The 115,343-nt window shown below is 58.5% G+C and carries 75 protein-coding genes and 2 tRNA genes (1 of these 77 cut by a window edge); 37 read left to right on the top strand and 40 right to left on the bottom strand.

Going from position 1 to position 115,343, the window contains the following annotated elements; all coding sequences use genetic code 11:
- Positions 1-22: 22 nt before the first annotated feature.
- Both HDF16_RS18325 and HDF16_RS18330 read left to right on the top strand, forming a co-directional pair.
- Complete coding sequence (locus HDF16_RS18325; protein ID WP_184219866.1) at positions 23-1,564, top strand: sigma 54-interacting transcriptional regulator; 1,542 nt, start codon at positions 23-25, stop codon at positions 1,562-1,564.
- Positions 1,565-1,917: 353 nt separating this feature from the next.
- Positions 1,918-3,162 carry a vWA domain-containing protein gene (locus tag HDF16_RS18330; RefSeq protein WP_184219869.1) on the top strand — a complete coding sequence of 415 codons (1,245 nt, stop codon included), beginning with the start codon at positions 1,918-1,920 and terminating at the stop codon, positions 3,160-3,162.
- Between the two features lie 55 nt (positions 3,163-3,217).
- Here the strand turns inward: HDF16_RS18330 and HDF16_RS18335 are convergent, their stop codons facing one another.
- On the bottom strand, positions 3,218-4,957 hold the full coding sequence (locus HDF16_RS18335) for a peptide-N4-asparagine amidase (RefSeq protein WP_184219872.1): 1,740 nt from the start codon (positions 4,955-4,957) through the stop codon (positions 3,218-3,220).
- A 172-nt stretch (positions 4,958-5,129) separates the two neighbouring features.
- Here HDF16_RS18335 and HDF16_RS18340 point away from each other — a divergent pair, with 172 nt between their 5' ends.
- Both HDF16_RS18340 and HDF16_RS18345 read left to right on the top strand, forming a co-directional pair.
- Entirely contained in the window at positions 5,130-5,471 is a 342-nt protein-coding gene (locus tag HDF16_RS18340; RefSeq protein ID WP_184219875.1) for a PadR family transcriptional regulator, read from the top strand.
- A gap of 2 nt (positions 5,472-5,473) precedes the next feature.
- Positions 5,474-8,218: an ABC transporter permease gene (locus HDF16_RS18345; protein ID WP_184219878.1), complete on the top strand. Its 2,745-nt coding sequence runs from the start codon at positions 5,474-5,476 to the stop codon at positions 8,216-8,218.
- A 220-nt stretch (positions 8,219-8,438) separates the two neighbouring features.
- Here the strand turns inward: HDF16_RS18345 and ribA are convergent, their stop codons facing one another.
- The 9 genes from ribA to HDF16_RS18390 all read right to left on the bottom strand — a co-directional run bounded on the left by ribA (position 8,439) and on the right by HDF16_RS18390 (position 20,090).
- The gene (ribA, locus tag HDF16_RS18350) at positions 8,439-9,077 is read right to left on the bottom strand and encodes a GTP cyclohydrolase II (RefSeq protein ID WP_184219881.1); all 639 of its coding nucleotides are present in this window, start codon (positions 9,075-9,077) and stop codon (positions 8,439-8,441) included.
- 92 nt (positions 9,078-9,169) lie between these two features.
- Positions 9,170-9,625, bottom strand: coding sequence for a GNAT family N-acetyltransferase (locus tag HDF16_RS18355; protein WP_184219884.1), 456 nt, complete (start codon positions 9,623-9,625; stop codon positions 9,170-9,172).
- A gap of 12 nt (positions 9,626-9,637) precedes the next feature.
- Positions 9,638-10,789: an aminofutalosine synthase MqnE gene (gene mqnE / locus HDF16_RS18360; protein WP_184219888.1), complete on the bottom strand. Its 1,152-nt coding sequence runs from the start codon at positions 10,787-10,789 to the stop codon at positions 9,638-9,640.
- A 23-nt stretch (positions 10,790-10,812) separates the two neighbouring features.
- Positions 10,813-12,831 carry a WD40/YVTN/BNR-like repeat-containing protein gene (locus HDF16_RS18365; protein WP_221312879.1) on the bottom strand — a complete coding sequence of 673 codons (2,019 nt, stop codon included), beginning with the start codon at positions 12,829-12,831 and terminating at the stop codon, positions 10,813-10,815.
- 164 nt (positions 12,832-12,995) lie between these two features.
- Entirely contained in the window at positions 12,996-14,627 is a 1,632-nt protein-coding gene (locus HDF16_RS18370; protein ID WP_184219891.1) for an OmpA family protein, read from the bottom strand.
- A 272-nt stretch (positions 14,628-14,899) separates the two neighbouring features.
- Positions 14,900-15,517, bottom strand: coding sequence for an NADH-quinone oxidoreductase subunit B (locus HDF16_RS18375; protein ID WP_184219894.1), 618 nt, complete (start codon positions 15,515-15,517; stop codon positions 14,900-14,902).
- Positions 15,518-15,692: 175 nt separating this feature from the next.
- The gene (glnD, locus tag HDF16_RS18380; RefSeq protein ID WP_246409289.1) at positions 15,693-18,437 is read right to left on the bottom strand and encodes a [protein-PII] uridylyltransferase; all 2,745 of its coding nucleotides are present in this window, start codon (positions 18,435-18,437) and stop codon (positions 15,693-15,695) included.
- A 146-nt stretch (positions 18,438-18,583) separates the two neighbouring features.
- Positions 18,584-18,922, bottom strand: a complete 339-nt coding sequence (locus HDF16_RS18385) for a P-II family nitrogen regulator (RefSeq protein ID WP_184219897.1) — start codon at positions 18,920-18,922, stop codon at positions 18,584-18,586.
- A 124-nt stretch (positions 18,923-19,046) separates the two neighbouring features.
- Positions 19,047-20,090, bottom strand: coding sequence for an alpha/beta hydrolase (locus HDF16_RS18390; RefSeq protein ID WP_246409291.1), 1,044 nt, complete (start codon positions 20,088-20,090; stop codon positions 19,047-19,049).
- Positions 20,091-20,170: 80 nt separating this feature from the next.
- Here HDF16_RS18390 and HDF16_RS18395 point away from each other — a divergent pair, with 80 nt between their 5' ends.
- The 3 genes from HDF16_RS18395 to glgX all read left to right on the top strand — a co-directional run bounded on the left by HDF16_RS18395 (position 20,171) and on the right by glgX (position 24,716).
- On the top strand, positions 20,171-20,782 hold the full coding sequence (locus tag HDF16_RS18395; RefSeq protein ID WP_184219899.1) for a D-sedoheptulose-7-phosphate isomerase: 612 nt from the start codon (positions 20,171-20,173) through the stop codon (positions 20,780-20,782).
- A 62-nt stretch (positions 20,783-20,844) separates the two neighbouring features.
- Positions 20,845-22,461: a Na+/H+ antiporter gene (locus tag HDF16_RS18400; RefSeq protein WP_184219902.1), complete on the top strand. Its 1,617-nt coding sequence runs from the start codon at positions 20,845-20,847 to the stop codon at positions 22,459-22,461.
- A gap of 107 nt (positions 22,462-22,568) precedes the next feature.
- Positions 22,569-24,716: a glycogen debranching protein GlgX gene (gene glgX, locus HDF16_RS18405; protein ID WP_184219905.1), complete on the top strand. Its 2,148-nt coding sequence runs from the start codon at positions 22,569-22,571 to the stop codon at positions 24,714-24,716.
- 9 nt (positions 24,717-24,725) lie between these two features.
- On the opposite strand, the gene HDF16_RS18410 is transcribed toward glgX, so the two are convergent.
- From HDF16_RS18410 to HDF16_RS18430, 5 genes are all read right to left on the bottom strand, one after another.
- A complete protein-coding gene (locus HDF16_RS18410) occupies positions 24,726-27,944 on the bottom strand; it encodes an efflux RND transporter permease subunit (RefSeq protein ID WP_184219907.1) in 3,219 nt (1,072 codons plus the stop codon).
- Entirely contained in the window at positions 27,944-29,077 is a 1,134-nt protein-coding gene (locus tag HDF16_RS18415; RefSeq protein WP_184219910.1) for an efflux RND transporter periplasmic adaptor subunit, read from the bottom strand. Before HDF16_RS18415 ends, HDF16_RS18410 begins: the two co-directional genes overlap by 1 nt.
- A complete protein-coding gene (locus tag HDF16_RS18420; RefSeq protein WP_221312881.1) occupies positions 29,077-30,387 on the bottom strand; it encodes a TolC family protein in 1,311 nt (436 codons plus the stop codon). Before HDF16_RS18420 ends, HDF16_RS18415 begins: the two co-directional genes overlap by 1 nt.
- A gap of 174 nt (positions 30,388-30,561) precedes the next feature.
- Positions 30,562-33,144 (bottom strand): ABC transporter permease, encoded by a 2,583-nt coding sequence (locus tag HDF16_RS18425; protein ID WP_184219913.1) that lies wholly within the window; start codon positions 33,142-33,144, stop codon positions 30,562-30,564.
- A complete protein-coding gene (locus HDF16_RS18430; protein ID WP_184220811.1) occupies positions 33,144-33,869 on the bottom strand; it encodes an ABC transporter ATP-binding protein in 726 nt (241 codons plus the stop codon). Before HDF16_RS18430 ends, HDF16_RS18425 begins: the two co-directional genes overlap by 1 nt.
- A 135-nt stretch (positions 33,870-34,004) precedes the next feature.
- Here HDF16_RS18430 and HDF16_RS18435 point away from each other — a divergent pair, with 135 nt between their 5' ends.
- Positions 34,005-34,712 carry an arylesterase gene (locus HDF16_RS18435; protein ID WP_184219916.1) on the top strand — a complete coding sequence of 236 codons (708 nt, stop codon included), beginning with the start codon at positions 34,005-34,007 and terminating at the stop codon, positions 34,710-34,712.
- A gap of 7 nt (positions 34,713-34,719) precedes the next feature.
- Here the strand turns inward: HDF16_RS18435 and truB are convergent, their stop codons facing one another.
- The 5 genes from truB to HDF16_RS18460 are packed head-to-tail and all read right to left on the bottom strand — an operon-like array spanning position 34,720 to position 38,264.
- The gene (truB, locus tag HDF16_RS18440; RefSeq protein WP_184219919.1) at positions 34,720-35,598 is read right to left on the bottom strand and encodes a tRNA pseudouridine(55) synthase TruB; all 879 of its coding nucleotides are present in this window, start codon (positions 35,596-35,598) and stop codon (positions 34,720-34,722) included.
- Positions 35,599-35,623: 25 nt separating this feature from the next.
- Positions 35,624-36,223, bottom strand: a complete 600-nt coding sequence (gene folE, locus HDF16_RS18445; RefSeq protein WP_348641353.1) for a GTP cyclohydrolase I FolE — start codon at positions 36,221-36,223, stop codon at positions 35,624-35,626.
- 22 nt (positions 36,224-36,245) lie between these two features.
- Complete coding sequence (locus HDF16_RS18450) at positions 36,246-36,713, bottom strand: 6-carboxytetrahydropterin synthase (protein ID WP_348641354.1); 468 nt, start codon at positions 36,711-36,713, stop codon at positions 36,246-36,248.
- Complete coding sequence (locus HDF16_RS18455; RefSeq protein ID WP_184219925.1) at positions 36,703-37,122, bottom strand: 6-pyruvoyl trahydropterin synthase family protein; 420 nt, start codon at positions 37,120-37,122, stop codon at positions 36,703-36,705. The genes HDF16_RS18450 and HDF16_RS18455 overlap by 11 nt, the downstream gene beginning before the upstream one ends.
- Positions 37,123-37,154: 32 nt before the next feature.
- Entirely contained in the window at positions 37,155-38,264 is a 1,110-nt protein-coding gene (locus HDF16_RS18460) for a glycosyltransferase (RefSeq protein WP_348641355.1), read from the bottom strand.
- 58 nt (positions 38,265-38,322) lie between these two features.
- On the opposite strand from HDF16_RS18460, the gene HDF16_RS18465 reads away from it, so the two are divergent.
- The 4 genes from HDF16_RS18465 to HDF16_RS18480 all read left to right on the top strand — a co-directional run bounded on the left by HDF16_RS18465 (position 38,323) and on the right by HDF16_RS18480 (position 39,754).
- Positions 38,323-38,793, top strand: coding sequence for a TlpA family protein disulfide reductase (locus tag HDF16_RS18465; RefSeq protein WP_184219928.1), 471 nt, complete (start codon positions 38,323-38,325; stop codon positions 38,791-38,793).
- A gap of 34 nt (positions 38,794-38,827) precedes the next feature.
- A complete protein-coding gene (locus HDF16_RS18470) occupies positions 38,828-39,097 on the top strand; it encodes a hypothetical protein (protein WP_184219931.1) in 270 nt (89 codons plus the stop codon).
- A 77-nt stretch (positions 39,098-39,174) separates the two neighbouring features.
- Positions 39,175-39,251, top strand: a tRNA-Arg gene (locus tag HDF16_RS18475).
- A gap of 332 nt (positions 39,252-39,583) precedes the next feature.
- A complete protein-coding gene (locus HDF16_RS18480; RefSeq protein WP_184219934.1) occupies positions 39,584-39,754 on the top strand; it encodes a hypothetical protein in 171 nt (56 codons plus the stop codon).
- Positions 39,755-40,111: 357 nt separating this feature from the next.
- Here the strand turns inward: HDF16_RS18480 and HDF16_RS18485 are convergent, their stop codons facing one another.
- The 3 genes from HDF16_RS18485 to HDF16_RS18495 all read right to left on the bottom strand — a co-directional run bounded on the left by HDF16_RS18485 (position 40,112) and on the right by HDF16_RS18495 (position 41,307).
- The gene (locus HDF16_RS18485) at positions 40,112-40,408 is read right to left on the bottom strand and encodes a hypothetical protein (RefSeq protein ID WP_184219937.1); all 297 of its coding nucleotides are present in this window, start codon (positions 40,406-40,408) and stop codon (positions 40,112-40,114) included.
- Positions 40,409-40,451: 43 nt separating this feature from the next.
- Positions 40,452-40,688, bottom strand: coding sequence for a hypothetical protein (locus tag HDF16_RS18490; protein WP_184219940.1), 237 nt, complete (start codon positions 40,686-40,688; stop codon positions 40,452-40,454).
- Between the two features lie 328 nt (positions 40,689-41,016).
- Positions 41,017-41,307 (bottom strand): hypothetical protein, encoded by a 291-nt coding sequence (locus HDF16_RS18495; RefSeq protein WP_184219943.1) that lies wholly within the window; start codon positions 41,305-41,307, stop codon positions 41,017-41,019.
- Between the two features lie 1,167 nt (positions 41,308-42,474).
- Between HDF16_RS18495 and HDF16_RS18500 the strand changes: the two genes are divergently transcribed.
- The 13 genes from HDF16_RS18500 (at position 42,475) to HDF16_RS18560 (ending at position 55,031) form a co-directional block, all read left to right on the top strand.
- Entirely contained in the window at positions 42,475-42,690 is a 216-nt protein-coding gene (locus HDF16_RS18500; RefSeq protein ID WP_184219946.1) for a helix-turn-helix domain-containing protein, read from the top strand.
- Positions 42,683-43,597 carry a S49 family peptidase gene (locus HDF16_RS18505; RefSeq protein ID WP_184219949.1) on the top strand — a complete coding sequence of 305 codons (915 nt, stop codon included), beginning with the start codon at positions 42,683-42,685 and terminating at the stop codon, positions 43,595-43,597. Before HDF16_RS18500 ends, HDF16_RS18505 begins: the two co-directional genes overlap by 8 nt.
- A gap of 3 nt (positions 43,598-43,600) precedes the next feature.
- On the top strand, positions 43,601-44,668 hold the full coding sequence (locus tag HDF16_RS18510; RefSeq protein WP_348641364.1) for a phage major capsid protein: 1,068 nt from the start codon (positions 43,601-43,603) through the stop codon (positions 44,666-44,668).
- Between the two features lie 225 nt (positions 44,669-44,893).
- Positions 44,894-45,133: a hypothetical protein gene (locus HDF16_RS18515; RefSeq protein ID WP_184219952.1), complete on the top strand. Its 240-nt coding sequence runs from the start codon at positions 44,894-44,896 to the stop codon at positions 45,131-45,133.
- Entirely contained in the window at positions 45,121-45,393 is a 273-nt protein-coding gene (locus HDF16_RS18520) for a hypothetical protein (protein WP_184219955.1), read from the top strand. Before HDF16_RS18515 ends, HDF16_RS18520 begins: the two co-directional genes overlap by 13 nt.
- Positions 45,380-47,710: a hypothetical protein gene (locus HDF16_RS18525; protein ID WP_184219958.1), complete on the top strand. Its 2,331-nt coding sequence runs from the start codon at positions 45,380-45,382 to the stop codon at positions 47,708-47,710. Before HDF16_RS18520 ends, HDF16_RS18525 begins: the two co-directional genes overlap by 14 nt.
- A gap of 111 nt (positions 47,711-47,821) precedes the next feature.
- On the top strand, positions 47,822-50,239 hold the full coding sequence (locus HDF16_RS18530; protein ID WP_184219961.1) for a hypothetical protein: 2,418 nt from the start codon (positions 47,822-47,824) through the stop codon (positions 50,237-50,239).
- A 38-nt stretch (positions 50,240-50,277) separates the two neighbouring features.
- A complete protein-coding gene (locus HDF16_RS18535) occupies positions 50,278-50,607 on the top strand; it encodes a hypothetical protein (protein ID WP_184219964.1) in 330 nt (109 codons plus the stop codon).
- 5 nt (positions 50,608-50,612) lie between these two features.
- Positions 50,613-52,328, top strand: a complete 1,716-nt coding sequence (locus HDF16_RS18540; protein WP_221312882.1) for a bifunctional DNA primase/polymerase — start codon at positions 50,613-50,615, stop codon at positions 52,326-52,328.
- A gap of 125 nt (positions 52,329-52,453) precedes the next feature.
- Complete coding sequence (locus HDF16_RS18545) at positions 52,454-52,663, top strand: hypothetical protein (protein ID WP_184219970.1); 210 nt, start codon at positions 52,454-52,456, stop codon at positions 52,661-52,663.
- A 924-nt stretch (positions 52,664-53,587) separates the two neighbouring features.
- Positions 53,588-53,794 (top strand): helix-turn-helix domain-containing protein, encoded by a 207-nt coding sequence (locus HDF16_RS18550; RefSeq protein WP_221312885.1) that lies wholly within the window; start codon positions 53,588-53,590, stop codon positions 53,792-53,794.
- A gap of 10 nt (positions 53,795-53,804) precedes the next feature.
- Positions 53,805-54,944, top strand: coding sequence for a tyrosine-type recombinase/integrase (locus HDF16_RS18555; RefSeq protein ID WP_184219973.1), 1,140 nt, complete (start codon positions 53,805-53,807; stop codon positions 54,942-54,944).
- A 12-nt stretch (positions 54,945-54,956) separates the two neighbouring features.
- Positions 54,957-55,031, top strand: a tRNA-Val gene (locus HDF16_RS18560).
- 60 nt (positions 55,032-55,091) lie between these two features.
- Here HDF16_RS18560 and HDF16_RS18565 read toward each other — a convergent pair.
- The 3 genes from HDF16_RS18565 to HDF16_RS18575 form a co-directional block, all read right to left on the bottom strand.
- On the bottom strand, positions 55,092-55,808 hold the full coding sequence (locus tag HDF16_RS18565) for a tyrosine-type recombinase/integrase (RefSeq protein ID WP_184219976.1): 717 nt from the start codon (positions 55,806-55,808) through the stop codon (positions 55,092-55,094).
- Positions 55,805-56,101 carry a hypothetical protein gene (locus tag HDF16_RS18570; protein ID WP_184219980.1) on the bottom strand — a complete coding sequence of 99 codons (297 nt, stop codon included), beginning with the start codon at positions 56,099-56,101 and terminating at the stop codon, positions 55,805-55,807. Before HDF16_RS18570 ends, HDF16_RS18565 begins: the two co-directional genes overlap by 4 nt.
- A gap of 206 nt (positions 56,102-56,307) precedes the next feature.
- Positions 56,308-57,495: a phosphatidylinositol-specific phospholipase C1-like protein gene (locus HDF16_RS18575; RefSeq protein ID WP_246409292.1), complete on the bottom strand. Its 1,188-nt coding sequence runs from the start codon at positions 57,493-57,495 to the stop codon at positions 56,308-56,310.
- Positions 57,496-57,627: 132 nt separating this feature from the next.
- On the opposite strand from HDF16_RS18575, the gene HDF16_RS18580 reads away from it, so the two are divergent.
- Entirely contained in the window at positions 57,628-61,488 is a 3,861-nt protein-coding gene (locus HDF16_RS18580; RefSeq protein ID WP_184219983.1) for an FG-GAP-like repeat-containing protein, read from the top strand.
- A gap of 77 nt (positions 61,489-61,565) precedes the next feature.
- On the opposite strand, the gene HDF16_RS18585 is transcribed toward HDF16_RS18580, so the two are convergent.
- The 4 genes from HDF16_RS18585 to HDF16_RS18600 form a co-directional block, all read right to left on the bottom strand.
- Positions 61,566-62,255, bottom strand: a complete 690-nt coding sequence (locus HDF16_RS18585; RefSeq protein WP_184219986.1) for a hypothetical protein — start codon at positions 62,253-62,255, stop codon at positions 61,566-61,568.
- A gap of 61 nt (positions 62,256-62,316) precedes the next feature.
- Entirely contained in the window at positions 62,317-62,937 is a 621-nt protein-coding gene (locus tag HDF16_RS18590; RefSeq protein WP_184219990.1) for an RNA polymerase sigma factor, read from the bottom strand.
- Positions 62,937-66,107, bottom strand: a complete 3,171-nt coding sequence (locus HDF16_RS18595) for a CHAT domain-containing tetratricopeptide repeat protein (RefSeq protein WP_221312888.1) — start codon at positions 66,105-66,107, stop codon at positions 62,937-62,939. The genes HDF16_RS18590 and HDF16_RS18595 overlap by 1 nt, the downstream gene beginning before the upstream one ends.
- A 215-nt stretch (positions 66,108-66,322) precedes the next feature.
- Entirely contained in the window at positions 66,323-66,943 is a 621-nt protein-coding gene (locus HDF16_RS18600; protein ID WP_184219995.1) for an FMN-dependent NADH-azoreductase, read from the bottom strand.
- A gap of 114 nt (positions 66,944-67,057) precedes the next feature.
- Between HDF16_RS18600 and HDF16_RS18605 the strand changes: the two genes are divergently transcribed.
- Positions 67,058-67,504, top strand: coding sequence for a MarR family winged helix-turn-helix transcriptional regulator (locus HDF16_RS18605; protein WP_184219998.1), 447 nt, complete (start codon positions 67,058-67,060; stop codon positions 67,502-67,504).
- Between the two features lie 734 nt (positions 67,505-68,238).
- On the opposite strand, the gene HDF16_RS18610 is transcribed toward HDF16_RS18605, so the two are convergent.
- Positions 68,239-68,808, bottom strand: coding sequence for a sigma-70 family RNA polymerase sigma factor (locus HDF16_RS18610; protein WP_184220001.1), 570 nt, complete (start codon positions 68,806-68,808; stop codon positions 68,239-68,241).
- Between the two features lie 46 nt (positions 68,809-68,854).
- On the opposite strand from HDF16_RS18610, the gene HDF16_RS18615 reads away from it, so the two are divergent.
- The 3 genes from HDF16_RS18615 to HDF16_RS18625 all read left to right on the top strand — a co-directional run bounded on the left by HDF16_RS18615 (position 68,855) and on the right by HDF16_RS18625 (position 80,643).
- Entirely contained in the window at positions 68,855-71,629 is a 2,775-nt protein-coding gene (locus HDF16_RS18615) for a serine/threonine-protein kinase (RefSeq protein ID WP_184220004.1), read from the top strand.
- Positions 71,630-71,802: 173 nt separating this feature from the next.
- The gene (locus HDF16_RS18620; protein WP_184220007.1) at positions 71,803-73,380 is read left to right on the top strand and encodes a collagen-like protein; all 1,578 of its coding nucleotides are present in this window, start codon (positions 71,803-71,805) and stop codon (positions 73,378-73,380) included.
- A gap of 129 nt (positions 73,381-73,509) precedes the next feature.
- Positions 73,510-80,643 carry a choice-of-anchor D domain-containing protein gene (locus HDF16_RS18625; protein ID WP_221312889.1) on the top strand — a complete coding sequence of 2,378 codons (7,134 nt, stop codon included), beginning with the start codon at positions 73,510-73,512 and terminating at the stop codon, positions 80,641-80,643.
- 930 nt (positions 80,644-81,573) lie between these two features.
- On the opposite strand, the gene HDF16_RS18630 is transcribed toward HDF16_RS18625, so the two are convergent.
- Both HDF16_RS18630 and HDF16_RS18635 read right to left on the bottom strand, forming a co-directional pair.
- Entirely contained in the window at positions 81,574-84,870 is a 3,297-nt protein-coding gene (locus HDF16_RS18630; RefSeq protein WP_184220012.1) for a TonB-dependent receptor, read from the bottom strand.
- Between the two features lie 301 nt (positions 84,871-85,171).
- Positions 85,172-86,467, bottom strand: coding sequence for a hypothetical protein (locus tag HDF16_RS18635; RefSeq protein ID WP_348641356.1), 1,296 nt, complete (start codon positions 86,465-86,467; stop codon positions 85,172-85,174).
- Between the two features lie 275 nt (positions 86,468-86,742).
- Here HDF16_RS18635 and HDF16_RS18640 point away from each other — a divergent pair, with 275 nt between their 5' ends.
- From HDF16_RS18640 to HDF16_RS18655, 4 genes are read left to right on the top strand one after another with little or no spacing between them, the layout of a single operon-like run.
- Entirely contained in the window at positions 86,743-88,980 is a 2,238-nt protein-coding gene (locus tag HDF16_RS18640; RefSeq protein WP_184220016.1) for an alpha-N-acetylglucosaminidase, read from the top strand.
- 19 nt (positions 88,981-88,999) lie between these two features.
- The gene (locus HDF16_RS18645) at positions 89,000-90,139 is read left to right on the top strand and encodes an acyltransferase family protein (RefSeq protein WP_246409293.1); all 1,140 of its coding nucleotides are present in this window, start codon (positions 89,000-89,002) and stop codon (positions 90,137-90,139) included.
- A gap of 21 nt (positions 90,140-90,160) precedes the next feature.
- Positions 90,161-92,488: a glycoside hydrolase family 2 protein gene (locus tag HDF16_RS18650; RefSeq protein WP_184220021.1), complete on the top strand. Its 2,328-nt coding sequence runs from the start codon at positions 90,161-90,163 to the stop codon at positions 92,486-92,488.
- Between the two features lie 4 nt (positions 92,489-92,492).
- Positions 92,493-93,611, top strand: a complete 1,119-nt coding sequence (locus HDF16_RS18655) for a glycoside hydrolase family 76 protein (RefSeq protein WP_221312890.1) — start codon at positions 92,493-92,495, stop codon at positions 93,609-93,611.
- Between the two features lie 1,099 nt (positions 93,612-94,710).
- On the opposite strand, the gene HDF16_RS18660 is transcribed toward HDF16_RS18655, so the two are convergent.
- On the bottom strand, positions 94,711-98,283 hold the full coding sequence (locus tag HDF16_RS18660; protein ID WP_184220028.1) for a TonB-dependent receptor: 3,573 nt from the start codon (positions 98,281-98,283) through the stop codon (positions 94,711-94,713).
- Between the two features lie 640 nt (positions 98,284-98,923).
- Entirely contained in the window at positions 98,924-100,459 is a 1,536-nt protein-coding gene (locus tag HDF16_RS18665; protein WP_184220030.1) for an EAL domain-containing protein, read from the bottom strand.
- A gap of 400 nt (positions 100,460-100,859) precedes the next feature.
- Between HDF16_RS18665 and HDF16_RS18670 the strand changes: the two genes are divergently transcribed.
- The 3 genes from HDF16_RS18670 (at position 100,860) to HDF16_RS18680 (ending at position 105,447) form a co-directional block, all read left to right on the top strand.
- The gene (locus HDF16_RS18670; RefSeq protein WP_184220033.1) at positions 100,860-102,311 is read left to right on the top strand and encodes an MFS transporter; all 1,452 of its coding nucleotides are present in this window, start codon (positions 100,860-100,862) and stop codon (positions 102,309-102,311) included.
- Between the two features lie 110 nt (positions 102,312-102,421).
- Complete coding sequence (locus HDF16_RS18675; protein ID WP_184220037.1) at positions 102,422-103,879, top strand: alpha/beta hydrolase; 1,458 nt, start codon at positions 102,422-102,424, stop codon at positions 103,877-103,879.
- On the top strand, positions 103,876-105,447 hold the full coding sequence (locus HDF16_RS18680; protein ID WP_246409294.1) for a GMC family oxidoreductase: 1,572 nt from the start codon (positions 103,876-103,878) through the stop codon (positions 105,445-105,447). Before HDF16_RS18675 ends, HDF16_RS18680 begins: the two co-directional genes overlap by 4 nt.
- A 4-nt stretch (positions 105,448-105,451) precedes the next feature.
- Here HDF16_RS18680 and HDF16_RS18685 read toward each other — a convergent pair whose 3' ends face one another.
- From HDF16_RS18685 to HDF16_RS18705, 5 genes are all read right to left on the bottom strand, one after another.
- Positions 105,452-106,363 carry an SDR family oxidoreductase gene (locus HDF16_RS18685; RefSeq protein ID WP_184220040.1) on the bottom strand — a complete coding sequence of 304 codons (912 nt, stop codon included), beginning with the start codon at positions 106,361-106,363 and terminating at the stop codon, positions 105,452-105,454.
- Positions 106,364-106,458: 95 nt separating this feature from the next.
- Complete coding sequence (locus HDF16_RS18690; protein ID WP_184220043.1) at positions 106,459-107,238, bottom strand: LytR/AlgR family response regulator transcription factor; 780 nt, start codon at positions 107,236-107,238, stop codon at positions 106,459-106,461.
- Positions 107,228-108,352: a sensor histidine kinase gene (locus HDF16_RS18695; RefSeq protein WP_221312891.1), complete on the bottom strand. Its 1,125-nt coding sequence runs from the start codon at positions 108,350-108,352 to the stop codon at positions 107,228-107,230. The genes HDF16_RS18690 and HDF16_RS18695 overlap by 11 nt, the downstream gene beginning before the upstream one ends.
- 84 nt (positions 108,353-108,436) lie before the next feature.
- On the bottom strand, positions 108,437-111,814 hold the full coding sequence (locus HDF16_RS18700) for an FG-GAP-like repeat-containing protein (protein WP_184220048.1): 3,378 nt from the start codon (positions 111,812-111,814) through the stop codon (positions 108,437-108,439).
- A gap of 102 nt (positions 111,815-111,916) precedes the next feature.
- On the bottom strand, positions 111,917-115,343 hold the 3' portion of the coding sequence (locus HDF16_RS18705) for a protease pro-enzyme activation domain-containing protein (protein ID WP_184220051.1). Its footprint extends 455 nt past the window's final position; the window shows 3,427 of its 3,882 coding nt (coding positions 456-3,882); its start codon lies off the right edge, out of view — the gene reads right to left on this strand; its stop codon occupies positions 111,917-111,919.

Genomic DNA, 115,343 nt, shown 5'->3' on the forward strand with positions numbered 1-115,343 from the left:
TCGCCGACATCTATACTTAGACATGGCGACCACTCTACCCTCGACCTTAGGCGCTCTCCGCGCCAGTGAATACACTCCGGCCCGTCTCGCACGCTCTGTAAAGGATGAGCTTCGCGATAACTTGATCGCTCGGCTTCGATCGCGTGCGGGCGTCGAGAGTGCGGTGCCACTGTTTCCCGGTATCGTTGGGTACGAAGATACGGTTGTGCCGCAGATTGTGAACGCGGTGCTGTCGAAGCACAACTTCATTCTGCTGGGGCTGCGTGGACAGGCGAAGTCGCGGATTCTGCGCTCGCTGACTACGTTGCTGGATGCGCAGAGCCCTTATGTTGCCGGGTCGGAGCTGCGCGACAATCCGTATGCTCCGCTGTCGAAGTTTTCGAAGGATCTGATTGCGAAGATGGGCGATGAGACGCCGATCGCGTGGATGTCGCCGGACGATCGCTACGTGGAGAAGCTGGCGACGCCGGATGTGACGGTTGCCGATCTTGTCGGCGACATCGATCCGATCAAGGCGGCGCGGTCGAATCAGGACCTGGGCTCTGAACTGACGATGCATTACGGGCTGCTGCCCCGGGCCAATCGCGGCATCTTCTGCATCAACGAGGTGCCGGATCTGGCGGGCAAGATCCAGGTGGCGCTCTTCAACATCATGCAGGAAGGCGACGTGCAGATTAAGGGTTACCCGGTGCGGCTGGCGCTGGATGTGGCCATCGTCTTTTCGGCCAACCCCGAGGACTATACGGCTCGTGGCAAGATCGTGACTCCGCTAAAGGACCGCATTGGGTCGGAGATTCGCACGCACTATCCGGAGAATATCAACGAAGGCATCGCGATCACGCAGCAGGAGGCGTGGACCAAGCGCGGTGGTGAGCTGAAGGTTGAGATACCGACGTACATCAGGCAGGTGGTGGAGCAGATCGCCTTCTCCGCGCGCGAGGACAAGAAGGTTGACAAGCGGTCGGGAGTATCACAGCGGCTGCCGATCTCGACGATGGAGTTGGTGGTTTCGAATGCGGAGCGGCGGGCGCTGATTCATGGCGAGTCGGTTGCCGTGCCTCGGATCGGCGATATCTATGCGGCGCTGCCAGGCATCTCAGGCAAGATCGAGCTGGAGTATGAAGGCGAGATGCGGGGGGCGGATGTTGTCATTCGCGAGATCATTCGCGGCGCTGTCGCCACAATCTTCGATGAGTACTTTACCGGCACGAACACGCAGCAGATCGAGCAGTGGTTCAACCTCGGCGGGACGGTGGCGTTGACGGACGAGTTCTCGGCTACCACTTCGCAGGACGAGCTGAAGCAGATTCAGGGGCTGTTCGAGAAGCTTTCGCCGCTGCAGATCAACTCGAAGTCGAAGCCGGAGATCGCGGTGAGTGCGGCGGAGTTTCTGCTCGAAGGCATGTACGCGCACAAGCGCATCAGCCGCAGCGAAGAACGGACGTTCACGGCTGCGGAGAAGAAGCAACGGAACAACGATGCAGCAAACTACGCGGAGAAGATGCGCGAGCGTGAGATCGAGCGGGACGATTATAAGAACCGGACGCGCCGGGGATTTAACTAGCCGTCGTGTCGCCGGGAGGCTTGGATGGTAGACAAAAAAAGTGAATACACTCGGTGTCTACGATGCGATAGGCGGTTCGTGGGCGCAGAACAATTCGCGGCCCATCTGGCTGAACATGAGACAGACGATATAGCGAAAGCGCAAGAAGAAAGACTCAATCCATATCCGTCAACCACAACGCTCTTCGAATCACATGATTCCAGCCTAGATGCAACTAAGAACATCGGATACTTCCGCCGTGAAGGATCGAGATTTGGGTCTCATTCAATGCGTTCGGGATCGGAAGATGAAGCGCAGTTCTGAATTGGCCTCTGGCGCCGCTACAACACAAGAGTTTAAACAGGTACAGCGAAATGAAACGCACACGCTACACCAAGTTCACCGGCGATCTATCCTCCTCCTTCGGCCTCGAAGACCTGATGCAGGCGCTCTCTGACTTCTTGCTCGACTCCGGATTTCAGGATCCCTTTTCGCCCTATCAGGAGTTCGATGGCGAGCAGACGATGGAGAACCTGCGTGAAGCCATACGGCAGGCGCTTGAGTCGGGTGAGTTGTTCGACGAAGAGTCGCAGGAGAAGTTCGAGCAGCTTGATGCGCAGCAGGTTGAAGAGCTGATCGATCAGATCATTCAGAAGATGCAGGAGCAGAACTTCATCAACGCCGAACAGCCGCAGCAGGGGCAAGGCGAGAACGGTGAAGGCGAGGCCAACGCAAAATTCGAGGTGACCGATAAGGGGATGGACTTCCTCGGCTACAAGGCACTGCGGGAGTTGCTGGGGCCGCTGGGGCGGTCGAACCTGGGACGGCATGACACGCGGCATGAGGCTTCGGGCGTGGAGACGAATGGGAGCAGCAAGCTTTATGAGTTTGGCGACACGCTGAATCTCGACATTACGGCAACGCTTTCGAGCGTGTTTGCGCGTGAGGGATTGGCCACCGCTATCGATGGTGAAGAGCGCAGCCCGCTAATGATTGAGTACTCGGATATTCATGTGCATCAGTCGGACTACCAGTCGTCGTGCGCGACGGTTGTGCTGCTGGATTGCTCGCATTCAATGATTCTTTATGGGGAAGACCGGTTCACGCCGGCGAAGCGAGTGGCGATGGCACTGTCGCATCTGATCCGCACGCAGTTCCCTGGCGACACGCTGAACCTTGTGCTCTTCCACGACTACGCGGAAGAGGTGCCGATCTCGCAGCTATCGCGCGTGAAGGTGGGGCCCCACTATACGAATACGCGCGATGGGCTGCGACTGGCACAGCGCATCCTTGCGAAACAGAATAAAGACATGAAGCAGATTGTGATGATCACGGACGGCAAGCCTTCGGCGCTGACGCTGCCCGATGGACGGATCTACAAGAATGCGTTTGGGCTCGATCCGCTGGTGATCGCGGAGACGCTTGAAGAGGTCTCTCGGTGCAAGCGGTCGAACATCATGATCAATACCTTCATGCTGGCTCAAGACTACGCGCTGGTGCAATTTGTGCAGAAGGTGAGCGCGATGTGCCGGGGTAAGGCGTACTTCACAAGCCCGGAGAAGCTGGGCAGCTACCTGCTGATGGACTTTATGTCGCGGCGGATGAAGACGGTTCACTAGGACAAACGAAGAGGCCCGGCAAGATTCGCCGGGCCTCTTCGTTTGGGGCAGCAGACTACCACCTATCGTCATGGTCCTTGCAGGCCTTGCCGTCGGTGACCGAGGTTAGCTTTTGGTTGGCAGCCGTCAACGAACGGCTATAGCAACGGCCTTCGCTATCCTTGCTGGTGTAGCTGGCCGATGAGTTGCCGATACCCGCCGCAGTCAAGCTGAATGACGAGCTGAACTGCAATACGTCCGCCGAGTTCACTTCTTCATCCGACTTCTTCTTGAAGAACTCGTAGCCGTTGATCGCCTTCGATTCGCGAGCGATGTCCTTCTGACTTGAGGTCACGGTCTGCGTGTAGCTTCCGTCGGGGTTGTAGACGAAGACATAGTTCAGATTCAGCGGATAGGAGAAGTGCTGCGTGGTCTTCTCCGTAAGGTAGCCGGTGCGTGTCGTGGTCACAGAGTCGACCGTGGTGGTCTGCACGACATCCTGATCGTCGGGTCCGATGTTCGGGTTTACATCGACGGTCTGGGTGTTGAGGAAGTCCACCGCCTGCTCGACGGTCGTTTCGACGCGCCCGTGCGAGGTATCGACGTAGCCCTTGATCTCAAACTTACGCTTCGATCCGACGGCGACGGTTCCGGTGGTGGTGCCGTTGGCGTCGGTGACGAGGTTCTCATTGACCGTGGGTGTCGGGTTCAAGGTGAGCGTGTTGCTGATGATGCCGCCGGAGGTGTGCTTGCGGCCCTTGTCGGTGTAGGCAAGAACGTTGCCGGTGACGAGGAAGTAGCTGTCCGCGTTGTAGACGCCGATGCCCACAGTGTGCGGCTCGCCATCAGCCAGAATGCCGGCGAAGGGCGTCAGGTCGACGCGATAGGGCTTGAAGTTGAGGGTCTGGACGCCGGTGATCGGCTCCCACAGGTAGGGGTCGATGCCGCCGGTGTAGATCCACGGATAGACCGGAGCGACGCCGGCTGGGTTGCCGTCGATGGTGATCTCGGTCTCGCGGAACGCGGTGTTTCCGCAGCTCTCGAGGTTGCCGGTCTGGTCGTTGGGGACGCAGAGGTACCAGAACTCATCGCTGGACTGGCTCTGCGAGATGACGTCGAGAAAGACCTTCTCGGTGTTTGCGGGGAGGTTCAAGACTTGGGTGATCTGTTGGCCGGAGTTGACGGTGCCTGCATCTCCGCCGGTGCCATTCACGGGTACGACGACATCCGGAACGACGGGCGCGGGCGACTTCCACGAGGCTGGATAAAACTCTAAGGCGGCGTTCGCATAGATGATGCCGGTGTAGGTGGAGTCGACCTCGTTGCCGATGTTGGCCTCTCCGGTCTCGGCAATCTTGAGGATGGCAGAGAGATCGGTGACGTCGCGCTCGACGTGCCAGGAAGGGCTGAGCGCACTACGCGGCTCGGCGGTGGTGCCGTAGTAGATGCTGGCATGTCCGAGGTAGAAGGACGCGGTGCGGTCGAACTGGCGGCCCGCGGTGACGGTGAAGTCAGCGGTGAAGACGACCTTCGCCCAGGGACCGGCACACTTGGCCGGGGGAATGTAGTTCATGACCACAGGGGTGAAGCCTTCGAACTGCTGTTCCTTGAGCAGAGGGACGATGCAGGGCTTGCTCTCGGGGCGGCTGACAAGGGGTTCAGCGCTGACGGGGTTTGACGACCCGACCTGTGGGGTGGCGGGTACGATGACAACCTGAGCAGAAAGAGAGACGGCGAAGACAAGCGGAAGGAGGGTTGATCCAGCAATGAGGCGGCAACGACGCGGGGAGGGAGTGGAGGAGTTCGGAATACGCACGGGAGATCCTTTCAGGCCTAGCAGGATGCTGCTCAAACTAACATAAAAGTTGCAGATTTGTGGAGACTAGACACTCAAGTTGTTATCCGATGACAACAGATGGCGGGGCGTTCTCCTTGACAGGCTAGGAGAGCGCTGATAATTTTTCTCCTAGACAATCAAGGAGAGAAGCATGGGCAAACAGGTCGATCTGCTGCAAGGGACTTTGGACCTGCTGATCCTGAAAGCGGTGTCGCTAGGGCCGCTTCACGGTTACGGCGTGCTGCTGCGGATTCAGCAGATCTCGGGTGAGCAGCTTGAGATTCAGCAGGGATCGCTCTATCCCGCGCTGTATCGGCTTGAACACCAGGGATGGATTGCTAGCGAGTGGGGCGAGTCGGACAACAATCGTAAAGCGAAGTTCTACTCGCTCACCGATACCGGCAAGAAGCAGTTGCGCTCCGAAGAAGATCGCTGGAACCGCATGGCCGCGGTGATGGCGACCATCCTGAAGACCACCAGCGAGGAGATATAGCCATGAGCTTGCCTACACGTCTGCGTTCGTTTGTTCGGTCCCTGGTTCACCGCTCCACGCTTGAGAACGAGATGAAATCTGAAGTGTGGTTTCATGTGGAGAGTCGCGCTGCTGATCTTGAGGCTGCGGGGCTCACCCGGTCTCAGGCGCTGCGACAAGCGAAGGTAGAGTTCGGCCCGGTGGCGACGCACACGGATGGTATGAGACAGGCGCTGGGGCTGCGCTGGTTCGATGAGCTGCGTGGAGACCTGTTGTATTCGGCGCGGATGTTTCGGCGCACACCAGGATTTGCACTGGTGGCTATTGCCTCGCTGGCATTGGGCATTGGAGCGAATACGGTGATCTTCACGCTGGCGAAAGGCGTGCTCTTGGACCGGCTAGCAGTAAGGAAGCCGGGAGAGCTTCGGCTGTTTGCCATCTTGCTGGACAAGAAGAGTCCGGTCCACAGCGTCTGGGGTAGCTTCTTCAGAAACCCAGATGGGCGCACGTACACCAGCTCTTTTTCATATCCTGCATATCAACTGCTGCGGCAGCAGAACCAGGCGCATCCGGTGATCGGCGACCTCTTTGCCTTCAAGGATCCCCGGCGAATGACCATCTCGGTCGACGGCCACGCCGACGTCGTTAGCCCCGAGGTCGTGTCGGGAAACTACTATGAGCAGCTGGGAGTGCATGCTTCGCTTGGCCGCGCGATTAAGCCGAGCGACGATGCAGTTCCGGGAGCCGGAGCGGTCGCGGTCATCAGCGACGGGCTATGGAGCCGCATGTTCGGAAGATCGCCCTTGGTGATTGGCAAGACGATCGAGTTGAACCTGATTCCGGTCACCATTGTCGGGGTGAACCCGCCGGATTTCACAGGGGCTGCGATCGTTCAATCCTCACCTGACGTGTTTCTGCCGTTGAGTATGCAGCCTGTTCTATTTCCGACGGGCAAGGCATCTCTGCTGTCGAATAAAGATAATTGGTGGCTGCAGGTGATGGCGCGCACGAAGCCAGGCGTAAAGGACAGCGAAGCACGCGCCGCGATCTCGGTCTGGCTCGAGCAGGACATACGAGCGACGATGAAGGTTGGCAAGGATGACCAGATGCCGACCTTCGTCTTGAGCGACGGCAGCCAGGGAATGGCGAGCCTGAATCGTACCTTCAAGCAGCCGATTTTTGTGTTGCTGGCGATGACAGCGCTGGTTCTTCTACTGGCGTCGGCGAATCTTGCCAACCTGCTATTGGCACGGTCATCGTCGCGGCAGCGCGAGCTTGCCGTGCGCATGGCGCTCGGGGCCACGCGTGCGCGTGTAATGCGCCAGGTGCTGACTGAGAGCCTGTTGCTCTCGTCGCTCGGAGGCACGGCGGGGCTGATGTTGGGATATCTGTGTCGCAGTGCGATTCCACATCTGCTCACATCCGCATGGGATCCCACAAAGCTAAATACGCGCTTCGATCTCAAGATATTCGCGTTCACGGCGGCGCTCTCGATTCTGACCGGTGTCCTGTTCGGGATTGGGCCAGCATGGAAGGCGACCAGGACCGAGGTCAATACCGGGCTGAAGGAATCGAGCGCAGCCAGTACACGGCGGCGGAAGGGGCTCGCCGGTCCCGCTCTGGTTGTCTTCCAGGTGGCGCTCTCGATGCTGCTGGTGGCCGGTGGAGGACTTTTTGCGCGAACGCTGGTCAATCTCAGCAAGGCGGAGATCGGCTTTGATCCATCGGGGATTCTCCTGTTCGATGTGCAGGCTCCGGAGGCCCGCTATCCCAAGCCCAGAGACATCACGCTGCACGCGAGGATTGAAGAACAGATTGCGGCGGTGCCTGGGGTTCAGTCGGTTACGTTGACGCAACTACCGATGCTTGCGAGCAGCATGTCGAATACAGACTTCGTTCCTACGGACCAGCCGAAGCCCGCCGAAGGGACTGCTGTCGCCAATGTGAACGAGGTTGGGCGGACTTTCTTTTCCACGTTCCGCATCCCCATACTTTATGGCCGAGGCTTCGGAGCGACCGATACGACGACTTCGCCGGCGGTGGCCGTCGTCAACGAGGCAATCGTCAAGCGGTTCTATCCAAACCAGAACCCGATTGGCAGGACGTTCAAAGGAGACAACGACAAGGTCTACCAGATCGTCGGAGTGTCGCGTGATTCCAAGTACACGGACCTTCGCGAGACCATCGATCCTACCTTCTACATTCTCTACAATCAGTCCGCGGAAGACTCGGAGATGACCTATGCGGTGAAGACTTCTATCCCAACCACGGATCTACTGCCTCGGCTACGCGCGGCGGTGCAGTTGATCGATCGCGATCTGCCGTTGCGCGACATCCGCACCCAGCAGGAGCAAATCGACGCGACCATCAGCCAAGAGCGACTCTTTGCGACATTGACTGGAGCTTTCGGCTTGCTGGCACTGACGCTGGCCTGCATCGGCATCTACGGCATCATGGCTTACGATGTGGCGCGACGGACGAATGAGATCGGCGTGCGGATGGCGCTGGGAGCGCGCGCGGGAATGGTGCTTCGGATGATTCTGCGGGAGAGCATATGGATGGCTGTCGCTGGGATCGCGCTGGGTGTGGCGGGGGCGTTTGGGCTGACGCGATTTGTGTCAACCATGCTGTATGGGTTGAAGGCGATGGACGCCGCCACGATGATCGGTGCGGCGGCTGTGCTCTTTGTTGTGGCGATTGCTGCGGGATATGGCCCGGCGAGGAGGGCTTCGCGGATCGATCCGATTGTGGCGCTACGGCACGAGTAGAGGGAGAAATCTCACATCTCAAATCGAGATGTGCGGCACCCAGGCGATTGCGAAAGCACGCCTCCAACTTTGTCGAAGGATGACAAGCAACGTCGATGCTTCAGAAGTGAGTGGGAAGGCCTGCGGAATTTGCGGGTGTCCCACTCATCGCGGTGAGACTGCGATGAGTGGGACACGGAGTCTAAAAGGGCCAAAAGATTGGGCTACGGACGGCGTTGCTTTAGCCGACCAGATGGCCCATCTTTTCGCGCTTTACCTGAAGATACTTTTCGAAGGTGGGTTCGCTGGGGACGTCGGCGGAGATGCGCTCGACGACGTCGATGCCAGCCTCAACGAGGGCTTCGACCTTTTCAGGATTGTTGGTCATCAGGCGGACGGCTTTTACGCCGAGGAGCTTGAGCATCTCGGCAGGGAGTTCGAACTGGCGGCAGTCGGCCTTGAAGCCGAGTTCGAGGTTCGCCTCGATGGTGTCGCGGCCGCGGTCCTGGAGCTCATAGGCGCGGAGCTTGGCCATAAGGCCGATTCCCCGCCCTTCCTGTTGCTCGTAGAGGAGGATGCCTGCGCCTTTGTCGGCGATAGTGGCGAGGGCGAGTTCGAGCTGCTGGCGACAGTCGCAGCGCAGGGAGTGGAAGACGTCTCCGGTGAGGCACTGCGAGTGGATACGGACGATCGGCGGCTCGGAGTGGACATCGCCCATGACGAGAGCGACGGCGGACTCGACACGCTTCAGCGGTGCGGCAATCTCGGAGTTACAGCTCTCGGGGTGATCGATGATGCCTTCGAAGCCGTAGATCCGGAAGTGTCCCCAGCGGGTAGGAAAGTCGGCGTTGGCAACCTGGCGGACGGACTCAAACGGCATTCTGCGATTATACGTTTCTGTAGGCACACACTTTGGATGGCTCGGGTGGATGGTTCGATGCAGCAACCGTTGTGGCACGGCGGGCAAGGCACTTACAGAGGCTTCACGTAGACGAACGCGTCGGTCGCGGCTTCCCGGTAGAAGTTTTCCTCGGTGGCGATCTGCTGATATCCCTGTCGCTGGTAAAAGGCGATGGCGGAGGTATTGTCGACAGCTACATGCAGGCCGATGCTGTGGAGTCCGCCAGCGCTGACCTGCACTTCGGCTTCCTGCAGAAGCTTTGCGCCAATGCCCTCGTGGCGGGCTGATGGAGCGACGTCAATGGTGATGATGTAAGCGTAGCGGTTGCGGCCCTTGCGTTCGATGTGGACGATAACAAAGCCCAGCATGGCATCGCCTTCATCGCTGATGACGACAACTATCGCGTTGGGGGCCTCGGCGACCTCCTGCATCATCTCGCGATCGAACTGGTAGGGCGGGGTGAAACAGGCGATGTCGAGCTGGAACATGGCCTCGACATCACCCACACGATATCCACGAATCCGCATGGCGGCCCCGGGCTACACCGAGATGGTGAAGGAGTCTTCGCTGCGAGTAACAGCGCGATAGAGCGTATCGCGCTCAAAGGGTACGCGACCAGCTTCCGTGATGATACGGATGAGGTCGGAGCGACGCATGCCCTGCGGTGTGGTGGCGCCGGCGTCATGGTAGATCTTCTCCTCGATGACGGTTCCGTCGACGTCGTCGGCACCGAAACGCAAGGCGAGCTGCGCGATCTGCGGCGTCATCATCTGCCAGTAGGCCTTGATGTGGCTGAAGTTGTCGAGCATCAGGCGACCAACGGCGATCTGGCGGATGTCGAGCATGCCCGTAGTGCGCGGGATGTGGCCGAGCACGGTGTTGTCCGGGTGGAAGGCGAGCGGGATAAAAGTCTGGAAGCCGCCGGTGTCGTCCTGCACTTCGCGCAGGCGTAGCATGTGGTCGACGCGGTCTTCGTCGTTCTCTACGTGGCCATAGAGCATGGTCGCGTTCGAGCGAAGGCCCATCTTGTGGGCAGTGCGGGCGGTCTCCAGCCACTCGCCACCATCGATCTTGTGGTCGCAGATAATGTGGCGGACGCGGTCGGCGAAGATCTCCGCGCCGCCGCCGGGCATCGAATCCACACCGGCGTCCTTCATCTGCTGGATGGCCTCGGGGATGGTCATCTTGCCGCGCTTGGCGAGGAAGGCGATCTCGACCATGGTGAAGGCCTTGACGTGGACTTGAGGGAAGCGGACTTTAAGGCCGCGGACGAGGTCCATGAAGTATTCGAAGGGGAGATCGGGGTGAAGGCCGCCGACAATGTGGAACTCGGTGACAGCTTCGGTCAGTCCGGTGCCGGCTGTCTCCCAGGCCTCTTCGAGGGCCATGGTGTAGGTTCCGGCGTCGCCCTTTTTTTTGCCGAAGGCGCAGAGGCGGCAGGAAGCGACACAGACGTTGGTCGGATTAATGTGCCGGTTTACGTTGAAGTAGGCGAGGTCGCCGTGAAGCTTCTCGCGGACGGAGTTGGCGAGCCAGCCCACGGCGAGAATGTCGCCTGAGCGATAGAGTGCGACGCCGTCGTCGAAGTTCAGCCGCTGACCGGCCTGGACCTTTTCGGCGATAGGCCAGAGAGCCTTGTCGCCTGTTTGAAAGGAGTGCCTCGCTTGCGATCTCGTTCCTGCGTAAGCCATAGCTCTATTCTAGCGCCGTTGCTTTACTTCGATTGCACCATGACGGGCTGAAGTACCATGCCATCGAACATCGTTGCGCCAATCAGGTTTTCCCCGACTGGGCGAAGGAAGCGCATGTTCCATCCCGTCTCCCAGTGTTTGACGGATTTGTCGGGGAGGTGGATGGAGTAGGCAATGGTCGAGGCTCCATTCCCCGTCAGGACGAGGCGCGAGCCACGGCTATCGAAGAAGAGGCTGTTCACGTCGCTGGTGCGAATGCGGTCGAACGGGGCAAAGCTTGCTCCGTTGTCGGTGGAGAGGAAGAGGCCTTCGCGACCACCAACCCAGATTTCTCCGGTGTCGTCGACAGCGACCGAGCCGATCTGGCTCAGGCCAGAGGGGGTTACGATGGACTTCCACGTGCGGCCGGAGTCGACGGAGATGGCCATGGACTTGAGGCTGGAGGCGACGGCGATGGATTGAGCGCTCGCGAGGTAGCGCCATGAATCGGGCGCAAGGGTAGTGACGCGTTGCCAACCCTTGGCGGGGTCTGTTGTGGAGTACATGCCTTCTGCCGTGATCGCGCAGAGCTCCTCGTCGATGCGGGTCAGGGCGAGGACGGCTGACTCGATTCTCGTACCGGTGGCTCGTACGGCTGGCGCTGTGGCGCGATGAGAAGCCGGTGCGGGACGCTTTCCGTGGGTCGTCGGGGCAGGTGTTTCTTTCTCGCGAGCTGGCGCGTGTGATGCGGCAACAACGATGTTGCCGGCGGGCTGCCATGAAAACTGCTTCGGATCGTAGCCGTAGAGGCCGCGCTCCGTTCCGGCGACGAAGGTACCGTTGGCAGCTTCTCCAAGGCTGAGGACGTCGTGGCCGTCGAGCCCTTCGGCTCGCTGTTGCCAGGTGAGGCCGCCATTCGCGCTGTAGAAGGCGCCGCCCCAGACTTTGTCATTGACGACGCCGATGAAGATCTCGGCGGGGCGGTGGATGTCGGAGATCATCGCGGTGACCTGGCGAGAGGAGAAGCCAACATTCGAGGGCGCGAAACTGACGCCGCCATCGTTGCTGGCGAGAACTCCGCCGCGATCGATCGCCATCATCACTCGTTTTGAGTTTGTGGGATCGACGTAGACATCGTTGACGATGTTGTCAGCGCTGGTCGCTTGCATCCAGTGCGAGCCGGAGTCGTCGGTACGGTAGAGTCCTTCGGTTGTTCCTGCGAAGACGGTGGAGAGGCGAAGCGGGTCCTGCATCAGGACGCGGGTGCGGCGAGCAGTCGAAGGAATGCCCTGAATCTTGGCGAACTTTTCGCCGCCGTTGTCACTCTTGTAGATACCGGAGCAAGCGCTAGCGTAGACGGTCTGCGGCTGTTTGGGGTCGACGATGATCGAAAAGACGTCAGAGTCTTCGATGATTCCCTGCTTAATGTTGTGCCAGTTCGCGCCGCCGTCGGTCGTCTTCCAGGGAAGGTGCCAAGTCCCGGCGTAGATGATCTGGGGATTTCCGGGGTCAATTGCGATTGACTCAACCTCGTGAATCTCGGTGCTCCCGGCCGGGCTGATGAGCGACCAGCGCTGGCCGCCGTCGGTAGAGCGAAAGACTCCCTTGAGAGTTCCGGCAACGAGCGTCTTCGAGTCGGACGGGGCCATGGCGAGGGCCAGAATAGACTGGTGGTCCATGTCCTTGATGTTGGACCAGGTTGCTCCTGCGTCAATGCTGATGAACAGGCCGCCGTCGGTGCTGCCGAGCACCCAAGTCCCCACGATGATGCGCTTCGAGTCGGAGGGGTCGACGATGATGCTATCGAGGACCAGGTCATCGCGCTTGCCAACTCGCGCCAATCGCTGCCAGCTCTGGCCTCCGTTGTGGGTGTCGTAGATCCAGCCGTTGGCTGTGCCGAGATAGAGGTGATTGTGGTCGCGAGGATCAGCACCGAAAGCTCGAGCGTCGCCACCATCCGGGCCGAAGGGGAACCAGTCGATGGCATAGCCCTTGATGGGAAGAAGAGTGAGGCAGAGCAGCAGAGAGAAGCGGAGGCGTTGAAGGATCAATTGGGAACCCATCTGTAAGTCGAGACACTCGAAGTGCTGAAATCTGTGCCGCAGGTGCATCGTAAATGCGCTTCGCACGGGTGAAACGTGCGTAGTTCGTGTGGATCAGACCGCCTTCAGCACAAAAGCTGACTGGAGGTTCCCAGTCAGCCTTTGTACCGCGGTGGGTTGCGAGGTTACTTCTTGTGAACGATGTGCTTTACCTTCTTCTCAACCTTTTTGAACAAGCTCTCGTCAACCGGTGTGGCACCGGCCGAGTCGTAGGTTGCTCCAGCAGGGATGAGGGTCGTGGTTGCAGTCTTGGAGTCGGTGGTTCCTGTGTAGAGAGTTACACGCGATCCATCGATGCCCTTCTCGGTGACAAGGTAGTCCTTCGCGTTGATTGCACGCTCAGCAGCACTCTTGTCGAGCTTCTTGGACTTCATCTCCTTGGCATCTTCGTTGCCAACTATCGCAACCTTCGCATCGGTGGAACGCTGCAAGCTGAGAGCGATCGTGTCGAGGCAGGCCTTGGCTTCGTTGTCGACACGGACCGGACGCTTGGTGTCACGCTCGAAGCTGATCGAGCAGAGAGCCGAGGTCGTGGGTGCCGGAGGCGGCGGGGGAGCAGAGACCGAAACCGAGGTGGTTGCCGATGCAGTCTGTCCCTTGTCGTCTACAACGTTGCAAGTGACGGTGATGGTTCCAGGAGCCGCGCCAGACGTCGACAGGGTTGCCGTAGAGCTGCTGCCGCTGATCGAACCAGCCGTGGAGCTGTAGCTGTAGGTCAGGGGGCGGTTCTGGGGGCTGTTACCGGTAGCGGTGATGGTCGAGGAGTCGCCAGGGGCCAAGGTGGTCGGGCTAGCCGAGCACGAAATGGTCGGCGGCTCGAATGCCTTCACGGTGAAGCTGCCCGTGCAGTCTGCCATCTCGCCGGGCTTGGAGCCTTCGGAGACGTGACCCTTCACGTTGTAGGTCCCAGGAGCAAGCGTCTTGGTGTCGATATTGCCGGTGCTCGAAGTTCCCGAGACGGTAACGCCGGAGTCGCCAGACCAGGTGTAGGTAGCAGTCTTCTTCGGGTTTAGGTTGGTCGGGGTTCCGGTCACGGTGACAGGGTCGCCGGGATATACAGCTGCGGGCGACACTGCGCAGGCGTAGGTCACAGGCGGAGGTGGAATGACGTGGCCGAAGTGCATCACGATACCGGTGTTCAGGTCGATCGCATTGATGTTCGCACGGCCGCCGCCAACACCCGGGGTCGGAGCTGCATTGTAAGGACCGAAGTCTGCGTGAACGTAGCGGTAATCAGCCTCAAAAAGGCGGAGCGAGAAGCGGTTGTTGAAGTACGGAATGTCGTAGTCCATACCACCGCCGGCGGTCAGGCCAACTCCCCACTGGTATGGGTTGTGCGAGAAACCGGCTGCCGAATCGTCATTCGGCCCGAGAAGGTCCGCGCCACCGGCGAGGCCGTGAGCGAAGACGGTGAAGTTCTGCATCGGAGCGCGGAAGATCGGACCGGCGGAGACAGTGTAGAGGCTGTCGTTGTTTCCATCCGGATGGGCTACGAAGACGACTTCGCCGCCCACATACTTGTTGAAGTAGTAGGCAACGCTGCCGATGGCACCGTAGTTATCGGAGCTGTACTGCACTCCCGAGGGGTTGAGTGGGCTGTGCGTGCCAAAGTACGAGTACCCCGCAAACACATCCACACGCGAGGGATTGGGCCCCATCGGGGCTGCAGTCTGTGCATTGAGGCTTACAGCCCCGATGCTGACTGCGCAGGCAGCCAGTGCGAACCGACCGATATTACGAAACGAGCGATGAACCATTCGACTATCCTCCGCGGAATTCTTACCAAATTGCAGGCTCTGCTGATTGAAGCCTGTGCAATGTCGTTGAAAATAAAGTGTACCGCAGTAAACCGTCCTTCCGGACCGATTCTGCCGCAAGCTAACCACATGTACTCTACCAACGATTCTCCGGACTACGCCTCCAGAAAAAATCGCCTCGTGCCTTTACAGTAATCGTGTTACGCCTGGGAATCAGGATTTGTTTCAAGAATACAAGCTTGCAGTTCAGCAACAATCCTTACCAATGAAACTCAGGCAAGGTTCAAAGTCTTCTTCACTGTACCCTTCTCGTGCTGAATCTTCTCCTGAAGTAGAGTGATGGCGTAGAGAAGCTGTTCGGGCCGTGGCGGGCATCCCGGAACGTAAATATCAACCGGGATCACCTGGTTGACACCCTGGAGAAGAGCGTAGTTGTTGAACACCCCTCCTGAGGTAGCGCAGGCACCCATCGAGATTACCCACTTGGGTTCAGGCATCTGCTCGTAGAGACGGCGGATGACCGGAGCCATCTTCTGCGAGACGCGACCGGCAATGATCATCAGGTCGCTCTGCCGGGGCGAGGGGCGGAAGACCTCCGCACCAAATCGCGCGATGTCGTACCGCGACCCGCCCATGGACATCATCTCGATGGCGCAGCACGCAAGGCCAAAGGTCATTGGCCAGATCGAGTTCTTGCGCACCCAGTTGATCGCTGCATCCATCGAAGCCAGCACGATGCCGTCAGGCTGATCGTAACCCCAGCTTACCTCTTCAAGCTTCTGCTGATTCTTGCCAAAACTATCGAGGGTGCCAAAGAAATAGCGGTCGTTCTTCTGGGAGGAGGCGGTGGCTTGGCCACCGGACGCGATCTGATCTGCTGGATTGCTCATGCTGTTGAGTATAAAACCTGTGTCACCACAAAGTTAGTTGAATCTTGGACTAATCCTTATGGATGTCGCAAAAGGGCAAAAAGTTGGCCCGATGGAAAATCTCTCCTGCGGTTGCCTAGCAGTATCTGCGGCGGGTTTGACTCCTTCGTCAGGCGCGACCCCGGTGGCGCAGCGGCTAGCGCCCTCGCTCTTCGATCGCATCGAACAGCGCCTGACGCAACGCCTGTTCCTCCGCTGGGTTTAGTTTGGCCTGCTTCCGCGTGATGTAAAAGACGTCGATGGCGGTCTCACCTTCGGTATCGACGAGGGCTACGTCAACGTTACATTCGTGCGCAGCCAGGGTGAGGCTCAGAGCTCGCAGGAGGCCGGGCGTGTCCTGCGCCACCACCTGAAGCAGGGTGCTGAGCGAGGAGGCATGGTCGTCGAAGTCAATCTGTGGCGCGACAACCATCAGGGGCGGCTTGCGTCTTCCGCGGCGACGGCCATGCAGCAGCGTCTCTACCGGAACTGCACCGGTGACGACGTCGTGGACACTTTGCACAAACCGCTCCCGCTCGGAGACATTCATCTCGAGCGTGCGGAAGGCATCGGTGAAGCGGAAGCTGTCGACTACGACCCCCTGGCGGTTCGAGAAGGCGTCGGCCGTAATGATGTTCATACCCCACGCGGCCAGAGCTCCCGCCATGTTTGCGAAGAGGAGCGGTCGGTCAGGCGTAACCAAAGTGATCTCGTTCACACCGGGAGAGTAGGTGAAATCGAGCTGCACCGGGTCGTCAGAGAAGCGGGCGGAGAGTTCAAAGTGAGCACGGACCTGCTCCGGCGTTCTGGTGCTGAGATAGCGCGCGGGCAGGCCTTCGAGGAACTGCTCGACCTGGAGTTTTTGCTTCGGGATCATCGCGGTGACGCGGAGAATCTGCTCCCGCTCGCGGCCGGTGTTGACGCGCTCTTCGTCGAGATTGCGCTCAAGATAGTTCGAAGTGGCAAGGTAGAGACGCCACAGGTTCTCCGCCTTCCACGGGGTAAGAGCGTCGGGATGCACGGCCTGGATGTCGGCGTAGGTGAAGAGGGTTAGCATTCGCAGCGCTTCTGGAGTCTGGACCTTGGCGGCAAATCCTCGGACGGTATCGGTGTCGAAGATGTCGCGGCGTAGCGCGGCGGACATCTCCAAGTGGCCGCCAATCAGTCTGAGGACGAGGTTGCTTTCATATCCGTCGAGCTCAAGCCGGGAGAGGACATTCTGCGCCATGCGGACGGACTCCACGGCGTGATCGCCGTTGCTGCGGCCCTTGCCCGTGTCGTGCAGCAACGCGACTAGGTAGAGCAGCCCCGGCTGCTGAAGGTCGCGGAGAAGCTGGCCGAAGCGAGCCGACCACTCCGCCATGGGATGATGCGCAGCCGGAGTTGGAGTAGCTGGCTGCGTGGGTGCCGGCTGGACCTCGAGTTCGTGGAGCGAGTCGATGAGAACGAAGGTGTGCTCGTCGACGGTGTACCGGTGGTATGCGTCCCGGATGACCAAGGCATCGATGCCGTGGAACTCCGGGATGAGAAGTTCAAGAATGCCGAGGGCGTGCATCGATCGAAGCGCGTTCCCGGCAAAGTGTCCGGTGAGGAGAATCTCCAGATGCCGCCACAGAGCGGGCCCCTCTTCGAGGTCGGCTGAAAGTAGAGGGAGAGCAAGCGAGAGCCGCTGCTCTGCTTCGATCCCGAGCCGAAAACCGGACTCCGCCATGGCGCCGAACATTCGAAGGACAGTATCGGGATCGTTTGCAGGATCCGGCCGGCCGTGGGTGGAGTCGGCATCCGAGGCGGCTTCATCGAAGATCATGGAACCGCGGACTACGCGGAATCCCTGCCGGTCAGACTTCTGTCGCTTGCGCGCGGATACGCTGTTCTTCATCTCCACCAGCTTTGCCAGGCGGGAGGGCGGCTTTGGAGAAGGGGCCAGGTCGATCATCTGGACAGTGTTTCGCTCCACAACGCGGGCGTTGCGGAAGTAGAGCCGCATCCAGTAGGCAGCATCGGGGCTGGGCAGACCTCTGCGATTCAGGCCGACCGCCGCTGCCGCCGCAGCGTCCTGGGCCTGCCAGTCTAGGGTGTTGTCGTCGCGCTCATGCCGGAAGTGAAGGAAGCAGCGCAGCAACTGGAGAAAGGCTATCGCCTCCTGAAACTCCTGACCGTTGGCACCGGCATCGAAGATTGACTCGGAGTTGGCAGCCAGACCTACACCCGAGCCTCGCCCGCCCGAAAGAAGCCTGGAGATCCAGCCGCAGACATGGACGTCGCGCAGGCCTCCGGGGCACTCTTTTATGTTCGGTTCAAGATGAAAAAGGGTGCCGCCGTACTTGGCATGCCGGCCCTGGGTGATTTCAACAAGGCGGCGCAGGATCGCATCGCGATCGCGGTCGAACATCTTCGCCAGCGCCTGGCTCTGCAGTCTTTCGTGAAGTGCAGTATCTCCACCTAGGAAACGCTGGTCGAGCAGGGCGAGCGCGAACTCGGTATTCTCCGGGTCGAAGCGTTCGCACTCTGTCAATCTGCGGGTCTGCGGAGACAGCCTCAGGCCACAGTCCCAGAGTGACTGACTCATGCGCCGAATCGCGGGCTTCACTGCCGACTCAAAGACCTTAACGGCGAGCTTCGGTTCGACAAGGAACATCAGATCAACATCAGAGTAAGGAAAGAGTTCGCTACGGCCGTATCCGCCCGTAGCTACGAGCGCGACATTACGGAGAAGCTGTGGCTCAGCGGCGCACGCCTCCTGCCACAGCGAAGCGACGAGGGCATCGACCGCGTCGGAGCGCGCAAGTACGGTGGCAGCACCGGCGGCGCCTGCCTCGAACGCAGACACAATCTCCAGCATTCGCCGCCGGTAGGCTTCGCGTCTGCCGCCATCGCCTGAAACAGTAAGATCATTGGCCATAGGAGTCGTAGATGCCGGCTCAAAACTCCCTTAAACGTTCGTTTCCCGCTAGTGTCGAGCCGGTACCCGAGCGAGTAGAACACACCGTAGCAGATACACTACACCGGAGATCCGGCACAGCGGATGTCTTTTGTAAATGCCTTCGTCTACAGAGCTATATCGCCGCGTTCGTCGTTGCGGATACGAATAGCCTCGTCAATCTTCGAGACGAAGATCTTGCCATCACCGATCGTGCCAGTGCGCGCGGCCGTGATGATGGCCTGAATCGCGAGTTCCGCCCGTTCATCGCTGGTGACAAGCTCCAGCTTCACCTTCGGCAAGAGGTCGACCGAATACTCGCGCCCGCGATAAAACTCCGTGTGGCCCTTCTGCCGGCCGTGTCCACGAGCCTCGAAGATCGTCATCCCTTCGATCCCCATCTCAACCAGGGCGTCTTTCACAGCGTCCAGCTTCGATGGCTGGATGATTGCCTCAATCTTTGTCATTTGCTCTCCATCCTTAAAGTAGACGAAACCTTCGCCTCGCGCCGAGCGCAGACGATGTTTAACTCTGTTTCAGGGTAAATCTGGCTGGGACAACACTACTCTACGACAAACCGGCGAGTGAAGGTTAGCGAGGAGCAGGCATCGTTGCGACTGGATTTACTGGCGCGTCGTTCGCCGAAGCGTATCCGCGTTCGCGCATCCATTTGATTAATAGCTCCGGCCAGACGCTGAGCTGTGGATTCCCTTCCGCCAGTCCGGAGCCGTGATTGCCGTGCTGGAAGAGGTGCATCTCGGCGGGTACGCCAGCCTTCACCAACGCGGTGTAGAAGGCGACGCTGTTCATCACGGGCACAATTCCATCGTCGGTGGTAGCAAAGAGAAAAGTTGGAGGCGTGTCCTTGTTGACCTGGGTCTCGTCGGAGAGATTGTTGAGCAGAGCCTGGGGGGCATCGTCGCCCAGGAGATATTTCCGCGAGACGCCGTGGGTGTTGGGAACCAGAAGCGTGATGACCGGATAGGCGAGGATGAGAAAGTCGGGGCGACAGGATGTCTTCTCGATTGCATCCTGCGATTGTGTATTTCCAGAGTCGTAATGCGTTCCTGCCGTCGCGGCAAGGTGTCCACCCGCAGAGAAGCCCCACATCCCGATGTGATCTGGCTCGATGCTGTAGTCTGCGGCGTTCTTCCGCATCAGGCGGAGGGCCCGCTGTGCGTCGTTGAGTTCGATGGGATGGTGATAGACGGGGCCCAGCCTATATTTCAGGACGAACGCGGCAACCCCACGAGCGTTCAGCCAATGGGCGATGTCTTCGCCTTCGTGGTGCATGGAGAGGTAGGAATATCCCCCTCCTGGAGCGATGAGGACTCCGGTCTTTGTCGTGTTGTGCGTGGGAAGGTAGATGGTCATGGTCGGGACGTCGGCGGAGGTCTTGCCAACAGCCTTGGGAGCTCCCTGGGGCCACAGCAAGACTGTCTTGCCCCCCAACCCGGCATCCACTTTCACCGGCGTGGGCGCGGGTTTCGAAGCTGGTGGCACGGGAGTCTTCTCGGAAGTCTGCCCGGCGGCGATGGAGCTCCCGAGGAGCAGCAGGGACACCATCGCAGATGTCGCCAAATTAAAAATCCACCACGGCTGATCGCGATGGAGACCCAGGTTCAAACCCTTCATGCGCTCAATTCTATGTAAAACTTCAATCTACTGGTGCGAGCTTGTTAACTAGTTGCCGATAGCCGCGAGATGGAGATGGGATGAAGTCGGTAATACGGAGACAGATTGCGCAGTCTATTGCGACGCTTGAAGCAGTGCTGGCAGATGAGCGAATCGCCGAGACGCTGGTTCGGCTGAGCGAGATGACTGCAGCGACGATGAAGTCGGGGGGCAAGCTGCTGGTTGCGGGAAATGGAGGGTCGGCAGCCGATGCCCAGCACCTCGTGGCGGAGTTCGTCGGGCGATTGACGATCTCGAGACCAGCTCTGCGCGCCGTCGCGTTGACCGTGGATACGTCGATCCTGACCGCCGTCGGCAACGACTTCTCGTTCGACCACGTCTTCGAGCGCCAGGTGGAAGCTCTGGGCGCGCCCGGAGACATCTTCCTAGGGATATCCACATCAGGCAACTCGAAAAACATCGTGAAAGCAGTGAAGCTCGCGAACCAGATGGGACTGACGACGGTTGGATTCAGCGGTAATGATGGAGGCGCCATGGCCGAGCTGTGCCAATTGAACATCGTCATCCCGTCGTCGACGACCATGAATATCCAGGAGTCGCATCTGGTGCTGGAACACATCTACTGCATGCTGGTCGAGCTTTGCTACTTTGGCCCCGAGTTCGGAAGCAAACCGCAGGCGCTCGCCGAGTAGCCCCCGGCTCCTCAATAGCCAAGCTTTCGTCGCTCGGTAAAGGTCACGTATCCTGACTTGAGATGCCCGAGAGCCAACTTCACTTCGTAGAACTTGTTCTCGTCACCCTGGTCGCGTTCGTGGCGATTCTTGCCGCGCTGGCACAGAGACTCAAGATTCCTTACCCCATCCTGATGGTATTGGGCGGCCTTGTCCTGAGTTTCGTCCCAATCTTCCCGAACATCTCGCTTCGGCCGGACTTCGTCTTCCTGGTCATCCTGCCGCCACTGCTCTTTGCTGCTGCCCTGCAGACATCTTGGCGTGAGTTCAAGTACAACCTGGTGAGCATCGCGATGATGGCCTTCGGCCTGGTCGCATTTACGGTCGCTGGAGTGGCCGTCGCCGCCCATTTCTTCTTTCCGGGGTTCGACTGGCGGACAGGAGCGGTGCTGGGAGCGGTCGTTTGTACCACCGACGCGATCGCTGTAGGGGCCATTGCCAAGCGCATCGGCATGCCGCAGTACCTCCTGGACATCGTTGAGGGCGAGAGCTTGTTGAACGATGCCACCGGCCTGCTGGCGCTGGAGTTCAGTGTGGCGCTGGTCGTCTCGGGAACGATTCCATCGATAGGGCATGGTGTGTTTCAGCTTCTGGTTATGGTCGTGGGCGGCGTGATCGCGGGACTCTTCGTTGGTTGGGTTGTCCGCACAATCCAGAGGCCCTTACAGGGCTCCGCGCTGCAGACGATGGTCTCGCTCGCTACACCTTACTGCGCCTATTTGCTCGGCGAAGGGCTCCATGCCTCAGGTGTCCTGGCGACCGTGGCCTGCGGGCTGTACCTTGGGCGGCAGGTCTCGACGACTTATACTTCGGAGGCGCGGCTCGACGCCCAGGCCGTCTGGAACACGATCGATTTCATCCTGAACGGCCTGGTTTTCATTCTGATCGGGCTGCAGCTTCCGGCGGTCCTGCCGGGTATGCGACCGCTCGATTGGCCACGCTTGTTAACAGCGGCCGCCTCTCTCTCGCTTCTGCTGATCGGTCTGCGGATGCTGTGGATACTGCCCGGATCGCGCTTCTCGGCCTTGATCCGGCGGCGCGTGTTGGGCCAGGACATGATCCCGTTAAGCGGCCGCCAGGCGATCGTGCTGGGCTGGAGCGGGCTACGCGGTGTGTTGACCTTGGCCGCTGCACTCTCGCTGCCCGAGACAACTGCGAGCGGAGCGCCATTTCCTCACCGTGACATGATCCTCTTCCTCGCCTTCTCGGTCATTTTGGTGACGCTGGTGGGCCAGGGGCTGACACTGCCCTGGATCACGCGAACGCTGGGTGTCTGCGCCGCAACCAACACCGGAGCAGAGGAGAGAGACGCCCGGCGCGCCATGACGCTCGCCGCGATTGCGGAAGTAGAGACGCTACGCGACACAAGGCTTGAGGCATCCCATCAAAGGGCGCTTGAACTTCTGGACCAGTCCTACAAGCGGCGTCTCGAACTACTTCAACGCGAAGCCGACCAGACGGGTGCATCTACCCCTTCAAAGTCGGAGATGGAGACTTTCTCCGGGATCGCGTCGCAGGTCAGAGAAGCTGAGCGAAAGGAACTCGCGAGGCTGGGGGAGGCTGCAGAGATCGGCGATATGACTCTTCGTAAGCTCGAACGAGAACTCGATCTCATGGATGTCCGCTCGCAGCGTGGCTAAGAGATTCGCTACCGGCTGAAAGTGACCTTGCTGACACAACCGCACAGAATTCAACTTCCGAGTGCCTTCGCGCATCCATATGTCTGAGACATCAAAACAGGAGCGCTATGCCTTACACTCTCTTGCCCGGCAAACCCTACCCGCTTGGGGCAAATGTAACTGCGAAGGGCACGAATTTCGCTATTTACTCTGAACACGCCACGGCGGTGCAGTTGTGCTTCTTCGATGCGGATGGCAATCAGACCGACTGCATCAACCTGCGCGAGCGCACTGCGTACGTCTGGCATGGGCTGGTGCGTGGCATCGCGGCGGGTCAGCGCTACGGCTATCGCATCGACGGACCATGGGAGCCAGAGCAAGGCCACCGCTTCAACCCCTCAAAGCTCCTTGTAGACCCGTATGCAAAGGCGATCTCAGGACAGGTCGACTGGAAGGCACCTATCTTCGCGCACAAAGTGGAGGATAATAACGACCTTGTTCGCTGCGACCGCGACGACGCCTACGGCATTCCGAAGTCGGTCGTCATCGATACGAACTTCAACTGGGGCAAGGACTGCGCGCCGCAGACTCCACTCTCCGACTCTGTCATCTACGAGATGCACGTGAAGGGCTTTTCCATGCGCAACCCCGCCGTGCCGAAGAAGCTGCGAGGGACGTATGCGGGTGTGGGCCATCCGGCGAGTATCGACTACCTAAAGAAGCTGGGCATCACGGCGGTAGAGCTCCTGCCCATCCATCATTTCATCGACGATGGTCACCTGCTGGACCAGGGATTAAGCAACTACTGGGGCTACAACACGCTTGGATTCTTCTCTCCCATGCCTCGATATTGCTCCTGCGGCGACACAGGCGGACAAGTCAACGAATTCAAGCAGATGGTGAAGAATCTGCACGCCGCCGGGATCGAAGTGATCCTGGACGTGGTGTACAACCACACCTGCGAGGGCAACCGGAACGGCCCGATGCTTTCGTTCAAAGGCGTGTGCAATTCGACGTACTATCGCACCGTTGCGGACCAACCGCGTTATTACATGGACTATACGGGTACCGGCAACACGTTGAATGTGCGCCATCCGCAGGTACTGAAGATGATCATGGACTCGCTGCGCTACTGGGTCACGGACATGCACGTCGACGGCTTCCGTTTCGATCTCGCCTCCACGCTGGCGCGTGAACTGCACGCGGTCAGCAAGCTTTCGAGTTTCTTCGATACGATTCACCAGGACCCCACGCTGGCTGATGTAAAGCTGATCGCGGAGCCATGGGATGTAGGAGAAGGCGGATACCAGGTCGGCAACTTCCCGGTGCTTTGGGCAGAGTGGAACGGCAAGTACCGCGATACCGTACGAAGGTTCTGGAAGGGCGATGGTGGCCAACTGTCTGATCTTGCCTACAGACTTACCGGGTCGAGCGATCTGTACCAGTTCGATGGACGAAAGCCGTACGCCAGCATCAACTTCATCACGGCGCACGATGGGTTCACACTCTGCGACCTGGTGAGCTACGACGGGAAACACAATGAAGCCAACGGAGAAGATAACCAGGACGGGGCGAACGACAACGAGAGTTGGAATATGGGTGCGGAGGGCCCGACCGACGATGCGGGCATCAACACGCTTCGCGAGCGGCAGACTCGCAACTTTCTTACTACCCTCTTGTTGAGCCAGGGTGTGCCGATGCTCTCCGGCGGCGACGAGTTTGGCCGGTCGCAGCGCGGCAATAACAATGCTTACTGCCAGGACAACGAGATCTCCTGGTATGACTGGAAACTCGACGAGCCACGTAAGAGGCTGCTTGAATTTACATCGAAGTTGATTCAGTTGCGGCGCGACCATCCCAACCTGCATCGGCGAAGGTTCTTTCAAGACCGCGTGATCCGCAATACCGACGGCGACAACGTGGTCCACGACCTGTCGTGGTACGGTGCGGACGGTAACTTTCTTTCGAACGAGGCCTGGAACACGGAGTGGAACCGATCACTGGCCATCATACTGAACGGGAATACGCTCCAGGTGACGGACGACGAGGGAGCGCCCGTGGTGGACGATACGTTCCTGTTGATGGTCAACGCGGCTGCGGAGGGCGTGGAGTTCACGCTTCCTCCAACGCCATTTGGCGGCGCATGGAAGCACCTGATCGATACCGAGAATATCGAAGACCCGTTTGCGAGGGAGTGTGTGGGCGACAAGGTGATCCTTGGCGGCCGGTCGATGATGGTGTTGTGCGCGGAACGGAGCCACACTCAAATCTATTAGTTGCGAGAGCTACTCGAACTCGCCCTCCGGCTGCGGAAGAATGTCGTTCGGGCCAGCGATCCATACATAGAGCGTCGGCAGCAGGAAGAGGCTGATGATCAGGTCGGAGATGAGGCCTCCAACGATGACCACGGCAAACGGCCTCTGCGAGTCCGAACCGATCCCATGCGAGGTCGCTGCCGGGAGCAGGCCGAGAGTGGCCACCAGCATGGTCATCATGATGGGGCGCAGTCGAAGCACGGCGCCGTCAACGGCAGAGTCTTCAATCGAGTGACCGCGAACGCGCATCTGGTTGATGTACTCAAGCATAATGACGCCGGTCTGCACCGACACACCGAAGAGTGCAAGGAAGCCGACACCGGAAGAGACGCTGAAGTTCGTGTGCGTGACGAAGAGTGCGAGCGTACCGCCGATAGGCGCGATGACAATGTTCGCCATGATGAGGGTTGCCCATTTGAACGAGCCGAACATGGAGTAGAGGATGAAGTAGATCAGCATGATCGTGATGGGCACCACAATCGCGAGTCGCTTCGCAGAGCGCTTCTGGCTTTCATACTCGCCGGCCCAGCTTAGCGAGTAGCCGGTGGGCAGCTTCACCTTGGCGTTCACGGTGCTGATCGCTTCTTCTACGGCGCCTCCGAGGTCTCGACCGCGCACGCTGTACTTGATGGCAACGTAGCGGGAGTTCCCTTCCCGATAGATCTCCGAAGCTCCGTCGACCACGATTGGCTTCGTGAGCTGCGCGAGGGAGACGCGCTCGCCGGATGGTGAGACCAGCCGCACCTGCTCGATGGCTTCAGCCGAGTTGCGGTACTGCTGGGCATAGCGGGCGACGACATCATAGCGGGCCTCCTTATCAAGCACCTGTGTGACAGCGTTGCCTCCAACCGCGGTCTGAACCGCGTCCTGCACGTCGGAGACATTGATCCCGAAGCGGGCGGCTGCAGCGCGATCCACCACGAAGTTGAGGTTCGGCTGGCCGATGACGCGGAAGAGCCCGAGATCCTGGACCCCTTGGATCTTGCTCATGACGGAGACGATCTCGTCACCGGTCTTCTCGAGGGTCTTCAGATCGTCCCCGTAGATCTTCACCGCAAGCTCGCCCTTGACTCCGCTGACCGCCTCTTCCATGTTGTCGGAGATGGGCTGTGAGAAGTTCCAGAGAACGCCGGGCATCTTCTCTAGCTCACGATCCATCGCGGCGATCAACTCTTCTTTATTCTGGTGGAAGACCGGTCGCCACTCCTTTTTCTCTTTCAGGTCGACGAAGTATTCGGTGTCGAAGAAGCCGGTAGTGTCTACACCGTCATCGGGGCGGCCGACCTGGCTGACGACATCTTTTACTTCGGGAAAGTTCGCGAGGATGGGACGAGCCTCGGCCATCACGCGCTCGCCTTCGGTCGGCCCAGTGCTGGGCGCAAGCGTGCCGCGGACCCAGATCGCGCCCTCGTCGAGATGCGGCAGAAACTCCGAGCCGATGGCGCCTCCTTCGGTCAGGACGACCGCCAGCAGAAGCCCGGCGGAGGTGGCCCCGACGACGATCCAGCGCGATTCGACAGCCCACAGAGCGGCGCTGCGATAGTGCCGCGTGAGGAAATCCATCACCGGGTTATGCCACTCCTTCGCGCCGTTCTTGAAGAGGAAGCTCGAGAGCACGGGAGCGAGGAACATCGAGAAAATCAACGCGCCGAGTAGCGCAAAGGCGACCGTCCATGCCATGGGGCGGAAGAGCCGGCCTTCGACCTGCTGCAACGTGAAGATCGGCAGATAGGCCGTAACGATGATGCCGATGGCGTAGAAGACCGGCCGCTGAACTTCGTGCGCCGCTTCGCGAACGATGTCGAGAGTAGTGCGCGGCTCATCGTGCTTGCGGTTCATGTGACGGACGATGTTTTCCACCATCACAACCGCTCCATCGACCACCATGCCAAAGTCGAGCGCGCCAAGCGAAAGCAGGTTCGCGGGGATGTGTTGCAGGTCGAGACAGATGGATGCGAAGAGCAGCGAGAACGGAATGGTCAATGCGACGATGAGCGCGCCGCGCACATTACCCAGGAAGAGGAAGAGGATGATCATCACCAGGGTGATTCCCTCTGCCAAATTGTGCAGAACGGTATGGGTGGTGAGGTGGACAAGGTCGTCGCGATCGAGGAAAGGTGCAACCTTCACGCCCGGAGGCAGCAGACCTTGTTTGCCCACAACCGCGGGCTGAGCGCGTTGATAGAACGGAAACTCTTTTGTGAAGTGACCCAATGTTGCGGGCTTGGCTTCGACGCCATTCAGCTCTTCGACCTTCATGTGAATGCGATCGAGTACCTCGTCGGAGTTTGCACCCTTCTGCAGCAGCAAGGTTCCTTCGATCACATCCGGATCGTCAACAACCACGCCATCTTTGCGTTTGATGGCCTTACCGATCTGGCCCAGGCGGATCTTTGCTCCCTGGACGACGGTGGCAATATCGCGCACTCGCAGAGCCGTACCGCTCTGCGTCTTGATGAGGGTGTTGGCAATGTCGTCGACACTGGTGAACAAGCCAACGGCGCGGACGTTGATCGCCTGCTGCCCTTCTTCGATGAAGCTGCCGCCGGCGTTGACGTTGTTGCTCTGAAGCTGCTGCTCGACCTGCGCGATGGTCAGGCCATAGGAGACGAGCTTGCCGGGGTCGAGCTGGACTTGATACTCACGCGTGATGCCACCAAAGCTTGAAACATCCACGACGCCGGGGACCGACTTGAACTGCTTCTCGAGCGTCCAGTCTTCGAGGGACTTGAGCGCCATGTTGTCGTACTTCGGATTCTTGCTGCTGAGCGTGTACCAGTAGATCTGCCCGACGGGGCTCCAGTCGGTGCCGATCTGCGGCGTCAGGCCCGCAGGCAGCGTGACCTGCTGGATACGTTCCAGTACCTTCTCGCGGTTCCAGTCATTCGTCGACTCATCGTCGAAGATAAGCATGACGCTCGAAAGACCGGCCAGCGAAGTGGAACGGAGATGCGCCAGGTGCGGGATGCCGTTCATCTGGATCTCGACCGGCACGGTGACCTGCTGTTCCACTTCTTCCGCGGCGCGGCCCGGCCACTGCGTGATGATCTGCACGTAGTTGTTGGCTACGTCGGGGTAGGCCTCGACAGGCAGCGCGCGGAACGAGATGATGCCCCACACGAAGAGCAGCACCGCGAAGACCAGCACAATGAACCGGTTCTTCAGCGCGAAGTCGACGATCGATCCCATTACTGCGCCACCGTGCTCTGAAGCTCAAGAGCGTTGCTGGCGACCTTCTGACCGGCCGTAAGTCCTGACTGGATAACCTGGAGGCCGCCCGGAACCATGGCTCCGCTGACTACTTTGGTCAGTGCGAAGCTTCCTTCAGATTTTGCCGTGTAGACGAAGTCCTGATCATGCAGGTGCACGATGGCCGTCGCGGGAACCACGATGTGCGCGTCCTGCTTCTGCGACTGGAAGGACGCGGTGACGAACATCCCAATCTTCATGAATCCCGGATTGCTTACTTGCACACGGACCTTCGCAGTGCGAATGGTGGGATCGAGGACAGGGGCGATCTCGCTGATGCGGCCGGTCACTATCTTGTCCGGATAGGCAGAGAAATGAATCTGTGCCGTCTGGCCCACGGAGAGCGAGGGCAGCTGATTCTCGTACACGTCGCAGATGATCCAGACGTCATCGACGTTCGCGATGGTGAAGAGGTTCGGCGAGTTGTCGAGCGTCTTCACACCAGCTGATTGCGTAATGTTCTGCTCGATGATGACGCCGGTCGCTGGCGCGTAGACATTGATCGCCCCGGTCGGTTTCTTGAGGTCGGTCGCGCCAAGGACCTTCAGGTGCTCGGCCGAAGTTTCGACATCTACGACCGCTTTATCCTCGGTGTCCTGGGCGATCTCAAGGTTGCTCTTCGAGATCGCGCCTTTGCTGTAGAGCAACTGTGCGCGGTCGAGCTGAACCTTGGCGAGCGCCTCATCGGCGACTGCCTTGCGATAGTCCGAGTAAGCCTGGTCGATGTCGTTGCTCTGCACGGTGAAGAGCTTCTGCCCCTTCTTCACTAAGTCGCCGAGGTGCGCATAGATGGCGACCACGCGGCCCGACGCCAGCGAGATGACAGGGATGACACGAGTCACATCGGGCTGCACCTGACCAGTCACGCTCATCGACGATGCCGTCATCTGGGTCGCTGCCGTCGCGAGCGGAAACTGCTCGGGATGGTCGACGTGGACCGTGTTCGCATCCTGCGCCTGCTCGACCTTCAGCGGCCCGGGAGCTTCATCCTTTATGTCGGCCTTCTTCTCGCAGCCGGTGGCCGAGAGAAGCATCAAAGCAACTCCCGCACTTACGGCAAACTTGTTCCTCATCACGGAAGCACCTCTTGTCCTACGGCTTCATTCATCTGTGCTGCGGCGGTCAGATATGCGCCCAGCAGGTTCACGTATCCCAACTGGATATTGCGATAGTCGGCCTGCGCCTGCAGGAAGTCGATCAGCGACGCCCCGCCATGCTGGTAGGAGAACGAGATGGTATCGCGAACGCTCAATGCCTGCTTCAGATATTTGCCTTTATACGGGCGGAGTAGTTTCAACTGGCTGTCGACGGTCGCATAAGCTGAGTCGACATCGGCGAAGACCTGTGCCCGGGCGGCTTCAGCCTGCTGCTGCTGCAGATCGATGTCGAGAAGAGTACGCTGCTTCTCGCCCTGGTTGCGATCGAAGATGCGCAGCGGCACATTCACACTTAAGCCGATGTAACTGTTCAACGGGTCAGGCTGGTGTGCGGCATCGAAGCCAAAGGTCGGGTCGGTCGAGCCGTTCGCGATTGCGAGGCGATGATCGATCTTTGCCTTCTCCACGGTCTGCAACGCGGCCAACAAATCCGGCCGTTCAGAGATGGCCTGCTGATGGTATTGATCGAGCGGCTGCAGGCCATCTGCAAATTCATAAGGCCCAGTCACATCGAACTGGTCGACCGGGGTACGGTCATTGATGAGTTGGAGCAGTTGAATCTTGGCCGTGCGGACGTTTACATCAGCGGTCTCGTTGTCCTGCTCGTATTGAACGCGGCCAAGCTGGAGACGGTCGAGATCTACCTGGGCTATATCTCCAGCCTTAAAACGATCGCTGCTGACATCCAGTACGTGGTCGTAGTAAGTGAGGTTCTCACTGGTCAGCGCGAGAACGGCCTTGGCCTGCAGCGTCTGCACAAAGGCCTGGCGCAGAGAGTAGGTCAGCGTTCGCTGAAGGTCGGTCTGATTTGAGATCGCAATCTTCGTTCCCTGGCGCGCGCTGTCGGTGCGCAACTCGCGCTTGTGATCGCGCTCGTGCAGGTAGTTGAAGGTAACGTTCGGATAGGCCTGCGTCAGGGGCTGGTACGGATCACGGTGAAAGAGAGTGACCTGATCGAGTTGAGCGCCAAAGGTCGGGTTGGGTCGCAGGTGCGCAGTGATCTCCTGGGCGCGAGACTCATCAATGCTGATCGCCCCGGCGCGCAGCGTAGGGTTCGCGGCACGAAAACGGTCCTGTACCTGCTGCCAAGTCAGGGCAAGAGGCGATGAAACCTGCGATGCGGACTGGGCAGCAACCCCGGTGGCTACCTGCTGTGCCCACAGATTCGAGGGCACAACACCCAGGCTTGAACTCACCATCATCGCGATGCTTAGCTTGCGAAACAATCTACCCCCAACCGTTAACAACCACACCAGCATTTCAACTCGCAGACATAGCTTCCAGAGTGGCACAGAAACCGCAAATTCTTCATAAACTCTCGCTGCCAGACGGCGAAATATCGTCCTTTTGGAGCTTTATGGGTTCGCCACAGTATACCCCACCAGGGTATTTTCCCGAAGTTACTCCTCGCGTAAAACTTCAAGCGGCTTCTGTCCCAGGATGCGGTGGCTTGCCGCCCATCCCGTAACCACCGTGAGGCCAGCGGTTCCCGCAAGGGCGGCAAACGTCCATACCCACTGAAAGTGATAGACGATGTCGAGACGATGAAGTAGCACGCGGGCGATGAGATTTGCAAAGCCCACTCCAACAAGTCCGGCGACGAGGCCGAGCACCGCGAACTCGATGGAGAAGACAGTGGCGATGCGGCTGCGGGTTGCGCCGAGGGTCTTCATGACCACAACCTCGCGTATACGACGGTAACGAGTCCCCGCGATGGAGCTGGCAAGAATGACGACTCCGGCAAAGATGGAGAATGCGGAGAGGAACTGGATGACGTAGGTGATCTGGATAACGACGGTGCGGACCGTCTCCAGCGCCGCCGCGACGTTAATGACCGTGACCGTGGGATAGGCCTTGTAGAGTGCCCGCTGCAGGAGCTCCACTTTGGTAGGGTCGGCATGGACGCCGCCGTACCAGACGACGGGTAGCCCCGCGAGGACAGGCTGCGGAAGAACGAACTCGGCGCGCGAGAAGGCGTGTTGGCCGTCGGCTTCCGTCAAGGCGGCGACGGTGGCGACGATCTGGTGGTCCTGTGCAGCAAAGGTGATGTTCGAGCCGACCTTCACGCCGAGGCGATCCGCCTGGCGCTTCGCGATCGCGACCTGTGGTGCAGTCGACTCAGACGACCACCACTTCCCTGCCGACAACTTGGTTCCTGGAGGTGGCGTGGCCGACCACGTCAGATTGATCGATTGCAGCATGCGCCGTGGGAAGTTCGTCAGCTTCACTTCGCTGGCGGGAACTCCGTTGATCGCGATGATGCGGGAGGTGACGACCGGCAGGAGCTCGGGGGCAATGGTCACTCCCGGCTGAGCGGTGAGCAGACTGCGAACGCCATCGATCTCCTCGGTGGTGATGTCGATCAGGAAGACGTTAGGCAGGTCAGGGGCGGAGGCGATGTGCAGTTCACTGACGACCGCCTGCTGGACGAGGTAGACAGTCATGATCTGCATAACTCCCATGCCGACGGCGGCCAGAAGCGCGGCGCTGGGATTGCCGGGACGATAGAGATTCGCCAAGCCGTGGCGCAGGGAGGATGGCAATTGCAGGCGAGTCCGCGAGAGAAAGAAGCGCAATGCAGCGAGCACAGCGGCAGACGCAGCCAGGAGTACAGCTAATACTATGACAAGGCCAATCGAAAACACCTTACCAACAGTCGCGGAGTCGCTAAGCGTTGTGGCGATCGCGGCAAGGCCGATCAGGATAAGAACGCCGGCACCGATCTGCGCGTAGTTCTTCGTGATCTTGCGGACGATGGCGGTGACGAAAGGATCGTCGTTGTCTTCTACCGCGCGACGAAAGATAAGAATGGGACGGACGCCGCGGATGTCGAGCAACGGAGGCAGCGTGAAGAGCAGCGTAGTAAGCACACCCGCTCCCAGGCCGGTAAGGGTGGTTCGCCATTGGAGATGGATCTCGGTGGGCACATTGATGAACTTCGCCAGCAGAATGGGGAAAGCAAGCTGCACTGCCGCACCAAGAGCGACACCCAACAGCCCTCCGGCAACGCCCAGCAGAAGAGTTTGAAGCACGTAGATCTTGATGATCTGTCCGGAGCGCGCTCCGAGCGACTTCATGATCGCGATCGTGTCGAGGCGCTGCTGGAGGTGGGCGCGCATCGCCATCGCGACACCGATCGCTCCGAGCACCAGAGCCACGAGACTCATCAAGGAGAGCAGGCTGGTGGCGCGGTCGAGACCCTGCGTGAGAGCGGGATTGGTCTCGCGATAGTCGGTGACCTGCGCCTCGGGTAGCAGCTTCTCCAGGCGCAGCTTCAGGTCTGCTACGGCGGACTCCGAGATGGGAGCGCCGTTGCGCGGCGGAGGAACCTTGAAGAGGTATCGCTGACCGGCGTGGCTACCGGGCGCAAGCAGGCCGCTATCCTGCAGGCCCTTGCGCGAGATGAGGACACGTGGGCCCGCCTGGAAGTTGCCGGAGAGACGGTCCGGCTCATTCGTAACTACAGAAGTGATGCGAAAGACTTTGCTGCCCACTGTAAGCTGATCGCTAACCTTCAGATGAAGGCGGACGAGGAGATCATCGGCGACGACGACGGTATCTTCGCGAAGCTGCGCGGAGAGAGCATCGGCGGGTTCGAGATCGACCTTGCCGTAGAAGGGATACTTGTTCGGATCGACAGCCTTGAGCGAGACCAGCAGCGGGTCAAGCGTCTTCGGAGAACTAGCCATCGAGAGCAGTTCGGTGACCGGGGTGATCTCGACGCCCTCAGCGGCGATCTGGTCGAGGCCCTTCTGCTGTTCCGGTGTGATCTGCTGGAACATCCTGGCCGCAAGATCGCCGGCCATGATGCTTCGTGCGCGAGTAAGCAGCGCTCCGCGAAACGACGAACTGAAGCCGCGAACGCCGGTGAGCGCGGCGACACCGATGGCCACAGACAGAATGACGAAAAAGAACTTGCCGCGCGAGGAGCGCATCTCGCGCGCAGCGATCTTGATAGCAGAAGCGTAAGAGAGGCTTGCCATCAGCTTGCCACGGTGGCCGTCTCGGCCAGACCCGCCGGATTGGCATTCACCTCGTCCGCAACCACGAGGCCGTCGCGCAGAACGATGCGGCGGTTGGCATACGTCGCGAGGACGGGATCGTGCGTGACCAGTACGAGTGTCGTGCCTTCGGTGCGATTCAGGTGGAGGAGAAGCTCGAGGACGTGCGCTCCATTGGTGCTGTCGAGATTGCCCGTGGGCTCATCGGCGAGCACGATAGGAGGCCGAAGCACGAAGGCGCGGGCTAGCGCCACACGCTGTTGCTCGCCTCCTGACAGCTGCACCGGATAATGATCGAGCCGGTCGCCGAGTCCAACGCTCGTGAGCAAATCGCGGGAGCGAGCCATGCCCGCGGCAGCATCCTTCGAATCGCTATTCAATTCATGCGGAAGAAGAACATTCTCTAGCGCGGTCAGCGTGGGAATGAGCTGGTAGGACTGGAAGACGAAGCCGATGGTCTTCCCGCGGACCTGTGCGAGCTTGTCTTCCGCAAGATAGCTGATGGCGACGCCGTTCAGATGCACATTGCCTGCGGAGGGCGTGTCGAGACCGGCGAGCAATCCGAGCAGTGTGGATTTACCCGAACCCGACGCGCCCATGATGGCGACGAACTCGCCCTGCGGCACAGTGAAGTCGATGCCCTTCAAAATGTCCACCGTACGTGGGCCGTTGCGGATGGACTTGCGAAGCCCTTCCACAACGATCATGGAAGGTATGGACTGACCTAAGGTCGTTGCTTCGCTCAACTTCGCTGCTCCAATGCTTCTCCGAACCCGACGGAGTTGAATGTTTCACCGCCGCGGTTCGTTTGTTGTAGTCGGATACTTTGATAGATTCGACGTATGCGCCGACCCTTATGTCTCATTATTCTAGCTTGGACTGCGCTGGCGGCAGCCGGATGCAAGAGCGATTCGGCTGCGAAACCCGCCGAACAGACGGCCGCATCTTCAGTGGAGCCGACGTCCCCGAAGGCGGAGGTTCCGAGTACGGCGCACGACTTGCGACCGCTGCTCGTGTGCTTCGGCGATAGTCTGACGGCCGGCTACGGCACGGACGCGGGCCAGAGCTATCCGGACTATCTGCAACAGGCTCTCGATGCACAGGGCTACAGGTATCGGGTGGTGAATGAGGGCGTCAGCGGCAACACGACGAAGGACGGGATCGACCGTCTTGCGGGCATTGTGGCAATGAAGCCGGATGTGGTGATCGTGGAGTTTGGCGGCAACGACGGTCTGCGCGGTCTGCCCATCGAGGAGTCGCGCACGCACCTGGACACCATCATCGGCAAGCTGAAGGCGAACGGAGCGAAGATCCTGATCGCCGGCATCACGCTTCCACCCAACTACGGCGCGAACTACATCAAGCAGTTCGACGCGACCTATACGCTACTAGCGAAGAAATATGACGTCCCACTGATGCCCTTCCTGCTGAAAGATGTCTACGGAGTGCCAGGAATGATGCAGGTCGATGATACGCACGCGACGGCAGCGGGCAACAAGACCGTCGCTGGGGATCTGGTGCCGTTTGTGACGCCGCTGCTGAAGAAGTAGGTACTCGCTAACTGAGAACGACGATGGGCTGGGTCAGCGTCCCGGCGATGCGTTTTGCGATTCCGAGAAGATCGGTCGGGCTTGTAAAGACCTTGATGAGCGGGGCGGATGAGAACTCCGGCAGGTTGACCTGCATCCCGTTACGTAGGCGACCTGCGGCCTGGTCGTCGACGGTGACTGAGGGCATCTCGGTCAGCATCGCGCGAGGGTGCGGCAGCAGAGCGAAGATCGCGGTCTCGTCCCCGGCCACTGCTTTCAGCTGGTCTACTGTAATTGATTCCGCCAGTGAGAACGCTCCGGCGCGGGTGCGACGCAGGCTGGAGAGATGAGCTCCGCAACCTGCGAGCTGGCCGAGCTCGTGCGCGACAGAGCGAACATACCCACCGGCAGAGATGGTCATCTCGAAGGTCGCCGTATCACCTTCAAGACCTGTGAGAGCGAAGTTGTGGATGAAGATGCTCGCCGGTTTTACGGGGACTTCGGCACCCGCGCGTGCCAGCTTGTGCGCCGGCACGCCGTTGATCTTCTTCGCGGAAAAAATCGGCGGAAGCTGCTGCATCGAGCCTCTGAAGTGCCGCGCGAGATCACGAAGCTCGTCAAGCGACTTCGTCAATGGCCGCGGTTCGGAGGCGGGTTCGCCGTCAGCATCGAAGCTGTCCGTTGCGTAGCCGAAGCGGATAGTGCCTGTATAGCTCTTCTCCGCGTGTCCGAAGAACTGGGCCAACCGGGTGTATTTGCCGAGCAAGAGCGGAAGGACACCAGTGGCCATGGGGTCGAGCGTGCCAAGGTGTCCAATGGAGCGTTCACCGGTGGCACGGCGAACAATTGCGACAACATCATGCGAGGTCAGCCCCGCAGGTTTATCCAGTACAAGAAGACCGTTCATCTTCTTCTAGGATACGTTGTTCCAGTCAGCTATTTCGGCGGACCAGCGAGAGGAACTCGTGTCGCGTGGTCTGGTTTTCCTTAAAGACGCCGAGCATGGCAGAAGTAGTCGTCGACGAGTGTTGCTTTTCCACGCCGCGCATCATCATGCACAAATGTTCCGCTTCAAGAATGACGGCGACTCCCTGCGGCTTTATTGCCTGCTCGATCGCCTCGGCGACCTCACGCGTCAGCCGCTCCTGCACCTGCAGACGGCGGGCGAACATGTCGACCAGGCGCGGAATCTTGCTGAGGCCGATGACCTTGCCATTGGGCACGTAGGCCACGTGTGCCTTGCCGAAGAACGGCAGCAGGTGGTGCTCGCACATGGAGTAGAACTCGATGTCCTTCACGATGACCATCTCGTCGTACTCGACGTCGAAGAGCGCGTTGTGAAGCACCTGGGTGGCGTCCATGGTGTAGCCGCGGGTGAGGAACTCCATCGACTTGACCATGCGCTTGGGCGTGTCCAGCAGACCGTCGCGGGTGGGATCCTCGCCGATGCGCGAGAGCAGCTCGCGGTAGAGGTTCTCAGTCGAAAGAGACGCCAGCGTTACTTCTTCAAGGGAATCAGGTGTGGTTGCCAATGGATTGACCTCGCTAAAACTTCTACCGCATAGATTCGAGCGGCGTGCTTCCCTCCCCCGCGTAATCGAAGGAGTTGTTGCTTGTCTCTTCCACATGAACGCCTGCCAGGCGCGCGAAGGGAAAGCTTTCGAAGATCGTGTGAACCTCGATTGCTAGATTCTCCGTTGTAGAGACCCTCTCGGCAAAGCAGTCCAAGGTGTTCAGATTCGTGTGGTCAAAGCGCTCCAGCAGATTCGTGCGTGCGAACGCATCGAGATCGCCGAGGTTGCAGACCATGCCGGTGACAGCGTCGACTGGCCCTTTGAGAGTGATCTGAACCACGTAGTTATGCCCGTGGCCATGCGGATTGTTGCACTTACCGAAGACCTCGCGGTTGCGTCCTTCGTCGTACTGCTCGCTGTGCAGGCGATGCGACGCGCTGAAGTGGTACCGCCGCGAAAGACTCGCGATGGGCGTCTTCTTCACGGGGGTCAAGGCGTCAGTCGGCACTCAGTTCTCCGTAATAGTCGGCGAAGAGATCGGGCATCTCGTAGACGCGCACTCGTTGGAGCTTCGCATTCGGAATCTTCCCGTCCAGCCGATTCCAGATAGCAATGGCAATGTTCTCCGTGGTCGGAATCGCAGATTTGAATTCGGGGACCTCGAAGTTGAGATGTCGATGATCGTAGACGCTGACCACCTCGCGCTCAAGGATGTCTTTCAACTCTTTCAGGTCAACGACGAAGCCGCTGACAGGATCGACCTCGCCCCCCACGGTCACTTCGAGAGTGTAGTTGTGCCCGTGGCCGTTCCGGTTCGCGCACTTGCCAAAAACGCGTTCGTTCTCCTGCTGGCTCCAGGCGTCGTTCCAATAGAAGTGCGCCGAGGAGAACTCTGCCTTTCGGGTGAGAAAGATCATAGCGATTAGACGATGCTCCTGTTTCAGTCGATTCAGCCGGGGCGGCTGACGGGGATCTCACGGCCCTTCCAGCGCACCGATTTGTTGATGCGATGGTGAATGAAGCTGCGAATCAGCAGGTACACAAACAACGGAATTCCGGCTATGGCCAGCGCGCAGTCGGCGGGGGGAAAGTTCGAGCGGGCGACGCGATTGTAGAAGCGCCAAAGCGTCCTTAGCCAGATGAGAAGAAGCAGCCCTTTTTGAAGGTTGCCGAGGTAAGGCCAACTGAACGCTACCGCTGGAACGCCGAAGAACAGTACCAGGTCGAGGATGCGCCACAGTGCAAGATAGATAGGGCTGGGAACTAGGAGCGCGAGGTTCTTGGTCCAGCCTTCGATCATATCCGGCAGTGTCCGATACATGCGCGCGGAGAGCGCGTCCGGGGCATAGCGGAAACGGATCTTCCGGTTGCTGCGCTTGATCCTGCGCGCGATGGCGACGTCTTCCAGCACTTCCGGCCCGACTCCACGATGGCCGCCGACGGCGAAGTAAGATTCACTCTCGACCAGCAGGAACTGCCCGTTGGCTGCGGCGATTCGCTTGCCGGGATCGTTGACCTGCTTCATCGGATAGACGCTCGCCAGTTCCGAGAAGACCAACGGCATCACCGCCCGCTGCCAGAAGCCGGTGACGATCTGGTGCGGCGAGTACGAGAGCAAATCGACTGCGTGTTTCTTTGCTTCGTGGAGTGCCCGCGAAAGGTCGCCGGGCTCGTGAATCGTGTCGGCGTCGGTAAAGAGCAGCCACTTCCCTTTTGCCACTTGCGCCGCGGCCCAGCAGGCGTTGTTCTTGCCGGTAAATCCGCCGCGATCGGAGAGATCGAGCGGAGGCGGAACGATGACGCTGACACTGGGATGCGACGCTGCGGCCTCTGCCGCGATCTCGCCGGTACGGTCGCTCGAATCGTCATTGACGATCAAGATCTCCCAGTGCTCGCCGAGCAGGAAACCGCGCTCGCTCTGCGCCAGCAGCGAAGTCAGGCAGTCGGGTAGCGCGGGCTCCTCGTTCCGGGCCGGAATGATGACGCTCAACTGGAGGAGCGGCCCCGCGTCTTCGACTTCATCTATATTGTTCGCAACTGGTTCGGCGGTTTCGCTCACAGCTTCGTATTATAGGAAGCGGGAGCGAAACGTGCCGCGAAACAGATTTTCAGGAATCATGATGAGCTTGACCGTCTCCGCCCTTCTATTCACGGGCTGTGAGCGTGGCGACCACCCGGGCAACATTGGAAAGCCGGCACCTCAGTTTACGGTCTCGGACGGAGTCCAGTCCGCCGATCTGGGCAAACTCCGCGGAAAAGTCGTCGTGCTGAATCTGTGGGCTACGTGGTGCGCCCCTTGCGTGGAGGAGCTTCCGAGCCTGCTCGCCATGCAGAAGGAGCTTCCTAATGTCGCCGTCGTCGCCATCAGCCTCGACCAGGATGACGCGACGTATCGCGACTTTCTGGCGCGACACCACGTCGATCTCGTCACCATCCGCGACGAAAGCGCGCGGATCAACACGCTCTACGGCACAGCGCAGATTCCCGAGACCTATGTAATCGACCGCGATGGCATCCTGCGGCGGAAGTTCGTCTCCGCCCAGAACTGGACTAGCCCTGAGATCGTTGATTACCTGAGAAGACTCTAGCAATCGAAGTCGAGCCCGCTGATACCATAACCCTATGACGCAACTGGACGTTCTTTACCGATACGGAGTTCCGCCCACCGAGCCAGCAGTCGCCGCCATCGCCCGCCTGCGCGAGGTCTACGGCGTGCGCAAGCTCGAATTCAACGAATCGGAGAAAACGGTTCGCATCGAGTATGACGCCACCCGCCTGACCGAGCCCGTAGTTCATCAGCTCCTACGCCGCGCCGGGCTGGATGTCGTCGAGACGATGCCGATGTTCGAGCCGCCCGCTCCTCCGCCGCCCGCTGAAGTTCCTGCGAGCTAACCGTCCGATTTCCCACACGGATGGTTGCCCTCAAGGGCCATCTCCGGTATGCTTAGAAAGTTGCAACCCTGCAATGTGCGCCCGTAGCTCAGTTGGATAGAGCAACTGGCTACGAACCAGTAGGTCGGAGGTTCGACTCCTTCCGGGCGCACCATCCAAGCCATCTCCCAGGCAAGCGGATCCAAAGCAAAACAGACCGGCAAGCCAGGAACGGGCGCATAACTCAGCGGTAGAGTGCCACCTTCACACTCTATCGAGGTTGGGGAAACAAAGGACTTAGCGAACTCGCCGGGAGCGGAAAAGCACGTTTAGAGCAGGCGGACACTGGCTCCGTTCCCACGTTCGTTCCCACAATTTCTCAAGACTGCCCTCTTCGGAGGGCTTTCTTATTTGGTGCGAGTTACCCGCTCTCCGCGTGGGAACCGTGCCACCGCCGGAAAACATGACCACACCGTCGGGCCGCACTGCCGAGAAAGCCAACGAGACATGAGCACGATTGAAAAGATGGACAAGGCAATCGCGATCCTCCGCGAAAAGGGCCACTCAATAGGATCCGGCGTGGTTACCTGGGATGGCTCTGGCTCTCCGCTGCTCACCGTGGATGATCGCCTATTGACGTACCGCGAAGTCTACAAACTGGCGGGTCTGCCCGAATAGAAGCCTTCCACCCAGTTTTGCCTATACGGGAAGGGATGATGGGATTCTATGAGACAAGCATCGTCCAGGCTGGTAGCCGATAGCGATACAGTGGACAATTCATTGACATTGAATTTGAGTGATAGCAGAATGTCAGTATAGGTAGCTTGCTAGCACCCATCCCGGAGACGGTTTTGGAGACCGTCTCCGGCTCGAGGACGAGTGAGGCAAGGAAAAACAGGTGAGGTTTGGAGGCTCTCCATCCTCGCCTGTTCCCATTATAGGAAGCACCGATTACGTTGCATCTGTGCACCTGTGGATTTCGGCTAAAAGAGTGGAGAAAGTTGTCCCTTTTTGGTAATTCTCGTCGCAACGCCGCTATAACTCTCGTTTGAAGATTAGCCATTGAATATCCAGCGGGTCTTGAACAACGACAAAGCTGTTATTGTCTTCGTCGTCTCCTCCCGTCGCTAGCTCTTTCCCTTTCGGAAATGGGAGCATAACCGTGGCGAGTTCCCATCCGGCTTGTCCCGCCGCTTCCAGGAACATATCGACATAGAGACCTTTGCTAGGGTCAATCTCCGACATAGCCTTGACGTGGTCGAACGAGAGACATACTTCACCGCTCTTCCGGTGTCGGTTATAAGCTACGTGCGCGTATTGCCACTTCTTCATTTAGCCTCCGGGATCTTCTAATGCGATTATGAGGCCTCGGGCTTCATACGCTTATCCCTCGGATGACGCGCTCATAGACGCCGACCGGAATGCGGATGCTCCGATAGCGCCGCTTCCGGTTGGAGGTTGGCCGACTGATGATTAGGACACCCCGTTCCTTTTCAAAGAGGCGGGTAATCGTGTCGCGGGAGAATCCCGTCATCACGGCGACCTCCCGCACGGTGAAGGCGCGCTTGTCAGTAACTGGGGATCTAGCGGATACGGGGTCGTCGGCGGGCATGTGAACTCATCGGGACGCAAAGTGAGAATCTGAGGCCACAGTAGCTCACCGAACGATTCAGGGTCAAGAAGTTGATTATAAAGGATAAATCTACTCGATAGCGGTACTTGGCGGGGTACTAATCGGGCGGATTTCTTATGTGGATGACAATCGCCAAGTCTACCACCGGCTCAAGTTTGGCCGATAAAAAGGGCCACCCCGAAGAGTGGCCGATGAGAAGCTATCGTGTGAGAGGTGAAGGTCTTCGCCTTCTGCTCTAGCTTATCGAAATTCCGTCGATGGTCGGCATAATCCATGCGGGCGGACCACCTGGACGAGAGTGCAACTTTCAAGAAAGCCGTGCCTTCGCCTTACCCCGCCGCTCTATAGCGTAGGCCCCGAACGGGAACTCCAGTTCCCGACCCAGCAGGACGCCTAACAGATCCAGGACAGCCCCGACCTGATCCAGGGCAGCGTCGATTTGGCTGCGTTGTGAATCCATGCCGAGGGTCTCGAAGTAAAACGCCGCTTCGTTTAGCTCGCCGATGCCGAGTTGCAAGTGCGCGGCTGTGTCTTCCATTCCGGCGGGTCCGTTCGGGACTGTGAGGGTGCTCTTTGTTGTTTTGCGGTGCGTGGTCATGGCGTCCCTTTCAAGTTGTGAGGATTGGCGGCGGATATGGGTCACAAAGTTTCGTTGCGACCAAGCGCAGGGTAACGCCACAGATAGGGCAGAACGTCCAACGGACCTCGTCTACCCAAATCTGCCTGCACTTCGGACACTCTGTCTTGTACTCCCATGTTTGCTCGCTCATGTGCAGAACATAGCACGGGAAATATCTATAAGTCATTGAAAATAAAGATTCTATTGCTGGCATTCGATGAGAAAGATGCAAATGCTTCTAATGCTGGCAATGCTGACATTCGATGCGCCGCTACCATAGGTAGTGGCCGGATCACACCCCGCTATCGGGTACCGTTAGCGGCCTCGCCTATCCTAGACTTCGCCTTCCGATTTTCGTTCCACCACTTCAATTTTGCGGCTTTCCTGGCAACGTTCGCGCACTCATTCGAGCAGTACGTCTGCCCCTTCTCCGCTCGGAAAAAATACGGAGCGGCGCACTCCGGCCCCTCGCAAAAGACCATGAGTTTTTGATTGGCTTGCAGCCAATACACGGCTGCCTCAAAAGGGGAAACCCTCGGCACGTCCTCAAAAAGGTCTGCTCCGGCCATGCTCTCAAAAAAACGTTCTCTTTGACTCGGGTCATCTCCGCGAGAACACGACGTACGCTCGAATTCCCGGAGCCGCTTCACCGTGTCAGTAGCGGTGATGCTCAGAAGGTACGGATTCTCCGCCCGCACGATCATGTGGTGGTGCTTGTCTCGTAGGCGGTATAGGTACCAATCCCGCTGGCGGGCATCCGCCTCGTGCCAGATCCGACGCAAAGCTGTGCGGAGATAGGGAGCGAACCTTTCGAGGTGCTCCGCCGAAATTGTTGATTCCTCTTGCGTCCCGTCTCCGACTTCCACGTGGAAGGTGAAGAGGCGTTGCCATTTCTTGAGCCACCTACGTAGTTGCCCTCTCTGCTCTGGGCTATCGAGCGGGTTTGGCAGGTTCAAGGAGTCCATTAGAAAATCCCGGACTTCAGAAATCGTAATAAGCCCTAGACACTGATTCGCTCCGTTTTCGGGTGAGTTCAGTTTCATGCCTTTTCCCTCTTGTGCGCCAAATCGAAGTGCCGTAGTGTCTAGATAGTGCTAGACAGTAATCACTGTCACTGCCTAGTAAGAAGAGTAACAGTGAGGACACATGAGATCAAGCCCAGCACAACGCGACATGCTGCACTCGGTGGAGTCCGCAGCCAATTTTCTTGGTGGCGTAGCGGCTTCAAGTATCAGGGCTTGGATAACCCAGGGCAAGCTCACTCGGATCAAGGTAGGCCGGAGAACGATGCTCCGCGAGAGCGAATTGCTCACACTCATCAAGCCCGAACAGCGTTCACAGAAGGGGACCAACCATGCGTAATCAAGGCACCACGTTGTGGGCAATCCGCCCCGAAGCAACTCTTACCGTCATCCAATTGTTGTCCCGCGACAAGGCCGGGTCACAACCTCTCGGCATCGGCAACGTTGAGATGCTCGGGACGAAGTGGGAAGCGTCGAAGCCGAGCATCCAAGGAAAACCAGCAAATAAGATCGCCGTTATCCCCATCCAAGGCGTTCTAACCAACGACGGCCCGGCATACTTCGGGAGCAACTACCAGACGATAGGCGAAGCTGTCGAAAAGGCGATGCGGGACCCGGACGTAAAACGCATCGTCCTCGCCGTTGACAGCCCCGGCGGCGAGGTTACCGGACTGCCGGAGACGGCGGCGATCATCGCGGCAGCGGCTCGAGTGAAGCCCGTATCAGCCATCGTTGAGGGTTCGGCAGCATCGGCGGCGTATTGGCTCGCAAGCCAAGCCTCCGACATCACGTTGACGCCCTCGGGTGAAGTCGGCTCGGTCGGCGTTCGCATGATGCACGTCGATACGAGCAAGATGTTGGACGACATGGGCGTCAAGATTACGGAGCTTCAATCGGGCAAGTTCAAGACCGAATGGTCCCCGTACAAGCCACTCTCCGAAGAGGCGCAAGCCGATATGCAAACGCGGTTGGACGCGACCCATAGAGACTTCCTGGACGCGGTTTCTTCGGGCCGTGGTCGCCGCGTATCAACTGTCATCTCTCAAAACCAATTCGGCGGGGGTCGCATGTTCTCCGCTGAAGACGCCAAACGGCACGGGCTTGTTGACCGCTTGGGGTCGCCACGCCAGTTCTACCGTGGCCTCTCCGCGCCGTCAACGTCCGGAGCCATGACTCCAGGAATGGCCCGTGTCGCCTTGGCCCGGATGCGAATGGACATCCTCAAAAACTCACCCTCGTTTAGATAGCAAATTCTCGATTGGCACGCCGACAACCCCTATTCCGGGGGCGGGAGATGTGCGCTTCAAAAACAGAACGACCAAACGGAAATCAAAGGAGCCTCAATGAATCGCCAATTCTCAAACGTCGGAACCTCGAAAAAACTTAGCGCACAATACGCAAACGCATTCACGTCATGGCTTCGCGGGGCAGGTAACCCCGGCACCGAGATGATGGCGGCCTTGAATGAAGGAAGCAACCCCGCTGGAGGCTTCGCTGTGCCGGTCATCGTTGACGGCCAGATCGTACCTCTCGCGCCGATCGATGCAGGAGTTAGAAGCCTCGCAACCGTCATCACTACAACGTCTGACATGAAGGTCCCGTTTGAGACAACCGCAGCAACAGCAACGGCTAAACCCGAAGCCTCCGCGTTCGTTGCGGTTTCTCCCGCGTTCGGAAGTTTCACGTTGTCCGCGTTCATGGCGGGCGGACAGAATGACCTCACCTTTGAAATTTTTCAAGATGCGAAGACCCTTCCAGGCTTCGTCATCGGGGACATGCTGCGGGCGCAACAGAACATCGAAGAGCCGTGGTTCATTAGCGGTACAGGCGTCGGCCAGCCGCAAGGTCTACTCGGCAACGTCGGCGCGGGTGTTACGGAAGAGCCGGACAGCGCGGGTAATCTCGTCACCATCAATGGCGCGTCCGACCTCATCGGATCGTTGAACTCCGAATACCTGCCTAACGCCGCGTTTCTTATGAATCGTGCAACAGCGACGATCCTTCGGAAAGCTCAAACGGTAGGTGGTGTCTTTTATCAGGCATGGACGCGAGAGAACGGCGTTGATTACCTCCATGGATTTCGAGTCGCGTACTCTGCGAGCATGCCTACCGCCGTTCGCGGCGCGACGCCGATATTGTTCGGCGACTTTGAACGGGGATACCTCATTGGTGATCGCGGTAGCAGCGATCTCGCCGTGAAAATGCTGGATCAGACGAAGGCACTTCAAGGTCTCGTTTCGATTTTGACGTATCGCCGCACCGATGGGCGCGTTCGCAGACCGGACGCTATCCAGTCGTACACCATAGCCGCTTCCTAAATTGCGGGGGAACTTGAGACCCGTTACGCCGGGCCGACGACGGCCCCGCAGGGCAAGGTACGGCGTACCTGCCAGCCTTTTCAATCTGTCGTCGGAATGCGTCCATTTTCGATGTGCGGGAAGATCCGCCCACGGTCCCGCAAGGGCGTTCACGCCTCCTTTCTGCCGTGGGCGACACCCGGCCCTTGGGCGAGAGGGCCGGGACAGTTTCAAGCCGGAGGGCTTATGCAAATCACGATTGATCTTTCAGACCGGCAGTACGCCGAACTAAAGCGGGCAACGGCTCGCGCCAACGAACCCGCCTTCACCCCGGCGGATTGGGCGCGTGAAGCTGTAGAGTCCGCGCTCGCGAGTCATAGGCTGCCTACGGTCAGGGTCGGTAGACACGGCCCGCGAATTCAGACACCGGAAGTTAGGGAGCATCGGTTGGTATTGCCGGTGATGGAGCGCGTATGCCCGAGTTGACCTTCACTGTCGCCGTGTTCGCACAAGCGGACCAACTGATTCTCGTAGGCCTCGAACACGACGACGCCGAGCGGGCCGTGTCGGACGCCGTCGCCAGGGGCTACGCCTTCGCCGGGAGCATCGCGGTTGTCGCGAATGAGCCAAAAGTCGTGATTGAACCGGGCTATGCGGCCACGATGGCACTTGCGGGCGCGGTCTTCGCGGAGATGCTCGGCAAACAGATTCAAGAAACATCCAGGAGAAGCCATGTTGAACTTTAGAAGTATCGCCATCTTTGCATTGTTCCTTTGCGCCGCTCTTGCTGGCGCTCAAACCGTCACCATCTCGGCCTCGCACCTCGGCGGCCCTCGGCCTGTTACTGGGACAATCACATGGCAGCCCGTTCTAAATGATGGGACGAACGCTTCGGCGCGCCTATCGGGCGGCGGGATCACGACCACCCAACCGTTGACCGCCGCCGTTGTCTCGGGCGCGTTCACATTGCCGAACGTCCCCGACACAAGCTCGACCAACCCGCAAAACGTTTGCTTCGTAGTCACCGTCCGGTCACAGTCTGGATTGCAAGCTCTCGGCAAGGGCTTTAGCTGCGTCCAACCGGCGGCGAATAATACGTGGTGTTCCGCCGGTGTCTGCAACTTCGACAACTACATCCCATCCGGCCCTAATCTGCCGCTAGCGAGCGTGGGACCGACCGGGGCGATTGGGCCGCAGGGACCGGCAGGTCCGATTGGGGGCAGTCTTTCCTATCCGGGCGTGACAACCGACGGAACCAATGGCCTCTCGGTCGCGGGCGGCGCGACCCTTGGCAAGCCAATCAACGAGGTGACCCAGTCCCTAACGGGCACCGACGCCAGCGCAGTCAACGTCCCTCCGGGCACGGTCTATACGCATATCTACGACAAATCGACCTTTCTCCTTCCCCCAACGCCCAGCGGCAGCGGCGGACAGGCACAGACCTTCAACACCATCACCGCATGGGGACCCAGCCTCAACCTAGGCAATGCCGGGGGTGGCCGCGTCGTGACGGGATCTTTCCTGACCGGAACGTTCATGGAGCGCGGCATCTCGCAGATGTTCGGCAGCAACGCCGTGAAACATGCGGTAGGCGACTTCCAGAGCCTCTATACCTACGCCTATGGCGACGGCGGATGCCAAGCGCTGTCGGACGAATGCATTGGTCTAGCCAACTTCTCAGGCGGCGAGACGAGCAGCTACTACCACGGCACCATCACGGCGACGACAGGCACGGGAGACATCGCGCCTGTCCTCTCGGCGACGGGATCGACGACCGATGGAGCGTTCCTCTTGGACATCACCAAAGGGACGATAAGCGGGCTGTACGCGGGCATGCCTACGGCATTTGGAACCTATCTCGGAAGGCAGCCGGTGAGCAACACTGTCCCCATTTCGAGCGCGTGGGGCACGATGACCGCCGGGATACCGAACCCGAGCATCACCCCGAACAACTCAGCCACGCTGACGACGACCATCAACCTCACCGCCGGAGGCATCGCTTCGGCAGGATCGTTTGCGACAGGGCCGGTCTGCATCGCCGGACCGAACTACCCAGAGCAGGCCACGGTCACAGCGGTCGGCACCGCCTCAAGTGGAACGCAGTCGATCACCTTCAGCTATCACAACCCGAACAACTTCGGGTCAAACCTCCCGATGCTTTTCCAGGGCGGCATCTGCGGCCAGTACGTCAGCGAGGATGCGAACCTCGCGTTTTCAACCTTCAGAAGCACCCTGTATGCCTTCGGTTCGACCGACGGAACCTCTCTAATCTCGGGCCTCAACTACGGCGGGAATGTGAGATACGAGGACCTGAACGCAGGCTATCAGGCGCAGACCCCTACGTCCGGCTACCACCTTTACCCCGGCGCGGAAGTGATCGAGAACACGAGCACCGGAGCCGCGCCGATTCTGGAGCCGAATCATGTCGCCTGGACGGTGGGCGACGTGATCGAGAACCCGCATTATCCGGTGGTGAAGACGAATGGCCTCAAGATCGACCTCACCCAGAACTCCCCGGCGAACGCGACAAGCTCTGGAGCGCAGAACACCTTCCTTCACGGCTTCGGAGTGGCGGGCATCAACTATTTCGGCTACACCTTTAGGAACCAAAATCCCTCCAGCTACTACACCGACTTCGGCGGCCCGGTCGCCACCCCTTATTGCGCGTTTTGCATTCAGGGATACTGGACGAACCCCATCGACATCCAGAGCGGCCCGGCAGTCAACGGTTCCCTCATTACGCTTGAGAGCAACGAGAAAAACGACACCACCCCGTTCAACATTTTCTCGCTGCACAATGGCCCCGGATCGGGGGCGCTGTTCGGCTACAACCCCGGTACCCCAGCCTTCACATTCAATCGCCCTATCGCGATGGCCGGTTGCCCCGCCGGTCAGTTCGTCAGAGGCGACGGTACGGGTCTCTGCGGACCCGCAGCTACAACCAATGCGGGAACGCCGCCGGTCGTAGGACAGGCAGCTTGTATCAAGGCCGCTGGCCCGCCGGTCGTGATCGGCTATTGCTCTACGGCAATCGGTTCGACGGGCGCTTGCACCTGCAACTGACCGAGCCGTGTTTCGCACAGGCGGCCAACTTATTCTCTTCCCCTCGAAGGGGGTGGGTTGGCCCGCTCTTCAACGGATAACAGCTAAAGGACGCATAGGAAGGGGTCTAACGTGGCACAGCCTGTATGGGTTCTCAGTGTCGATCTTCAAACGAAGACAGCGACCTTCCAATCGGGGATGGCCGACGCCGCAAAGAGCGCGCGTGGTGCCTTCACTGAAATCAAGAGCGGGTCGGCGGAGATGTCCTCGGCAGTCGGCGGCCACGCCTTTGCCAGTCGTCACGCTGTCATGGCGCTGTCGGAGTCGTTCGGCGAGACGATGCCGCGCGCCATCACGGCCTTGTTGGTTCACATTGGCCCGCTAGGCGCTGCGTTAGAGGCGGCTTTCCCCTTCGCCGCTATCGCCCTCGGTGCCGTCCTCGTTATTGAGCATCTAGCGAAGCTCCACGCCGAAGGGGTCAAGCTCACTGAAGACCAAGTCCGCTTCGGGACGGCTGTCCAAACGGCCTTCAATTCGTTGGACCAAAAGCTGACCTCGGCGCAGATCAAATCGGATGAACTTCGCAACGATCACCTCGGGGCGCTCCACCTTCAATTGAAGCTCATCGATGAACAGAGCATGGACGAATTGGTCCATTCGTTCGCCGAAGTGGCGAAGGGTGCGGACGTTGTCTTCGCCGAGTTGAAGACCGGGTGGTATCAGATGGGCATAGGCTCCGCTGGTGCAAAACATGCTTTGGATGAGTTCCAAACAAAGTATGAGTCCCTTCTCAAGCAAGGGAAAGACAAAGAGGCGAGCAACCTCTTGAAGGGGACGCAAGAGTCGGCGGAGAAAGTCCTATCCGCTCAAAAGCAGATCAAAGAGGCCAACGCCAACACGGACAAGATGGGTCTTGCCGTCGGCAATCAGGCGAAGGACCAAGCCGCCGCGAATCAGTTGAAGGCGGCGGGGGTCGGCTACACAGAGAAGGAATTGAAGGCACAGCAGCTTCTAGTAGACGCCTTGAATGCTCAAGTCTCCATTGAAGGCAAAGTCGCCGCTTTGAAGAACGTCGATAAGGGGAACGCTTCAACGACGACGGGGAAAGAGCTTGCGGCGTTGAAAGCCGAGGGCGACCGTGAAGCCGCAGAGCACTCCCGCAAGATGGCCGAAATCACCCTCCAGATGGAGCGGGAGCAATCCGCCGCATCGATGGCCCTACGGGAGGCTTCGATTGCGGAGCGGTTGGCCGCCGATACGAAGCTCGCCGACGAAGAGTACCGCATTCAGTTGTCCGGCAACCAAGCCCTCGTCGCGGCGTTGGACAAGGGCGGGAAGGACTACAACAACCAACTCAAAGGCCTCCAGGACAAGGCCGAAGAGATGACCCTTCAGCATACGGCCACAGTCTCCAACCTCACCTCGAAGGCGACGGAGGCACAGAACCGGCAAGACCTCCAAGACCTCGTCCAATCGGAGCGGGAGAAGATCGAAGCGACCGACCAAGGTAGCTCAGAGCGGATGGCGGCTATCAATGCGGCGATCAAGGAAGAGCAAGCTAAGAACCTCCAGAACACCCAGGCATTTAGGGAGCTTCTAAAAGAGCGGGTACAGACACAGCGCGCCGCCGACAGTGAAGCCTCGAAGTTGGCAGCGGAGGCCGGGAAGGAATCGGCGGAGAATCAGCAGAAGATGGGGGAGCTTGCAATATCGGCGGAGCGCACGCAGGCTGCCTTGCGGGATAGCTCCCGTCGCGTCTCCATTCAGCAACAGTTGGCCGAAGAGATCCACTTCGCCGACGAGGAATACGCCCTAAAGATGCGCGCAGCGCAGCAAGAGGCTGCCGTCCTCGATAAAACCGCGAAGGATTACGAGAACAAACTCAAAGCGATTCAGGACAAGGAATTGCAGCTTACTCGGGAGCATGAGAACCAAGTCACGTTGATAAAGACTCAGGCGGAGACTGATCGCAACAAGAGGATCATGGCCGCTGAAAGTCAGTTCAACGACACCATAGTCGCGGGACTGACCCAGGTGTTGATGGGTCACAAATCATTCGCGTCAATGATGAGCAGCATCGGGAACGAAGTCGTTTCCGGCATGATGCAGAACGCAATCAAGGCGATGGAAGCGAACCTGCTCGGGAAAGAATCCGACGCAGCCAAGGCGGCCCGTACCGCCTACAACATCGGTCTGTCATATGGAGGTCCGGCGGGCATGATTCTAGGGCCAGTTTTTGCGGGCATCGCCTTTTCGTCGGTGTCGGGCTTTCAAGAGGGTACGGACATGGTGCCGGGCATCGGCAAGGGTGACAAAGTCCCCGCGATGCTTGAACCCGGCGAAGGCGTTGTCCCCGGCGGCGTTATGGACAACCTCCGCAAGATGGCAAGCTCGGGGTCGATGGGCGGCGGCAATCACTATCACGCGCACATGAGTCCCACGTACCACGTCCAGGCGCTCGATAGTGGCGGCATAGAGAAGGTGCTCGATAAGCACGCGGCGACCCTTGCAAGGCATGTCGGAAACGAGATGCGGAAGTTGAACCGCTAACACCCACTGATTTCAAAACGACGTTTTAGGAGGCTGAGATGGCGAAGGCAAAGACGGGAAAGACAGTGAAGACGGAAACGATTCTCAACGGCACCGCCGGAATGGAAGCGACGGTAGGGCATCTACAGCGGGCTATCGATGCCCTGGACGATGCGGCGTGGTATTTCGAGTGCCTTGGCATGGATACCCAGAGCGAACAGCTAGACGAGGCAGCGGACGAGATCCAGGATGTCCAGGATTTACTCGGCGTCTTTCTCGGAACAGTGGATCAGGTCGAGCCATTCGCTGACGTGAAGCCCGCGAAGCCGTTGAAGAAACCGCGTAAAGCGCATAAGGCGATTGCCAAGAGGGCGAAGGTGGCGGCGTGACTTCGATGCTGGAAGTAGCCCTCGCCTGCACCGCCCGTGGCTGGCATGTCTTCCCATGCAAGCCGAAGTCGAAGATACCGGCCACGCGCAACGGCTTCAAGGATGCGAGTGTGGATGAGGCGCAAGTCCGCGCTTGGTGGGAAAGGTCGCCGGACGCTAACGTTGCCATTGCTTGCGGCCCAAGTAGGCTCGCGGTCTTGGACATAGACGAAGGGCCGGTGCAGAGCGCAGAAGAGTTGCGCGCCTGGATGGCGTCGGCGGGACTGCCTCCGACCTACACCGTAAGGACGGGGCGGCGCGTTGATAAAAAAACCGGCGAACCCGCCTTTGGAGCGCAACTCTACTATGAAGGCGCGATCCCGGACGTAGGGCTTTGGAGGCTCGCAGGCGGCTCGGGGCAGGTCAAGAGCCTCGGCGGCTACGTCATGGCTGCCGGTAGCATCCACCCGGACAGCGGCGAAGCCTATGAGGTGATATCCAGCAGTACCGTTGCGTTTACGCCCGAGGTTGTCCGGCAGTTGAAGACGGGAGAGCGCGAAGCCCTGAAGGTGGTGGCCGGTAAGAAGATCCCGGACGGCGCAGGTCGCCACCACGCAATGACTTCGGTTGCCGGTGGACTACGAGCGAAGGGGTTGGACGGAGAGGCCATCTATGAGGCGTTGGTCCCAATCAACCCGGCGATGTGCGAGGTGCCGATATCGGATGATGACCTGAAGGCGATTGCTTACGGCGTGGCCCGTCGATATCCTGCGGGCGAGACTGACCCGGAAGTCGTCATTGGGAAGGCGAAAGAACCTAAAGAGCCGGTTGATTGGCGAACGCGCTATGCGACTTCAGAGCAATTTCGCGATGTCTTGCCGCCGTCGTTTCTCATCCGCGACTTTCTTGAAGACGGTTCAATCACCGCGATTGGCGCGCCCGTTGCACAGCGCAAGAGCATCGTGGTAGCGAACGTGATCCATGCGCTACTCACGGGCGAGCCGTTATTTGGGCATTTCGAAGTCTTGAAAAGACCGGCGCGAATTCTCTACCTCTGTCCCGAGATGGGCCTAGTAGACATCGCAAGCCGCTTCAAGAAATTAGGGCTGGATTCCTATGTTGGTGAGAGCCTCTTCATCCGCACGATGGATGATCCCAAGTTATCCCTCACTGAGCTAGACGAAGAGCTACCAGGGGCGTTGCTCATTCTCGACACTATTACCCGATTCGTGGAAGGCAATCAGAACGATGCGGGCGATATGGCCAAGTTCGCCGATTTGAACTACGCGATCAAGCGGCGCGGCGCAACGCTGTTGTTGTTGCATCATGCGATCAAAGGCACCGGCGGAAGCATGACGCTCGACAACGCTCTCAGAGGTTCTACGGAGTTAGCCGCCTTTGTGACTTGCGTTTGGAGCACACAACTACAGGACATCGACGCGCCGCACACGACGCCGTCGAACCTCAAATGCGTGAAGCAGCGCGGTTTTGCGTCGGAACCCTTCCAGGTATCTTGTGATGAAAGTTTTCGGATGACCATGCTCGGAACGATGGGAGCTATCAAGACCCAGAAGCAGGTATCGAGTGAAGCGGCGTTGGCGGAGATATTGAAGCATTCGCCGGATATGGGACTGCTCAAGCTCCGTGATGCTTTGAAAGCCGCTGGACATAAGCGAGGTGTCAAATGGATCGCGGCGGCGAAGGTTGCAGCGGGCGGAACAGGGGTCACTTTGACGGGCTAGAGCCCATATCCTAGACCGATATCCCTATAGATAAAACTTAGATATACACACTCCCCTCACTTCGTTCGGTGAGGTGGATGTAGTCAGTAGTACCCGAAAACGAATATGCCATATCAGGAGTTCCCATGAAAACGCGAACCATCACCAGCGGCAGCTATACATTCCCAATGAACTCGCGAGAACGCGACCGGCTACTACACAGCATGACGCCCGATGCGCGAGCGCGGTTCTACGACCGTGAGATGGAGGCGCACACAAGGCTGAAAGGGTTGAACGAAGCGGAAGAAGCCGACGCTGCATATGAACGAAAGAAGGCGTCTAGCAAACCTCTGTAAGTGGCGCGGGCAGAGCCCGGTTGGCCGAGCACAACTAACCTTTACCGGCTATCTTGCGACCTTTATCCGAGATGCGTTGGAAGATGATGCCTTTCTTGCAGATATGGACGATGTCGGTGGTCGATAGCTCGGATTCATCACGAACGTTTGGATGGGAGGCAACAGTCTGGAGGCAGGTCATGCAAATCGAATCCCATGATCCGTCGGGATTCTCGCGATGAGTGAATAGTGTCGTATGAATGGCCACGTCGTTCGGGCCTCCAGTGCTGTGTGTAGTCTACGCGACGGACGCCATCCGAAAGAGTTTATCGAGGGGCACACCGGTGCGTGGCATAGGCCGGGGTACCCTAAAATGTTGAAAACAGAGGCTATAAAGGTCTCCGCCAATCATATATTTACACAAACTGAAATAAATCTCGTTTTCAGGATGCGTATATGAAAAACCGTATGAATGCTGGCGATTCCGTATTTGGGGCGAATTTCGTGGCGGAAACCCATTGCAAATGAAAGACTTAGCGATTCGGAGGCGGCCTGAAATGGTCTTACTGATTCACCTTTGACCGCTGTCGTGCAATTTCGATTACTTCGAGCCGCCAGCGGTCGCAAACATGGTCACGCTCTAGTATCTTCATGTGTTCTTCGGTCTCCCCTGTGCCTACGGTCAGAAAGCACTTTTTGCAGATTGAATCTTTAGTCCCGTTTGGATTGATTCGATGAGCGAAGGGGTCGTTTGTGTAGGGCATAAATTGTCCTTTGGTTGTGGCGCTATTCTAGCGCAGCCGGGCACCTTGGCATCTCTCCCATCGGCCCTCCACAGTACCCGCAATCGCGTCTGGTGGCCCGTGGCGGCGTCGGCAATTCATGCGGCTGGGGTAGTGGCGACTGTTCAACCGAGGCACTTTGAGTCGAAGAAATGGGGTTTCCATGTCGGAGTTTGAACAACTGATGAGCGATGCCGAGGCAGCAAAGTTTCTCGGCGGCCTACACCCGAAGACCGTCCAGCGAATGGCGAGGCGCGGCGATCTCCCTGCTTACCGCATTGGGCGGTATTGGCGCTTCCGGGCGAGTGAACTAGACCAATGGCTCCGTGTAGAATCGCGGAACCAGACCAGTCCGCCTGCTCATACCTGAAGGGGAATCAATGAGCAGACGATACCAAGAGGGTTGTCTCTACCGCGAGCGCCGCAACGCAGGCCCGGACGTATGGGTCTTCAGGTGGCGGGACGGGACAGTCAACCGAAAAGAGAAGGTGGGAACCGTGGATGAATTCGCAACCAAGTCGGCAGCGATGAGGGCTTGCGAACAAATCCGCGCAAACATCAACCGGGATACCCGGTCGCCGCGCACCTTCGGCGAACTGGCGTCCCATTACGCGGAACACGAATTGCCAACGAAGACGCCATACACCGGCGAGGTCTACGCGGGTTATCTGAAGACGTGGATTCTCCCTAAGTGGGCCAGTTCCCTACTCAGCGACGTAAAGGCCGTTGCGGTCGAGTCTTGGCTGTCGGGCCTGTCTCTTGCACCAGGGACGAAGGCCAAGATACGGAACCTCATGCACGCGGTCTACAACCATGCGATGCGCTGGGAGTTTGCCTACACCAACCCGATCACGCTTGTCCGGCAGTCGGCAAAGAGGACTCGCGTCCCCGATGTATTGACGACGCTGGAAATTGGGTCGCTGCTAGTCGAACTTGAGAACCCTTGGCGCACCGCCGTGTACGTGGCTTTGACTACCGGCCTCCGGGTGTCCGAGTTACTTGCGCTCAAGTGGGCCGACTTCGACTTCGTAGCGGGCGAGATCCAGTTGTCGCGGGGTATCGTGCGTCAGCACGTCGGAGAGATGAAGACCGAGGCGAGCCGAAAGCCCATCCCGCTAGACGATAGGTTGGCTTCTGTCTTGCTCACTTGGCGCGGGTCTTGCCCATACAACCAGGACGGGGACTTCCTCTTCGGCAGTCCGGGCAAGGGCGGCACTCAACCGTATTGGCCGACCGCTGGCATGGAGGACCACGTCCGACCCGCTGCAAAGCGTGCCGGAATTCAGAAGCGAGTAGGCTGGCACACTCTACGGCATTCGTTCGGGACATTGGTAAAGAGCCAAGGTGCCGACGTTGCCACAACCCAAGCATTGCTCCGTCACGCCAACGTCAGTATCACGATGGACCGTTACGTCCAGGCAGTGACACCGGCCAAGCGGGAGGCGCAATCTCGCATCGTAAAATCGCTTCCGTTCCCAAACGTTCCCATGCGTTTGACTACGGGGGTCGCAACTGTTTGAATAGAAAGAGTCGGGCGCATAACTCAGCGGTAGAGTGCCACCTTCACACGGTGGAAGTCGTAGGTTCGAATCCTGCTGTGCCCACCATCAAATCAACAACTTACAGGCGGTTCCCCGAAGCGGTTGGTAGCATTTGGTAGCAGATGCTCAATTCACCCTCTGCGAGCCTGCGTTGCCGGTGAGCATAGCGTAGACCGTGCCTACCATTTGCTGCACGCTCTCCGGCAGCTTCTGCATGTACTCATTGGCCGTTGTGTCAGCCCTTGAGTGACGCAAGTGCGACTGAATATCTTTCACTGAACCCAGACTCTGTGCCCTTGTGGCGATAGTTCGCCGGATCACCTGGAAGTTCAGCTTCGGGATTCCCAGCGAATCCGCAAGCGGTTTGAGGACCCTGGAACGGTAGTTGGAGGTGTCCATAAAGCCTCCGTCCGCGTTCGGAAACATGAACGCTTCAGGCGACGTATCTGGGCATTCCAGCTTCCATTGTCGGAGCTCGGCGGCGAGGTCATCGGGTAGATGCCTCTTGCCGAGGCTCCTGGGTGTCTTGCCATAAGAGCGGATCTCTCCTCGGTAGACGGTTTCGGTTAGGTCGAGCGTGTTCTCGCCGTCAAACGTGCGCCAGCGGATCGCGAACAACTCACTCGGCCGGAGGGCATCGGTCATCTCCAGCATCAACAACAGCCGGTCTCGACGTGTCGCTTTTGCCAGAACTGCTCGAAGCTGTTCCCAAGTCAAGATCTGCTTGTCCTTCGGCCTCAGATTCTTGGGAATCCTTAGCTTCCGGGTCGGATCTTTGACCAGGAACTCTTGCTCAATTGCTTCATCGAAGATGGACCTGAGAGAGGATCGCGCCTGCTTCACTCGGTCCTGGCTGTACGTCTTTGCCAGATGTTCACATGCGTCTGGAGTTCGAATTTGTCGATCGAATCGAGAGAGTGCGTTCCAAACTTTGCAATCAAATCGATCTCGATCTGCGCCTTCTTCTCCCGCGCCGTTTCCGGTCGCCAGTCTCCCTGCCGAAGCGGAAAATAGCGATTGCGAACGAACCATTCGAAGGTGACGCTTCCGTCCTTAAGGACCCGGCCGTCGCCTATTTGACCAGTCTTCTTCGCGATCTCATCTCGAAGAGCAGCATGTGCTTCGTCTTTCGTCATCTGCGATTTCGAGCCGAGTCTAACGGGAACTATATTGACTCGGACGTCTTCGGTTTCAGGATCAATGACCGACTTGCGGTAGTACCGATACACCTGAGAGCGCCGATCGCAAGGAGAGTCCGACGAGGGCGATCGTCTGTAAAGACGGTCTAGAACAGTGAGGCAGACAACACAAGTGCGTTGTGAAACTCAGGTCTCGCGATGATCTAAGGATTCTGTACCGGTTCAAGCAGATCGTCTTTACAGCCCAAAGGCTGATTTTCCGGATTGCATCGGGCCACATGGCCTCTGCTAAATTCGACGGCGTACCCGCTCCAGCGGGCGGGCTCGGAGGGTGGATAGTCGGTGCTGACGATCTGGGCTCCGGAGGACATAGCCTGGTCTCGGCGGCGGGTGCTGTTGGAGCGAGCTTGCATTGTGTCCGAGTCGGCACGGGTGCGCACGAGGTATCCCTGTCGGACGAGTTGGACGATTTTCTCAGGTGGACCGTCGTTCATCTCGACGAAGGCTGCGTCCGGGGTCTCCGGAACGGAGTTGGGAAAGAGTATGCGGCCTTTCAGGGAGGGGTATCCCTGCTCGTAGGTGGCTGCAAGGTCGCGGTTATCTAACAAGAAGAAGATTTTGCCGCGGGCGGCGACGAGCGTCGGCCAACCGGTATCTTTGATGGCGTCCAGAAGATTGGCATGGCTTCCACGCACTTGGTTCGGTGTGACGATCTCAGACAGACGGAAGACTGAGAGGATTTCTTTATCGAGTGCGTCGAAGAGGGCGGGCGTCATGGCTTCGAAGTGAGTCTCTCCGGTGGGCGTCACGCTTCGATAGGACTTGCACTCGATCAGGATGAATAGGGGCAGGTGGTTGGGGTTCTGCTGGGACCAGTCATGGACTTGGTTGAGGCAGCGGATCAAGGTTCGACAGGTGCTACCTTGATCCACCTTTTGCAGGTGCAGCACCTTGAAGCCGGGGCTCTCCATCTCGTGATCGGGATTAGGATCCACGATGACGCTTCCCTCTTTCGCGATTGGGCCTGCGAACCTGCCGCCCGCTGGATCGGGGAAGATGTCTAGCTCAATCTGCCTTATGCCGGCTGAGAGTTGCTGCGGCAAAGGCGGATGGCTGTAGTCCAGGGCCTCTGCTGTCCGCCGGTCTCGCAATTCAAGATAGGCTTTTTCGCCGGACGACAGACCGGAGTGATAGCTGTTGTGGGTACCAACGACCTGCAGCTGATTGATCCGGAGCGTTGCGTCCTGCTTCGCCGATGAGGGGCTGGCCTGAGCGAAGGAGCTGGCTGATACGGTCGCAAGGGCAAGCGGAGCGAAGATCTTTGCTGCGATGAACACTAAGAGTCCTTTCTCTGCGATCATCACCAACTCAGCAGGTTTCCACGTGCTCATCCTACCTTCCACCGGTCCCTGCAAAGATTGTGAATTTTTCTGCGAGATGTTTTGGCAGTTTCGATCACTCGGGTTACAGGAAACTAAAAGACCGCCCATGGGGTTCTCATGAGTTCATGCAACGTGGCAGCAATGGCATTCCTACGCACTGGTTCTCTCTTGACGGCAGCAGCGGTTCTTCTCTGCGGTAGCTTGACGGCATCGGGTATTGGCCAGACAACTTCCCGAGCAGCCACCCCGCAGCCGGTTCAGGCTAAGAGTTCGGTTCATCGGCGACCAATGTTTGGCGCGCAGCCCGCGCGCAAGATCCCGCAAGAGCGCGATCGTAGCCGCGCGATCCCGGAAGACCGCCTGACACGATATAGACCCGCCGCGGCGTTACCGCCGGTGGTGTTGCCGCTCGCAAACTTTCAAGGAAATGCGACGGCGATTATCGCCTCTGCTGCGAATGGGCTGGTGTTGGCTCGCCAGTCTGACTGCTCTATTGCTGCAGGCAATGTGCCGTACTCGGGGAACACGTCGGACCCATACGGGACGCCAGACTCAGAGACGAAGCACTATGACCAGGTTCTGCACGCCGCGGCGGGCCTAACGTCAGTTGGTGGGCAGTTCAATGGCAAGTGTGCCGATCCAACGATTGGGACCTCGTCGAGTTCCCTGCTCTACGCTGGGGTTTCTACCGGTGGCATGAGGATGGCGGCCATCGCCGTCTATAACTCGGCTGCCGACGCCAATGTCCTCGATACCTTCGTGATCAAGAGCGACGGCACGTTTGTCAGCTCACTACAGCAGCCGATACCCGCGACGAATCAGCCCTATGGGATTGTCGCGGCGGATCTGAATGGAGATGGCAATCCTGATCTTGTGGTGGTCGGTTGGATAGGGTCGACTTCGACAGCGCCTTCTCAAAGCGCGGTGACGATCCTGCTGGGCAAGGCCGACGGGACCTTCACCGTTGGGGCGACCTATGTTCTTGCCACGGGAATTCTCTCCGATAGCGCTGTGATTGATGACTTCGACGGCGATGGAAAGCTTGATATCGTGATCCCGGTGGGGGGTGTCAATCCGTATTTTGCAGGAAACCTGACCTTTCTTCCGGGTAAAGGAGACGGCACCTTTGGCACGGCGAAGACGATTGCCCTGAGTGGCGTAGAGGATGGATTGATCTCAGCCGACTTCAATGGGGATGGGAAGAAAGATCTCGTTGGGAATGGTGGAGTGGTGTTCCTTGGCAAGGGCGACGGAACTTTCACCGCGCTGCCCAGGCTGACGGCGTTCGATATCCTTAACGCGACTTCCAACGAAGGCACTCAGCTTGCAGCAGGCGATTTCAACAAGGACGGCAAGCTTGATTTCGCGGCCGGCACGGGAAACTCCATTTCCATCTTCCTGGGCAACGGCGACGGCACGTTTACGCTGGGGAATACTTACGCCAGCATCGAAAATCACGGCCATGTGATGGCGACAGACCTGGACGGAGACGGAGTTCTGGATATCTACTCCGGCAATGCTCAGGCGGGCATCTTCAGCGGCGACGACTTCACTCCTGACCAGGGCTATGCGTTGATGGGCAACGGAGGTGCAACTTTCGCAGGCGCTCCGGAGGTGCCCTATGCAAACTTCCTGAAACTTCAGGACCTGAACGGCGATGGGAAGCTAGACTTCATCGGCATCACTCCTGACACCTCGAATGTTTATAACTCCACCTACGCCACCTACTATGGCAACGGCGACGGAACGTTTCGCCAGGCGGCACCAGCTCTATCTGGAAGCAGTTTTACTTACCAGGGAACACAGTACCAAGTGATCGCGCAGGACTCGTTTACTACGGGGGACATCAATGGAGATGGCCACCCTGACCTGATCTATCTACCGCAGCAATACATCAACCAGAACCCGACGCGAAGTGGCTTCGTTACTGCAATTGCGAATGCGGATGGGAGCTTCCAGACGCCCCAGTTTTTTCCGGCTCCGGCATTTGGAACTGACGGAGCGTTTGAAGGGCTTCCCGTACTTTCAGGCTTGCAAGGATTGACGAATCAGGCAGGTAAGTTCGAGATTCTGTATGGGTTTGCGGAATCCTACCTTCCGGCGGGTGCAAGCGCGGTTACGTATGTAGCGGGTTACGCCACGCAGGTGAGTAATGGCGATGGCACCTTTGCGAGTCCGGCGCTGACCGTTCTCACTACCAGTAGCACTACGCCTGACCAACCGCTCCCGCCGTCTGCGCCCATCAACGTGGCTGACCTGAACGGCGACAAGATTCCGGACATGGTTCTTTACAACTATGCGATCTACACGAACGTCAATGGCACCCCGACGATCACGACCCCGTCCTCCCTGCAGGTGATGCTTGGCAAAGCGGATGGGACTTTTGCTGCGGCCACCAACATATCGCTCATCGCGAATCCCACACCCAACCCGATCGCGGTAGGCGACATTAATGGCGACGGAATTCCGGACATCATCACGGAGGGAGAGACGTTCTCGGGAAGCAACATTACCTACATGCTTGGCGTGGGTCTGGGCAAAGGGGATGGAACGTTTCAAGCGTTGACCCCGGTGCAGTTGGGAGGCTTTGTTCAGGATGAGTCGTTTGCCATTGGAGATTTTGACAATGATGGTGTCGTCGATCTCGCAATGGTCGGCGATGTGAGCGGGATCTTCCCCGGCAACGGAGATGGGACGTTCAAGAGCAATCCAAGCGGGTACGAGAGTGGAGGCGTTCTCCCGACGTTGACGATCGAACTTCAGGGCGGAACCTTTACGATCGCCGGGGCTTACGACGTGAACGGCGACGGCAAGACGGACCTTGTGGCAGGGAACACGATCTTCCTGCAGACAGGTGCAACGACCACGCCCCCTACGTTGAACTCGAGTTCCACCGCGCTGATGGGATCGGCCTCGTCGATCACGGTGGGCCAGACGTTGACACTGAACGCAGTAGTTACCCCTGCATCAGGAGCCGGAACGCCCACGGGCTCGGTTACGTTCAACGACGGACCAGCTTCTCTCAGTTCGGCAATGCTCGATACCTCGGGCAAAGCGGCGCTCTCGACGGCGATCCTTGCTGTGGGCAGCCACTCCATCACAGCTTCTTATGGAGGCGACGCCAGCTTTTCGTCTTCCGTCTCGGCCGCCTTCACCGTCACTGTAGCGAGCGCTCCCTCTACGCCTGCAACCTCCACGACGACGCTGACGGCATCTGCAAGTCCCGTCACGGCCGGCCAGAGCGTCACACTGACCGCAACTGTGGCGGGACCGAGCGGGAACACAGCGATCCCGACGGGTACAGTCTCGTTCCTGAACGGATCGACGAGCATCGGTTCGGGCGTGCTTGATGGAACCGGAAAGGCGACCCTCACTACAACCGTTCTTCCGTCCGGCATCGATACGATCACCGCGAGCTATGCAGGGACTGCCAGCTTCGCGGCCTCGGTGTCGAACGGTGTGGTCGTAACGGTCACGGCAGTGGCTACGCCTGACTTTGCCGTCAGCCTGTCGCCGGCAAGCGCGACCGTGGCGAATGGGAAGGCTGCAACGACCACAGTCTCAATCACTCCGTCAGGTGGATTCAATCAGGCTGTTACCTTCGCTTGCACGGGTCTTCCTTCGGGAGCGACTTGTAGCTTCTCGCCGAGTACGGTCACACCAACAGGAACTACTGCCGTAACCACCGCACTGACCATCGCGACCTCCGCAGCGAGCGCACAATTACTGCCCGTGGAGAACAGTCCGAGAGGCGGCCGAGGGATAATTTCCTGGGCGGTCGTGATGTTTGGGCTAGGAGGCCTCGCAGGTCTACGGCAGCGATTCAGCAAGTCGATCCGAGGACGGCAGACACCCTTCGTTGGAGTCGCACTCCTTACTGTTGCGACACTAATAGGCTGCGGTGGGGGCTCCAGCAAGAAGCCGACAAACAGCACAGTCACCGTGACTGCGACTTCGGGGAGTGAGGTCCACTCTGCGACGTTCTCGTTGACGGTGCAGTAGAAAGCACTTTGTAGATCCGGGATGAAACGGAGCAGTTCGCCACTAGGCGGACTGCTCCGTTTTCAGCTGGCCGATCGCTAAGGCAGATACTCCACCGAGAACTGCAAGCGGTAAGCACCGTTTGCGGAGTGCAATTCTGCGAGGTGTTCACCCTTGGAAAGCGAACCGGGCGGCACATGAAGTTCCAGGTAGGAAAGTGATTGCACCTGGATGAGAGGGAGATCAATGCGATGGATCACGGGTGAGCCGCCGCGTTGATCTCCCTGGTAGATATCAGCGGAGTAGGTTGTGCGCGGCGCGGCTGCCGGCAGTGCGATCTGGATTCGAGTCGGCTGGTTGACGTGCAGGCGGTACGTAGTGGGAGGGCCATTCTCCGGGCTGCTGGAACGGAGGCGCTTCGCTTCGAGAAGGATGGTATCTTCGGCGATAGGACTGCTCGTAACCGCTCGTGAAGTCTGACCCGCCGGGGAGACAAGTGACGGCGAAGGCATCCTGTGGTGAAGGTAGGGGAGGGCGATGAGGAGGGCAAGCGACGCTGCGATGGGTGCCCAGGACCAAACGGGAATGGATCGCCGTTTCGTGAGGCGCGTCGCAGAGTACCGCAAACCCGCAGTGATGGCTGCGTGAGCGCGGCGGGTCGGGGAGCCGTTGATCCAAGTTTCAACTGCGAGCCTCTCACCGGGTGGCAAGGTGCCGTCCAAGTATTCCTCGATGAGAGACAACTCAGCCTTATCCACCTCGTGCGAGAAGTCGTCGTCTTCGATCAAACGTCGATCGAACGACTCTCGTCCCTCAGGTGGGATTGAGTTAGTGATATATGCGAGAAGCTCACCTCGAACGATTTGGGGATCTGTTTCCAGCTTGTCTAACCTCCTGTCCTTTAGTGCTGTCTGAGCCTAAAACATCACTGCGGCGTCTCTGGATGCACTTGTCGAGTTCAGTGCGTGCGCGCATCAGGCGGTTGCGAAGAGCATTCAGTGTCAGGCCAAGCTGCTCCGATATGCGGCGATGGTGTTCAATCTTTTCCCGGCCGCTCCACTGATAGTAGGTCCGCAGCAGCAGCCTCTGGTCGTCGCGCATCTGGGCCATGCATTGATCGAGGTCGTGCAGTAGCTCTTCATCATGGCCTTTGTTTGCAAGGGTAAAGGCAGCCCACTCTGTGGCGGTCCGCTCTTCGCGGCGTTGCTTGCGCTGGTCTTCCCGCAGAACGTTGCGGGCGATGCCAAGGGCGAACGCCTGAGGCGAGCCGATGTCCCCGGGCTGGGTTGAACCGAGGCGCTCTGCAAGGCGATCGATCACTTCGTCGGCGAGCGACTCAGGATCAGACGCATTGTTAATTTGGAAGAAGCGGGCGATGCGCTTCTGCAGCGAACGATAGAGATGCGCGGCACGCTCTGAGTCCGGGTCGAGCGCTTGAAGTAACGATGTGAGGGGGAGAGACGGATGCACTAGCGCCTCACGATCTCGAAGCTGGTGCGTGCGGATACGCCATTGATGACGAAGCCAGCCCAGTCGACCACTTCCGCATGCTGCCTGAGTTGATTCAACTGGGCGAAGCGAAGCGCTTTCTCCGCGGGCATCTTCCGGACAACGAGATTACGATAGAAGTCTCGCATCAGATCTGCGGTCGCATCGTCGTCAACCTTCCAATTACTTGCGATCACCTGCTGCGCGCCGGCAAAGAAGAATGCTTGAGCGAGCGAGTTGAGTTCTTCTCCGGATATATCCGAGCCTTGCGTCGCGCAGCCACTGAGAACAACAAGAGGCGGCGCATTGAGGCGGGGGATATCGTGGAGCCAAAGAACACCTTGGGCGTTATGACGTTGATCGTGGTCGGCCGAAAGGGCGATGCCTGAGAGCTCCGGGTGCCCGGCAACAAAGAGCGTATGGGCGGCGATATGGAGAAGGCTAACATTGGGGCTAAGGGAGCGATAAAGGTTCTCGCTTGTAGCGTTCGGGCCACGAAGGCTGGTCACCTGATTTGTCGGCAGAAGCTTCGCGATGGCGTGTGCCTCGCGCTGGGAACCAGGAAGTAAGTTGATGGTCGACCAGCGAGGGAGGCTGTTCCCGCTAGCGGGCACGATGTCGCTGAGGACGACAGCGCGCTGCTGTCGTTCCGGTTGCGGCCTGGCGGCAAGGGCCAGCGCAACAGAAACCGATGGCTCGACGGAGAGCGTGTAGCGTTCGATGAGATAGCAGGTGGACCCGCCACAGCGCGTGCGCAGAGCATTCCATGGAAGCGCCTGCAGGGGACCGTCGGCAACGATATAGATTCGATGAATCGTAGGAGGAAGTGCGGGAAGTAGAAGAGAGCCTGCCCGCTGAAGTGAGGCGTCCAGCTGCTTGTTGGAGACCGCAACTCGGCCTGCGTAACTGACGGCGTCTTCTCCGGAGCGGAGCCCAGGTGCGCCCTGACGAAGTGCCTGCTGGAGCGAAGAGAGGTGGCGAAGGAGCACTTCCATAGATGGAAGCGCCTCAATCTTTGCAGAGGTCCTGGTGATGAGCCATCGATACGTGGCGTGCTCACCCGGAGAAATCGCAACCAGGGCGGCGTCCGGCTCAAGAAACTCAGATTGAATCCGCGAGATAGAGGCTGGCCGGTCAGAGTTGCGGGCAGAGAGACTTCCGTTTGCCGCTGGCCGCTCTGCCTCCAGAGCATCCTGCTCGCTGTATAGAGCCTGCAATGTCGACGCAGATTTCGAAGAGCTGGCGTCGGAGAGCAGGCGCGCTTTTTCGTTGGCAATACGATTCTCATTTGCGGCGATGCGAAGCAATAGTGCTGGTGGAGTCGCTAGGGTGTCGGAGCTATTCAGTTCCACATCTCCGAGCGCGTCCAACATGGCTCGAGCGCGGGCGCGCTCGGAAAATTGAAATGCCTTGTCTCCATATCCCTGGCCGGGATGGAGGCGATCGAGCCTGATGGCGACGTCAACGCCGAGAGCATACCAGTCGCGATGTTCAGCGAAGTAGTTCGCCGCGAGGCGGCGGCTGAAGAGCGAAGACCGCGAGTGCTCCAGAAGGGTTAGCGCTTTTTCGGTCGCATCGAGGGCCGCAGAATAGTTAGCCTGGGCCGCGTAAACCTTTGCCAGGCCGAAGTAGGCAATGGACTCCTCCTCCCGATCGCCGGATTCTTCGATGAGTTTGAGCGCCCGGTGGTAGATCTCAGCCGATTGACTTGGATCGGTGCACGCACTGAGGCAGGCCGAGGCTTCGGCAAGCTGGGACTGAATACGGAGAGATAGAGGAGTGTGCTGGTCAGACAACTTGCCTGCGGTGCGGGCGTCTGCAAGCGCTGCCGGGGCACGGCCGGCCTGAAGCAGGGTCGCGGAGCGATCAAGGAGAAGGGAGGTCTCCTCGGGGAGGAGCTTTAGCTTCCGTGAGGTCGCGATGGCTTCGTCGTACTGCTGAAGAGCGGCCGTGAGCTTGCCACGGCGTGCGACGGTTCGAGCAAGCAGCCCTCGGGCCTCGAGTGCCAGGGCACTATCGGCGGTTGTGTGGCTCAGGCAAAGCTGGAGTTGTTGCTCGGCCTCCGCCCATAGACCCAGATCCACGTAGAACCGACCCATCGCTTCCTCAATCTCGGATTGGACAAGTGGTGCATAGCGGATATCTTCCACCCATCGTTCCGCCTCGCGAAACGACTGGAAGGCTGTTTGCAAATCCCCCTGTTGACGGGAGAGATCTGCCATCTCCGTAAGATCGAAGACAACGCCAGCGGCATCCTGCGTCTGCTCTGCGTCGGTAAGAGCTTCACGGGCGGCGGAAGCTGCATCCTCGCTGCGGCCAAGTTCGGCATAGCCAGTGATGAGATTTCCCAGGACGATGCCCTGCCAATACTGATCGCCGGTTTCGCGGTAAAGCGCAAGAGCACGCTCTCCTTCGGAGATAGATTCGGGCAGCCTTCCGAGATAGTAGTCACAGGTGCTGAGTGTCTTATAAAGTAGCGCCTCGGTAGCAGCGTCATCCTTTACTTGAAGTACTACGGCACGCAGGAGCAGTTCTCGGGTTTGAACGAAGCTGCTCTTCGTGAACAAGAGGAAGCGGGCTTCCTGGGTGAGCGCCCAGCGGGAGAGCGATGAATCACCCACCACCGCCGCCTCGCCGGAGGCCAGTTCGTAGAGGGCAAGAGCGTCCGTGAGTCCGGGTGCGCCCGGCTGGTGACGGCGTGCCATCTCGGCGCGAGCAAAGGCTATGCCGGCGGCTTGAAGATGGACTCTTTGATCAGGAGTGAATTGCGGAGTAACCAACTCAATCCTGACATCAGAAGGCCGTTGATGCTCAGACGAGCTGAACTCGATGTTTGAGCGGCCAGTCTCTGGCATTTCAACCGCGTAGAAAAGACGCCCGCCGCGGCCAAGATCGAGCACGCGATTGGGCGTCTCCGGAGACCGCAGGCTGACTAGTCCGCCGCCCAACTCAATCTTAACAACTTGGATAGAGTGCGGCTCGCCCGTTATCTGAAGGACTCTGATTTCACCGGGCTGAAATTGAAGGCTCGCCGGTGTCGCGGCAGTCAGCGAAGCTTGCGTGCGCGCTGGCAGAGGCAGGCAGATTGCCCCCGTCAAAGCCAGAAACACCAGACAAATCAGCTTCCATCCCGAAAGAGGCTTCACGTTCACCGTGGTCCCGACACACCCTGCGGGATATTTTATGCCACATGATCCTCTGAGCGGGTGTTCTTGACATGTGAATTGGCTGTTCTCGCCAGTTCAGATTCGTAGCCCGATGAACCAGTAAGAGTTCCTCGCAGCGGACCAATCCCACGGGCACCGTCGACGCCCACTGTTGCTGGGCTCTGACGCGTCGCTCGCGGATGCCAATGTTCTCGGACTATCTATTGAGCTGCGACGAGGACAGCTGGGCGAAATTGAAGAGCCAGCTCTTCCATGGTGGTCGACCCGAACGCTGCTGCTGCTGTTCCGCCTGCCATGACAACCTCAACATCTGAAATACCGATGAAGGCGAGAATGCGCTTGAGATAGCCGGACTCGTAGTCGGATGCCGACGCTGGAAGGCCTTCGTCGTAGACGCCGCCAGAGGCGATGATGATGGTGCAACGCTTTCCCGTGACAAGCCCTTTGCGCTCTGGAGGTCCCGAATGCGTGACCCTCGGACGAACAATCAGGTCGATCCAGGCCTTCAGATTTGCGGGGACGGTGAAGTTGTACATAGGCGTTCCGATGAGGATGTGATCCGCTGCAAAGAGTTCCGCAACTAGCTCGTCCGAGATTTTCAGTCCGTCCTGCTGCTCAACTGATCGCTGTTCTGGTGGAAGGAAGATACCGCCGATCCAAGGCATGTCGACAAAGGGGAGTCCGCCCTCCGCTAGATCACGCAGAACGACTTTCCCGTCGTCGTGCGTCTTCTTCCACTTGGTAACGAAGTCTTGGCTGAGGATACGCGAGAGTGAGCCTGATCCGCGTGGGCTCGTTTGGATGTTAAGAAGGGTTGCCATATGATTCCTTTCAGGCCGCAGCGCGGCTTCTTTGAGATGGTCAATAAAATTGACCATCTCCCTAAGAGCTTCTCACACTGCCTTTTGATAGTCAACCCAATTTACCATTATTCAATGAGCATATCTTCGCCCAATGTCGCTAGAGGCCTGCTAACGGCAACGCGTGCCCACGCCGCCGCCGTGGTCGCGAGACTCGCCCGGCGCGGATATGTCGACTTCCCGTTTGCGTCCGCCAGCCTATTGTGGCTGCTTGACGAAGGCGGCACACGGTCGACCACCCTGGCACAGCGCGCGGGGGTGACCAAACAGGCAATGAGCCAACAGGTGAAGCAAATGGAGCGCGACGGTTATCTGGAGCAGGTTCCGGACACCCGCGACACCCGCGCCAAGGTCGTCCGAATGACGCCGCGCGGTGAGTCAGTAAAATCCGCGTGCGCTGAGGTGAGAGAAGAACTCAATAAGGCTGTTGCGAATCTCGTAGGCAAACGGAAAGCCCGCGAAATGGAAGCCCACCTGGACGCGGCGACAAAGGTGTTCGCCGATATCGCGGCCGGGTTGTAGTTCGCAGGCTGCCGCCGATCGATCAGATTGGTAAGACCCTTCTCGGAAGAACAGCTCTAGATTGATGACAAATCGCCAATGCACTCGTTGAGGCAGACGGCCTGGAAACGTGCATCGGCCTGATATGGAGTGACCGTGTCAACCTGCGTGGTCGATGGGTTTGCTTTTGTTGTTTTCGCCGTAGTTCGAGGACAGAGCCAGCGGCAGTCGGGGCAGTTCTCAGCGACGATTGATCAGTCTGATATTCGCGGGTCGGAACCGCACAACTTGATCCGTCGGGAGCTGCCTCTGACTGTTGTCGCGAGTCCGGCTGAGCCTGTCTCATAGGCCGATCGAGGATTCTCCTTCGTGCTCACCCCGTCTGCTGCTGGCTCTGTGCTCGATTTGGACGACGATGTTCATAAGCGAGATTGCTTTCGTTTCTTCTTCTCAAGCTGCTATTCGCCGCATCACAGTTGCTTCCGCCTTGGTGCCTATGGACCAGATAAACCCCGATAGTTCGCGGCCTACCGCTGTGACGATCTTCCTCTTGTCTTTACCCACGTCAGCGCATCGCGCCGGTCACTCCATAGTGCCTGTTCTCACCAACTGAGAACCCGCCTGATGGTGATCCCAGGTTTTCCGTCCTGGGAGCTATGTTCGCTATGGTCGTTGTTCGTGCTGCAGATTTAGAAGATCGGTATGTGGCACAAGGCCAGCACCCGATGGACAAAAAACCTGAAGGCATCCGCGGCTCAAGTAGAGAGTTCGCGCAGCAGCCAGGACTTAGAGAACTTCCAGTCGCGCATTACTGTCTGAGGAGAGATCCCAAGTATCTCCGCCGACTCTTCAACCGTCAATCCCCCAAAGATCCTCAACTCCACGTTACGAGCGCGTCTTGGATCGCACTCGTTCAAGCGGGAAAGCGCATCGTCGAGAGCAATCAATTCAGCGGAGCGTTTCGAAGAGGGAGATACGATCTCATCCAGGTTATCGACCGACGATCGTTGAAGAAATCCGCCGCGCTTGTCTGCTGCACGGGCACGCGCCGCGTCGACCAGAATGCGCCTCATCAACTGCGACGAGACGGAGAAGAAGTGGACCCTGTCGTTCCACTCGACATCGTTGATATCCACCATGCGGATGTAGGCTTCATGGACCAGCGCAGTTGTCTGGATAGTCTCGCCCGCACCGACACGCCTTCGATAGTAGTGGGCCAGGCGATGGAGTTCCTTGTAGACGATAGGGATCAGAAGTTCGCGTGCGGCCATATCGCCGCTAACCCACGCCTTAAGAAGCTCCGTAATGTTTTCGGACTCCGTCATCTTCCTGATTGCTCGCAATTTGTCCCCATAGTACAGTACGTGCAATATGCGGCCGGAACGTTTCGAACAGATCGCGAATCTGTATGAGCAGGCGTCCGAACTCGATCCGGTCGGACGTGAATCGTTCATCGCCCAAGCGTCGCTTGGAGACGAAGAGCTGCGTCTGGAAGTGGAGTCACTGCTGCGGCACGATGTCGGCGGAGAAAGTGTTCTCGAACGCGTGGCGGAGGGGGCTAGCCTGTTTGCCCCGCTTTCTCCTTCGTCCCTCACACGGAGTGTCCCCTCAACGATTGGCAAATATCGCATCCTCGCGCTGATCGGCGAAGGCGGTATGGGATTGGTCTATCAAGCGGAACAGAACCAGCCTCAACGGATCGTAGCCCTGAAAGTGCTGAAGACGGCGATGATGGGGCCCGAATCCTTCTGGCGATTCGAACGCGAATCCCTGGCATTAGGTCGATTGCAGCATCCGGGCATAGCGCGCATCTATGAAGCAGGAACAGCGGAGACCGATACTGGCTTCCAGCCCTACTTTGCGATGGAGTTCCTTCACGGGCGCTCGATTGTCGAGGACGCCGAATTGCGGCAACTCAACACGCGTCAGCGCTTAGAGACAGTTGCCCTGGTGGCAGATGCAGTACAGCATGCTCACCAGCGCGGCATTATTCATCGCGATCTCAAGCCGAGCAATATCCTGGTCGATGAGACCGGTCAGCCCAAGATTCTCGACTTTGGCGTTGCGCTGCTGACCGATACCGATATCCAGAGTTCACGCCAGACCAACCTTGGAGAACTGGTGGGAACTCTGACTTATATGAGTCCCGAACAAGTGCAGGGCGACTCTCTCGAAGTGGACGCTCGCAGCGACATCTATGCCCTGGGCGTGATTCTCTACGAATTGCTCGCGGGAAAGTTGCCCTACAAGGTGACCCGCAATCTCTACGAAGCGGCCCGGGTCATCCGCGAGGAAAAGCCCGTGCTCCTGGGAAGTTTGAGCCGGGCCTATCGAGGGGATCTGGAGACGATCGTAGCCAAGGCGCTCGAAAAAGACAGAACACGCCGTTACAGCTCAGCGGCTGAGTTGGCCATGGACCTGCGCCGATATCTCAATGTCGAGCCAATCCTGGCACGGCCGCCCAGCATTGCCTATCAATTGCGCAAGTTCGCAGCGAAGCACAAGGCGGCCAGCGCGTCTGCGACCGCCGTTGTCGTGCTAGTGCTGATCGGCATCGTCGCTATCGCCAGCCAATCGATTCGCGCCAGCCGTGCGGAACGGGTCGCCTTGATTGCGCGGGACCAGGCCAATGATGCGGAGAAGCGAGCCGCAATGGAACGGGACCGCGCAGTGATCGCAGAGCGGGTTGCAAAGGCTGGCGAGGAACGCGCATTGAGCGAGAAAGGCAGAGCCAATACAGAAGCTGCAATCGCCGCAGCAGTGAGCGACTTCCTGCAAAATGATCTGCTCTCGCAGGCAGGTGCCAGCGCGCAATCGGGGAGCAACAAGCCCGATCCTGATCTCAAAGTGCGCGTTGCGCTTGATCGGGCGGCTGCTCGTATCCCGGACCGATTTGGCTCGCAACCGGAAGTGGAAGCATCTGTCCGGCAGACCATCGGCGCGGCCTACCAGGATCTGGGACTCTATCCGCAAGCCGAGAGTCAATTGAGCAGGGCCTTGCAAATTCGGCGAAAAGTGTTGCCGCCTGGAGACCCGGCGACCCTGCAGACGCTCGAAAGCATGGCAAACCTGGAGGTCTCCGTAGGCAAGTATGCGCAGGCAGAAACACTCTTCAATGCAGTCCTGGCGCAAGACCGCCGAAGCACAAAGGATCCACGCCTCGGGATGAAAGCGATGACCGGGCTGGCCATGGTCTCGGCGAGCCAGGGAGACTACGCGCGATCGTCGGCACAGCTCGAACGTGCGCTGAAATCGGAGACCGGCGCTTTGGGAGCGCAGGATCCTGCCGTGCTCTCCGCCATGAGCGAACTCGCGGACCAATATACGAACCAGGGCAAGTTCGCGGAGAGCGTTGCCATGCAGGTCCGTGTTCTCGAGATCCGGAAGAAGACACTCGGGCTAGAACATCCTGAAACGCTGGCAAGCATGGATGGGCTGGCATTCGTCTATCGCGAGCAGGGAGATTTTCCACGGGCCGAGTCGCTTTTTCTCCAAATCCTGGAGATTGAGCGACGTGTGCTTGGGCCTGCGCATCCGGATACGCTGCTTACGATGAAGAATCTGGGACGGCTTTACTATGCGCAGCACAAGTATCTCCACGCGGAGCCGCTGCTTGCAGAATCCTACGAGGGAAGGCTGCGCGTGCTGGGAGAAGACCATCCTGACACTTTGCAGAGCATGAGCAATCTCGCAGCACTCTACTGGAAGGAAGGCAAGTACGACCAGGCGGAGCCGCTGTTCATCAAAGCTCTCGCGGGGGAGCGGCGTATTCTCGGTCCTATTCATCCGGCAACGATCGGGGAACTTATGTCGCTCGGAGGGATGGATCTGGAGCGGCATGACTTTGCCAAAGCAGAGCCGCTGCTGCGGGAAGCGGTGAAGGGACAACAGAACGCCAAACGGCCCTGGGTGCGGGAGTACGCACGCGGCATGCTGGGCGCTTCTCTGGCGGGCTTGCGTCAGTTCCCGGAGGCCGAGCCCTTGCTTCTATCGAGCCATAAGGCGCTGCTCGACTCGATTGAGGCCATTCCGTTCGAGAACCGATCTGTTCTGGATAAGAGCCGCGTCTGGATCGTCGACATGTACGATTCGTGGGGCAAGCCGGTAGAAGCCGCAGCCTGGCGTGACGCCGCTGTCAGAAAGTAAACCCGGAGAGCCATTGGCTTCCATCAGCCCTTCGCAAACTCAGAGGTATAAAAAATTTCATCTGCATGGTAGTTTTCTTCGCGCGTTTGCGGTTACCAGGATGAGAGCTGAATCAGGCGATGGCCAATCCATCGCCCCGATCGAAGCCCTCAATCCTGGTAGCGGAGTTCCGCATGTCGAATCCACCCCGGCAATTGCTGCTGTGCTTCTTGTCGCGCTTCGGTCTTCTCTATCTTCTTGCTGCGACTATTTACTCAACAACCATCTACGCTCAGCAGATTGCTACACCTGCGACTTCGGATATCCGTCCCCAGCGGGAAGCAGCAGCGGCAACCGTGACCTCAACACCCGTCACCACTGGCGGCGGCACGACTGGTCTCGTGCCGGTCTTTACTGGCGCGTCGACAGTCGGCAATTCGATCATCCGTGCGAATTCCACTAGCGTCGGAATCGGCGTCGCCCCTAGCAGCTATGGAGTTCTCGACGTCGGAGGGCCGGCCATCTTTCGCGGCTCCCTTGGTCTTGCGCGAACCGGCAATGCCAGTCCGTCCACCGGCACGAACTCCGTCCCGCTGCTCTTCGGATTTCAGTACTACAACAGCGCCGCCAAGTTCGTGTACAACCCGTACTTCTCGCTCCAGGCGGAGGCTACGGGGAACAACACCGCGAACCCTGCCGGTACGATGAGTCTGCTGTACTACAACGGCATCGGCGGCAAACCCGCCGAGACCGGCTTCTACTTCAACACCAACGGCACCATTCACTTTGCCCCTTCCCAGACATTCCCCATTGACGCCGGACCGTCTGGCCCGCAGGGCCCCGCAGGCGCAACAGGGCCAGCCGGTTCTCAAGGTCCGGCGGGGGCGTTGTCGTTGCCCTATCAGGGCAGTGCCGATGGTCAGGGTTACTACGTCTTCACCATCTTGAATACCGCTACCGACGGCAGCGGAGGGATCTACGCCCGGGGCGCTCAAAGTTCGGGCGGTTCCGCTGATGGTGGCGTTGGCGTGAAGGGTCTCGGAGGCGGCAATGGCAGCGGAGTGGGTTCCTCGGGCGGCGATGGTGTTGGGGGGATGGGTTCCGCGAGTTTTACAGCCGGAACCTACGGAGGAAATGGTGGGACCTTCAGGGGTGGCCAGGGAGCCGGGGCCGGAGGCGACGGTGTGTTGGCGATTGGCGCCGACTCAGTGGGCGGCAACGCTGCGGGCGGAAACGGAATTGACGCTTATGCGGGTGCCGGTGCCGTATACGCGGGCGCATTCCACGGGAACGTAGACGTCTCCGGAAATCTCTCCAAAGCTGGCGGTTCATTCAGGATCGACCATCCGCTCGACCCCGAAAACAAATACCTCTCGCACTCCTTCGTCGAGTCGCCGGACATGAAGAACATCTATGACGGCAACGCAATCACCGACAGCAGCGGCCGCGCCACGGTCGAGCTTCCCGACTGGTTCGAGGCACTCAATCGAGACTTCCGCTATCAGCTCACCACAATTGGAAGGCCTGCAAAGGTCTGGATCGCGGCGAAGGTCTCGAACAACCGCTTCATCATCCAGACCGACGAGCCCGGAGTAGAAGTCTCCTGGCAGGTCACCGGTATCCGCCAGGATGCATGGGCAAAGGCGCACCGCATCCCGGTTGTAGAGGATAAGGCCATCCCGGACAAAGGCAAGTTCCTCCATCCTGAGCTCTTCGGTCATCCGGAAGAGGACACCGTCATGCAGGGTTCCAATCCCCGCCGTCACCGGTAATGCGAAAGCACGGGCATTAAAGACTCAGGAAGCCAGCGAACACCAAAAGGCGGATATCTTCCAATGCGGATTTTACGGTCACTCTCTCTTCTTTGTATCTGCGCTGTCACAGCAGTTTCTGGCACATTTGTGAACGCGCAGACCCTTACGGTTCAACCAGCCGTCTCCATCAGCGATGTCAATAACAGCCTGCCCGTCGCGATAGCTGTGGCCGGGCCAAACATTGCAACCGGAACTGTCACGCTGATCGGCGGCGGTTACAACTCTGGCGCTCAGACCCTGGATCATAACGCAGAGTACCTGTTCACCATTCCGCCCAACAGCCTCAGCGTTGGGACGGACACGCTGACCGTGAGCTACAGCGGCGACACGAACTATGCCCCGTTCTCGAAATCAGTAACCATCAAGGTAGCGGCGTCTGTTCCGCTCAGGGTGAGTGTGATCGGCCCCGTCGCAACCCAGGTCGCGGCAGGCACCGGACACACCTGCGTATTGACCGCCGCATCGATCACGACCCCTGAAACCATTCAATGCTGGGGCAGCAACAGTCACGGACAACTCGGCAACGGCACCACCACCGATACCACCTTGCCCGTGCAGGTCGACACCAGCTTCTATCAGACGATCAACCCCACTGACGTGCCAGTCGTAGCCCTTGCCGTAGGCGATAACCACACCTGCGCGCTGCGTCCCAGCACGTCGAGCTACGGCGTAGACCCGATCTGCTGGGGTGCCAATGCCAGCGGCCAGCTTGGCAATGGAAGTAATGCGGATAGCTCGACACCGGTACTGGTTCCGATCAACGACTTCACCGTCAAGGCTGCGGCCATCGCCGCAGGCTCCGCTCACACCTGCGTCCTGCTGGATGACGGCAGCGCACAATGCTGGGGCGATAACTCTCACGGCCAACTCGGCGACGGCACGGTCGCGAACAGCACTTCGCCCGTTACAGTCAGCGGCCTTAGCAACGCGATCGCGATCGCTGCGGGCGGCAACCACACCTGCGCTCTGCTCACGAACGACACGGTGGTGTGCTGGGGCGAAAACGGCAACGGCCAACTCGGCAACAGCTCCATCAAAGACAGCTCCACGCCGGTTGCGGTCGCCGGCCTTGGAGGCAGCGCTACGCTGCTTGCCCTGGGCGGCACTCACTCCTGCGCTCTACTCACGGACGGAACCTTGAAGTGCTGGGGCGGCAACGCCCACGGTCAACTCGGCAATAGCTCGATAACGGACAGCTCCACGCCAGTCGCTGTCAGTGGAGTGGTGGGTGCAACAACGGTGGCTGCCGGCGGCCTTCATACCTGCGCCGTTGTAGCAGCCGGGGGCGGAACGGTTCAGTGCTGGGGCAGCAATGCCGACGGCCAGTTGGGCGACAACACCATTACCGATCGGACTGTGCCAGTCCACACCGGCACTCTCAGCAATGTGACAGCACTTACTCTGGGTGGCTCGCATACCTGCGCCCAAAATGCGGTCGGAGTCCTTTCCTGCTGGGGCGATAACGCGACCGGCCAGCTCGGCAACGCAACCAAACAGGCGGGAGGCGTCCTTTCACCGCTGCCCGTCAACGGCATGGGAGGCATTGCAGCAACGGTGTCAACCGGAGGGTTACAGGCCTGCTCCATAACAGCGGGTGGGACAGCAAACCTGGGTTCGGGCGGAACCTTGAAGACCAATGGAGCTCCGTTCTGCTGGGGGCAGAATGGTGGCGATCTTGGCAACGGGTCAACCCAGCCCAGTTCCACGCCAGTCGAGGTTCTAGGTCTCGGTGACACGGTCAAGACCCTCTACATAGGCGGTCTAACCTCCTGCGCGATTTTGATTGATGGAAGCGTAGATTGCTGGGGCGGCGACGTCAACACCGTCAAGAGTTTGACGCCAGTCAAGATCACCGGTTTCAGCGGCACCGTACTGCAGCTTTCGATATCCCCCTACGCTATCTGCGCATTGATCAGCAATGGAACGGTACAGTGCTGGGGCAACAACTATTATGGAGAGCTCGGCGATGGCACCATCAACAACAGCGCAACTCCGGTCACCGTCGTCGGCGTCAGCGGCGCGACCGCAATCTCCGGGAGACAGTACCCCACCTGCGCGCTGATCTCGGGCGGAACCGTAGAATGCTGGGGCGACGGCGCCTCCGGGCTTACCTCCGCCGGTGTCAGCGGCGTGACGGCGGTCTCTGCGGGCCAGGATTTCAATTGCGTGCTTCTCGCCGACAAGACTGTCGAATGCTGGGGCTTGAACACCTTCGGCCAGCTCGGCAACGGCACAACCTCTTCCAATCCCACGGGGGTCGGTCCGGTCGTCGGCCTCTCAGGAGTGGCCCAGCTCTCCGCCGGCGCCGAGCATACATGCGCGCTGCTCTCGGACACTACGGTCAAGTGCTGGGGATACAACAATGAGGGAGAGCTGGGCAACGGCACGACCACTATTAGTTCGACCCCGGTCAAGGTCGTCGGTCTCACCGGCGTGAACTTCATCTCCTCGGGCGACGGAACGACCCTGGCGCTGGTCTCCGATGGAACGCTGCAAGGCTGGGGTAGCAACGATGCTCAACAACTCGGCGACAGCACCGGAATGAGTTCAACAAATCTTGAGTTGAATCAGTACGTCCTCCCGGTCCCCGTTTTCGAGGGCCAGTCCATCAGCTTTAATCCGCCTCCATCCGAGGCGGTGGGCAGCAAAACCGACCTCGTTCCCCTCACGACCGGAAGCAGCGACCTGAGCGCAACCTTCGACGCCTGGACGATCGCAAATTGCGAGATCGACTACAACGCCAGCGGCACCGCGCTTACTGTGCTCAATTCCAAACAACCGCTGCTATGCGGTGTGCGCGCATCACAATCTGGAGGCTACAACCTGTATGGCGGATCGCTTGCGCCCGCAGCATCGCAACAGCATTCGGTCGCAGTGGGAGCATCCTTCCTTGCGCCCCTCGCAGCTCTAAGCCCAACCAGCCTCGCGTTCGGGAGCATTGCAGTCGGCGATACCAGCCCGGCGCAGACCCTCACCTTATCGAACTCCGGCAGCGCGTCTCTGAGCATCACCGGCATTAGCATCACCGGACTCAATGCCAGCCAGTTCAAAGAGACCACCACCTGTACCTCGACGTTGGCAGCCGGAGCGAACTGCACGATCTCATTGACCTTTACGCCTACCACTCCAGCGAGCGCCGTCGCGACTGTCGCCGTGGCAGATAACGCCGCCGGATCGCCGCAAACAGCCTCTCTAAGCGGTACCGGCACAGCGCCAGCCGCACCGAAGGCGGCACTCACGCCTGCTAGTGTGACCTTCGGCAGTATCACTGTCGGGTCATTCAGTGCGGCGCAGACCTTCACCTTAACCAATGCCGGCACCGCCACGCTCCCGATCACCTCAACAGGCATCAGCGGCTCCGGCGCGGCTGCCTTCAAGATCGCATCGAACACCTGCGGCGCATCGCTCGCTGCCGGTGCCAACTGCAACATCACAGTGACCTTCAAGCCGTCGGCTGCGGGCGCTGCCTCTGCCACTCTCTCCGTCAACGACAGCGTTGGCGCACAGAGCGCCAACCTTACCGGGACCGGCGTTGCACTCCCTCCGGCACTAGCCGTTGCACCTTCACCGCTGAACTTTGGCACCGTAAACGTCGGGGGTACGAAGGGGCAAAGTGTAGAGATAGTCAACCTCTCGAGCACCCCAGTATCGGTTCAAACGATCAGCTCCTCCGATCCGGCGGTCGACGTTTCGTTGCTCTCCACATCCTGCAGCGGCAAGCCTCTTGCGGTCGGGATGCATTGCCTCGCGAATGTCCGCTTCACGCCAACGGCTGCAAAGAGCTACAGCGCCACGATCACGTTGGGGGGAATTGTCGCGACGGGATGCGGCGGCTGCACGATTGCCTACCCGAACCAGACCCTCGCCGCGATTGGAACCGGCGTCGTAGCGCCACCGGCACTCGCCCTTTCCGCTTCCCCGATCAACTTCGGCAATGTAATCGTCGGAGGCACGAAGGGGCAAAGTGTCGAGATAGTCAACCTATCGAGCACTCCGGTTACGATTAAGACGATCAGCTCGTCCGATCCAGCCATCGATGTTTCGTTGCTCTCCACATCCTGCAGCGGCAAGCCTCTTGCGGTCGGGATGCATTGCCTCGCGAATGTCCGCTTCACGCCAACGGCTGCAAAGAGCTACAGCGCCACGATCACGTTTGGAGGAATCGTTGCGACAGGATGCGGCGGGTGCACGATTGCCTATCCCAACCAGACTATCGCTGTGACAGGAACCGGTGTCATGGCCCCTCCGGCGCTCGCCTTTGCGCCTTCACCTGTCAGCTTCGGCACGGTAATAGTGGGGGGCACGAAGGTGCAGAGTGTAGATATGGTCAACCTATCGAGCACCCCGATATTGATTGGCACCATCAGCTCATCTGACCCGGCCATCGATGTTTCCTTGCTCTCCTCATCCTGCACCGGCAAACCTCTTGCGACCGGAGTTCATTGCGACGCGGTCCTCCGCTTCAAGCCTACGGCTGTAAAGAGCTACAGTGCCACCATCACGCTGGGGGGAATCGTCGCGACGGGTTGCGGGGGGTGCGTGATCGCCTACCCCAACCAGGCCATCACCATCACCGGGACCGGCGTCGTAGCGCCGCCGGCACTCACCCTTTCCGCTTCACCGATCAACTTCGGCAGCATAATCATCGGGGCTACGGGGGCGAAAGAGGTAGAGATAGTCAACCTATCGAGCACGCCAGTTTCGATTGAGACGATCAGTTCGTCCGATCCAGCCATCGATGTTTCGTTGCTCTCAACATCCTGCAGCGGCAAGCTTCTTGCGGTCGGGATGCATTGCCTCGCGAATGTCCGATTCACACCAACGGCTGTAAAGAGCTACAGTGGCACGATCACGCTTGGGGGAATCGTTGCGACGGGCTGCGGCGGGTGCTCGATTGCCTTCCCTAACCAGACCCTCGCTGCGATCGGAACCGGCGCTGCGTCGCCACCGGCACTCGACGTAACACCTTCGATTAGCTTCGGCAGCGTAATCATCGGAGGCACGGGGACGAAAGGGGTAGAGATAGTCAATATCTCGAGCACGCCAGTTTCGATCAAGACGATCAGCTCCTCCGATCCGGCGATCGACGTTTCGTTGCTCTCCACATCCTGTAGCGGCAAGCCTCTTGCGGTCGGAATGCATTGCCTCGCGAATGTCCGCTTCACACCAACGGCTGCAAAGAACTATAGTGCCACGATCACGCTTGGGGGAATCGTTGCGACGGGCTGCGGCGGGTGCTCGATTGCCTTCCCTAACCAGACCATCGCCGCCACTGGAGTTGGCGTCGCGCCAACTCCTGCACTCGCGATAACGCCTTCACCGGTCAACTTCGGCGGCGAGGTTTTAGGACAGACGGCGACGTTCCTCATAAGTCTGGCCAACGTCACCGAGACCGGGGTGCTGCCGAAGACGATCACCTCGTCCGATCCGGCGTTCAACCCGAACGTGGCCACCTACTGCAGCACCACCCCCATCCCGGCGAAGACCGTTTGTGGCCTGGAGATTTCCTTCGCACCAACGGTGGCAAAAAGCTACAGCGCCACCATCACGTTGAAGAACATCAGCGCGACAGATTGCGGCGGATGTACAACCGTCTATCCTGATCAGACCTTCACCGTGACCGGAACAGGAACTGCCCCACCTACTTCAATCATCGTCACGCCGTCACCGGTCAACTTCGGCGGCGAGGTTTTAGGACAGACGACGACGTTCCTCATAAGTCTGGCTAACGTCACCGAGACCGGCGTGCTGCCGAAGACGATCACCTCGTCCGATCCGGCGTTCAACCCTAACGTATCTACCTACTGCAGCACCAACCCCATCCCGGCGAAGACCGTTTGTGGCCTGGAGATCTCCTTCGCACCAACAGTGGCAAAAAGCTACAGCGCCACCATCAGGTTGAAGAACATCATCGCGACAGATTGCGGCGGATGCACGACCGTCTATCCTGATCAGACCTTCACCGTGACCGGAACGGGCGTTGCGCCGACGCCGGCACTGACGATCACGCCTTCGCCGCTCAACTTCGGCAACGTACTTGCAGGACAGACGACGTCGATCGAGATCAGTCTAGCCAATGTCACCGAGACCGGCGTGTTGGCGCAGACGATCGTCTCATCCGATCCGGCGTTCAACACCAGTCTCTCTCCTTACTGCACTACCAGCCCTATCCCATTCAAATCCAGCTGCGGCCTGATCGTCTCCTTCACACCGACTTCCGCAAAGAGCTATAGTGCCACGCTCATGCTGAAGAACATCATCGCCACAGCCTGCGGCGGATGCACAACCACCTACCCCAACCAGACCCTCGCCGTGACGGGAACGGGCTTTTTGCCAGATCCACCTGCTTTCAGCCCGTCAGGAGGAACCTTTGCATCGAAGCAGAGCGTGACGCTGGGTGATGCGACTTTTGGTTCGACCATCTATTTCACCGTAGACGGTTCAACACCGACCGTAAGCTCGCCGGTCTACTCGTCGCCGATTCAGGTCAGCAGTACAGCGACGATCCGTGCGATTGCCGTCTTAGGCGGCGTATCAAGCACCGTGTCGAGCGCCTCGTACACCATCAATCCAGCTGGCTGCCAGACCGTCAACTACTCCAGCGGCTTCTCCGCATCGGGACTGTCGCTGAATGGAGGAGCCGCTATAAACGGCACAGCTCTCGAACTCACCGACGGAGGTCTGTCCGAGGCCCGCAGCGCCTTCTTCTCGACCGCCCTGCCCACCACCAGCTACGCCACTGACTTTACCTTCCAGATAACCGACCCCTTGGCCGATGGCATGACCTTCACCATTCAATCCAACAACCCCAACGTAGTAGGGTATGGGGGCGGCGGTCTCGGATATGCCGGAATCCCGAACAGCGTGGCGATCAAAGTAGACCTGCACAACAATGCGGGAGAGGGCACGGACTCGACGGGAACTTACATCGATGGCGCGTACCCAAGCATACCGGCGATCAACCTTGGCCCGGCCGGGATCGACCTGCACAGCGGCCACATCTTCGCAGTGCATCTTGCCTATGCGAGCGGGCTTACCAAGGCAACGATCAAGGACACCGTGACGGGCGTCTCAGCGACCATGAACTTCCCCGGCGACATCACCACGGTCGTCGGTAACAGCGCCTGGTTCGGCTTCACCGCCGGAACCGGAGGCAAGAGCGCGACCCAGAAGATCCTCACCTGGTCGTACAGCGGAGGACCGGGTTGCCCCACGAAGTAAAGATGCCTGCCTCCCCGGTCACCCCATTCTTGGCCTGGAAAGGTTGGGGCATGTAGTTGATTCGGATGTTGAGCTACTGTGTCAGGCGCGAATCTGACGTTGATCTGATCCGGCGTCGCTAGCTGCTATTCCGGATTCGAGAAATCGCCAATGTACTTGTTCCAGCAAGATGAGAAAAGTGCATTGGCCTGTTCTCGTTAATCTATATTTGCCAGCGCTGATCGGTGAAGATCTGAACCTGAACGAGAGACGGCGCGGCGCTCAATTTGTGTGACGAATGAAGGTGAGTGACACAGCACCGTACGTCGGTGGGCAACTGGGAAGTCTGCCTCGAGCCGTTAGACTGGCTGATCAAGATCTAACCATTCAGAGCTTTAGGACTTCGGGGGACTTACAATTCGCTCGCTGAATACATCGATGCATCGGATACGGATCGGTCAATGAGACACGGGCGAAAGCTCCGTATGCCCTGTGATGTGAATAGCGTCTCGGTAACTCCGTTAGACATAGGGGCAATATAACGCCATTACTCCAATTGAAATTGCAATTCCTGCTAGGCCACTCCTCAGTCCTCACGACCGAGCGATACCTAGGCTGCAAGCAGAACCTGGAAGGACCCGCGAACGACCGCTTCGGCTGCCTATTCTCAAGGGTTCTGGATTCGCGATAAGGTTTGATTTCGCGAGCGTAGTAGTTGTCTCCCTGTTGTCCGTTACAACGGCGAGACTTTGATAAGAGGCAGACTAGTTTCTCGGGAAATGCGTTGCGCTAGTTGTTGTAACTCATCAGGCAACCCAAAGTGGGACGAAATGCATTATCGCTGCAGCAAAACGGACTTGGGACAGTGAGAGTATCGGTTAAAGGCCGCGAAACATGAGATGGCCGGCACAGAGTGCCGGCCATCTCGCATTGAGGCGATGTTGGAGCGAACTAGAAGCTTAGCTTCAATCCGCCTTGCATAACGCGCGCTGGAATCACGCCGGTTGAGGTGATCTGACCGAAGTTGGAGTCGCCGGCGTTCGAGTCAGGTTGACCGAAGCTGGGATGGTTGAGGGCGTTGAACATCTCTACCCTGAACTGTAACTTGTAGCGTTGCTCATAAGCCCAGTTCTTAATCAAAGCGAGGTCCATGGTGCGAATGGGCGGCACATGATACTCGAACTTCTCCGAGTTGCCGGGTGTGCCAGCAGCGTTTGGCACGAATGCATTCGCGTTGATGTAGTGGTTGATCCAGTTCGACTTGCTGCCCTGGCGGATACCCGGGTTCTGGCCGGGAACTACATCGGCGCGATCCTGCCCTACAAGGAAGCCGGAGTTATTGTTTCCTTGTCCACCGTTGATGGTGAACGGCGAACCCGACTGCGCAGTAAACAGCCCGCTTACTTCCCACCCACCCAGTGTGTTCTTGACCAGAACGTTGTGGCCTTCGAATTTGGGCGCTTCGTAGATGAAGTTGGTAACCGAGATCAACGGGTAGTTGAGGCTCGACAGACCGTAGTCGTGATGAAGATCCAGCGGATCACTGACGCTCGATTCGAACTGCGGATCGCCTGAACCTCCAACGTCGGTCGTGCGCGACCAAGTAAAGTTCGACTGCACCTGTATGCCATGCGAGAGGCGCTTCTCAAGACCTGCCTGCAGTGAGGAGTAGTGTGATGTCGCACCATCTTGAACCTGCTTGATCTGGCTAAAGCTGGTGTACTTGTAGCGAGTCCCGAAGAGCGGGGAGGTGGGATCGTTGTTGCCGGGATTCTGTTCGACCGTCGTGGCCTGGTGGAACGACTCCGCACCCACGTAAGCCAGATGCAGTGCAACCGTCTTGCCGAACTGCTGTTCGAGCGACAGGTTCCAGCTCTGCGTGATGCCGAGCTTGTAGTTAGGGGCGAATACGGCGGGAAGATTGATCGGCGAGGTGAAGGAGACGTTGCTCGCCGGGACATACGTAGGCGTGGAGAAGGGCGGGAAGGGGCTCGTACCGCCGGTGGCTGCGAACCCTGCCCATGGATTATCGAAGGAGATGGGCGTCGTTGATGTGCCGGTTACGTTATAGCTGGGCGAGAAGGGTGCTGCATCCCAGGTCTGATTGTAAAAGGCATCTTCGAGCGGCGTCGTGAAGAGACCGAATCCGGCACGGATGACCGTATCCGGGTGCGCCTGCCATGCCACACCGATACGTGGTTGGAAGTAGCCATAAGTTGTCGGCATCAAGGCAGCGTTGAGCCCCTTGTCGCCGGGAAAGATAAGTCCAACGGGTGCGTTCGCGAACCGAGTGCTTTGCTGTCCGGGAACGAAGGAAGCGCCTCGCCCGTTGACGACGGTAAGAGGAAAGTTGGGGTCCCAGCGAAGGCCCGCGGTCAGGGTTATGTTCTGGCGGAACTTGAACTGGTCCTGTGCATAGAGACCGACCATCCATCCGTGAGTGCTTCCGCTTTCACCGGCACCTTGCGAGAGGCTCTGCTCGTCTCCGAGCAGGAAGTCCGAGAGCGGATTGTTGGTGTACTGTCCATTGAAGTTGACGCTGGGGTTCACGCTTCCGCCATAGAGTTCGTGCCCTTTGCGATGCATCAGATCAGTACCAACGACGATGGTGTGGCGGCCAAGCGTCTTGGTCACCGTATCTGTCAGCCACCAGGAGCGACGTGTGGTGTCGTTCGGTGTTCCGCCGGAGAAGGCTGCAAAGCCCTGGCCGCCACCATAAAGGCTGTTGCCGTCGAAGGCAGAGAGACCGCTGATGTTGCAGGAGGTGGCGGGGTCGTTGACGTTGATGAACTCAGAAAGGCAGATCGCGTTGCCGTTGGTATCGCGCTCCACGGTGCCGGTCTGAAAGTCCAGCGAGGAGTAGGAGACCGTGATGCTGTTCAACAAGGACGAGGTCATCGTCCAGGTGTGGTTCGCCACCTCGTTGATGTAGATTCCGTGTTGTCCTTGAACACCGGCGAGAATGTTGCCGGGAATTGTCGCACCGGGAAGAATGTAGCTGTACGTGAAGCTGCGCAGAAAGACACGCTGGTTGGCGTTAATGTTGTAGTCCATGCGTGCGGTGCCTTCGTCGTAGTTGGAACGCGAGGCGGGGTTCACGTAGTTGACCAGACCGGTCGATGGGGTCTGGCCGAGCGGAAGCAACGCCGCAAGCTTGACTGCTCCGGGGCTGAAGAGCGCCGGATCGACTTGGTTGGGAACCCCGTTGATCGTGGCAAAGGGACCGGTGAGCGTCACGGGAACAGCGCTAAAGTCGCCGCGCAACATGGCCGCGGTCGGCGTGTAGGTCGAGTTCGTGGATGAGGTCAAGGATTGCCGCGTGCCCTGGTAGTTGGCAAAGAAGAAGAGCTTGTCCTTGAAGATTGGGCCGCCGAGGTATCCGCCGAACTGGTTCCGCTTCAGCGGATCAACCGCCTTCGAGAAGTAGTTTCCGGCATTCAAAGCGCTGTTGCGAATAAACTCAAATGCGCCGCCATGGAAACTGTTCGTACCCGTCTTGGTCTGGATGCTGACCACCGCGCTTGGGGCGAAGCCATAGCGGGCGTCAAAGTTGTTCGAGATGACACGGAACTCCTGCGTCGCATCGGCGTTCGGGAAGGGAGCGGCGAGCAGCTCGTACATATCCATATTTGCAACACCGTCGAGCAGATACCATGTGCTTCCCTGGCGCTGTCCGCCAGCAGAGGCACCGGACTCCGTGGGAAACGAGTTGTTGCCGGGCGTGGTGCCGGCCTGCGACTGAAGTTCGTTGGTCACGCCGCCAGAGAGGAATACCAGGCTCGAGGGATCGCGTCCGTTCAACGGCAGCTCCTTGACGGAGTTTTCATTGATGACCTGACTGATCTCGGCGCTGGTCGCGTTGATCATCTCGGCCCCGCCTTCCACGTTCACCGTCTCGCCCGCACTGCCAAGCTGGAGAGCGACGTTCAGCGTTGCATCCTGGCCGACGGTGAGGGTAATGCCGCTCTGAACGCGTTTGGTGAATCCCGTCGCTTCCGTAGTGAGCGAATACTGTCCCGGAGGAAGATTGGCGGCCACGAAGAAGCCGGCGTCGTTCGACTCCGTCTTCACGGTCAGATTCGTGCCCGTGTTCTGGACGATAACGCTCGCATGAGGGACCACGGCTCCAGTGCTATCTGTGATAGAACCAGAAAGCCTCGCGCCCGTCGTCTGGGCTGTTGCGCTCCGTCCAAAAGACAGCGTGAGACAGAGCAGCAGAAGGCTGAACCGAAGTAGTGACTTCCTCATGTTATTATCCGTTTTCAATTCCGGGCTCCTAGCGAGTGGTTCAAAGTCTTATGTTGTGATCTCTTTAATCGAGATATCTTGACCGCTGGAGATGAGACAGGAGCTCTAACCACGTCGATTTTCGACGTAATTTCGATTCCTCTTTAACCTGACTATGATTAGGCTTGTGTATCTTTGGCTTGCCCGGACTATAGACAGCGCCTCCGCCGTGAATCAAGCAGTTTCACTGTCAATCAATGCGATTCACCGTGAAACGGGAAGGCTATCGCTGATAACAAAGGCTGCATGACGAGCGAGACGGCTAGTCAAGCACGCGGTATGCCAGCACGCGTTCCTGCGGAGCATTGCCGCCAATGCTCGCGGTTTCCAGTAAAACTTCGAAGTGCGGCATGTGACTGCGGGCCGCGCCGATCTTCCGGGCAAACGCTCCAAACGCTTCATCGTTGAACAGGAAGTCAGCGGCGGACTCGGTTCCGGCCATCCCCGTCCCCTCGAAGAGCAGAGCATCGCCACTTCCGTCGACGCCGCTCAGGAAAGCCAACACTCCATAATTATGGCGGCCCCCGTCGCCTCCGGCCTCTTCATAGCTGGCCTGCTCGCCCTTTTGCGGCGACTTGTTTCGGACGTACCCTCGCGAGGCCTTCCAATCGTAGTTCACCGTGAAGTTCAGCTGGCTCTCAAAGAGGCTCACCCAGGGATTCGCGCCCACTCCACCTATCAGAATGACATTGCGGCTCTTAAGGTCGTCGATGCGAACGTCCCGGGCGTAGCGTGCTTCGGGATGTTTTGGCATTGCTTCCGGAACTCTCGCAATCCGCATAGCGAGGCTGAGGTCGGCCATGCTTGTATATTGATGCGAGTTCAGCCAGCTTGCCGAGAGAGGTACAGGTCCCGCCGCGGTAGGGGAAGCCGTTGAAGTCCCGGACGATGGTTGTAGCCTTTCGAGATAGCTTCCGCTCAGGTAATCATCAAGCGATACCTGAGATTTCGTCAGTTCCTGCACGAGCACAAGCGCGTCATCCGAACTGACAATAAGCGCTTCACGGTCGGATCCGAAGATCCTTGCCCAAACAACCTGCGCGATACCCTTCGAATGCGTTTCAGGAGAATGGCGCAACAGGAGATCCGAGGCCAACGCTACGAGAAGGACTACCGAAGCAAACCAACCGAGCCACGAAGGGAACCTCGACGATGGTTTGATCGCAGGCTCGATAAGCCTTATAGGCGCGGGCAGGGAAATTGTTGAAGTAGTCGACGGCTCGGCCGTCGCGACAGCGGGCATCTGTGCAACGGCCAGCGTATTCCGCTGGAATACCGGAACGTAGCCTCCCTTCGGGATAGTGAGGATCAGCGGAGAGTTTGGATGTTCGTGTTCGAAGTACTCTTCCAGCTTTTGCCTCAGCAATCGAGCCTGAGAACGGACGATGCTGTCATCCGCAGCCTGGTATGAGGGCGATCGGCTGAAGACGTTGATGCCGATCTGCTGCTCGTTGATACGTTCAGCTCTTCCTTCGAGAGTCTGCCTACATATATAGGTGAGGAAGCTGGAGAGCCGGGCCGCCTTGGCGAAGGTGCGTGACGCCAATATCTCTTCCACTAGGCGCCAGCGCTCATCCTCCCTATAAGAGGCTGGAGCTACGGGGGCGTCCGCGTTGGATGGTGATTGCAAAAGTAGAGAGGACACCTCGCTGGCTTGTTCAATCATACAAGAGCGTCCGCTAGAAGATGGTGCAGAGAGCATCTTTTGATGAGGCCCGAATGCCCGGTTTTTGACCGTCAAACTTCGGGTCGCACGGTGAAAAGCCTTGCCAGTGTGCAGCTTGGCTGTTCATACTACGGCATTCCTATCAAAGAGGGACTTACACAAAATAGATGTGGACGCGGAGACAGTTTCTAGGTACATCCTGCACTGGAGCCGCTGCCGCAGCCCTTGGCGTGTCTGAGGTTTCGGCGCTCGCTGCGTCGCCGGCATTGCTGCCGGACGAACGCCTCTCGGTAGTTGATGCGGCACGTGGAGTGCTCGAGCGCCAACTCGGCAAGCGGTCGGAAGAATTTCATCTTCGGACCATGGCCTACGCCCCAGACGGACACGAGACCTACGAGTTGGAGGCAACGGGCGGGACGGTTGACGTTGCAGGGACAAGCGCTGTCGCCATCTGCCGGGGAGTCTACAGCTATCTGCGGGAACGCTGTGCGGCGATGATTACCTGGAGCGGATCGCATCTCGACCTGCCTGCACATTTGCCTGGTCAGGTGAAGACCCGCGTTACCTGCCCGTACCAGCACGTGCAATATCTCAATCCCTGCACCTACGGCTACACCATGGCGTACTGGGATTGGTCGCGGTGGGAACGCGAGCTCGACTGGATGGCGCTGCACGGCATTACCATGCCGCTGGCGATGGAAGGTCAGGAGTACGTGTGGCAGAAGGTATGGGCCTCCTTCGGGCTTTCGCAGGCGGAGATCGATGCCTTCAGCACCGGTCCAGCTCAGCTCCCATGGCACCGCATGGGGAATATCAACCACTTCGATGGCCCGCTATCGCAGCATTGGATCGAACAGCATCACCTGCTGCAGCGGCGCATCCTCAACCGGATGCGCTCTTTGGGGATGAAGCCCGTCGCTCCCGCCTTCGCCGGTTTCGTGCCGCAGGGCTTTCTACGCGTCCATCCCGAAGCGGAGACCTTTACTCTTCTCTGGCTGCCGAAGGAGTTCGCAACGATCCCGAGAGAGACGCGTACGTTCATCCTGCACCCGAAGCAGGAAGACCTGTATCGCGAGATCGGCAAGCGCTTCATCGAGAGCTACAAGCAGGCCTATGGCGAAGTCCAGTACTACCTAGCGGACACCTTCAACGAGCTCGCGGTGCCGGTGACGGAAGACCATCGCTACCAGGATCTGGAGCAATTCGGCAAGACTGTCTACTCTGGCATCCAGGCGGGCGACCCCAACGGCACCTGGGTGATGCAGGGCTGGCTCTTCGTCTTCGACTCCTTCTGGGACCCGGCCTCGGTCGAGGCGCTGCTGAAGGGTGTTCCGAACGATCGCATGTTGATTCTCGACTACTCGAACGATCTCACTCCGGGACTGAAGGACAAGTATGCTCCCAGCCCCTGGAAGCGATTCCACGCCTTCTACGGCAAGCAGTGGTCGAACGGCATGGCCCACACCTTCGGCGGCAACAACAATGTGAAAGGCAACCTGGCGCTGATGGCCTCAGAGCCAGCGGCAGTCCTTGCCAGCCCCGAAAAAGGCAATCTCGTCGCATGGAGCATGTGCCCCGAGGGGATCGAGAACAACGAGGTCGTCTACGAGTTGATGACCGACGCCGGATGGCGTAAGGCACCTATCGATCTCGCTACATGGCTCCCAGCATACTGCGTGTCGCGTTACGGCATCTGCCCGCCAGCCATGCGTGACGCCTGGCAACTGCTGCTGGGCAGCGCCTACAGCGCCCACATCTGGATGACCAAGCAGGCTTGGCAGGCCGAGCCGAGTCTGACTCCGGTTGCCGCATCGGTCGACTCCGGGGAAGGGTTCAAGAAGGCGGTGGCACTGTTTCTCTCTTGCGCCCCCCAGCTTGGCCAGGTCGCGCTGTACTGCAACGACCTCATCGAATTCATTGGACAGGCAGCGGGCGGCTTCGTCGACGCGCAACTCGCATTGGCAGCTCAGTCCATTCGCAGTAAGGAGATGCCCGCTGCGAAATACCATGCGGACCGCGCGTTGACGATGCTCAATCGGATTGACGCAATCATGAACCTCCGCCGGGACCGGCGTCTTGAAACCTGGGTTGAAGCTGCCCGTGCCAATGCAGGCAGCCCGGATGACGCGGCTAATCTCGATGAAAACTCACGGCGGTTGGTCACGACCTGGGGCTGGCCGGAGCTATCGGACTACGCTTCAAGGGTATGGTCCGGGCTGATCCGCGATTACTACGTCGCGCGCTGGCGAGCGTGGTTCGATCATCAGTTCGCAGGCAGCGACTTCTCTCTCGATATCTGGCAGCAAACGTGGCTCTCGCGACCATACTCTGCGAGCAGGCCCACACCTGTCCCCGATCTGATCACCGAAGCGCGGGCCATGCTGGAAGCAATCGGGCATGGTTAAAGCCCTGACAGGAGTTTCCTTGACCGCCACTAATCAGGTATCCCACGGTAGCCAACGCCTCCTCTCAATTGACGTGCTTCGCGGCGTCACCGTGGCATTCATGATCCTGGTGAATAATAACGGGCGCGATGACCTCGCCTATCGCGCGCTCAACCATTCGCCATGGAACGGCTTCACGCCGACGGACCTCGTCTTTCCTACGTTCCTCTTCATCATGGGCATCTCGCTGGTGCTCTCGCTCTCCGGCAAGCTTGACCGCGGTGCCACAAGAGCGTCGATCTTCCTTCATGCCCTCAGACGATTCGCACTGTTGATCTTCTGGGGTCTCGTCGTCAACGGCTTCCCATACTTCCATCTTTCAACGCTGCGGATCTATGGCGTTCTTCAACGCTTCGCGGTCTGCTACATTCTGGGCGTGCTGCTGCTCTCTGTAACTCGCAAGGTTTCAGTGATGGCAGGGCTGACAATTGCGATCCTAATCGGCTACTGGGTTCTACTGCGCTGGGTTCCAGTTCCAGGCCACGGCCTGCCCGTGCGAGATTTCCCGCTGCTCGACCATGACATCAACCTGACGGCTTGGATCGATCGGCAGGTATTCCCGGGCCGCCTGTTCGAAGGAACACGAGACCCGGAAGGTCTACTCAGCGATCTGCCATCGTTCGCGTCGGTGGTCCTGGGCATGATCGCCGCGTTCTGGCTGCGCTCCATCCGCTCGCCTCAAGCGAAGGTCCTCGGCTTTCTGTTCGCCGCAATTGTGCTTCTCGCCGGTGGTTTGATCTGGGATGTCAGCTTCCCCATCAACAAGAGGCTCTGGACAAGCTCCTATGTTTTATTCGCCGGAGGCTGGAGTTTGCTCGGCCTGGGAGCCAGTTATTATCTCTTCGATATCCGTAAAGTCTCTGCTCGTTGGATAACTCCGGCCCTTGTCCTCGGCATGAATGCTATTTCGGCCTATGTGCTCTCCGAACTGCTCTCTTCCGGCATAGCAGCTATCCGTATATCCCCGGTCGACTCTCTGCAGCAGCGGATTTACTTCACCCTGTTCCATCCGGTCGTCAATCCAGCATTCGGCTCCTTGATTTACTCGATCTGTTTCGTCTTCGTGTGCTGGATACCAATGTATGTCCTTTATCGGAAGAAGGTATTCCTCAAGCTCTAATCCGTAAGAAAGTAGAAAGCCATGCACCGTAGAAACTTTCTGAAGAGTAGCGTCGCCTGCGCAACGGCAGCCAGCGCGGTGCGCTATGCTCCCGCATTTGCCGCCTCGAACCAGCAGATCGCTGGCAGGCAGGTGATACCGTTCGACCATAACTGGCTTTGGTCACGGACTCTAGATGAGGGCGCTACCGAGCGCGAGTTCAACGAGGAAAGCTTTACCGCGGTCACGCTCCCCCATAGCAACGTCTTCGTGCCGTGGCACAACATCGACCAACGAAGCTACCAGTTTGCTTCGATTTATCGCAAATACTTTTCCTTACCTCCCGAGCTTCGACATCAGCGCATCTTCATTGACTTCGAAGGAGTGATGACGTCCACCAAGCTATGGCTCAATGGCGCGCTCATCGGGGAATACGCAGGCGGCTTTACTCCTTTCAGCTTCGAACTGACCGAGTCGCTGGACTTCGACAGACCAAATATCCTTGCAGTGGAAGTCAATTCGCGAGAACAGAAAGAGATTCCTCCATTCGGCTATGAACTCGATTATCTGACCTATGGCGGCATCTATCGCCAGGTCTCGCTGCGAGCTGTTCCAAGGTTCCATATCAGTGAAGTGTTCGCGTATGCGGAAGATGTAATGACTTCGAGCCCCGGGCTCTCCGCGACCATCCACTTGAGTGATGCCTCTGATCGAGTCGCGAGGCCTGACACAGTCGAGCTTTCCTTGCTCGACAAAAACCATCAACTTGCTACCACCTCACAGCCCTTGAAAGCAATTGATCTTCAGTCGGCAAAGGTCAGCCTCTCGCTGACTTCTTTGAAAGATATCAAGCGATGGGAGCTTGATGCGCCTCATCTGTATCAGGTTCGCGTCCGTCTCCTTCGCAAAGGCGCCGTCGTCGATGAACAGATATGCGTCATCGGCTTCCGGGAGGCCGTCTTCACTCCGGAAGGCTTTCGTCTCAACGGGCGCATCCTGAAGCTGCGTGGCCTTAATCGGCATCAATCATTCCCCTTCGCTGGTCCCGCGATGGCTGCTCGTGTGCAGCACCGCGACGCGTACATCCTCAAGCATGAACTCAAGTGCAATGTGGTGCGATGCTCACACTACCCGCAATCCCGCCACTTTCTCGACGCCTGCGATCGCCTTGGCCTGCTGGTCATCGATGAAACTCCTGGATGGCAGCACGTTGGAGACAGCACACTATGGAGAGAGCGTTACCTCGATAACACGCGCCGCATGGTTGAACGTGATCGCCATCATCCTTCGGTGATACTTTGGAGCGTTCGCATCAACGAGTCGCGAGACTTCCACGAACTCTACAAGAAGGTGAATGATCTAGCCCACTCTCTGGACACGACGCGCCAGACTACAGGTGTCCGCTATTTCCAGGAGTCGGAGCTTCTTGAGGACGTCTTCTCGATGAACGACTTCACGTTTCCACTCAAGACTCCAAACCATCCGCTCTACCTGAATACAGAGTTTGTCGGAGCAGAGTTTCCTGTTCGTCCAGGAGATGATAACTCCCGTCATCGGGAGCAAATCCTTCGCTACGCGGAGATCTACAACCAGATCGCTGGGGATAAATCATTTTCGGGCGGTCTAGGTTGGTGCGCCTTCGACTACCAGACACACGAAGACTTCGGCGCCGGCGATCACATCTGCTATCACGGTGTCATGGACACTTTCCGTCAGCCAAAGCCCGCAGCGGGATTCTTCCGCTCGCAATGCGCGCCCAGCGAAGAGCCGGTGCTTGAACCAGGCTTTCACTTCGCACAAAACGATCAACCCGGCGGCCTGGAGCATGCCGTGATCTGTTCCAACTGCGAGGCGATTCGCTGCTCGATCAAGAAGGGAGAGACGTGGCACCACGTCATCGACCTTTCACCCGATCGAACTCGCTATTCCCACCTCGCTTATCCACCATTTTTTCTCACTTTGCCTGACGGAAACGATGATTGGGGCGACTTGAAGCTGGAAGGGATCATCCGGGGCACCGTCGCAATCACGCGGATGCTGTCGTCGAAAGGCATCGATCAGCAATTCATTCTGACGGCCGATGATACAGCCCTGATCGCCGACGGAATGGACGCTACACGCGTGGCGATGACGATCACAGACGAATACGGTGCGAGACGACCATTGAGCAATGACCCAATCGAAGTAACTCTCGAAGGGCCAGCCATATTGCTTGGAACACCCACGCTCGCGCTTGTTGCGGGTACCGCAGCAGTTTGGATTCGGACGACGGATCAGCCTGGAACCATCCGCGTCTCCGCGAAGCACCCGGTCTTTGGCATCAAATCACTTACCTTGAACAGCAACGCCTCGGATATACGAGGCCTATAACGCCATGAAAAGCTCCCGAACCTACCTCCAATCTGCGATTCGCGTTCTACGAATTCTGGTGATCACCAATGTCTTGATACAGGCTGCATCCGGCCAGTCGGTGCAAAAACGTGCCCCCGTCGTATCATCCAAGGCAAACCGTGCTGAGTATCTTGATCGCGCACAGAAATCGATCGAAACCCTCGATAAGATGTGGCTGTCACGTACTGCTACCTCCTCGACATGGACTGGGATCAATGCCTGGCAAAGATTCCCGATCGCCGACTCTTTGATGGAATACATAAAAATCAGTGGTGATAAGACGCTCTTGCCCGTGGTCGAACTCGCAGTCGCAAATAAAGACGGTCTGGATGGCAATGACGATGACCTATGGGCTGTTATCTCTTCATTGAAACTTTACGACCTCAACAAATCCCCGAGCTTACTGCAATTTGCCCAGACTCAATACAAGCACCTCACGGATGCCTACTGGGACGACACCTGCGGCGGAGGCATGTGGTGGGACCACGAGCGCACCTACAAGAACGCCATCACAAATGAACTTCTCCTCTATGCGGCGACGCTGCTCTATCAGGCAACTGGAGATCGCCTCTACTACACGTGGTCCTTTAAAGAGTGGGAATGGTTTCATCGCTCCGGCTTAATCAATGATCGAAATCTAGTCAATGACGGTCTTGATAAGCATTGTTCCAACAATGGGCAGAAGACGTACACCTACAACCAGGGAGTTATCCTCGGCGGCCTCATAAATCTCTATCTTATGGATAAAGACTCAGGCCACATTGCAACAGCTACAACAATTGCCAAAGCTGCCATCTCAGACCTATCGAACTCCGCCGGAGTTCTGGTCGAACCGGCCGAGGATCTTGCCGTGGACGGGCAAATCTTCAAAGGCATCTTCGTCTATCACCTCGGACACTTATTTCCGCATATTGGCAATGCCGCAGACCGAAGAATTATCTCGGCCTTCATAGGACACAATGCGCATAGTGCATGGAACCTCCCAAAGAGTTCCGGGAACCAGATCAACGCGTATTGGGACAACTTGCATTCACTGTACGGCGCAGCATCTCAAGCCGCCGGCATCGATCTTTTCAATGCTGCGGTGGTCACAGTGAGATGACCTGTTTACTGCTTTTGGCTCAATCGAATGGTACAAGAAGTCGTAAGGGAACCTCTGTTCGCAGTCTTTACTGTAGTCAGTCAGGCGTGGAAGAGGATGGGCACAGTTTCCCAACCGCATCGCTTCTCAACGAGTGCAAAATCGCTAACGCACGTTTCGAGTCTGTTAGGTGTGGATCCTTAGAGCGCATTGAGTTTTGGGCATGTTTGCGACAGAGGAGGCCGCACACATGCATACCCAGAAAGATTGAGAAGCCTGTTCCACGAAAGGTCGTCCTCCGCCTGCCGGATCTCGATTATGCGATCGCATCTTGGAGAGCTGCTATTGCTGACCCGCCAGTCCTATATCTTGCCTACTCGCGTTCACGGTTGACGTAACGCGAGCCGTATACACGTTGGAACAATGACGAGAACGAATCCTCTGAAATGACGGAAACAAAATGGGCTGTCCCCCACGGTCAGCCCCATGCCCACTGGTCAAAAAGTTGATGCCAAACACGGCCCAGAATGCCGGTTTTCGTCGACTCAACCGGCTGGTAACCCCTTTAGAATGTCTAGCCAGCCTCCTTCAACGCACCTTCACACGGTGGAAGTCTTAGGTTCGAATCCTGCTGTGCCCACCATCAAAAATATATATATCAACGAGTTAGAGTCTCAGGAACTTGACTCCAACGTAAAAATGGCTGGCGAAGGTTTGGGCCGTAGAAGAGCCGGGGCTCACCCGCAAGCGTAGCCAACGGCTGGCATGATGGTCACGTTTGAGCTACGAAGGCATTCGCTTGAGGGCCAAGATACTTGTGGTCGATAAAGAGGACTAGCTATCGCGCTTCAGATGCGATCCCGTTTTGCTCAGAAGGAAAGCTTGAGGAAGCTGTCATGCTGCACTTTATTCGCGTGCCGCAACCCTTTCACCGAGTGAGCAGGGTTCGGTGAAAGGACCTGTCCGGTGACCGACCAGTCGAAGAGCATCCTAAGACAGGCCGGCCACTGTTTGACGGTCGGAGCTGGGCGCTCCTTCCGGACGTGCCGGATGAGTGCGTTAAGACCCAAATAATTAGCTAAGCAACATTTGGGTGAGTGTCTACAAGAGGGCACGTCGTCTAGAAAGTAAGACGTCCAGCAACTTGAATGACGCGGGCATTGGGTAGAAGTCCGCTGAATCTCGTTGACGTAATCTGACCAGCGTTTCCTCCCGTAATTCCATTGTTTGGATCAGCGAATGATGGAGTGTTCATGACGTTGATACCGTCTGCACGCAACTCGAATGCAGCTTCGTGGAAGGGGATCTTGAAGCTCTTGAAGAGCGACATGTCAAGCCGGTTGAATCCGGGTCCAGTCACTGTCAGTCTGCCCCGCTGTCCATAAGGCAACGTTCCTGCTTGGCTCAGAAGAACCGCATTACCGCCCGCAGCGACAGCAGCGTCGTATTGCGCCTGCGTCGCGTAAGCCGTAGGAGCCTGGGCGAAGGCGCACGGGTTGAACCAGTGTGCGATCGTCTTTGTGTCCGCGGCGCAGGTCTGGTTCGGCTGCGTAACAGGATTTGCCGTGCCGCCCTTGGCAAAAGGATCACCCACGCGGAACAGTTGCGGCAGAGCGATAGGCGTTCCAGTCTGTACCTGGAAGATAGCCGTCGCCCTCCAGCCACCGATCACTTGGTCCACAATGCCACCGTGATTCAGGAAGGCCTTCCCTTTACCGAATGGCAGCTCATACTGGGGCGAGAAGGTAAACCGGTTACGAACATCCGTTGCACTGGCACCGTACTGGAACTTCAAGCCGAGAAACGCCGGATTACCGGCCTCTCCACCATCGGTACCTTGGATCGGCTGAACGGCATCATCAAGGCTGTGCGACCAGGCATATCCAGCCAGGAACGACACACCATGTGAGAACCGCTTCTCGAGCTTCGCCTGCAGCGAGCTGTAGTTCGCGTCGCCCTCATTGATGACTTCGACAATGTTGCCAAAGTCAAAGAACGGCTGATACGTCTGGCTGTCAGCTCCATTCGGGGTGATCCCCGGATACTGGTTCGCGCCATAGCTTACCCGCAGATGACGAGTTACGTTGCCCTGATACCCAAGCGTAAACGAAAGTGTTGGCGTGAAACTTTGCTGGACGCTCGCGTTGTATGACTCCGTATAAGTGCTCTTCGCGTTCCGGTCCTGCCCGAAGAGAGAAGGAAGCTGCGCGTTCGCCTGCAGTGCGGTGTTGGACGTCGCCGCCGCACCAAAGCCAGTCTCTAGTGTCTGACCATTTGTTGGGCAAACGATACCCGTGTCGACCGTGTTGTAGCACTGGTTCGGAGTCGGCTGGTAGTAGCTGGTCAGGAAGAATGGCGGGTTGTTGTAGAGGTTAAGACCCAGTCCAATGTTCTCCTGCCCGCCGTAGAAGAAACCGAAGCCACCACGAATCACCATGTCCGGCCTCGGCTGGAAGGCAAAACCCAGACGCGGCGCGAACTCGTGATAATCCGGATTCACGAGCGAGCGATTCGACGTGTACTGGATCGCGATGTTGTCCTTGGCGAAGTCATCAGCAAGGAAGGCAGGAATAGGATAGTTCCTCTGCGATTCGGGCAGGTAGAACGTGCCGCTTCCCTGGTTCATCCCGGCGAAGTTACCAGAGAAGTTCGCCTGGAAGTCATGCAGTTCGACGAACGGCTGGGTGTACTCCCAGCGAATACCTAGATTAAGGGTCAGGTTAGGCCGGATCTTCCAGTCATCCTGGACATACGCTGCGTTATACCAGCGGAGGTCCGTGACCGGAGTGGTGCTGTTCAGACCGGCATAGTTTTCCATGTCCAGTTCGAAGTCCGCGAGACCGGCGCCGGTGATCTTGCCGGATACGTCGCCGGGGTCACTAGTGTACGTTCCCTTGAAGCCCTGGTACCCGGTGGAGTTCGCTGACTGCAGACCATAAAAGCGAGTGTGCTGGATGTTTACACCAAACGTGAAGCTGTGCTTTCCCTTAACCCATGCGACGTTATCGATGAACTCAATCACGTTCTGTTTTTCAGCCGAAGGCTCGTACCCTGGAATTCCAATTCCGAAGTTCGAACCGCCGCCGTTGAAGTCTAGAACGGGAAAGCCGCCGAGGTTTGGGCCAAAGGGAATGCCGCCCAGACCATACTGTGCCGCAACGTTGGTCTGCGCACCCTGCGGCAGGTAGGAGGCCGAAAGGAAGTTGTAGCCCACGCGGAATTCGTTCGAAAGATTCGGAGAGAAGAAGTGCGTCTCGCTGAACAAGCCACTCTTCGCATAGTTCGTGTTGCGGCCGTCGGCACCGTATCCGCCGCCATCAAGAACGCCCAACGGCGGAGTGTAGATGGACGGATTGTTGCTGTAGCTATACCGTCCGAACGCCTGGTCCTTCGAGCTGAGGTTATAGTCCAGCCGAACGTCGTACTGCGTCGTATTGTTCTGCGATGCAGTGGCGGGAGCGGTATAGTTCTGCACGACCTGGCCGTCTACGCCCTGGTTCGGAAGTGGAAACAGGTCGAGGACAGTCTTCGCAACCGCGTTGACCGCTGCCGGGCAGATGACGTTTTGCCCTGGGATGGCAGTTTCGTAGACTGGAGTGCTTGTCGGGCAGGTCAGATAGCGGGTCGGATCCTTCGCAGTTTCGGAGCCGCCAACCGTCGGCGTTACATTGCCGCCAACCTTGTACAAGGTGATCGCGCCGTTGCCATTCGTCAACGCGGGATTCAGGTACTGCGAAAAGTCTCCCGTACGCACAGCGGCTGTCGGAACGGTCAAATTCGTCTGCTGCGGCTGGAAAATGTTTACCCGGGTGCCCTGCACGTCCGCAAAGATGAAGAGTTTGTCCTTGATGATCGGGCCACCAAGCGTAACTCCAAAGATGTTCTCGTGGTAGGAGGTCTTTGGCTCGACCGTCGGAGCGTTGAAGTTATAGTTCAATGCCGTGAGGCGGTCATTGCGAAGATACTCCCAGAGCGATCCATGGATGGTATTCGTTCCCGCTTTGATCGAAGCATTGACTGCGGCTCCGGTCGATCGGCCAAGTTCCGCGCTATAGTTGCTCGTCTGGACTTTGAACTCTGCCAACGCCTCCGGTGGAGGACGCACCGCGTAGGTCGCGCCGTTCAAAAAGTCCTGCATGTTGGAGTTGTTATCGACACCGTCAAGGATGAAGTCATTCTGCGAGACTCGGCTGCCATTCGACGAAAATGCACCCGACCCCGACGTTTGTGAATTGCCTTGATTCGGTGCGGCAACGCCCGTCGTCAGCTGTGCCAGGAACAGATAATTGCGATCCAGGATTGGGAGGTCCTCGAGTTGAGACGTGGTAAAGACCTGTCCTGTCGAGCCATCCTCTACCTGCAACTCTGGGGCGGAGGTCACCGTAACCGACTCCGTCGCACCTGCCTTGAGCGAAACATTCACGCCCACCACCTGGCTTACGTCAACCCGAATGTTCTCTCGCTTATACGCAGAAAAGTTCGGCGCCGAGACCGATAGCGTATACAGACCGATCTTGATTGGAGCAAATCTGTATGATCCGCTGCCATCGGAGGTCCTGCTAAACGAAAGATTTGTCTCCTGGCTAACCAGCGTGACGGAGGCCCCGCTAATAACACCAGCTGAGGCGTCCGTGATCGTCCCGGTGATGGCACCTTGATCGACCTGTGCGTCGGCCTGAAGACCAGTTAACAAGCAGAGAATTGCTCCAGCCAACACAAACATCCTGAGTTTGAAAGGTATATCGATTCCAATACGCATAAGGGGAGGCCCTCTTTCGATTCGATTGGCTAACTGCATTCCCACATGAAAAGTTGGCTAATCGTTTTAGGCGAACAAGAGAAGTTTCAGATCCGAATGATCTTTTGTCAATGAAAAAATCATTTCGTTGACGAAATTACCCCATAAATGTCAGTCACGCAATCGAAGCGGGGCGATGTTCGGGTAAAGTTTGGCCGGTACTTGAATGTAAAAGTGGCGCAACTGAAAGGCCGGAAGAAGCGGACTGCTTCTCGGCTCTCAAGCGCGAGTCAGTGATCGGTCCCTTAGCCTCACAATCAAAGCTCAGTTTGAAACGTGTCGCCAAGGCGGCACGGACACGGCCCGGAAGGTGCGCCGTTTGCTACCTGCTAAGGGGGGCCAGCGCCAGCATACGCGGCGGCGCGATCTTCCCGTCTCGTTCCCAGGCAGCAATCCGATCGCACTCTTCAGAATTGCAAATTCCCGAGCTTCACACGGTGGAAGTTGTAAGTTCAAATCCGGCTGTGTCGACCATCAAATCAACAGCTCTGCCTGGATCACCGCGAGGTGATTAGCGGTGTGTTGCCTGGACGTCTCAGGCCCCGTGCCCTGGCGGGGTAAGAAGGGATGACTCCACTTCATGCTCTTCTAAAAGGCTGCAAAAATCCTCCGCCATGGCCGGCCGTCCAAACAACCAGCCCTGGCCCAGAATTGGCTGCTCGTAACTGGCAAAATAATCAGCCTGTTCTTCCGTCTCAATCCCTTCGGCAACCACCGCTAAACTCAGCGTCTCCGCCATAGCCAATATCTGGGGCAGGATGCTTGAGGTCACTGCCATTGTGCCGATCGAGTGAGTGAAGGATTTATCAATTTTCACGGCATCGACCGCAAGCGAATGTAGATAAGAGAGGCTGGAGTAACCCGTTCCAAAGTCGTCAATGTAAACGTTGTGCCCGCGCGCTCTTAGTATGTGGATCGTCTCGACGGCTGTCGCCTTCCGGGCCGTTGAACTCTCGGTCACTTCGATGGTCACGCTGGGCGCCTCTACTCTGAAAGCGGCCAGAGATCGCTCCAGCATAGGAAGAAACGCGGGATCAGCAAGATCCATTCCCGTCACATTGATGTTGAGACTCAAATCGAGGTGTTCCCGCAATAGATCGCCCAATTCGTTCAGCGCCAGTCGGACTACCAGTTCCGTCAATTCGCCCACGAAACCGTTCTCTTCGGCAACATGCACGAAGATCTCGGGACTTACCGCGAAGCCGTCATCGTCCGTCCAGCGTACAAGAGCCTCGGCTTCGACGATCCGGCGGTCTCGCAATTGAACGATTGGCTGGTAGACCATGTGCAGCTTCTCATCCCGAATGGCCCGGCGAAGTTGATGCACCATGCTCCGATTGCGGCGATAAAGAAGGAGGCAAAAGAGACCGACGAAGCAGCCCGCTATTCCTCCCAGAAGTGTGCAGAAGACGGACTGTTTAGTCCTGGCGTCGAGCACGGCTCTTGTATTTACAAAAGCCGTGAAGCAGTTGAAATAGTGAGGCGAGCAATGAGTTGCGTACAAGCTGTCGCCCGCTCTGGCCCAACCATCTTTTGCAAGAAGGAAAGGATCAATCTGTGGCCTCTCGCCGTGCAGCCAGCCGGCCGGGCGACCCGCTTCATCAACCTCTGTGAGGGTAAAGTTCAGCGGCAGATTACCCAGACGGTCAGGACGCCAATGGAGGAAAGAAACAAAGAAGCCGCCCCGTTGCACACCAACTCTTGGTTCCGGGTCCCCTGGCACCAACCGGATATCGGTGTAGACCTCAGTCCCATCCTTGAGCACAAAGTCCGGCTTGAAAAGCTTTTGGGGAAGCTCCGAAGCCCGGAACATAGAGTCGCACTCTACCCTGCCGCCACTCATCCGACCGCCGTCCTTCAGATACTCCAACTGAAATAGTAGATGGTGCATGTAGGCAATCTCGGCGTCTGAGCAGGCTGAGAGACGCGCCGCAGCCATGGTCTTGAGGAAACGCTCCGAGGACTTCGATGAGTCTTCCGCACGCAACATGTAGCGCCAGGCGTGATGGTCAAGCTCCACCATTGCTAGACGGAGGACAACACCCCGGAACAGCATGAAACCGGCCGCCATGCCCAGTAACGAGGCGAGAATCGTGACGACGAGCGTGAGTCTTATCCGCTGTCTGACGGTGTATGTCATTGCCGCAATAAATTCCCCGCTGATTCGTTCGGAAGATCTTCCTTGCTAACGGTGAGTGCTAGTGTAGACCCTTTCGAAGAGCCCGTCTCTTACTCAAACGCTAGTGTGCGATGCCCAATTCGGTGAACCGGCGGCACTTTCAGATCCTCTCTGCACCGCGAAGTCACGCGAAGTGAAGCAACTCCGCGGTGCCGTTCTCTATCTGAACCGATACCTGCCAATCGGGACGCTCTCTCGCATCAACCCGCCGAGCTCATCGGATCTGTTTATGCACGGCTCAGTCGCGAATGTGCTTGAGCACTGTTGGCAGCCGTGACGATAGGACCACAGAATGACCCTCGCCATCGCGAACGATGCAGTCCCGACGCTCTCAACCACCATTCCTGCACGGCTCGACCGCCTTCCGTGGAGTACCTGGCACACCCGCGTCATCATCGCCCTTTCAGTGACATGGCTCCTCGACGGACTCGAAGGCAGCCTTGGCGGTTCGCTTGCCGGAACCCTCAAATCTCGCGCCGGCCTCTCTCTCACTGACGCCGACCTTGGCCTAAGCTCGTCTCTCTACCTTGTCGGCGCTGTCGTTGGCGCGCTCGTATTCGGGTACCTCGCAGACCGCTTCGGCCGTCGTCGGCTCTTCACCTGGACACTTATCCTCTACCTCTCCGCCACGGCCGCCACCGGCCTCTCTCATGGACTCTTTACTTTCACCCTCTGCCGCGTCCTTACTGGAGCAGGCATCGGTGGCGAATACGCCGCCATCAACTCGGCGGTCGACGAACTTATTCCAGCCCGTCTTCGCGGTCGGGTTGATCTCTGGATAAACGCGACCTTCTGGCTCGGCATCATCCTCGGCTCGGGAATCTCCACCGCCTTCCTTGTGCCCTCCGTCTTCGGGGAAGCTCTAGGCTGGCGGCTGGCGTTCTGCTCCGGCGTCCCCATCGGACTTCTCGTCCTCATCCTTCGCCGCTACATCCCTGAAAGCCCTCGTTGGCTCCTCACTCACAATCGATCGGTTGAAGCCGAAGCCGTCATTGCAAATATCGAAGCGACCCTTCCCGCTAACCACGCTCATCCTTCCCTATCCGAGATCGAGTTATCTCCACGCTCCAGCTTCGCCTCCATCGCGCAGATCCTCGCCGGCCCTTATCGCAGGCGATCATTCCTCTGCTTTTTCCTTATGGCTGCGCAGGCCTTCTTCTACAACTCCGTCTTCTTCTCGCTCGCTCTTGTCCTACTGCAGTTTTATGGAGTTTCGCCCGCACATGTCGGCGTCCTCTTCATTCCAATCGCGGTAACAAACTTCCTTGGACCGGCGCTTCTCGGCAGGCTCTTCGACACCATCGGCCGCCGGCAGATGATCTGTGCAACCTATTGCCTATCCGGCGTCACTCTGTTCGCATCCAGCCTGTTGTTCTACCAGCATCGCCTTACACTCACGGAGCAGGTAGCATGGTGGTCTGTGACCTTCTTCTTTGCTTCGACTGCCGCAAGCTCCGCTTATCTCACTGTCAGCGAAGTGTTCCCGCAACAGATTCGAGCTTCGGCGATCGCTGTGTTCTACGCTTTCGGCACACTTGCTGGCGGTGTCTTCGGTCCCCTCATCTTTGGCCACCTCACCAGCGTCGCCTCGCGCACTCCGCTTCTGATCGGGTATACCGCCGGTGCCACAGTCATGATCGCTGCGGGGCTAGCTCAGGCTATCTGGGGAGTTCCCGCGGAGAGACGCCCTCTCGAAGAGCTTCGCATCCCATCAGAACTACACGTAGCGGTGACCGGCAAGTAGCGCCCAACCGATGTTGGTCACGCCAAAATTCCTCTTCAGTTCAACGTCTCGCCTCACAAACAAACTGCCCCAGCAATCATTCCTGAGGTGCCAATGGCATCTAACTCCCCATGTTGCCAGTCACAACGAAGGGGCAAGACGGCCCGCTCATCATCATGCTCCACTGGCTGGGCGGGAGTGCCAGAACCTGGACCGATGTCATCGAGGCATGCGCTTCCCGCGGACTGGTCTGCGCCGCCCTTGATCTCCCCGGCTTCGGCCACTCCTCTGCACTGGACGCCTCCAAAGCAACCAGCTTTACTGTCGCCACATCTGTAGAGGCCATCATCGCGACCATCCAAGCTCTCCGCTCTGGCAGTCGCGAGCCCTGGGTTCTAGTGGGACACTCCATGGGAGGAAAGTTCGCCACCATAGTCGCACGCGCCGCGCTCGATGGCACTCAGGGTCTCGAAGATCTTCGTGGTCTCATTCTCTTTTCACCTTCGCCGTCCGGCCCGGAGCCCATGGATGAGTCCGTTCGCGGGAAGAACATCGAGTCGCTCGGCCACAGCACCCTCGACGCACAGGAGGACCGCACTCGCGCCGAAACCTTCGTCGATACGAACACCGGTAAGCTTCCTCTTGTTGACGCTGTGCGTACTCGCGCCGTCGATGATCTTCTTCGCATGAACCGATCCGCCTTCGTGGACTGGTTTACCACGGGCAGTCGCGAAGACTGGGCCGACCGCGTAGGCGTCATCCCCCTGCCAGCACTCATTCTTGCGGGCACCGCAGAGAGCGCGCTCGGCCCAGATGCGCAACGCGAACATACTTTGCGTCATCTCCCCCAAGCTAAGCTCACCGCGATGGAGGGCGCTGGTCATCTCTCGCCTCTCGAACGTCCCGCGGAACTGGCCGATCGCATCGTCGAGTTCGTCAAAGAGATCGGCATTCCTTTGCGTCGTCCTGACGCGGAGCTCGCCTCTTCAACACGCGCGCTCATCGACTCCAGCCTCACCTCTTCCCAAACTCGAGCAGTGATGAATCAGCGTCTCGCAGACGATTCTCTCCCCGAGCCAAGCATCCTCACGCCAGACGAACTCCTCACACTCCGAGCCGCGGCTGCTCGCATCATCCCAGGCTGCCCTTTTGACCTCGCAGCCCGGGTTCATCGTTGGCTCGCTCAGCCCGCGCACGACGGCTGGCGTCATGCCAGCCTCCCGCCTGACACCGAAGCGTGGCAAAGAGGCCCTCGTTCCCTCGATAGCTCTTCATTACACAAATATGGCGTGGGATTCAGCGCTCTTGATGTTAGCCGCCAGGATGAAATTCTCTCGAAGGCCCGTGACGGCAAACTCGGTAAAGACCTCTTGACTGTACTGCATCTCGGCGAAGGCTCTGGGTCCTTTACTGCCGCCGAGATGAGCGACTGGTTTGGCGATCTCCACGCCGAACTCACCCGCATCTACATGGCCGATCCTCGCACCATGGATCGCATCGGGTTCACGGGGTTCGCTGACGAAGGCGGTTTCACTTCAATCCGTTTGAACGAGAAAGAGCTCTTTGAGCAAGAGGTCTCGGAACAATGAACGAGCTAGCTCTTGCTCGCCGAACAATGCGTCAGTACCCGCACCACGACGAGGTCGATGCTGTCGTCATCGGCACCGGTGCCGGCGGGGCTCCTATTCTCGCGACTCTCGCTGCTGCCGGACTTCGTGTAATCGCTCTGGAAGCTGGCCCCTGGTTCGAATCTCCCGCCGACGACTTTCCCACCGACGAGTCAGCTGCAAACATCTACTGGACAGATGAACGCCTCAGCGCAGGCGATACTCCCATCGTCTTCGGAGCCAACAACAGCGGCACCGGAGTCGGCGGGAGCATGCTGCACTGGGGAGCCTTCGTTCCTCGCGCCGATCCTCGCGACTTGCGCCTTCATTCCGAGTCTGGCGAAGGGGTCGACTGGCCGCTCTCTTATCAAGACCTGCTTCCGCACTACGAAGAACTCGAATCCTTTCTCGGCGTAAGTGGTCCTGCGAACTACCCTTGGGACTCCACCCGCCGTTATCCCGGCGGTCCCATTCCGATCAATGGCCCGGGTCAGCTTATGCAGCGTGGCTTCGAGGCGCTCGGACTCCGAACGAGCGCCGCACCAATCGCCGCTCTCAGCTCAGATATCAACCGTCCCGAGTACGGACATCGTAGCGCCTGCGTCAATCGAGGCTTTTGTCACCAAGGCTGCAGGAACGGCGCAAAGGCAAGTATGGATGTCACCTATCTCCCATGGGCAGTGAAATCCGGCGCGGAGATTCGCCCTCACAGCTTCGTGCATGGCTTTGAGCGTGACGCGCGCGGCCAGATCACCGCCGTCCTCTATCGCCACACGCTCGATGGTTCTCTCGAACGCCAGCGTTGCCGCGCAGTCTTTCTCTGCGCCGGCGCCGTCGAGACGCCGCGACTCCTTCTCTTCGCCGGTCTTGCCAATAGCAGCGGACAAGTTGGCCGCAACTTCATGTCCCACGTCGCGACGCAGGTCTGGGGAACCTTCGACGAACCCGTCCGGATGAACAAAGGCTTCCCCGCCACCATCATCTCGGAAGACCTTCTCCGGCCAGACAATGCAAACTTTCCCAGCGGCTACATTACGCAGAGCCTCGGCGTGGTGCCCGTCACGTGGGCGCAGGGTGTAGCGCGTGAACGCAAACTCTTCGGCGAAGACCTCGTGCACTATCTCGATCGTTATAACTCCGTCGCCGGGATCGGCATCAACGGCGACTGCCTGCCCTCGAAGCAGAACTTCCTCGAACTCTCTGACGCAGTCGACACCTCGGGCCTTCCCAAGCCCTTGGTCCACTTCTCTTACGGCTGCCACGAACTGGCCATGGGCAAACACGCTGAGGCGCTCATGACCGCTGCGTGGCAGGCGGCCGGAGCCAGTGACTGCTGGACGCTTCAGCGCACCGCTCATATCATCGGAACCTGCCGGATGGGCCATTCTCCAACAGATTCCGTCGTCGACTCCTTCGGACATTCGCATGACGTCGCTAATCTCTACGTCTGCGATAACTCGGTCTTCCCCAGCGCGTTGGCCGCCAACCCGGCCCTTACGATTATGGCACTCGCCCTTCGCACAGCGAATCACTTCCTATCCAGACGATGACGCGCTATCCGACCTCGAGCCCACCTGTCGCGCCGTACACCTCACCCGTTACGTAGCTTGATTCCTGCGAAGCCAGCAGCACGTACAGTGGCGACATCTCCACCGGCTGCCCCGGCCGCTTCATCGGGGTCTCCGATCCAAACGCTGGAATCTTTTTGTCTGGCTGCCCACCGCTCGTTTGCAGCGGAGTCCACACCGGTCCAGGAGCAACGCAATTAACGCGGATCCCGTCCTCCGCAACCTGACGCGCAAGCGCTCGCGTGAACGCCAGAATCGCGGCCTTCGTTGGTGCATAGTCCAGAAGACTTGGGCTCGGATGTGTGGCCTGGATCGACGCTGTCGTAATGATTGAACCGCCCGGCGGCATCAGCGGGAGCGCCGCCTTCACCGTCCAGAACAGCGCGAAGACATTCACGCGATACGTCTGCTCCAGTTGCTGAGTCGTGACGTCCGCAATCTTCTCAACCGCGTGCTGCTTGCCCGCCACGCACGCCAGGATGTCCAACCCGCCGAGCGCCTTGTGCGCCCTTTTCACCATCTGCTTGCAGAACGCTTCACTGCTGATATCCCCCGGAATCGCAATCGCTTTCCGGCCTTCTTTCTCAATCAGCGCGATCACTTCCTGCGCATCCCCCTCTTCACTGGGCAGGTAGTTGATCGCGACATCCGCTCCCTCGCGCGCGAACGCGATCGCCGCCGCACGTCCAATCCCGGAGTCACCGCCCGTTACCAGCGCTTTGCGATTGGGCAATCTTCCGCTGCCCTTGTAGCTGGTCTCCCCGTGATCCGCGAGAGGCTGCATCTTGCGATCGAGGCCGGGAACACCCTGGGGCTGATGTTTGAACTTGGGCCTTGGATACTGCTTTGTCGGGTCCTGCAACTTGTACAAGTTCGAGAGTTCTTTATTTCCGCTCATGACCACCTCATGATCGCTTCGGATGCAGATCGCGTCTCGATCGTTTGCTTTGAGCTGCGGCCCATGAACGAAGCACGACGGTTAAACCGGCCGCCTTAAGCAAGCGAACCATTACGCAACAGGTTTCGTAGATGATGGCTATACGTCCGACTCACTCGTAATAAGCTGCCGCCAGCCAGCGTAACTACGCAGTCCCGATTGGGGCGCGAGTCCACCCGCACGATGCGGTTCACTCGAACGATCGCGGAGCGGTGGATGCGAAGAAAGCTGCCTGTATCCAGACGAGTCTCAAGATAGGTAAGCGACTCTCGAAGCAGGTACTCCTTGTTGCCCACGTGTAGTTGCGCGTAATCGCCCTGCGCTTCGATCCAATCGATGTCTTCGACGGAGACGAACGTGACCCGCCTGCCCGTTCGGACAGAAAACTCCTTGAGCGGCGCAGGCACAGGGATGTTCGCGTCCTGCGTGAGAAGCTCTCGCAATCGCTCCTGATACGTCGCCGTCTGTGTGCCGCCAAGCACCCTGCGAGCATGTTGCAGAGCTGCGTTGAAGCGCGAGTCGTCAATGGGCTTCAGAAGATAGTCGATCGCGTGGACCTCAAACGCTTGCATCACGTATTCGTCGAAGGCCGTGAGAAAGATCGTGTACGGGGTCCGATCGGGTGGGAGCGTACGCATCACCTCGATGCCGCTGAGCAGAGGCATCTGGATGTCGAGAAAGACCAAATCCGGCTTCCGCTCGAGGATCGCATCCCGCGCCTCCTGACCGTTCGAGCATTCGCCAATCACGGCCATGTCGTCGTGAGGCTGCAGGCGGAGCGAGACCCCCTGCCGTGCAAGCGGTTCATCGTCAACGATAAGGACGCTAAATTTCATAGACTTCGATAGGACTTGAAGCGCCGTCCGAGCTGTCCGCCTCTATCCCCGGCAGCAGCAACGACACTTCATAGTTCCCGCGCGCGTTGGCAGAGGCGTGCATACTGCCTGCTTCACCATACATCTCCTTCAGGCGGAGTCTGACATTCTCGAGCCCAAGACCGCCCGGACGCACAACCCGATCCAGTAGCACCGAAGACTTCTCTTCCGGCAGTTGATTTTCAATGTGTACCGCGAGGCTCGTCCCCACGCGGCGCGCCGTGATCAGGATGAAGCCGCCATAGGGCCTTCTCGCCACGCCATGCCGGACAGCATTTTCCACGAGTGGTTGCAGAAGAAGGCGTGGAACCAGAACGTTGCGTACTACGGGATCGACGTCCCAACGCACTTCGAGGCGGTCGCCGAAGCGCACCCGTTCGATGTCGAGATACTCCTCGGTCACAGCAAGTTCGTCGGAGAACGGAAGCCGGTGTAGGTCCGGTGAATCGAGCGTGCTGCGCAGCATGTGCGCGAGCTTGCCGATCATCTCCGTGGCGGGCTTTACCTGCTCGCTCAGAACAAGCGTGGAGATCGCGTTCAGAGTATTAAAGAGGAAGTGCGGCTGCAGTTGATATCGCAGAGCCCGAATCTGTGCCTCGCGCGCGAGCCGTTCGATGGCCAGCAACTGCCGGTGCTTTTCCTTAAGCTCGAGGTAGTGCTTTATGCCGAAGTAAAACGAAGACCACGCAATGAGCGCGAACCATCCGCTGGGAGCGGCGCTAATGATGTCTCCCCAACTAAAGGGCGGACGACGGATGCTGAAGACTATCCCTGCCTCGAACGCTGCCGCCGCGCATAAAAGCCCAAGTGGGTAGGACGCGAGGATGCAGAAAGCTGCGATCACGCGAATCCGCGGACGGCGCTTCCACAGAAAGTGACAAAGCCAATACATCGGAAAGCTGGCAAGGAAGCTACTGGCAAGGAAAGCGCCGCGGAACGCAATATAGTCAGGCCTATGCCTGTAAGGGATGGACGAAAGAACGTTCATCACCAGGTAGGTGCCCCATCCCGCCATTTGTAAAGGCCAGAAGGACATGTACTCCGGATTTTGCTTGAGGCGTTCCAATAACTTCATTGTAGGTGCAACCGTATCTCGACTTGCTTGGGCCAGGCGGGAACAACTACTGCTGTTCGCGCCTGGCCGGGTGTGATCTCAGACTTACTGCACTGTTACATTGACCGTTGCCGTCTGAGCTGTGCCTGCGCCGCCGCTGGGCGTGGCCGTCACCGTAACCGTGAAGGAAGTCTTGCCCACCGATGAAACGGTCGGGCCTCCGCCACTGCAACCGGTCGCTCCCATGGCCGCCACAGCGAGCAACGCCGCGAACAGAACTCCCCGCAGCTTTCTGCGCGGCCTGATGAAGCACATCAAGACCAGCGACGCGACGCTCACCATGGGCGCCTTACCTTGCCACGGTGAATTCGAAGGCACCTGCATGGAGGTCTTGGTCCCAGTGGTTCCTATCACCAGCGCGGCCGTGGCTGAGCTGCCCGCCGTCAGGACGACGCTGTCGCTGCTGAAGCCGCACGATGCGTTGCTCGGCGCACCGGAGCAGGTCAGGTTGACGGGCCCGCTGAACGTCGCATTCGCAGTCAGGGTCAACGGGACGATCCCGTTCGCTCCCTGAGAGAGCGTAAGCGCTGTTGACGTACTCGTGAGAGCGAATGCAGGCGCAAGCGATGTGACCGCTACCGCCGCAGTGCCGCTGGTGTTGAGGTTGAAGTTCGAATCGCCAGAGTAAACCGCCGAGACACTGTGTGTCCCCAATGCCAACGAGGCGGTGCTGAAGCTCGCGCTCCCGCCGCTTACAGATGCAGTCCCCAGAAGCGTGGTGCCATCGTAGAAGGAGACAGTCCCCGTCAACGCGGGACGTCCCGACATGGATGCGACGACCTTCGCCGTAAACGTCTCCGTGGTTCCATAAGCCACGGACGGCGCCGAGGTGCCAAGCGTGAGTGTCGTGCCTCCCTGCCCCAGGAAGAGATCGATACCGTAGAACGTGTCCGTCACCACGTCCGGAGCATTGTCATCAAAGAAGTTTCCTACCAGCGGCAACACGCCATTCAGCGGGATCAGCTGATTGATCGGCGCGCTGAAACCACCTCCACCAAGTCCCAATAAAGTCGAGAAGCCGTAGTAAGTGTTTGGCTGCGCTCCGTTCGTGTAAAGCGACGCCTCGATGTCCGGGATCGAATCTCCATTCATGTCCGCGACCTGAGTCTGAAGGAAGACGTTCCCGCCCGCGATCAGCGAATGACTGCCGAACGTACCGTCGCCGTTGCCATTGATCAGCACCAACCCAGCAGTGGTGACGTCGCTGCCGTATACCTCTTCGGCGGCGAGAAGCACGTCGGGATTGCCATCCGAGTTCATGTCCGCAACTTTCACATCGGTGACGACGTAGTTCGTGAGCAGCGTGGACGCCGCTCCGAATGTACCGTCGCCGTTGCCCGCCTGAAGCGTCACCTGAAACGGCCCCGAAGTAGCGGTCGGAACGTCATTCAGGATCAGGTCAGTGTTGCCGTCCAGGTTCATGTCCGCGAGCGCCACGGAGTAAAGCTGTGTGCCGCTGGGAAAGAAGACCGGCGTCTGGAAGGTTCCGTCACCCTTGCCTGCGATCACAAAATAGCCAGAGGCGGTGGTCACTCCCCCGCATACCGAGTCACCGCCGTAGGCGATCACGATGTCCTGCTTGCCATCGCCGTTCAGATCAGCGGTGGCAGCGTACGACAGAGCGCAAGTAAGTGTCGGCAGGTTGATTGCCACTGGAATGGCGAAAGTGCCATCACCGTCGGACAGCGACACCCATAACTCCCCGGCGACGCCAGCTATCAGCAGATCCTGGAGACCATCCCCATTGAAGTCCGCCTGCACAGGCTCGACAAAGTTGAAGTCAGTCGGCAGCCCCGCTGCAAGCGAAAGCACGTAGCTGAAGTTTCCTTTGCCATCGCTCAAACCTGTCTGAAGCGAAGGAGCGTCGCCGCCGAAGTTGATGACGACCAGATCGCTATAAGGCTTGGCCGTTGCCTTCAGTACATTCTCAAGCTCCGTATCAGAGGGCGCCACATCGGTCGGCAGGCTGAGCTGCAACGCTCCATGCAGAGTACCGTCACCGTTGCCGAAGAACATGGAGACTTCTTTGTAGTCTGCACCAAGCTCGGCGATGTCGAGCTTGCCATCGCCGTCAAAGTCGGCTGCAACAACGCCCTGCGGCGTTGCAATGTCGATCGCATACTGCCCATTGATCGCCGGTGCCGCGAAGGTCCCGTCTCCCTTGCCGAGAGACACTTGAAGGCCAGTCACGCCGCAGATTGCATCAGGGTAGCCGTCGCCGTTGAGATCGGCGAAGGCGACAGCATAACCTCCCTGAAAGTCCGAGCTTACCTGCGGACTGAACGAGTTGTCTCCTTGTCCCAAAGCGACATACAAAAGACCATTCATGTCGACTTCGAGGTCTAATTTACCGTCTTTGTTCAGATCAAGAATCTGGACACCGGCAGTGTTGAAGGACAGGTTCGGGATGCCAGACACAGCCGCCGAAATAGGGCTGTTCACGTTCAGGGCTGCGAACGTGCCATCGCCGTTACCCAACGCGGTCGTCACAACGAACACGCCCGCCGAGCGCGAGTTCTGTTCCTGTAATAGTGTGGCAATATCCAGCTTGCCATCGCCATTCAGGTCACCCAGGGTGATAGGTGCCAGACCCGACAAGGTGAGTGAAGTCGGCACAGCGATGGTCGCCCCGGTCATCGCGGTGAAGGTCCCATCACCCTTGCCGACGAGTGTCTGGATCGACATCTGCGAGCTGGTCCTCGACATGATGTTGTAGTAGGCGACGACCACATCGGCGTTGCCATCGCCGTTCACGTCGCCCACCGTGATGCCGGCCGGGTTGCCATAGTCTGTGCTTAGGTTGATCGTCTGCGCCGTGTTGAAGGCGCCGTTACCGTCATTCAAAAAGGTCAACAGGGCAAGGTTCGCCGCGTCGAAAGAGACGATATCCGGATATCCATCGCCGTTCAGATCCGCGGCAAAGGACTGAGCCACATTTTCCGATCCGACATTGGGATTTGGATTGATATACCCGGCGGGCGCTGCAAGTACTCCGCCACCTGTGTTGCGCAAAATGTTAAGCGTGCCGTCGAACTGCACCACCGCGACATCTGTCAGGCCGTCCTTATCGAAGTCCGCGGCAATCGCTGTCTGCACACCGTTATTCAGCGAATCGTAAGCGATGGAGTTCGACGCGCGCGCCGGATACGCGGGAGCCGAAAGGTAGCCGCCAAAGTTGAGCACCGTCGTACCGGACATATTCGCCGAGACGTTGCGAGCGCTAGCCGTGCGATTCGAAACCGGAAGCTTCAGCTTGCCGAGAAGAGGACGCATCGTTCGCTCAAACGGCGATGCGGGCGTCATCGATGTAATGGTTCGCGACTTCACCTCGCGCTGAGCACTTGCTGCGCCGAGGAATGGACTCAGGACGGAGGACAAGATGAATGTAGCCGCAAGCCATGTGCGTTTTGATGTGAATACCATGCTGATCTACCTCACGTGAATTTAGGAGATACGTGATCCTGATGACACCGCGCGCTGGCGACCACCTGCCAGCGCGCGGTGAAGAAGTGCTGTGGCGATAGATCAGTTCACCGTGACACTCACGGTCGTGGTCGCGGGGGCGACGCTCGACGCGGTGCCAAATACGGTGACCACATAAGCTCCCTCACTGGTGCCCGGATTGGCGGTCTTGACCGGAGTGCTGGGTGAGCTACTGCATCCCGTCATCATCCCAAGGCCCGCGAGTAGGATCAGGCAGAACAGTGGAACGAATCGGCGTCGCCGCATCGGCAGAATGATCAGCATCAAGCCCAGCGCGATGCCACCTCCGCCGAATCGATTCTCCAGCGAGGCTGTAGTTGCCGCAGTAGAACTGATCGTTACCGTAGTGGTTGCGGCCGCAGTGCCTGTGATCGTCACCGTCGGATTCGAAAGCGAGCAGGTCAATGGATCGGCAGCTCCAGCGGGAGATGAGGTCACCGCGCAGGAGAGTGCCACAGCTCCGGTAAATCCGCCAGCAGGACTCACCGAGATCACCGACGTATTGCCTGTCGAAGCTCCGGGCGCGATCATGATGGCTCCGGCGTTGCTCAACGTGAAGGCTGGCGTAAGGGTCGCACCCGTCACCGTCACATCGGATGTAGCCGTAGCCGTGAGCTTACCCGTCAACGCATCCACTCCGGTGATCGTTACCACGTAGCTGCCGCCTGTTGTCTCAGAGGTTGTGTTGACCGTGAGCGTACCTGCCACGGCACCAAGGCCCGAAACATTCACCGTAGCCGGAACTGCACAGGTGACCGGACTGGTCGCTCCCGCCGGCGCACTGGTTACGGCACACGTCAGATTGATGACGCCGGTAAAGTCATTGAGCGGCGTCACCCGCACCGTTGTGGTGTCGCCGGTCGTGCTTCCCGCAGTCACACTGATGGGGCTCGCCGAGAGCGAGAAGGTGGCCTTGCTGCTTGTGACTACAACGTTCGCTGTGCCGGCCACGTAGTTGCTGTCACCCGTATACGTCGCCGTAAGCGTGTTCGCACCTTGTTGTAAGTCACTGCCTTTAATCGTAATGGTGGCGAATCCGAAGACCAGTCCATTGGCCTGGGCCCCTTGCACAATCGTGCTCGTCGATCCCAGGGTCACACCGTTTGCCTGCAACGTTACCGTTCCGGTCGGAACAGCGCCCAGACCGTTCGTGGCCAGGTTTACAGTGATGATGTCGTTCGTCACCGTGTTGGTCGCGGCAGAGGCAGGAACCACCGAGATCTGCATCGTTCCCTTCAGCATGGTGAAGCTAACCGGAGCACTCACGTTCGCCTGGTAACTCGCGTCGCCAGCGTAGCTCGCGGTCAAGACGTGCGTACCTGCCGTAAACGGATAGACTCCCTTCGATAACCCGGGGAATGAAGCGTAGTCCAAAGCCGTCACATCACCTGTCCCGATGGCGCTTCCATTGTCGAGGAAGGTGACAGTACCGGTCGCCTGCCCCAGGCTTGCCGTCTGCCCTTCCGCAGTGCCGAAGACAAAGGCATCCGAGAAGATGTACGACCCATAAGGGATGGCGTTGTTCGTCGTGATCGTAGATGCGGTCAGCGCGGTGTATGCGTTCACCGTGAGGTTCGTGGTGCTTGGCTCGGATGCGATGTTGATGCTGATCGGCGAAGAAGAGCTCGCCGCGTCGCTGGCGTCACCACCGTAGCGCGCATACAAAGTATAGGTTCCACCCGGCAAGCCGTTGTAGGTGGTCGTACCAACACCGTTCGTCAACGGGATCGCAAGCTGGCCGCCGATAAGACTCGTGCTGGCTACGAGCCCTGCGCTGCCGCTCGCGGTTGTGGGCGACACCGCCACGTTGATATCGAGCGATGTGCCATGGGTCACACTCACCGGAGTGCCTGCGCCGTTGATCTTCAAGGTTGTTGCGGTTGAGGTGCCGGACGCGGAGCCCCAGTTCGCCACCAGAGCCGCAACATCCACACTGCCGAGGCCGCTTGCGAGGTCGTAGCCGGGCACAGCGTCATAACCGGTCGTGAATCCATTGCTGCCGCAACCCGAGGTTCCAGCGTCACATACAACCGCATTATCTCCAGTGACCACGTCGTGAAATACAGTCGAATACTTCGTCCCGGCCAATCGATACAGAACATCGTTGGCCTGCCCCAGGCGCGATCCCGTGGACTGCTCCACCAGCGCCAGCATTCCGGCAAACGCCGGTGTCGAAGCGGAGGTGCCACCCGCTCCGCTGAACGTCGTTGAGTCCGTGAACTGCCCATCCGTCGTCAGGCAGTCGTAACCCAGAATGCCTCCCTCGCAGAGCACCCATGTCGCACCGTATAGACCATTCGCTGCGAGGAACGAGACGTCGGGCATATCCCTCGCTCCATCCGCTGGGGTCAACGCAGTCTGGAAGTCCGGCTTTGCATAGACCGAGCTCACGCCGCTCCCGGCTGCGATGATATTCGTCGCTCCGTTGATGGTCAGCGGCACATTCGCTGAGGTCGACGTACTGATGCGGGTCGAGTCGTTCCAAGGCCGCTCCGGAATGTACTTGAGAGCCGTGCGAAAGTACGGGGATACCCCGCTCGTGGTCGTGTCGACGTAGGTGCTGAAGTCCGATGCCAGTGCATCGAAGTCCGTTCCACCCACCGAGACGTTGTAAGGCGTCGAACCCAGAGCATTGACTACTAGGCCATTGGCCGCTACGTGCTCGGCGTTTGGATTATCGCAGTTCGCAGGGCCGCTGTCTCCGCTCGAGACCGTGATCGTAATCCCCTGCGCGTCCGCCTGCTGATAGAGCTCTGCAAAGAAGGCGTTGCCCGCTGTTCCCTGGTTCGCCTCGCAACTGCTATAGCTGATGCTCAGGATGCTGACGACATTGTCTTCAATCGCCCGCCCGATCGCATTCACCAGGCCCGAGCTCAGATCGCTGCTGTCTGACGTGTAGTAGTAAAGATTCGCCTTGGGTGCGATGCCGCCCAATACTTCGAGATCGAGGAAGCTTTCCACCTCGTCGCCGTTGATGCCTGGGTCGCTGCCGTCGACAACGATGGTGGGAAGATTGACGTTGTCCGCAGTCTCATTCAAAAATGCCTGGCGATAGTTGCTGACCGACGTGAGATCGACGTTCGAATCTCCCACGATGCCTACATTGATGCCGGTACCGTCGAGTGTCGTGCCAGAGTAATTGGCGTTCAGCGTAGCGTTCGGTGTGTCATAGACAGTCGCCGCATCGGCCGGGTCCATGTAGAGATAAGGGTTGGCACCCGTGCTGTCGAACAGCGTCAGATCCGGCTTTATCCGATGAGTGCTGGAATCGTAAGTCGCCCGCGACGCCTGCGTCACCGAGGCATGAGGCTTCGCGCTGTCGAGATTAACTAATCCTTTGATGACGGCGGCGAGTGCACGGGGCACCTGCACAGGCGTAACACTCGTCATCGTCTGCGTCCCGTCGACGGACAGCCGGTGAATCCGCGTGTTGAAGGCCTGTTGCACCTGCCCCACGTTGCCAGAGAAC

Source organism: Granulicella aggregans, assembly GCF_014203275.1.
In the GTDB taxonomy this organism is placed as follows: Bacteria; Acidobacteriota; Terriglobia; order Terriglobales; family Acidobacteriaceae; genus Edaphobacter.

Bases quoted from the DNA above. Each gene is read 5' to 3' on its own strand.
- HDF16_RS18325 (WP_184219866.1), top strand. From the start codon at position 23: ATGGCGACCACTCTACCCTCGACCTTAGGCGCTCTCCGCGCCAGTGAA.
- HDF16_RS18330 (WP_184219869.1), top strand. From the start codon at position 1,918: ATGAAACGCACACGCTACACCAAGTTCACCGGCGATCTATCCTCCTCC.
- HDF16_RS18340 (WP_184219875.1), top strand. From the start codon at position 5,130: ATGGGCAAACAGGTCGATCTGCTGCAAGGGACTTTGGACCTGCTGATC.
- HDF16_RS18345 (WP_184219878.1), top strand. From the start codon at position 5,474: ATGAGCTTGCCTACACGTCTGCGTTCGTTTGTTCGGTCCCTGGTTCAC.
- ribA (WP_184219881.1), bottom strand. From the start codon at position 9,077: ATGCCGTTTGAGTCCGTCCGCCAGGTTGCCAACGCCGACTTTCCTACC.
- HDF16_RS18355 (WP_184219884.1), bottom strand. From the start codon at position 9,625: ATGCGGATTCGTGGATATCGTGTGGGTGATGTCGAGGCCATGTTCCAG.
- mqnE (WP_184219888.1), bottom strand. From the start codon at position 10,789: ATGGCTTACGCAGGAACGAGATCGCAAGCGAGGCACTCCTTTCAAACA.
- HDF16_RS18365 (WP_221312879.1), bottom strand. From the start codon at position 12,831: ATGGGTTCCCAATTGATCCTTCAACGCCTCCGCTTCTCTCTGCTGCTC.
- HDF16_RS18370 (WP_184219891.1), bottom strand. From the start codon at position 14,627: ATGGTTCATCGCTCGTTTCGTAATATCGGTCGGTTCGCACTGGCTGCC.
- HDF16_RS18375 (WP_184219894.1), bottom strand. From the start codon at position 15,517: ATGAGCAATCCAGCAGATCAGATCGCGTCCGGTGGCCAAGCCACCGCC.
- glnD (WP_246409289.1), bottom strand. From the start codon at position 18,437: ATGGCCAATGATCTTACTGTTTCAGGCGATGGCGGCAGACGCGAAGCC.
- HDF16_RS18385 (WP_184219897.1), bottom strand. From the start codon at position 18,922: ATGACAAAGATTGAGGCAATCATCCAGCCATCGAAGCTGGACGCTGTG.
- HDF16_RS18390 (WP_246409291.1), bottom strand. From the start codon at position 20,090: ATGAAGGGTTTGAACCTGGGTCTCCATCGCGATCAGCCGTGGTGGATT.
- HDF16_RS18395 (WP_184219899.1), top strand. From the start codon at position 20,171: ATGAAGTCGGTAATACGGAGACAGATTGCGCAGTCTATTGCGACGCTT.
- HDF16_RS18400 (WP_184219902.1), top strand. From the start codon at position 20,845: ATGCCCGAGAGCCAACTTCACTTCGTAGAACTTGTTCTCGTCACCCTG.
- glgX (WP_184219905.1), top strand. From the start codon at position 22,569: ATGCCTTACACTCTCTTGCCCGGCAAACCCTACCCGCTTGGGGCAAAT.
- HDF16_RS18410 (WP_184219907.1), bottom strand. From the start codon at position 27,944: ATGGGATCGATCGTCGACTTCGCGCTGAAGAACCGGTTCATTGTGCTG.
- HDF16_RS18415 (WP_184219910.1), bottom strand. From the start codon at position 29,077: ATGAGGAACAAGTTTGCCGTAAGTGCGGGAGTTGCTTTGATGCTTCTC.
- HDF16_RS18425 (WP_184219913.1), bottom strand. From the start codon at position 33,144: ATGGCAAGCCTCTCTTACGCTTCTGCTATCAAGATCGCTGCGCGCGAG.
- HDF16_RS18430 (WP_184220811.1), bottom strand. From the start codon at position 33,869: ATGATCGTTGTGGAAGGGCTTCGCAAGTCCATCCGCAACGGCCCACGT.
- HDF16_RS18435 (WP_184219916.1), top strand. From the start codon at position 34,005: ATGCGCCGACCCTTATGTCTCATTATTCTAGCTTGGACTGCGCTGGCG.
- truB (WP_184219919.1), bottom strand. From the start codon at position 35,598: ATGAACGGTCTTCTTGTACTGGATAAACCTGCGGGGCTGACCTCGCAT.
- HDF16_RS18455 (WP_184219925.1), bottom strand. From the start codon at position 37,122: ATGATCTTTCTCACCCGAAAGGCAGAGTTCTCCTCGGCGCACTTCTAT.
- HDF16_RS18465 (WP_184219928.1), top strand. From the start codon at position 38,323: ATGATGAGCTTGACCGTCTCCGCCCTTCTATTCACGGGCTGTGAGCGT.
- HDF16_RS18470 (WP_184219931.1), top strand. From the start codon at position 38,828: ATGACGCAACTGGACGTTCTTTACCGATACGGAGTTCCGCCCACCGAG.
- HDF16_RS18480 (WP_184219934.1), top strand. From the start codon at position 39,584: ATGAGCACGATTGAAAAGATGGACAAGGCAATCGCGATCCTCCGCGAA.
- HDF16_RS18485 (WP_184219937.1), bottom strand. From the start codon at position 40,408: ATGAAGAAGTGGCAATACGCGCACGTAGCTTATAACCGACACCGGAAG.
- HDF16_RS18490 (WP_184219940.1), bottom strand. From the start codon at position 40,688: ATGCCCGCCGACGACCCCGTATCCGCTAGATCCCCAGTTACTGACAAG.
- HDF16_RS18495 (WP_184219943.1), bottom strand. From the start codon at position 41,307: ATGACCACGCACCGCAAAACAACAAAGAGCACCCTCACAGTCCCGAAC.
- HDF16_RS18500 (WP_184219946.1), top strand. From the start codon at position 42,475: ATGAGATCAAGCCCAGCACAACGCGACATGCTGCACTCGGTGGAGTCC.
- HDF16_RS18505 (WP_184219949.1), top strand. From the start codon at position 42,683: ATGCGTAATCAAGGCACCACGTTGTGGGCAATCCGCCCCGAAGCAACT.
- HDF16_RS18515 (WP_184219952.1), top strand. From the start codon at position 44,894: ATGCAAATCACGATTGATCTTTCAGACCGGCAGTACGCCGAACTAAAG.
- HDF16_RS18520 (WP_184219955.1), top strand. From the start codon at position 45,121: ATGCCCGAGTTGACCTTCACTGTCGCCGTGTTCGCACAAGCGGACCAA.
- HDF16_RS18525 (WP_184219958.1), top strand. From the start codon at position 45,380: ATGTTGAACTTTAGAAGTATCGCCATCTTTGCATTGTTCCTTTGCGCC.
- HDF16_RS18535 (WP_184219964.1), top strand. From the start codon at position 50,278: ATGGCGAAGGCAAAGACGGGAAAGACAGTGAAGACGGAAACGATTCTC.
- HDF16_RS18540 (WP_221312882.1), top strand. From the start codon at position 50,613: ATGCTGGAAGTAGCCCTCGCCTGCACCGCCCGTGGCTGGCATGTCTTC.
- HDF16_RS18545 (WP_184219970.1), top strand. From the start codon at position 52,454: ATGAAAACGCGAACCATCACCAGCGGCAGCTATACATTCCCAATGAAC.
- HDF16_RS18550 (WP_221312885.1), top strand. From the start codon at position 53,588: ATGTCGGAGTTTGAACAACTGATGAGCGATGCCGAGGCAGCAAAGTTT.
- HDF16_RS18555 (WP_184219973.1), top strand. From the start codon at position 53,805: ATGAGCAGACGATACCAAGAGGGTTGTCTCTACCGCGAGCGCCGCAAC.
- HDF16_RS18570 (WP_184219980.1), bottom strand. From the start codon at position 56,101: ATGACGAAAGACGAAGCACATGCTGCTCTTCGAGATGAGATCGCGAAG.
- HDF16_RS18575 (WP_246409292.1), bottom strand. From the start codon at position 57,495: ATGAGCACGTGGAAACCTGCTGAGTTGGTGATGATCGCAGAGAAAGGA.
- HDF16_RS18580 (WP_184219983.1), top strand. From the start codon at position 57,628: ATGGCATTCCTACGCACTGGTTCTCTCTTGACGGCAGCAGCGGTTCTT.
- HDF16_RS18600 (WP_184219995.1), bottom strand. From the start codon at position 66,943: ATGGCAACCCTTCTTAACATCCAAACGAGCCCACGCGGATCAGGCTCA.
- HDF16_RS18605 (WP_184219998.1), top strand. From the start codon at position 67,058: ATGAGCATATCTTCGCCCAATGTCGCTAGAGGCCTGCTAACGGCAACG.
- HDF16_RS18610 (WP_184220001.1), bottom strand. From the start codon at position 68,808: ATGACGGAGTCCGAAAACATTACGGAGCTTCTTAAGGCGTGGGTTAGC.
- HDF16_RS18615 (WP_184220004.1), top strand. From the start codon at position 68,855: ATGCGGCCGGAACGTTTCGAACAGATCGCGAATCTGTATGAGCAGGCG.
- HDF16_RS18620 (WP_184220007.1), top strand. From the start codon at position 71,803: ATGTCGAATCCACCCCGGCAATTGCTGCTGTGCTTCTTGTCGCGCTTC.
- HDF16_RS18630 (WP_184220012.1), bottom strand. From the start codon at position 84,870: ATGAGGAAGTCACTACTTCGGTTCAGCCTTCTGCTGCTCTGTCTCACG.
- HDF16_RS18640 (WP_184220016.1), top strand. From the start codon at position 86,743: ATGTGGACGCGGAGACAGTTTCTAGGTACATCCTGCACTGGAGCCGCT.
- HDF16_RS18650 (WP_184220021.1), top strand. From the start codon at position 90,161: ATGCACCGTAGAAACTTTCTGAAGAGTAGCGTCGCCTGCGCAACGGCA.
- HDF16_RS18655 (WP_221312890.1), top strand. From the start codon at position 92,493: ATGAAAAGCTCCCGAACCTACCTCCAATCTGCGATTCGCGTTCTACGA.
- HDF16_RS18665 (WP_184220030.1), bottom strand. From the start codon at position 100,459: ATGGCGGCCGGTTTCATGCTGTTCCGGGGTGTTGTCCTCCGTCTAGCA.
- HDF16_RS18670 (WP_184220033.1), top strand. From the start codon at position 100,860: ATGACCCTCGCCATCGCGAACGATGCAGTCCCGACGCTCTCAACCACC.
- HDF16_RS18675 (WP_184220037.1), top strand. From the start codon at position 102,422: ATGTTGCCAGTCACAACGAAGGGGCAAGACGGCCCGCTCATCATCATG.
- HDF16_RS18680 (WP_246409294.1), top strand. From the start codon at position 103,876: ATGAACGAGCTAGCTCTTGCTCGCCGAACAATGCGTCAGTACCCGCAC.
- HDF16_RS18685 (WP_184220040.1), bottom strand. From the start codon at position 106,363: ATGAGCGGAAATAAAGAACTCTCGAACTTGTACAAGTTGCAGGACCCG.
- HDF16_RS18690 (WP_184220043.1), bottom strand. From the start codon at position 107,238: ATGAAATTTAGCGTCCTTATCGTTGACGATGAACCGCTTGCACGGCAG.
- HDF16_RS18695 (WP_221312891.1), bottom strand. From the start codon at position 108,352: ATGAAGTTATTGGAACGCCTCAAGCAAAATCCGGAGTACATGTCCTTC.
- HDF16_RS18700 (WP_184220048.1), bottom strand. From the start codon at position 111,814: ATGGTATTCACATCAAAACGCACATGGCTTGCGGCTACATTCATCTTG.